Below are 114,570 nucleotides of genomic sequence, written 5' to 3' on the forward strand. Positions count from 1 at the left end.
TTGCCGGTTTTCCGGTCATCGACTCCCACCCGCCGAATCCGCTAGGATTGCGACTCACCCTGTTTCCAGGGCAACCCCTCTAACTTACTCCAACATCCGGTCGATGTCCAAATTATGCAGACGCGCCCGATTTGCCAGATTTTCAGAGGGGGTCGCAGGACCATTGCCCTGCTTGAAGAACTCTAGCAGCCGCCTAGGGCCACCATGACCAACTTCCTGGTAACAACTAGGTCTTCCCTGAGACTTCAGCTCTCAAACCCGAGAACCCGGAGTCAAGAGACTCCGGGTTCTCGGCTCATCCCGACTTCCTGACCTGCGTCGTTCTCCCCCAACCGCCGGCTGGGGACTCCCGGGTCAGGACTCTCCCGCTGCTCTCGAGCTCAGACCGTCAGCCCGTCGGCAACGTCGCCAGCTGAGCGAGCAGTCGCGCGATGTCCTGGTCGGCCTGCGCCGCACGGGACCGCACCTTGGCCACCACATCGTCCGGTGCCTTGGCCATGAACTGCTCATTGCCGAGCTTCGCCGCGACCTGGGCCGCCTCCTTACGCGCCACCGCGAGATCCTTCTCCAGACGCTTACGCTCGGCGGCCACATCGATCGTCCCCGCCGTGTCGATCTCCACGACAATCCCGCTCACATCGAGACGGGCGGTCGCGGCGAACGACTCGGACGGCTGGTCGAGCCGGAGCAACGACCGGATCGCCCCTTCATGAGAGGCCAGATCCGTACCGGCGAGTGAGAGCCGCGCGGCGACCCGCTGCCCTGGCTTGAGGCCCTGATCGGAACGGAATCTGCGCACCTCGGTGATCAGTCCCTGCACCGCGATGACCTCCTCCTCCGCCGAGGGATCACGCAACGACTCCTGGACCGTCGGCCATGGCGCGACCACGATCGACTCGTGCCCGGTGACCGCTCGCCACAGTTCTTCGGTGACGAACGGAACCAGCGGGTGGAGCAGACGGAGCAGCGAGTCGAAGACATGCCCCAGCACGAGCCGGGTGTGCTCCTGCCCGGAGGCGATCTGGATCTTGGCGAGTTCCACGTACCAGTCGCAGACCTCGTCCCACGCGAAGTGGTAGAGCAGATCGGAGATCTTGGCGAACTCGAAGTCCTCGAACGCGGCGTCCACCGACGCGACGACCTCCTGGAGTCTGGACAGGATCCACCTGTCGGCGGCGGTCAACTCCTCGACCGGAAGCTCACCCGTCACTGCACCGTTCATCAGCGCGAAACGAGTGGCGTTCCAGATCTTGTTACAGAAGTTACGCGACCCTCCTGCCCATTCCTCGCTGATCGCCACGTCGGAGCCAGGGTTGGCCCCACGTAGCAGCGTGAAACGGGTGGCGTCGGCGCCGAAGCGCTCGATCCAGTCGAGCGGGTCGACGACGTTGCCGAACGACTTCGACATCTTCTTGCCGTACTGGTCCCGGACCATGCCGTGCAGAGCCACGGTCTGGAACGGCGGCTCGCCGTCCATCGCGTAGATGCCGAACATCATCATCCGGGCGACCCAGAAGAACAGGATGTCGTAGCCGGTCACCAGGACGGAGGTCGGGTAGAACTTCGCCAGTTCGGGCGTCCTGTCCGGCCAGCCGAGAGTGGAGAACGGCCACAACCCGGAGGAGAACCAGGTGTCGAGGACATCGGGGTCCTGGACGTAGCCATCGGGCGCCTGCTCGTCGGGGCCGACGCAGAGAACTTCACCGCCGGGGCCATACCAGACCGGGATACGGTGCCCCCACCACAGCTGCCGGGAGATGCACCAGTCGTGCATGTCGTCGACCCAGTCGAAGTAGCGCTTGGCCAGCTCCGGTGGATGGATCTTCGTCCGGCCGTCACGGACCGCGTCGCCCGCCGCCTTCGCCAGGGGTGAGACGTTGACGAACCACTGGAGTGAGAGCCGTGGCTCGACCACGGTCTTGCAGCGCGAGCAGTGCCCGACGGAGTGGAGGTAGGGGCGCTTCTCCGCCACGATCCGGCCCTCGGCGCGTAGCGCGGCCACCACCGCGGGCCTGGCCTCGAAGCGGTCGAGCCCCTGGAACGGGCCGTGGGCCGTGACCACGCCGCGCTCGTCCATGATTGTCAGGGACGGCAGCGAGTGGCGTCGTCCGATCTCGAAGTCGTTCGGGTCGTGCGCCGGAGTGACCTTGACCGCCCCGGTGCCGAAGGCCGGGTCGACGTGCTCGTCGGCGACGATCGGGATGAGGCGCCCGGTGAGCGGTAGCTCCACCTCCCTTCCGATCAGGTGCGCGTAGCGCTCGTCGGAGGGGTGCACGGCCACGGCGGTGTCACCGAGCATCGTCTCGGCCCGAGTCGTGGCGACCACGATGGAGTCGTCACCGTCGCCGTAGCGGATCGAGACGAGCTCGCCCTCGTCCTCGCTGTGTTCGACCTCGATGTCCGAAAGCGCGGTCAGGCAGCGTGGACACCAGTTGATGATGCGCTCGGCGCGGTAGATGAGCCCGTCGTCGAAGAGCCTCTTGAAGATCGTCTGAACGGCACGGGACAGTCCGGGGTCCATGGTGAAGCGCTCACGTGACCAGTCGACGCCATCACCGAGCTTCTTCATCTGGCCGAGGATCCGGCCGCCGGACTCCTCCTTCCACTGCCAGACCCGCTCGACGAACGCCTCGCGGCCGAGGTCGTGCCGGGACAGGCCCTCCTTGGCCAGCTCACGTTCGACGACGTTCTGGGTGGCGATGCCGGCGTGGTCCATGCCTGGCAGCCAGAGTGTCTGCTGGCCGCGCATGCGAGCGCGCCTGGTCAGCGCATCCTGGATCGAGTGGTCGAGTGCGTGGCCGATGTGCAGGACACCGGTCACGTTCGGCGGAGGCAGGACGATGCTGTAAGGCTCGCGCTCGCCGCTCGGATCAGCGGTGAAGTATCCCTCCGATACCCAGCGCTCGTAGCTCCGGGTCTCCACGTCGGCAGGTGTGTACTGGGTGGGCAGCTCTGGCGTCGTCACGATGTCCAAGTCTAGGGATGTCCGCGCACTCGATGTTCCCCAGCCGAAGAGTTGCGACATGTTCCCCCACCTCGCGAGCTCCGACATGCCGTCGACTCCGCGGACCGGCTGCTGAAATCGTCCGGTGAATGCGCCGCCACCGGCCGACCCGGCGGAAACCAGCGGAAACAGCTGACGCCCCCGCAGGGTCTCCCTGCGGGGGCGTCAGCTGTGAAAACCGGTTTGTCCTGGCTGGATCACGCGGACTTCTCGCGCGGCGGCCGCTGCTGCTTGTTGAGCTGGTCACGCGGCACGAGCGTGGGGTTGACGTGTTCGAGAACCGACTCGCGGGTGATGACGACGCGCGCCACGTCCTGCCGCGACGGCACCTCGTACATCACCGAGAGGAGAACCTCCTCCAGGATCGCTCGCAGGCCACGGGCACCGGTGCCGCGCAGGATCGCCTGATCCGCGATCGCCTCAAGCGCGTCGTCTGTGAACTCGAGTTCGACATTGTCGAGCTCGAACAGGCGCCGGTACTGCTTGACCAAGGCGTTGCGCGGCTCGGTGAGGATCTGAATGAGCGCCTCGCGGTCAAGGTTGTGAACGCTCGTGATGACCGGAAGCCGGCCGACGAACTCGGGGATCATGCCGAACTTCAGCAGGTCCTCGGGCATGACGTCCCCGAAGATGTCGGAGCTGTCGATGTCTTCCTTGGAACGGATGATGGCGTTGAAACCGATGCCCTTGCGGCCGATCCGGGACTCGATGATCTTTTCGAGGCCGGCGAAGGCCCCACCACAGATGAACAGCACGTTGGTGGTGTCGATCTGGATGAACTCCTGGTGCGGGTGCTTACGGCCGCCCTGCGGCGGCACACTCGCGGTCGTGCCCTCCAGGATCTTCAGCAGGGCCTGCTGCACGCCCTCACCGGAGACGTCCCTGGTGATCGACGGGTTCTCGCTCTTACGAGCGATCTTGTCGACCTCGTCGATGTAGATGATGCCGGTCTCGGCCTTCTTGACGTCGTAGTCAGCGGCCTGGATCAGCTTGAGCAGTATGTTCTCGACGTCCTCGCCCACGTAGCCCGCCTCTGTCAGGGCTGTGGCGTCGGCGATGGCGAACGGAACGTTCAGCATCTTCGCCAACGTCTGGGCGAGCAGTGTCTTACCGGAACCGGTCGGGCCCAGGAGCAGGATGTTGGACTTGGCCAGTTCTATGCCGTCGTCACGCCCGCGCTCGCCGGACTGCACCCGCTTGTAGTGGTTGTAGACCGCTACGGAGAGAGCCTTCTTCGCCTGGTCCTGACCGATGACGTAGGCGTCGAGGAATTCGTAGATCTCCCTCGGCTTGGGAAGGCTGTCCCACTTGAGCTCAGAGGACTCGCTGAGCTCCTCCTCGATGATCTCGTTACAGAGGTCAATGCACTCATCGCAGATGTATACGCCGGGTCCGGCGATGAGCTTCTTGACTTGCTTCTGGCTCTTTCCACAGAAAGAGCACTTCAGCAGGTCTCCCCCGTCGCCGATGCGTGCCACCCCAGATACTCCTTTGCGTGGGACCGCCCTGGCTGCCGCGGTCCGTTTCTTCCGACCGGCCCGATACCCGATCGAAAAGTCATCCCGCTTAGGTTTCGACGTTACCGTCTTCTGAGCCCTCAGTGAGCCCCCTAGCGGCGAGTCGCACCGGAACCTGCCCGATTCGGCACGGTTCCGGTGCGATATGCCTCGTTAGGAGGCTACGGCCTTCGCAAGCTTCTTGCGGGACGGGATGATGTCGTCGATCAGCCCGTACTCCTTGGCCTCCACGGCATCAAGGATCTTGTCCCGCTCGATGTCCTTGCGGACCGCCTCCGGTGCCCTGCCCGAGTGCTGAGCGATGATGCTCTCCATCTGCGCGCGCATCCTGAGGATCTCACGCGCCTGGATCTCGATGTCGCTTCCCTGGCCGCCCCCCTCGGTGGAGGGCTGGTGGATCAGCATGCGGGCGTTCGGCAAGGCGAAACGCTTGCCGGGCGTGCCGCCGGCCAGCAGGACCGCCGCCGCCGAGGCCGCCTGGCCCAGACAGACCGTCTGGATCTCCGGCCGGACGAACTGCATCGTGTCGTAGATCGCCGTCATGGCGGTGAAGGAACCGCCCGGCGAGTTGATGTAGATGCTGATGTCACGGTCGGGGTCGAGCGACTCCAGGGTCAGCAACTGCGCCATGACGTCATTGGCCGACGCGTCGTCCACCTGCACGCCGAGGAAGATGATGCGGTCCTCGAAGAGCTTGGCGTACGGATTCATCTCCCGCACGCCGTAGGACGTGCGCTCACTGAAGGACGGAAGAACGTAACGGCCGTTGATGTCTCCCGGCCGGATCAACTCACTCACCTTGTGCCCCTTCAGGAGACGGCGCCCGTGGAGGGCACCTGTCGAGCGCTGCGCACGACCTGGTCGATGAAGCCGTAGTCCTTGGCCTCCTCGGCCGTGAACCAGCGGTCACGGTCGGAATCGGCCTCGATCTGCTCCAGATTCTGACCGGTGTGGAACGCGATGCGCTCGGCGAGGGTCTTCTTGACATATAGCATCTGCTCAGCCTGGATGGCGATGTCGGCTGCGGTGCCGCCGATGCCACCGGACGGCTGGTGCATCATGATGCGGGCGTGCGGCAGGGCGTAACGCTTGCCCCGTTCGCCGGCGCAGAGCAGGAACTGGCCCATGGAAGCGGCCAGACCCATCGCGACCGTGCACACATTGTTAGGCACGTATTCCATCATGTCGTAAATCGCCATCCCAGCGGTCACGGAACCGCCTGGCGAGTTGATGTAGAGCCAGATGTCGCGCTCTGAGTCGTCCGCGGCGAGCAGCAGCAGCTCGGCGCAGATTCGGTTGGCGATCTCGTCGTTGACCTGGGTGCCCAGCACGATGATGCGCTCACGCAGCAGCCGCTGGTAGAGCTGGTCTTCGAGCCTGAACGAGCCATTCGGCTGGCTCATCGACTCGGGCCCGGAGCCGGTCGGCTGGTAGAAGGTCGGCGGGCTGGTCACAGCGTCACCTTCCGATGCGTCGTAATCGATTGGCTTTGCTTGTGACCTTAACGCGCGTGGCCTACCGGACATGCCCCCTCAACGCGCTGTTCGCTGACGGCGCATGCTGCCCGCCGCCTCCCCACCGCGCCTGGAACCTCCCGCCGCACGCCTCGGTAAAGGCTCGGAAACCGGAGCCCGTACGGCGTGTCGGAGCTCCCGGGATACCTGTGCGGACGCCGGAAGCGGACCGCGGCGGAACGCTGAAAAGACTTCCGGGAGAAAGAAGGGGGTCGCGACTCTCAGCGGGCCCAGGAGCCCGCGAGCTCCCTGGAGGGCAGGGAGACCGGAGGAATCCAGGAGAGGCGTCAGGGCGGCACTCCGCGGCGCTCTCACCCCCACATCGTCCTCGGCTCGGCCAGGGCCCTCGGCCGGGCGAGCGGCAGAACGCGGACGCCCCCGTCACGCTGAGCGTGACGGGGGCGTCCAGGGTGCTCTGTGGCACCCCTCGCTTCGGCCTGGGACTACTTCGCTGCGTCAGCCTCGGGGGCCTCCGGGGCCTCGGAAGCCTCGGTGGCCTCCTCGGTCTCGTCGGACTCCGCACCGTTGATCTCGGTGTAGATGGCCTTGAGGTCGACCTCGTTGCCCGCCTCGTCGGTCACCTTCGCGGCATCGCCGATGACACTCTTGGCCTTGTCACGGACGATCTCGACCATGGCCAGTGTGAGCTGGTCGTTGTCGGCCAGGTGCTGGGCCAGCGTGTTGGGCGCGACGTTCATCTGCATGGCGCGGCGCACCACGAAGTTGGTCAGCTCCTGCTCGCTGACACCGAGCTCCTCGCTCTTGACGATCTTGTCGAGGACAAAGCCCGTCTTGAGTGCCTTGGCGGCGCTCTCGTCGAACTCGGCGAGGCGCTCCTCCTCGGTGGTCTGGTAGAGGCGGAAGAACGCCTCCTTGCTCAGGCCACTCTCGGCGATCTGGTGCTCAAGGTTGTGCTTGCGGTTGTCGACCTCGACCTTGAGCGCGCTCTCCGGCAGCGGAATGTCGATCTTGCCGAGCAGCGCGTCGAGCGCGTTCTCACGGGCCTGGACGACCTGGTCGATCAGCTTGTTGCGGCGGGCCTGCTCGCTGATGCTCGCCTTGAGCTCGTCAAGGGTGTCGAACTCGCTGGCGAGCTGGGCGAACTCGTCGTCAAGCTCGGGGAGGACCTTCTCCTTGACGCTCTTGACGGTGATGGTGACCACGGCCTCCTCGCCGGCGTTCTCGCCGCCGACCAGGTTCGTGGTGAACTCCTTGGTCTCACCGGCGGACAGGCCGACCAGGGCGTCGTCCAGGCCTTGCAGCACCGAACCGGCACCGACCTCGTAGGAGACGTCGTTGGCCTGCTGCTCCTCGATGTTGACACCGTCGATCGAGGCGGCCAGGTCCATGACGACGAAGTCGCCGACGGCGGCGGCGCGCTCGACGCCGGTCAGCGTGGCGAAACGCTGGCGCAGACCGTCCAGCTGGGTGTCGATGTCGGAGTCGGAGACCTCGGAGACCGGAACGGTCACCTCGATGCCCTGGTAGTCGGGGACGTCGAACTCGGGGCGGATGTCCACCTCGGCGGTGAACTCGACCTGCTGACCGTCCTCGATCTTGGTGACCTCGATCTCCGGCTGGCTGACCGGGAAGATCTCACTCTCGTCGACGGCCTGGCCGTACAGCTTGGGCACCGCGTCATTGAGGGTCTCCTCCAGCACCACCGCGCGGCCGAAGCGCTGCTCGATGATGCGGGCCGGAACCTTGCCGGGGCGGAACCCGGGGACGCGCACCTGCTGCGCGACCTTCTTGTACGCCGCCTGCAGGCTCTCGCCGAGCTCCTCGAACGGCACCTCGACGGTAAGCCTTACCCGGGTCGGGCTGAGCTCCTCCACAGCGGTCTTCACGGGGTCGTCTCCTTGATCAAACTTCGAGTGATCGCGGGCGCGCCAAGTCGTAGCGGCTATCGCGGCAAGCTCTCGCGCCGCGCCCACATGAGTGGCACCTGGCACAGCCAACGAGACGTGCGAGATTAGGGCACGCTCCACTGCGGCGGGTGTTCAGCGCCGCAGGCCAGTCTAGAGCAGAGCGACACCATGGAGCGACCAATGGCCGCTCAGTCCTCTTTGATGATCCGCCGCAGGATGTCGTTCGTCTCACCGGGGGTGGTGCTGACCGCGCACAGCCGCTCCATGACCTCGCTGTAGCGGTCGACGTCCTCGCGCTTGTCCAGGTAGAGGGCGCTGGCCAGTTGCTCGACGTAGACCACGTCCGGGAGCTCGCTGTCGTTGAAGCGGAGCACACTGAAGGCACCGCCCTCCGCGCTGTGGCCACCGAAGCTGAAGGGCATCACCTGGATTGTGATGTTCGGCTGCCGCATGAGGTCGAGCAGGTGCTCCAGCTGTGCCCGCATGACATCCGCACCACCGATCGGACGTCGCAGCGCGGCCTCGTCGATGACGGCCCAGAAGAACGGGCCGTCGGGCCGCCTGAGCACCTGCTGGCGCTCCATCCGCAGGTCGACCCGGCGGGTGATCTCGTCGGGCGCTATGCCGGCGCTCCCCGCGGTGATGACCGCCCTGGCGTACTCCTTCGTCTGCAGCAGGCCCGGCACGAACTGCACCTCATACGTACGGATCCGGGAGGCTGCCTCCTCCAGACCGACGTACGTCTGAAACCAGGAGGGCAGCAGGTCGTTGAACCGGTGCCACCAGCCGGGTTCGTTGGCTCTGAGCAACAGATCCATGATCGCCGACCGGGCGCGGTCGTCCTCCACCCCGTAGAAGGTGAGCAGATCCGCCACGTCGCGCTCTCTCAGACCAACCCGGCCGAGCTCCATCCTACTGATCTTGGATTCGGATCCGCGGATCAGATGGCCTGCCTCCTCTCGCGAGAGCCCCTTGGCCTCGCGTAGACGACGCAGTTGGGAGCCTAAGAGGATACGCAGAGCTGTGGGACCTGATCCCGGTTGAACCTGCGCCACTTCGCCTCCCTCTCTACTTGGGCCAGCGCACACAGTGTCACTACTTCCGGCCGCTATGACAAGGTCTCAAGTCACTGCCCAATTCGCCAAGTCGCCGACCCGACCGTCCATGCTGCTGCACATTGCAACTGCACGTGCATTTGGGTCTTGCAGCAGACGTTCCGGTGACCCATGATGGCTTAGTGCATATTGGGCTTATGGTGCACAAGCTCTGAAAACTCTCACGTGGTACGGAGACTCACGATGACAGCGGGAGGTACCGGCAGGATGGTGGAGGAGCCAAAATCGGCTGCCGACTACCTGCAGGCGACCCGCGAGGTGAGCTTTGACGAGCTGCTCGAGGCCAACCAATCCGACGCCACCGCGTGCCCTCTGCCCAGTCAGGCCGACTCGGTGAAGACCGCCCGGGACGTGACGCGCTCGACGCTCCGCGATTGGGGACTGGCGGAGCTCAGCGATGACGCAGCGCTAGTGGTTTCGGAACTCGTCACCAACGCGGTCCGTTACGCGCTGTGTCCGCCCGGCCAGCCGGGGATCACCCCGATCACGCTCGTCCTGCTGCGCCTCTCGCCCCACGTGCTCCTGGCTGTGATGGACCCCAGCAACGAGGTTCCGACCCCCAAGGAGCCGGACTTCATCTCGGAGAACGGCCGGGGCCTCTACATCGTGGAGACCTACAGCCAGGGCTGGGGCTGGGACTACCTCAACTGCGGCGGCAAGGCCGTCTGGGCCCTCTTCAGCGCCCACCGCTGACGTTCAGCGCGCTCCCGCGCCGCGAGGCGACCTTCCAGACATCGCATCCATGCGCCCTGCCTGTCTCGCGTGGCCGAGAATTCGCACCCCGTACAACGAGAAACCGGGCATCGGTGGGAACCGATGCCCGGCATGCGTCGGGGTGACAGGATTTGAACCTGCGGCCCCCTGCTCCCAAAGCAGGTGCGCTACCAAACTGCGCCACACCCCGGTAGGTCGAGTACGCGCACGCTCCGGAACTCCGGTACGCTTACGCCCTGACGAACGGATGAAGTCTAGACCAGACTGAAGCCGCTTCGCGCGGACGTAGCTCAATGGTAGAGCCCCAGTCTTCCAAACTGGCTACGCGGGTTCGATTCCCGTCGTCCGCTCAGAATAGCGTAGGGCCAGCTCAGACCCCTTGTGGGCGAGCTGGCCCTACTGCTTTCCGGGAACTTTCTCCCGCTTTCAGAGTCGTTATATGAATGATGGTTTCTCCGCGTGGCGGGTGTGTTCAGGGGCGGATTCTCGCGCCGGAGACCGATCGGGCCGTCGCGGCCTCGGTGGCGGCGGGTGTCACGAGGAACCGGGACGTCGCGCGCTAGCTGAACTACGGTGGGTGATGAGAGCGGCACTGAGTGGATCCGACACGTGGAGGCACCCGATGACCGAAGCCACCCGAATCCTGCTCGACGAGTCCCGTATCCCCCACAACTGGTACAACATCGTGGCCGACCTCCCGGTCCCGCCACCACCGATCCTGCATCCGGCCACCTCGCGGCCCGTCGATCCGGACGATCTCATGCCGCTGTTCCCGGTGGAGCTGATCGACCAGGAGGCGAGCGCCGAACGGTTCGTCCCGATCCCGGCGAGCGTCCGCGACGTCTACCGACTCTGGCGGCCCACCCCACTGATCCGGGCCCGCAGGCTCGAACGTGCCCTCGGCACCCCCGCGAGGATCTACTACAAGTACGAGGGCGGCTCACCCGCCGGCTCGCACAAGCCGAACACCGCCGTCCCACAGGCCTACTACAACGCGCGCCAGGGGGTTGGGAAACTGGTCACGGAGACCGGGGCGGGCCAGTGGGGCTCGGCACTGGCGTTCGCCTGCGCGCAGTACGGCCTGGAGTGCGAGGTGTGGATGGTCCGCGTCTCATACGACGGGAAACCCGGCCGCAGGAGCCTGATGCGGGCCTACGGCGCGACCGTGCACCCGAGCCCGTCCCCGCTGACCGCGTACGGCGCCGAGGCGCTGGCCCACGACCCCGACTCACCGGGCAGCCTCGGCATCGCGATCAGCGAGGCCGTCGAGGCCGCGAGGGCCGAGCCGGGCACCCGGTACGCGCTGGGCAGCCTGCTGAACCATGTGCTGCTGCACCAGACGGTGATCGGCGAGGAGGCGATCGAGCAGATGGCCGCGTTCGGCGAGGCACCTGACATGATCGTGGGGTGCACCGGAGGCGGTTCCAACTTCGCCGGGCTGGCCTTCCCGTTCCTGCGGGAGAAGCTGGCCGGGCGGATGGCCCCGGTGATCCGGGCGGTCGAGCCTGCGGCCTGCCCGTCTCTCACCAAGGGCGTCTACGCCTACGACTTCGGCGACGCCGCGGGGCTGACCCCGCTGCTGAAGATGCACACCCTGGGCCACGGCTTCGTCCCCGATCCCATCCACGCGGGCGGGCTGCGCTACCACGGCATGTCCCCGCTGCTGTCGCACCTGTACGAGCTGGGAATGTTCGAGGCGGTGGCCATGGACCAGAACGACTGCTTCGAGGCAGGGGTGCGCTTCGCCAGGGCCGAGGGGGTCGTCCCCGCTCCCGAGGCGGCCCACGCGCTGGCCGAGGTCGTCGCCGAGGCACTGCGGTGCAGGGAGACGGGCGAGGAGAAGGTGCTGCTGACCGCGGTGTGCGGGCACGGGCACTTCGACCTGGACGGCTACGACCGCTACCTGTCGGGGCGGCTTGAGGATCTCTCGCTGCCGCAGGACCGGATCGACACGGCCCTGGCCGGACTGCCCTCCCTCTGACCCGGTGCGCACCGGGAACTCAGGGAGTTCCCGGTGCGGCCTAGTGTGGCCACTTCGTCGGCTAAGCACCCCTAAGTCCTAGTCCATGTGGAAATATCTACGAATCTCTGTTAAACACAGGGTTCGCATATAGATCATTCTTTACAATCCTCCATACCAGCAGTCAGAGTGCCCTGGAGGGAACGTGTCGGAGTTCGACGGCGTCATCGTGGGCGGGGGCCACAACGGCCTCACGTGTGCCGCCTATCTCGCGAAAGCGGGACTGTCGGTCGCGGTCGTCGAGCGCAACGACGTCGTCGGTGGTGGTTGCAGCACCCAGGAGCTCACCCTTCCGGGGTTCCGGCACAACACTCACAGCAGCTACCACTTCCTGGAGGAGGGCCCGGTCCCCGCCGACCTGGAACTCCAGCGGTACGGCCTGAGCTACGTCTATCCCGAGACCCAGCACGCCACGGTCTTCCGGGACGGCCGGGCGATCACCGTCTACACCGACCCCAAACGCACCGCCGACTCCTTCGCCCGATTCTCCAAGGCCGACGCCGAGCGCTGGCTGGAGCTGTACGAGCGCTACGCCGAGACGGCCAGGGACCTGATGAACGGGTTCCTGTACTCCAGCCCGTTACCGCCCCCCGTGCTCGCCGAGCGGCTCAAAGGCGACCTGGGCCGCGACCTGATGAGCTACATGCCGCTCTCGCTGTACGAGGCCGTCGACAGGAACTTCGAGAGCGATCAGGTCAGAGTCCTGTTCAAGTCCTTCCTGCACGCCATCTCCATCGAGGACGTACCGGGCACCGGCGGATTCTTCCCCCGGCTGCTGTCGCGCATCGCCCGGCTCGGTGTGCCCGTGGGCGGTGCGGGAAACGTCGCGAGCGCGCTGCGCGCGGTCATCGAGGAGCACGGCGGCACCGTGGTGACCGGCGCCCATGTCGAGCGGATCCTCGTCGGTGACGGGCGGGCCACCGGGGTGGAGCTGGCAGGCGGCGACGTTCTCACCGCCCGTCGGTTCGTGGCCAGCGCGGTGGACGCCCCGCAGACCGTTCGGCTGGCGGGTCCGGAGAACTTCGGCCCGGAGATCGCGGCCAAGGTCGAGGACTACCGGTGGGCCGGACACAGCCTCGTCACCCTCCACCTGGCGCTCGACGAGGCGCCGCGCTACCGGGCCGCCGAGTTCGAGCCCGACGTGGACCGGGCCTTCCTCGTCGTCCTCGGCGCCGACGACAGCGAGCAACTCGGCCGCACCTTCGACCAGATCCATCGGGGACAGCTGCCCGACCGGCTGGCCGGTAACGGCGCGTGCCCCTCGCTGTTCGACTCCTCGTACGCGCCGGAGGGTAAACACGTGGCCTTCTGGTGGCCATGGGCCCCGTACGACCTCGATGGCGACGCGGCGAACTGGGACCGCCGGCGCGAGGAGGTCGGTGAGCGGCTGCTCGCCGAATGGGCCGAGTACGCCCCCAACCTCGCGGGAGGCGCCGTCCTCGGCAGGCGGGTCTTCTCACCGCTCGACATCGAGCGGCACTGCGTCAACATGGTGCGCGGCAGCCACCATGTGGGGGCCTACGAGCCGTCCCAGCTGGGCGGAAACCGGCCGGTCCCGGAGATGGGCCGGTACCGCACCCCCGTCGACGGCCTCTACCTCTGTGGGGCCAGCAGCCACCCCGGCGGCTCGGTCTCCGCGGCCCCCGGATACAACGGCGCCAACGCCATCGCAGAAGATCTCGAACTGGCAACCTGGTGGACGCCGGTTCCCGCACCCCGGTGGAGCGAGTGAAGTCCCGTTTCGTCACCAAAGACCCAGCGACGCCAGGGTTCAGGATGGGCAGTCCCGCATCCATGCACGAGCAGCTGTCCCTGCTCAACGCGGCCAGCAAACGCATCGGCAGCACACTGGACATGTTCGAGACCGGCAGGGAACTCATGGACGTCGCCGTACCGCGCTTCGCGGACGCGGCCGGCATCCTGGTACAGGACCGGTTGGTGACCGAAGGGGAGTTCCCCCAGCAGACCACCGACGGCTCGGCGCTGGTACGGCGGATCGCGGTCGGTGTGGCCGATCCCGCCCCCGGCGTGTACGCCACCGCGTTCCCCGTGGACGAGGTGGCCGTCTACGAGTCGTGGACCCCCTATGCCCGGTGCATGGCCACCGGCAACCCGATCCTCTACCCCCGCCTGGGGCGCCGGACCGCCGAGGAGATCGGGCGGTTCTGGAAGCGTGACTCGGTGTCGAAGGTGCTGGAGGACAGCTCGTTCCTGGTGGTGCCGCTGAAGGCGCGCGGCCGGGTCCTCGGCTTCGTCATCTTCACCCGCCGTCCCACCAGCCAGCCCTTCGACGAGCAGGACGTCAACCTGGCCGAGGAACTGGCGGCCAGGACCGGGGTGTGCCTCGACAACTCCAGGCTCTACAACCGTGAGCGCCGTACCGCGCTGACCCTGCAGAGCAGCCTGCTGCCCGTCGACCTCTCCCAGCCGCTGGGCCTGACGGTCGCCTACCGCTACCTGCCCGCCAGCGATCTGGTCGGGGTGGGCGGCGACTGGTACGACGTGATCCCGCTGCCCGGCTGCCGGGTCGCCCTCGTCGTCGGCGACGTGATGGGGCACGGCATCAGAGCCGCCGCCACCATGGGCCAGCTCCGCACGGCCGCCCGTACGCTGGCCAGCCTGGACCTGAGCCCGGCCGACGTGCTGTTCCGGCTCAACCTGATGAGCCAGGACCTGGACGCCAGCCAGATCGCCACGTGCGTGTACGCCACCTACGATCCGGTCACGCGGCGGTGCGCGATAGCCTGCGCGGGCCATGTTCCGCCGATTCTGGTGCGACCGGGCGGCGAGACCGAGCTGCTGGAGCTGCCGCCGGGACTGCCCCTGGGCATCGGCAACGAACCCGCCGAGATGCGGGAGTTCACGCTCCCCGACGGCAGCGTGCTCGCCTTCTACACCGACGGCCTGGTGGAGAGCCGCGACCGGGACATCGAGGAGGGCATCAGCGCGCTGCGCGGCCTGCTCTCCGGCCAGGACCAGGACCTGGAGGAGGTCTGCGACCTCACGATCGGCGCCCAGCGGCCGGGGCACGAGCGCGACGACATCGCCCTGCTGCTGGCCAGGGTGTCCGAGCTGACGGAGAAGGAGTTCGTCGAGACGTCGCTACCCGCCGACCGCCGATCCGCCGCACAGGCCCGCCGCTTCGTCCGGGCCACGCTTGGAGGCTGGGGACTCGACTCCCTGTGCGACAACACCGAGCTGATGGTCAGCGAACTGGTCGCCAACGCGGTCGAACACGGCCAGGGTGAGGTCGAGCTACGCCTGCTGCGCGGGCCCACGCTGGTCTGCGAGGTATCCGACAGCTCCGCGTCCGAGCCGGTGATGCGGGAGGCGTCCACCACCAGCGACACCGGCCGCGGCCTGCACCTCATCAACTGGCTCGCCCACCGCTGGGGCTCCCGCCTCACCCCGAAGGGCAAGATCGTCTGGATCGAGCAGCGGCTGCGCTGACGCCCTCTCCGCCCTGCCGCGGGTGCGGCTTCGGGTGGGCCGCCGCTTCGCCGCACAGGGCCGGGATCACTCCCGGCCCCGTGCGCGCCCCACGGCCGTTCGGTCAGGCCGGTTGGTGTGCGGCTCAGCGAACCTCGTAGATCGCGGTGGTACCGCTACCTCGTTGCCCACCACCAGGAGGGTGAAGGTCGTGGTGCGCGTAGGAGAGATCCGCACGCCATACCGTGACTCTTCCCTGACGCCGAGATGACCGGGAGATGAAGCCGTCCGGGCGGATGCGCTGCCGGATGTGCCGGTCATGTCCATTGACGCGATGACTACTGGCGGGCCAGGGGTTACGGTCAAGATGAGGGCCGGGAGAGAACCCGGGAGGGCATCGGGAGGGCATGATGACCATCGACGTACCCGAGGCTTACCGTCGCGCGCTGGACGACTTCGGCGCTCTCGTCCACCGGATCGGCCTCGACCAGTGGGAGAATCCGACACCGTGCGTCGACTGGGACGTGCGCTCCCTCGTCAACCACGTGGTCGGCGAGAACCTGTGGGCTCCCGAGTTGCTGGCCGGACGGACCCACGCGGAGATCGGCGACGCCTTCGAGGGCGACCTGCTCGGCGACGACCCCATCAAGGCGTTCGACACCTCGGCCGTGCCCGCCGTCCAGGCGGCGATCGACCATCGGGTCCTCGACCGCGTCGTCCACCTGCCCTTCGGCGACGTACCCGGCCGGGAGTACATCACCGAACTGTTCGCCGACGCCCTCATCCACACCTGGGACCTGGCCCGCGCCATCGGCGCCGACGAGCGGCTCGACCCGGAGTTGGTCGCGGCCTGCGCCACCTGGTTCACCGACGCGGGCTTCGGCTACCGGCAGGCCGCGGCCGTCGGGGAGAACCAGGCCGGAGAACACCGGAAGGTGCCCTCCGACACCGACGCGCAGACCCGGCTGCTGGCCTCCTGGGGCCGCCGCGCGTGACCGCCCGTCCCCGTCCGCCCCTCTGTGTACCCAGCCCCTGTGGTCGGTACAGCTAGCGAGCGGTCGGCCGCTTGCCGTGGTTGGCCTTGTGCTTCTTACGGGCCTTGCCCTTACGTGATCTCCTGGCCATGCCGACCACCCCTTCCCTCCAGGTCCCGCGAGTGCCGGCATCCGTGATTCCGGACCCGCAGGGGACTCGATGTCACCGGTTCAGACCTTCACGTTCCTCCTGCGACGCTCGGCGCACAAGGCCCGAACCGCGATCCGCCCCGCTCCGGTGGGTACGTTGCCCCAACCTTGACGATCAGCGCCTCCCACGGGTGCGTCCGCCCCGATTCTGAGGATCTTCCCTAGGCTCGCCTCATGCGCGAGAAGCTGATGGCCCGCTGGCGGTCCCTGGCCGGTCCCGAGGCCGAACCCCTGGGCCGTGAACTGATCATCCGGTACGACGAGCCGCACCGCAGGTATCACACCGTCACCCACCTGGAGGCCGTGCTCGCCCACATCGACATCCTGGCCTCTCATGCCGAGCACCCGGACCTGGTACGGCTGGCGGCCTGGTTCCACGACGCCGTCTACGACCCGCGGCGCGGCGACAACGAGGAGCGTAGCGCCATCCTGGCCGAGCGCACGCTGCCGGCGACGGGGCTCTCCCCCGAGGCGGTGTCCACGGTCACCCGGCTGGTCAGGTTGACCGTCACACACGCCCCCGCACCGGGCGACGCGGACGGGGCCGTGCTGTCCGACGCGGACCTGGCGATCCTGGGCGCGGCGCCGGAGGTCTACGCCGCCTACGCGGCCGCCGTACGCGAGGAGTACGCCTTCGTGCCCGACGACGCTTTCAGGTCCGGCAGGGCCGCGGTGCTGCGCTCGCTGCTCGACCTTCCAGCGATCTTCCACATCGTCGATCTGGAGGAGGCGGCGCGGACGAACATCATGGCGGAGCTTGAGCGGTTGTGAGCAGATGGCCACCACAATTCACCAGTATTTCCCGATACTCGCCGTGGTATTTTGGTGGAATCTGGTGAATTAAGGGGAGTGAGTCAATGCTCGCCCAGCAGCGACAGCAGGCGATCCTGGAGAGGGTGCGGAGCAGGGGCGGGGTCAGGGTCGCCGATCTCGTCCGGGAGCTCGGCGTGTCCGACATGACGATCCGGCGCGATCTTGAGGTGCTCTCCGAGCGCGGGCTGGTGGAGAAGGTCCACGGTGGCGCCACCGCCGCCGGGTCCGGCTCGACCGAGGAACCGGGCTTCGCCGCCAAGTCCGCGCGCCAGCAGGCGGAGAAGGAGACGATCGCCCGGCAGGCCGCCCGGCTCGTCCGGCCCGCCACCGCCATCGCACTCTCCGCGGGAACCACGACCTGGACGCTCGCCCACCACGTGACCGACGTACCCGAGCTGACCGTGATCACCAACTCGATCCGGATCGCCGACGTCTTCCATCGCTCGCCCAGGGCCGACCGCACGGTCGTGCTCACCGGCGGGGTCCGCACCCCCTCCGACGCACTGGTCGGCCCGGTCGCGGTCACGGCGATCCGGGGGCTCCACGTCGACACCCTCTTCCTCGGCGTGCACGGGATGAGCGCCCGAGCCGGGTTCACCACACCCAATCTGCTGGAGGCCGAGACCAACCGCGAACTGGTCGCCTCCGCGCGCCGTCTGGTGGTGCTCGCCGACCATACCAAGTGGGGCACGGTCGGCATCAGCACGATCGCCGAGCTGGCCCAGGCCCACATCGTGGTCACCGACTCCGGCCTGACCGAGGAGGCCCGCGAGGAACTCGCCGCCTCGGTGGGAGAGCTGATCATCACAGAACCACAGCGGGAGAGCGAGAGCGTCGGCCGATGAAGCGTACGATCACCCACCTGGCCGACGGCCGGGAGCTGTTCTACTTCGACCGCTGCGACGACGCCGACCGCGGAGCGGTCGACAGACGCGACCTGCCGCCGCGCCCCACCGCCTCCGAGTTGCGTTACGACCCGCTGACCGAGGAGTGGATCGCGGTGGCCGGACACCGCCAGGGCCGCACCTTCCTGCCCCCGGCCAGCGAGTGCCCGCTCTGCCCTTCCACCTCCGGCAACCTCACCGAGATCCCCTCCGCCGCCTACGAGGTGGCGGTCTTCGAGAACAGGTTCCCTTCGTTCTCCACCCATCTGGGTGACTACCAGCAGGTCGGCGGGTTGAGTGAGGTTCGCCCCGGGATCGGTCGCTGTGAGGTGGTCTGCTTCACCGCCGAGCACGACTCCTCATTCGCGATGCTCCCCCCCGAGCAGGTGGAGCTGGTCATGGATGCCTGGATCGACCGTACGGCGGAGCTGTCGGCGATGCCGGGCGTGGAGCAGGTGTTCTGTTTCGAGAACCGGGGAGCCGAGATCGGCATCACCCTGGCCCACCCGCACGGCCAGATCTACGCGTACCCCTACGTGACCCCGCGCACCAGGCTGACCCTCGGGGCGGCCGGGCGCCACCGGGAGCGGACCGGCGGCAACCTGTTCGCCGACGTGCTCGCCGCGGAGCGGGAGGCCGGGATCCGGGTGGTGGCCTCGAACGAGCACTGGACGGCGTTCGTCCCGGCCGCGGCGCGCTGGCCGGTGGAGGTCCACCTCTACCCCCACCGTCAGGTCCCCGACCTGGTCGGGCTGGAGCCCGCGGAACGCGCGGCGTTCGGGCCGCTCTACACCGACGTGCTCCGCCGCCTCGACGGACTGTTCGGCGTACCGATGCCCTACATCGCGGCCTGGCACCAGGCGCCGGTCAACACCGGTCGCGACCTGTCGTACGCGCACATGGAACTGTTCAGCATCCGCCGCACACCGAACAAGCTGAAGTATCTCGCCGGCTCCGAGTCGGCCATGGGCGCCTTCGTGAACGACGTACTGCCCGAGGAGGCAGCACACCTTCTGCGCTCTGTTGTCACGAACTGATCACCAATCGGTCTCGTCTTGAAGTCGCGTGACCCTGTGTTTACCACTACTATCCTTCCCACATCGGCTGCAACAGCCGATATGCCTAATCCCAGGCGCATCGCCCGGGAGCCGGGGAACCACCGCACCTGGGGTGAAACCACTTCGGTGGAAGGGCGTTCTCCAGCCCGAACCCGTCAGCTAACCCGGTAGGCGGAAGGAGAGGAGAGTTCGTGGCGGCCCCGTCCCCCACGTTCCGTCGGCATGCGGCTCTGGTCCTCTGCCTGAGCCTGATCGCCGCGTTCACCCTCGGTGCCCCCACCGCGGGAAGCGCGGAGCCCAAGCCGACCGAGGCCAAGCTCCGCGCCGAGCTGGCCAAGCTCAACAAGAAGGTGGACGGGCTGATCGAGGCCTACGCGGCCAAGCGCGAGTCCTTCAAGAAGGCGCAGAAGGCCGAGACCGTCGCCAAGCAGAACCTGGCCAGGGCCTCCGACCTCTACGCCAAGGCGAAAAAACAGGTCGACTCCATAGTCCAGCTCCGCTACCAGAGCAGCACCGGAGGGCTGCCCGCGCTGCTGTTCGCCGACGACCTGGGTGGAGCAGCGGTGATGGAGCAGCTCACCGCCCAGCAGAGCGCACACCTGCAGGGCTTCTCCGAGAGCTTCGAACGCAGGAAGAGGGCGACCGAGACGGCCGCCAGGCTCACCGACGAGATCGGTGAGGAGGCCAAGGAGATGCAGACCCAGCGTGACGAGGTCGAAGACCTGATCAAGGACATCAAGAACAGGCTCGACCGGCTCGCCCCCGTCGGCTCCGGGCGCCGCTCCGACGGCAGCTGGGCCCCGCAACTCCCCGCCGGCGCCGACAACATCACCGACCGGACTCGGATCATGCGTGAGGCCGTCAAAAGGCGCTTCGATCTCCCGTACGCCGTCGGTTGCTACCGGTCCGCGAACGACGGCGGCGAGCACCCCCTCGGCCGTGCCTGCGACTTCATGATGAGCACCGGCGGCACGATGCCCTCGGCCGCCAACATCGCGCTCGGCGACGAGATCGCCGCCTGGGCCATCAAGAACAAGTCCAAGCTCGGGGTGAAGTACGTGATCTGGCGCCAGCGCATCAACCACGGCTCCGGCTGGAGAACCATGTCCAACCGCGGCGGCATCACCGCCAACCACTATGACCACCCGCACATCTCGATGTACTAGAGGGGATGCATGTCCACGAGCTGAGATGATGTTCGTGTCAGCAGGCCGCCGGTTCAGGAAGGCTTGACCGCCGCTGGGGCCGGCGAGCTTCGTGATCATTGCGGCGACGGGTTGACGAGCCTGCCCTCGTAGGCGGCGATGACGAGCTGGGCCCGGTCGCGGGCGTGCAGTTTGGCCAGGAGTCGGCCGATGTGGGTCTTGACCGTGCCGACGGTGAGGTGCAGGTGCTCGGCGATCTCGGAGTTGGACATTCCCTTGCCGATGAGGGTGAGCACCTCGCGCTCGCGCTGGGTGATGTCGTCGAGGCCCCGCGCGGCCGGGGCGGGGTGGGGGCGTCGCAGGAATTCGGCGATGAGCCGGCGGGTGACGGTGGGCGCCAGCAGTGCTTCGCCGGCGGCGACGACCCGGATGGCGGCCAGCAACTCGGTCGCCGTGGCGTGCTTGACGAGGAAGCCGCTGGCGCCGGCCCGTAGCGACGCGTAGACGTATTCGTCCTGATCGAACGTGGTGAGGATCAGGACGCGGATGCCGGCGCCGGCCGGGTCGGCGCAGATACGTCTGGTCGCCTCGATGCCGTCCATGTCCGGCATCTGCACGTCCATGAGGACGACGTCCGGTCGCTGCCGGCGGGCCAGGAGTACGGCTTCGGCGCCGGTGCCCGCCTCGCCCACGGTGGCCAGCCCCGGTGTGGTGTCGATGAGGACTTTGAGGCTGTCGCGTAACAGGACCTGGTCCTCGGCGAGCAGGACCCGGATGGGCGGGGGCGGATCGTGCGGGGCGGCCTCGATGATCATGTCATGGTGCCGTTCGGATCGTAGGGCAGCCGAGCCGACACGCGAAAGCCCCCTTCGGGCCGGGATCCCGCGCTGAACGTGCCTCCGTACATCTTGGCCCGTTCGCGCATGCCGATGAGGCCGTGTCCGCCGTGGCCCGGTCGCGGCGGCCGGCCATGTCGGGAACCGTCGTCGACGACCTCGATCACGACCTCCCGTCCGTCGACGTCCACGGTGACAGCGCAGCGGGTGGGCCCCGCGTGGGTGATGACGTTGGTCAGGGCCTGTTGCACGATCCGGTACACCGACACCGCGACCGCGGGAGGTAGCGCGGCCTCTTCGCGGACGGTCAGGTCGACCTCGACTCCGGCCGAGCGGGCGTGGGCGGCCAGCTCGGGCAGGTCCGCCATGCCTGGAACGGGCAGACGGGCCTGCTGGGGATCGCCGTCGGACCGCAGCAGGTCGAGTACTCGATGGATCTCGGTGAGCGTGCTTCGGCTGGTCTCCTCGATGACGGCCAGCGCGGCGCGTACCTCCTGCGGGCGCGCGTCGGCGACATGGTTGGCCACGGTGGCCTTGACGGCGATCAGGCTCATGCTGTGGCCGATCACGTCATGCAGTTCCCGGGCGATGCGCCTGCGCTCGTCGGCCACCGCGGCCTCGGCGAGGTGACGAACGAGACGAGCGGTCGTGTCCCGTTTCCAACGGACGACCGCCCCGACGGCCCATCCGGCGGTCAGGAGGACACAGATCATCCCGATCTCCACCGGCCAGTACGGCGGCAGCTCGCTGCGCCAGGCCGAGGGTGCGAGGCCGGGGAACACCCGCGCGTAGAAGATCAGGATCGCGGTCACCGCGGCGGACAGACAGGCCGCCAAGCCCGCCACCGACCAGGCGACCGAGGTGGTGGTGGCCACCAGGTACAGCACCAGCACGGTCGGCACGAACGACACCCAGATCGCACCCGCCGCGACGGCACCGGCCACCGTCGCCAGCACGCCCGCGGCGCACGCCAGAGCGAGCATGGCCCGAGGCCGGCGCCGCCGGACGGCGACCGGAAAGCTCACGACCCCCGCCACCGGCCAGGCCGACCAGGCGGGCCACCACGACGACGGCCCCGGCGGATCGACGATGGCGTATCCGACGGCCAGCGCCACGACGACCGCCGTCGCCGCGTCGGCGACGCCCCTGCCACCGAGCCGCCGAGCCCACTCCATGACGAGAAGTTATCGCCTCACCAGATCACCCGGCATCCGCCCACGGTCGGACACCCGCATCCGCCCGAGGTCATACCACCGGCTCGTGCGTGCCGCGCCAAGATGCGACCCGAGCCAGACGCGCCCCCACCGCACCGCCCATCACCATGCTGATGCACGCCGACACCGACAAGAGGGACAGGAACCCATGAACGTTGAGCTTCGCCGGCGAATCACCCGATGGCGACAGGCCGGCGCGGACCGGCGTGCCACCAACGCCACGGCCAACCTGGGCCGGCAACCCCCGTTTCCCGGACGATGGGTGAGCGCCATCGCGCTGATCGGCGGCCCCGCCCTGCTCATGGCCGGGATTCTCCTACGCTCCCGGTTCCACTACTTCTTCCCTGATCAACTCGCCGCCTACGCCCGGCACCCCGCCCTCATCACCGCCGCCTACGCCTGCTTCGCCTGCGGGACCATCCTGCTGTGGCCGGCGGTCATGACGCTGGCGCAGCGGATCGCCGCCACCAGCCCGCTGTGGGGACTGTGGGGCGGCTGCCTGGTGATCGTCGGCCTGTTCACCCGAACCTTCCAGTTCGGCACCGATCACCTGGCCTTTCACCTGACCGACACCCTTGGCCCGCAATCAATGATCGACGGTATCGCCGCCTACTACGCAGCATGGCAGGATACGCACTGGCATCCGTTCAAGACACTGTCCGGAGCAGCCTTCTTCGGCTGGGTCGTACTGGCCGTCGGCGCCTACCGCTCCGGCGCCCTGGGGCCGGGCCGCTCGATCGCGCTCGGCCTGATGTCGGCCCTCGCGCTCGGGACACTCAAAGGCACCCAGATCCCGCAGTCCATCATCGCCGCAGGCGGGCTTTGCGCCGCGTTCGTCCCCCTGGGCATCTCCCTGCTGCGCAGCGGCCCCCTGCCGAGCAAACGCGCCGTGCTCTGGCTCGTCGTCCTCATCGGATGGCTCGCCTTCGGCGCGGCCTTCGGCGCCACTCTGGCACCGTTCACGCGGGGCTGAGGACGGCCCGGAACTCACAACCTCCGCACGGCCGTGTCGGCGAGACGGGCAGCGCCACCTCCGATGGGCGGCCGTTAGCGGGTCAGTCGTGGCCGGGGGCGGTGGAACCGCGCACCACCAGTTCGGTGGCGAGTTCGACGTGGTGGGAGTCGACTCGTTCGCCTGCCGCCAGGCGCAGGGCCGTGCGTACGGCGACGCCGCCCATCTCTCTCAGCGGCTGGCGTACGGTGGTCAGCGGGGGCGAGGCCATGCAGGCGACCTGGGTGTCGTCGAAGCCGACGATGCTGAGGTCCTCGGGCACGCGCACCCCTCGCGCCCTGGCCGCCTCCAGCACGCCGAGCGCGATGTCGTCGCAGCCGGCGAAGATGGCCGTGGGGACCTCAGGCAGGTCCAACAGGGCCGCACCGCCCGTCACACCCTCCCGGTAGTGGAAGCGCCCCGCCCGTACGTAACCCGGGGGAACCGAGGCGCCCGCGGCCTCCATCGCGGCGCGATAGCCGTGTAGCCGGGCCTGGTTGCAGGCGGCGGTGACCGGGCCGCCGAGGTAGGCGATGCGCCGATGTCCGAGCGTGAGCAGGTGCTGCGTGGCGGCCACGCCCCCGGCGAAGTTCGTCGAGCCGACGCTGGTGACCCCCCTGGTCTGCGGCAGGTTCAGCGGGTCGATCACGACCAGTGGCAACCGCACGCGGGACAGGGCGGCGAGCTGCCCGGCGGTCAACTCGCTGGTGATGGCGATCAGGGCCCGCCGACCGGCCGTGACCAGGCCGCGCGCCCAGGCTCCGGCGCGGTCGGCGTTCGTCCGGATGCTCACCACGATCGCCGCGTCGACCTCGGCCCCAGCCTGCACGGCGCCCTGGACGATCTCGGTCGAGTACGCGTTGAGGTCGGCGTCCAGCTCCACTTCGATCGTGTCCAGCACGGCCGCGTCGCCCCGGCGGCGCTGCGGCGGCGCGACGTAGTGGTGCTGCTCCAGCAACGACTCCACGCGGGAGCGGGTCACCGGGGAGACGTCGCCTCGGCCGTTGAGCACCTTCGACACGGTCGCGACCGACACGCCCGCCGAGGCCGCGACCGTGGCCAGCGTGGCCCGTCTAGGACTGGCCGGCATCTGTTCCTCCCTGCTGTGTGGCGGAAGAGCCCGGTGCCGGTTCCACATCCACGCGGGTGACCAGCCGGCGGCCTGGGCCGACGTGACGCAGCGGGCCGGTCAATCGTATGTGGCCCCGGCAGGGCAGGTGGGACGCCGACGTGCCCACGAGCACCTCAAGGTCCCCCGGTTCGACGACGCGCCGCAGGTCGCGCCCGGTGAACGCGGTCCGGTCGGCGGGTACGGTGAAGGTCGCCAGGGCGCTCGCGCCGGGCTCCAGCCGGACCCGGGCGAACCCGGTGAGCTGCCGCACCGGCCGGGTGACCTGGGCGACCACATCGTACAGGAAGAGCTGGACGACCTCCTCCCCCGTCCGGCCCCCGGTGTTGCGCACCCGCACCGACACGGTGAACTCGCCGTCGGTGGGCACCTCGGCGTCACTGATCCTCAAGGAGTCGATCTCGAAGCTGGTGTACGAGGCGCCGTACCCGAACGGGAACAGCGGGGTCGGGTCGAGATTGCTGATGCCGTGGCTGTTGGAGCCCAGCGGCGGCTGCAGGTAGGTGCCCGGCTGCCCGCCCGGGCCGCGTGGGATCTGCACCGGCAGCTTTCCACTGGGCTGCACCCTGCCGGACAGGACCCCGGCGATGGCCACCCCGCCCTCCTCGCCGGGCATGAACGCCTGGACGAGCGCGGCGGCCGTCCCGGACACACCGCCCAGCGCGTATGGGCGGCCCGAGACGACGACCACCACGACCGGCGTGCCGGTGCCGGCCAACTCGGCCAGCAGGTCCTCCTGCACTCCGGGCAGCCGCAGGTCTTCGGCGTCGCAGCCTTCGCCCGACGTACCCAGCCCGAACATCCCCGCCAGGTCACCGACGACGGCCACGCACACGTCGGACTCACGGGCCGCCTGGAGGGCGGCGGCGAAGCCGGAGCGGTCGTCGCCCCGCACGTCGCAGCCTGGCCGGTGGATCAGCTCGGCATCGGGCAGCTCGGCCCGCAGCGCGTCGAGCAGGCTGGGCGCGGCCACACCGAGCCCGAGCCCCGGATGGCGGGGCAGCACGTGGTTGGGGAAGGCGTAGCAGCCCATGAACGTGTGCGGGTCATCGGCGCAGGGGCCGACCACGGCCACCCGGCGCGGCTCCGGGCGCCCCTCGCCGAGCAGCGGCAGTGCGGTGCCCGCGTCGAGCAGCACGATCGACCGCTCGGCCAGTTCCCGGGCCAGTTCCCGGTTGGCCGGCGAGTCCAGGTCCACGGTCCGTGCCCCGGCCACCGACTTCTCCGGCGTCCAGTCCGGGTCCAGCAGTCCGAGCTGCACCTTCTGCGTGAGCAGGCGCCGGGCGGCCCGGTCGACCAGGGACTCCGGCAGCTCGCCCCGCCGCACCCGCCCGGTGAGGTGCTGGCCGAAGCCGAGCGTGTTGGGCAGCTCGACGTCGATGCCCGCGGTCAGCGCCTGCACCCCGGCCTCGTCGGCGTCCGCGGCGACCTGGTGCATCGTCGCGAGGAACGGGATCGCCCAGTAGTCCGACACCACCGTCCCGGTGAACCCCCACTCGTCGCGCAGCAGGTCGGTCAGCAGCCACGAGTCGGCCGCGGCGGGAACGCCGTCCACGTCGGAGTACGAGTTCATGACCGAACGCGCGCCGCCCTCGACGATGGCGGTCTCGAACGTCGGCAGGATCATGTCCATCAGCTCGCGCCGGCCCATCGGCACCGGGCCGTGGTTGCGGGCCGCCCGGGAGGCGGAGTAGCCGGCGAAGTGCTTGAGCGTGGCGATGATCCCGGCGCTCTGGAGGCCGCGCACGTAGGCCGCGCCGAGCGTCGCGACGAGGTACGGGTCTTCGCCCATGGTCTCCTCGACCCGGCCCCAGCGGTAGTCGCGCACCACGTCCAGCACCGGCGACAGGCCCTGGTGGACGCCCACGGCGCGCATGTCCCGTCCGATGGCGGCGGCCATCCGCTCCACCAGGTCCGGGTCGAACGTCGCACCCCAGGCGATGGCCGCCGGGTAGACGGTCGCGCCGTAGGTGGTGAAACCGGTCAGGCACTCCTCGTGGACCAGCGCCGGGATGCCGAACCGGGAGTGCTTCACCACCTCCGACTGCAGCCGTACCACCTCCGCGGCGCCCTCCGCAGCGGTCACCGGAACACTGCCGAACACCCGCGTCAGGTGACCGAGCCCGTGGCGGATCGCCTCCTCGAAGGGCACCCTCCCCGAGGCCGCGAAGACGTCCTGCATCGGAGCCACGTTCGCCGGGCCTTCGGCCTCCTCCTCGGGCTCCCCGCCCTGGTCGGCCTGCATGTCGTTGCCGAGCCATCGGCTGCCGAGCTGGCCGACCTTCTCCTCCAGAGTCATCTCCTCAAGGAGGGCGTCGACCCGGTCGGCCACCGGGAGTGCCGGGTCCTGCCATGGACGGAGGATCCGGCCCGCCGCGGAGGCCCCATCTAGCGCCGTCATCTGCTCTCTCCTCAAGGAAAACTCATCCGCACAATTTTCCGAAACTTTTCGGGGTGTTGCGGTAGCCCTGTTCGAATCCTGGCGCATATGAGATGACCAGGAAAAGCCCCAGATGAGAGTACCTTACATACCTAATATACGAAGCTCATACCGATATGAGGCCACCTCTTGACAGGTAGGTAGCGGAAATCTAAATTTGCGTGCCACGCGGCCTGTTTCGGAAATGTTTCGACATGCTGGGCTCAAGAAGGGCGGATGCCTGGCAGCGGAGGTGCTGATCCACGACCGACCACCGCCACTGATGTTTCACATGGAGCCGCGCCCAGCTCGGCATTCGACATACGGAGATCAGCGTGGAGCCAACGACACCATCTCGCCGCACCTTCCTCACCCTCTCCATGGGCATTCCCCTGGGAGCCGCGCTGGCGGCCTGCGGCACTTCCGGCCCCACCCCGGCGGGCGGAGGCGGAGCCGGCGGAGGCGGCGGGAACAAGGCCACCTACTGGTACTTGGCGGTCCAGCCGCAGGAGGGCGTGCGCACCCGGGCCGTGGAGCGGTTCAACAAGGCCAACCCCAACGGGCAGATCACCGGGACGATCCTCCAGAACGACGCGTACAAGACGAAGATCAAGACGGCGATCGGGGCGGGCCAGGCCCCCACCATCATCTGGGGCTGGGGCGGCGGGACCCTGCGCACGTACGTGCAGGCCGGCCAGGTGGAGGACCTCACCTCGTGGTTCGCCCAGAACGCCGCCGTGAAGGACCGGCTGTTCCCCTCCTCCTTCGGGGCGGCCACGATCGACGGCAAGATCTACGCGATGCCGTGCGAGACCATGCAGCCCATCGTCCTGTACTACAACAAGAAAATCTTCGACCAGGTCGGCGTGCGGCCACCGGAGTCGTGGGGCGACATCATGGCCCTGGTCCCCAAGTTCAACGCCGCCGGCATCGCCCCGTTCTCCCTCGGCGGCCAGTCCCGCTGGACGAACATGATGTGGCTGGAGTTCCTCTTCGACCGCATCGGCGGCCCCGAGGTGTTCCAGGCCGTGTTCGACGGCAAGAAGGACGCCTGGTCCCACCCCGCCGCCCTCGACGCCCTGACCAAGCTGCAGGACCTCGTCAAGGCGGACGGGTTCATCAAGGGCTTCTCCTCGATCACCGCCGACTCCAACGCCGACCAGGCCCTGCTGTACACCGGCAAGGCCGCGATGATGCTGCACGGCGGCTGGACGTACGGCAGCATGTCGACCGACGGCGGTGACTTCGTCTCCGGCGGCCACCTCGGCTACATGAACTTCCCGCCGGTCGAGGGCGGCAAGGGCGACCCCAGCAACACCGTCGGCAACCCGGGCCAGTACCTGTCGATCTCGTCCAACGCGACCGCCGAGCAGAAGGAGATCGCCAAGAGGTTCTTCGCCACCGGCGTGCTCAGTGACGAGGAGGTCAAGGAGTGGGCCGGCAACGGCGCGGTGCCGATCGTCAACGGTGCCGACAGCGCGTTCGCCTCCGCCAAGGACGCGGACTTCCTGAAGTTCGTCTACGGCATCGCCAGCAACGCCAAGTCGTTCGCCCAGTCCTGGGACCAGGCGCTCAGCCCCACCGCGGCCGAGGTGCTGCTGGACAACATCGCCAAGCTGTTCCAGCTGTCGATCACGCCGCAGCAGTTCGTGTCCAACATGAACGCGGTCATCGGCAGTTGAGCGCGTTCGCCACCCCCGCTCGGAGGGGGACGCCGCCGGCCGCCACGCGAGAGGCCCGGGGCGGCGTCCTCCCCTGGCTGGCCGTGCCGGCTCTGGCGATATTCGTCGCCTTCGGGGTGATTCCACTGGTCGGGGTGCTGTTCCTCAGCTTCACGTCCTGGGACGGACTCGGCGACATCCAGATGTCCGGGCTCACCAGCTGGTGGGCCGTGCTCGGCGATCCCGGCCTCCTGCACGCACTGTGGGTGACGTTGCTGGTGATGGCCGCCTCCTGGGCGGTCCAGACGCCGATCAGCATCCTGATCGGGGTGTTCCTGGCCGGGCACCAGCGCTATCGCGCGCTGCTGGCCGTGCTGTACTTCATCCCGCTGCTGCTCAGCTCGGCCGCCGTCGCCATCGCCTACAAGGCGCTGCTCGATCCGAACTTCGGGCTCGGTGCCGGGCTGCACATCGGGCTGCTCACCCAGGACTGGCTCGGCGAGCCCTTCCTCGCCTTCAGCGTCGTGATCTTCGTGGTGTCGTGGCAGTTCATCCCCTTCCACTCGCTGATCTACCAGGGCGGCGTACGGCAGATCCCGCGCTCCATGTACGAGGCCGCCGAACTGGACGGTGCGGGCCGTGTCCGCAAGTTCTTCAGCATCACGCTGCCGCAGCTCAAGTACACGATCATCACGTCCTCCACTCTCATGGTCGTCGGGTCCCTGACCTTCTTCGACCTGATCTTCGTACTGACCGCGGGCGGTCCCGGCGACGCCACCCGGGTGCTCGCCCTGGACATGTACAAGCGCGGGTTCCAGGCCAACCTCATGGGACCGGCCAGCGCCATCGCCGTCATCCTCGTCCTGGTGGGCCTCGCCCTGGCGTTGCTCCTGCGCCGGCTCGGCGGCGGCGACGCAGGAGCCAGCCAGATGGAAGGGGCCTGACCATGGGCTTGACCCACCCGACGGGGCTCAAGCGGACCTCGGCGGCCGCAACGGAACCGCGCCGGCGCCGACCGCGTCCAGGCGGCGAACGCCCCAACTGGCTGGGCGGGGTCGCGGGCTGGCTGTGGCTGGCTATCGTGATCGTGCCGATCTACTGGATCCTCATCACCAGTTTCAAGGCACAGAGCACCTACTACGCCACCAACCCGCTGGCGCCGCCTACCGAGCCGACCCTCGGCAACTACCAGATGGTCATCGAGTCCGATTTCCCGCTGTACTTCGTCAACAGCCTCATCGTGACCGTCGGCGCGGTCGTCCCGGCGGTCACGGTCGCGTTCATGGCGGCGTACGCGATCGTCCGGGGCGGCGCTCACCGCTTCCTGCGCGGGGTGAACTCGCTCTTTCTCATGGGGCTGGCCATCCCGCTACAGGCGACCATCATCCCGATCTACCTGATCATCATCCGGCTGCGCCTCTACGACTCGCTGGCGGCGCTGATCCTCCCGTCCATCGCCTTCGCGATCCCGCTGTCGGTGCTGGTCCTGGCCAACTTCATCCGTGACGTGCCCAAAGAGCTGTTCGAGTCGATGCGGCTGGACGGCGCGGGCGAGATGAGGACGCTCTGGCGCCTGGCCTTACCGCTCACCCTGCCTGCCGTGGTGACGGTGACGATCTACAACGCACTGACGATCTGGAACGGATTCCTGCTGCCGCTGATCCTCACCCAGAGCCCCGACAAACGCACGCTGCCGCTCGCGCTGTGGACCTTCCAGGGACAGTACAGCGTGAACGTGCCCGCCGTACTCGCCTCCGTCGTGCTGACCACACTCCCTCTCCTGATCCTGTACGTGGTCGGCCGCCGTCAGCTGCTCAGCGGCCTGACGGCCGGTTTCAGCAAGTGACGGATCAGGAATCGGATCACCGCCTGGCGTTGAAGATGATCTCCACCCGCCGGTTCTTCGCCTGGTTCTCCGGCACCGGCCGTCCCTGGACGGCATTGGGCACTTTGGGCTGTCTCTCGCCGAAGCCCGCGGCCTGGAAGGTCACCTGTGACAACTGCCGCGCGAGGACCTGCCGCACGGCCTGCGCCCGCCGCAGGGACAGCGCGTCGTTGTAGGCCTCGGTTCCCTGGTCGTCGGTGTGCCCCTCGATCCTGACCGTCCCGCCCGCGGAGTCGGCCTGGATCCGCTCGGCGACCTGCCGCAGCCGCTGTCGCGCCCGCGGCGTCAGCACGGCTCTGTCAAGTGCGAACAACACGTCGCTGGTGAGCGTCACGGTGACCTGATCGCCCTGCTTGGACTCGCTCTCGGCGCCGTCCAGCGATTCCACTTCGGCGATGACGTCCTCGACTGGGGCGAGAACGTCCTCCACCCCGGCCGCGGTGTCCTCCGGATCGGCCCACGCGGCCGCGGCCGGGCCCGTCACCAGGGTGAGTGCGAGCGCGAGGACCGCGAGACGCTCAGGAGATCGGGACATCGGTGAAAACGCCCAGTACCTTGAGGTCCACATTGATCTTCGTGACGTCCGGCGGCGGGGCGGCGAACGTGGCGTGCAGCGGCAGCACCTCGCCCGGCTCGGTGAACACGTCGTAGTCGGAGCACAGACACTTGGCCTTGGGGTACTTGCCCGTGCGCGCGACGGTGTACCGCTTGCCGTTGACCGGGTCGACCAGGCTGATCCCCGCCACGGTCAGACCGAGGCCGTCGGGGGTGTCCCCCATGTCGCTGCTCATCTGCCAGCGCTCCTCGCCCTTGTTGGTGACCGTCCAGGTCAGCGTGGAGAGCCGGCCCTGCCGCTTGAGGCCGGTGATCTGCACGGTCAGGTCGGCGCCACCGGCCTTGACCTCCCTGCCGGCGATCACCTCGCCCTGCTCGGCGGGCGCGACCTTCTGCTCGGCGGCCCCAGCGGCTTCGGAAGGCTCGGCGGACCCGGCGGTCCCGGCGGACCCGACAGGCCCGGTGGAGCCGGTGACCTGCTTCTCCTCGCCGCCACCGCCGCCCTGCTGCCCGGGCAGCATCCCGCAACCGGCCAGCACGATCGCCAGCACGGGCGCGGCCACCGCCGGCGTGATTCCTCTTCTCAACGCGTTCCACCTCTAGCCGTCATGGATCGAATCGAACCCGACCTTAGGCGGGCCACCTTCAGAATCCGCATAGTGCGCTAAAGGCGCAGGCCGCGGCGGCGCCGTACCTCGCTGGCGAGTTCTTCTGCCCCGGCGAGGCCATGCCGATCGCCGAGAACGTCAAACTCTCCCATAGAGCTTGTTATCGCACCAACCGCACCATCTATCTCATCAAGGTCTAAAAGGGCTGCGGCCAGGGTCAGCAGCGCCTGCGCGGCACCCCTGCGGTCCGCGTGCTCGCGGAACGTACCGAGCGCCTCCTCCGCGGCCCCGCGGGCGACGTCGGGCCGGCCCTCCGCCATGGCCACCCTGGCCAGGACCACCAGCCCCGCGGCCTCGGGCAGCCGATCACCCAGCCGCCTGAGCAGACCGAGACCGCGTTCGGCCCGCTCACGTGCCTCGGCAGGGCGCCGCTGGTCCAGCAGGAGCCCGGCGAGGTCGAGCGAGACGGCCGCCTCGCCGCGTGGGTCACCCAGCTCGCGATAGGCAGCGAGACTCCTGACGAGCAGGTCCTCCGCACACCGCAACCCGCCGAGGGCGCGCAACGCGTCGGCCCTGCCGCGCTGGTCACCCGCGGCCGAGAACGCGGTCAGGCAGGCCACAAAACACGCCTCCGCCTCCTGCCCCCGCCCCCTGGCAAGGTGGACCAGCCCGAGCCGGTGCCGGGTACGGGCCACCTCTCCCGCCTCTGTCAGCGGAAGCGCCCGCTGAAGGGCCTCCGCCGCCGCCACCAGGTGGCCCCGCACCCGGTGCAGGTCTGCCATGGATCGCAACAGCAGCGCCTCGCCGTGGCGGTGGCCCATCCGCCTCGCGGCCCGCAGGCCGATCTCCGCGGCCGTGCGCCAGTCCTCGTGGTGCGCGCCGAGCTCGAAGAAGGGTGTCAGGTAGAAGGCCAGCCGCCAGGCCGCCTCGTCCAGGCCGGCCCGCTGGAAGTCGGCGACCATCGCGACCAGGAACCCCCGCTCGGCGGCCAGCCAGCGGGCCGACTCCCGAAACTGCGTGGTCGCAAGGGCCATGACCTGCTCCGCCGTATGGACCAGGGTCTGGCCCGAGCCCGGCTCCGCGGGCAGGAGCAGTGCCCTGGCCCGCCGGGTGCGGTCAAGGATCTCCCGCCCGGCCACGGCGAGGACCTGCCCGGGGGCGCCTTCCTCCCGGTCCAGGCGCTCGGCGGCATAAAGCCTGGTCAGCTCGTGCCAGCCGTACCTCTCCTGGCCGGTCGCGTCGAGCCCGCGCGCCTGCAGCAGGCCCGCCTCGGCCAGTGCCTCCAGCAGCCGGTCGGCGGGCGCGCCGAGGACCGCGGCGGCCGCCCACGGGGCGAAGTCGGGCGCGGACAGCGCACCGAGGCGGCGCAGCAGCAGGCGTTCCCGATCCGAGAGCGCGTGGTAGCCGAGCGCCAGGCTGCTCCGTACGGCCAGATCGCCCGCGCTGAGCTCGTCGAGGCGGCCGCGCTCGTCCTCAAGTCGTCCCGCCAGGTGCTTCAGCGTCCAGTCCGGCCGCCGCGCCAGCCTGGACCCGGCGATCCTGAGCGCCAGCGGCAGCCCGCCGCACAGCACCGCGATCCGCGCCGCCGCCTGCGGCTCGGCCCGCACGCGCTGCTCACCCACCACCCTGGCCAGCATCGCCACCGACTCACCGGGATCGAACACGTCAAGCTCGCAGGCACGCGCCGCCTCCAGGCCGAGCAGCGGCGAGCGGCTGGTCACCAGCGTCAGGCAGCCGGGCCCGGTGGGCAGCAGCGGGCGCACCTGCGCCTCGTCGACCGCATCGTCCAGCACCACCAGCAGCCGCCGCCCGCTCACCATGCTGCGGTAGAGCCGGGCCCGCTCGGCCGGCTCGGTGGGCACGGCCCCCTGCGGGCAGCCGAGCGAGCGCAGCAGGTCCTCCAGCACCGCGCCCGGCGTCCTGGCCCCGAGCGAGGCGTAAAGCCGCCCGTCGGGGAAATCGAGCGCGGCGGCCGCGTGGATCGCCATCGCGGACTTGCCCGCTCCCGCCGGGCCGTGCAGCACCAGGTGGACGGGCGTGCTACCGGCCGTGGGCACCGCCCCGCGAATCCAGTCCAGCACGCGCTCCCGCCCGGTGAAATCGACGACGTCCGGCGGCATCTCGTTCGGCACGGCTCTCGGAGACGCGTCCTTGGCCAGTACCCGCTCGTGCGCCTGCCGCAGCTCGGCACCGGGTTCCAGGCCGAGCTCGTCGATCAGCAGCCGCCGCGCCTCCTGGTAGACGCCCAGCGCCTCCGGCCTGCGTCCTGCCTGGTTGAGCGCCAGCATGAGCTGTCCCCACGCCCGCTCCCGCAGCGGGTACCCGGCCACGAGCGCGCGCAGCTCCCCGGTCAGCTCCGCACCGCGGCCGAGCGCCAGGTCCAGCTCGACGCGCTCTTCGAGCGCGGTGAGCCGCAACTCCTCCAGCGGTACGGCATAGGCCCGCCGCAACGGCCCCGAGTCGATGCCGGCCAGCGCGGGTCCCCGCCAGAGCGCCAGGGCGGCACGCAACTCGTCGGCCGCCTCGGCGGTCCTGCCCGCGTCCCTGGCCCGCCTGCCGGCGCTCACCAGGCGCTCGAACCTGTGCGCGTCCACCTGGTCGGGGTCGACGTCGAGGAGGTAGCCTCCGGGCACGGTCCGGATCCCGTCCACCACCTTGCGCAGCGCGCTCACATACACCCGCAGCACCGGCTCGGCCGACGCGGGCGGCTCCTCGCCCCACACCTCGGCGATCAACCGGTCGACGGTCAGCACCCCTCCTCGCCGCAGCAGCAGCGCGGCCAGCAGCGCGCGGTGCTTGGCGGGGCCGGGCGTGAGATCGCGTTCGCCGTCAAGGACCCGCAACGGTCCCAGCACGCCGAACCGCATCGCTCAGCCCTTCGCCGGGCGAAGCTCGAACGAGCGGAACCTGACCTGGACGGGCTCGGCCGTGTCCGGCGCCGCGTAGACGCCGGTGTCTCCCGGGCCATAGGTGCCCCGCGTGTCGGCTGCCTCGCTCACCAGTTCGTCGTTGAGCCACATGCTCAGGGCGACCCGGTCCCCCCGCTGCTCGCACTGGGCGACGATCCGGTTGTCGGCTGCCTTTTTCACCCGTACGGGCCCGTGCAGGACCATGCTCTGCCCGCCGTGCCGTTTGGTGATCGAGGCGCTGCCCGAACCGGTGACCGCGAAGTCGTAGCGGTCACCGGTACTCGCGTCGCCGCGGCACCAGACGCCGAACTCCCCCGAGCCCCGCTCCAGCCGGACCCGGGAGCTGACCACGATGCCCTCGGCGGGCTCGCCGGAGAAGGGCGCCGACTTCCACAGCCGCCAGCCGGGGTTCGCGGTCAGCAGGTAGGACTCGCCGTCCTGCTCGGCCCTGCCGCCGTCGGACAAGCCGACGGCCCAGGATTCGGCGAAGTCCGCGTGGTAGGGCAGCGCCGGTGTGCCAAGACCGGCGTAGGCGGTCCATCCGCCTGCCGCGAGCGCCACCAGCGCGGCGGCGCCCGCGATCCACGGCCACCGCCGCGTGCCCCTTCCGGGCCGTGTCTCTGCTGCGACCGGTCTCTCGGGTGCGCCCGGCGCGCCGGTGACGCCCCAGGTACTCTCGACCACCTGGCTTGCCGTCGCCGGGGTCGGCCGGCCGCCGATCAGCTCGCCCAGCAACTGCTGGGCGCTCGGCCGCCGCGCGGGATCCCTGGCCATGGCCCGCTCGACGACGGCGCGCATGCGTTCGTCGAGGCCGTCGAGATTCGGCCCCTCGTTGAGGATCCGGTAGAGCACCTCCGGCGGCGGACCGCCACCGAACGGCAACCGTCCCGTACCGGCGAACGCGATCATCCCGCCCCACGCGTAGACGTCGATCGCGGGCATCAGCGGCTCACCGCGTACCTGCTCGGGAGCCATGAAAGCGGGCGTACCCATGACCGTCTGGCTGGTCAGGCTCTGGTGGTCGACGAGCTGGGCGATACCGAAGTCGATCACGCGCGGGCCGAGCGGCGACAGCAGCACGTTCGACGGCTTGAGGTCGCGATGGATCACCCCCGCCCCGTGGATGGCGTGCAGCGCCGTGGCGATCCCGACCGCGAGCGCCTCCAGGTTGGCGCCGGTCAGCGGCCCCTGCTCGCGTACGGCCTGCGCCAGATCGGGTCCCCTCACGTACTCCGTGACGAGATAGGCGGCACCTTCCTCGATCCCGGCGTCGAGCACGGGAGCGGTGCAGAACCTGGCCACACTGCGCGCCGCCGTGACCTCGCGCTCGAAGCGCCGCCGAAAGGCCGGGTCGCCGGCCAGCTCCGGGTGGATCACCTTCACCGCGGCCAGGCCACCGGCCGGGGTGGTGGCGAGATGCACCACACCCATACCGCCCCGGCCCAGCTCACGCCTGAGCTCGTATCCCCCGATCGCCTTCACCGGAGTCACCTTACGATCAAACGATTACATCCGGGACAAGCCCTCCCCCTCGTCACGACTCATCACCGGCACCTCCGCGGCCCCGGCGCGCCCGCCGGGCTGCGAAAGCATGACAACGGCCACCGGCGGCGAAAGGATTGGGCACCATGACCGACGCACGCATTGACGTCCCCTTCATCGCCGACGAGAACACCATGCTGCACTCCTGGCTGGACTGGCACCGGGAGACCCTGGCCGTGAAATGCGCCGGGCTGTCGGACGCGCAGCTTCGCCTGCGCTCCGCCGAGCCGTCCACACTCTCGCTGCTGGGTCTGGTCCGCCACATGACCGAGGTCGAGCGCAGCTGGTTCCGCAACGTCCTCAATGGTGAGGACGTCGGCCCGTTCTACTATTCCGACGACGATCCCGACGGCGATTTCGACGCCCTGGAGACGACCACGGCGGAGCAGGCCTTCGCCCGCTGGCGGGAGGAGATCGCCCACTCTCGCGAGGTGTCCGCCGGGCTCCCCATCGACACCGTGGGCAAGGAGCAACGTCACGGCCATGACGTATCACTGCGCTGGATCCTCGTCCACATGATCGAGGAGTACGCCCGGCACAACGGCCACGCCGACATCGTCCGCGAGCGGATCGACGGGGTCGCCGGGGAGTAGGCAGGGCCCGCTGGAGACCAGGCGGGCCGACGGCTCAGCTGGGGGCGGGGGTCTCCGCCAGCGTCTCGGTGATCAGCCGGTCGAGGTTGGCCGGGCTCGCCGGACGGGCGATGGCGGCATCGGCGAACCGGGCCAGGAGCCGGGCGAAGACCTCGCGGTCCTGCTCGTCCCAGTCGGCCATCAGGCCGTCCAGGTAGGTGCGCCGGTGGCGGACCACCACCTCCAGCACGCGACGGCCCAGCTCGCTCAGCACGAGCCTGGCCCGCCGGGCGTCCACGGCCGATTCCTCGCGCTCCACGAGCCCCGCGCCGATCGCGTCGTTGACCAGCCTGCTGGCGGTGGAGGGATCGACGTCCAACTGCTCGGCCACGGCGCCCACGGTCACCTCGGGCACGTCCAGGCTCAGCTTGTGCACGGCGTGCACGACCATGACGTTCGACATGTGCACCGGCCGCTGCGGCTCTTCGGCCCTGCGCGCTCGCAGTGGCCTCGACCAGATCCGGCGTAGCCGGAACAGGGCCACATCGATCATCGCTCCGGGCGTCCCCTCGTTCACGGCGCCACCCTAACGCCTGCGGGGGGCCGCCAGAAGACGATCAGCCGGCCAGACGGACCGGGTTGACAAGATCGGCGTACATCAGCAGGCCCGCCATGATGACCATCAGGAAGGCGATCGCGTACGTGAGCGGAAGCGCCTTGGCGATGTCGACGTGGCCGGGGGCGGGACGGCGGGCGACGCGCGCGAAACCGCGCTTGAGGCCCTCCCAGAGGCCACCGGCGATGTGGCCGCCGTCCAGCGGGAGCAGCGGGATCAGGTTGAACAGGCCGATCGCCAGGTTGAAGCCCGCCAGCAGGTTGATGAAGACGACGATCTTGTTCTCCAGCGGGATCGCGGAGGCGGCGATCTCACCGCCGATGCGGCTGACGCCGATGACGCCGATCGGGCCGTTCTTGTCACGCTCGTCACCGGAGAAGGCGGCGTTCCAGACGCCCACCATCTTCTCGGGGAACCTGAGCAGCGCGGAGGCGGTGGCCGAGGTGAGGTCCCACATGTGCTCGGTCACGGCGCCGAAGCCCTGCTGCTCTATGGCGATCTTCGGACTGACCCCGAGGTATCCGACACCCTTTTCGATCTTGCCGGGCTCGTCGAGCGACTCGCGGTCCTGGGCGATGAGGGTGGCGTTGACGGTCAGCTCCTGCCCCCCGCGCCTGATACCGATCGCGATCGGCCCCGCGCCGTGGTCGCGGATGGCCCGCGTCGCGGCGTCCCAGCTCGCGGCGGGCCTGCCCGCCACGGCCACGATGACGTCCCCCGGCCTCAGCCCCGCCACGCTGGCCGGGCTGGGCTTGTCGGCCGCGGTGCACTCCTGGTTCTTGGTGTAGTCGGCCGCGGTCTTCACGCACTGCGGGATCGAGGCGATCTCGGTCTTCTGCACGGGGATGCCGAACCCCATGAGCACGACGCCGAACAGGATGAACGCCAGCACGAAGTTCATCGCCGGACCGCCGGACATGATGATGACCTTCTGCCACCAGGGCTTGCGGTAGAACACCCGGTTCTCGTCGCCCGGCTGCACGTCCTCCAGGGCCACGTCACGCGCGTTCTCGATCAGGCCCTGCCACGGCCCGGTGGAGACCGAGCGCACCTTGCCCGGGGCGTCGGTGGGCCGGGGCGGCAGCATGCCGATCATCCGGATGTAGCCGCCGAGCGGGAGCCACTTGATCCCGTACTCGGTTTCGCCCTTGCGGCGCGACCACATCGTCGGGCCGAAACCGACCATGTACTGGGTGACCTTGACGCCGAACAGCTTGGCCGGCACCAGGTGGCCGATCTCGTGCAGCCCGATCGACACCATCAGTCCCACGAGGAACACAACGACTCCGACCACGGAGAGCCAGCTCACAGGTTCATACTCCCATCGCGGTTTCACCGACAATGCCCCATAAGAGATTAGCCGAAGTATCCGGCCCTCATGGCCCCGTTCCTCGTCGACTCATCTGCTGGCACTTTGCCGATCGGCCACATTTTGTTGACATTCAGCGATCATACGATCACTCTTTGATGAGGGCGAGGGTGAGAGATCGGAGCGTTTTGATCGGAATTTTGGTTGCCGAACACCTACCCCTGATACGGCGCGGGCTGGTGGCGTCACTGGACGGCGAGAGCGACATGCGGGTGGTGGCCGACGTGGCCGACGGCGAGGACGTCGTGCCCGCCGTTCTACGGCACGCGCCCGAGACCGCGGTCATCGACCTCGACCTGCCGGGGGCCGACGGTTTCACCACCGCCCTCCGGCTGCACGAGGAGGCTCCCCGCTGCAGTGTCCTGCTGCTCTCCCGTGCCCCGAACCCGGGCCAGGTCCGCCGTGCCTTCGCCGTCCACGCGCTCGGTTTCATGAGCCTGGAGGTCGACCCCGGGCAACTGGCCGACGGCGTCCGCCAGGTCGCGGCCGGCCGCCGCGCGATCGACTCCGAACTCGCGGTGGCGGCCCTGAGGTCGGCGGACAACCCCCTGACCCGCCGGGAGCTCGACGTGCTCCGGCTGGTCGCGCGGGGAGCCAGGTCCGGCGAGATCGCCGACCAGCTGTTCCTCTCCGTGGGAACGGTCCGCAACCATCTGTCACGGATCATGTGCAAGACCCAGGCCCGCAACCGTCTCGACGCCGTGCGTATCGCCGACGACTCCGGGTGGCTCTGACGCCTTCACGCCTCAGGGGCGCCAGATGAGAATGAGGGCGCAGTCGTCGTTGTGTCCCGCCGACATGGAGGCGACCAGGTTGCGGGCACCGTCACGGAACCCGGAGGGCACCAGGCGCTCGGCCTCTCCCAGCAGGCGGTCGAGGCCCGCGTCGATGTCGCGCCCCGGCTGCTCGATCAGGCCGTCGGTGTAGAGCATGAGCGCGTCGCCCTTGCGGAGCATCCCCTGGTCCGCCTCGCAGTGCAGGTCGGGCACGACGCCGAGGACGACGCCCTTGGCCGTGGAGACCCGCCACGTTCCCGCGCCCGATTCGTACTTGACCACTGGCGGGTGGCCGGCCGAGGTGATCACGTACTCGCCCGTCACGAGGTTGAGCCGTAGGTGGACCGCGGTGACGAAACCCTCGGCCTCACGCTGGCGGTGCAGGTAGGTGTTGCAGGCGGGCAGGAAGTCGTCGACCGAGCCGAGCAGCCCCCCGAAGGTGCCCGACAGCAGCAGTGCCCGGGTGCCCGCGTCGACGCCCTTGCCGGACACGTCGACCAGAGCGAGCTCCATCGTGTCGCCCTCGCGGATGGAGACCAGGAAGTCACCGCCGAAGGAGGATCCTCCGGCCTGCTTGAGCACCACCTTGGAGCCCCACTCCTTGGGCAGCGGGGGCAGGTCGCTCTGGCTCCTGAGACGGTCGCGCAGCTCCAGCAGCATCGCGTCGCCGCGCAGGCCCTGCACGCCGAGCTTGCCCCGGGTACGGGCCATCAGCGCGGCCAGCACGGCGGTGAAACCGAAGGTGACCAGCAGGCCGGGGCCGATGTAGTCCACCCCGCGCACCGCGGCCACGTAGATCAGCGAGGCCATGACCGCGCACAGCAGCTTGACGAGGCTGTTCAGCCGGAGCTGAAGCCCGGCCACCAGGGTGATCGGGATCATGAGCGCCGGGGAGAACCACTCCATGGAGACCCTCGCGGCCAGCACGCCGATCAACAGGGTCAGCAGGATCAGCGTGATGAGCAGGTTCCGGTCGCGCGCCAGAGGGCCCCGGCGCAGCAGACGCACGATGGGGACGAGAAGCGGGATGCGGACCAGGAACGCGCGGAGCGCCGGGGGAAGCAGCGGCACCGGACGGGAACTCATGATGCGCCTGACTGTATCTGGCTATCCCCCATTTGGGCAGCCGACTTGACCAATGCCTTGATCACTAAGCGTGGATATTAGCTGGCCAGAACTGTTTGTCCCATCTACCGTGTGAAAAATGACTCTTAGCCTGCGTCCGATCACCGAAGCCGAGTGGTCGGGTTGGACGACCGTCGCCGAGGAGGCGTTCGGTGCTTCCATCCCCCCGCACCGGGTGGAGCTGTACAGGGGTGTCACCGAGTTCGACCGCTCGCTCGGCGTGTTCGACGGCGATCTGCTCGTGGGCACCACGGCGGTGTGCAGTTTCACCATGACCGTGCCCGGCGGCCCGATCCCGGTCGGCGGCATCACCGCGGTCGGTGTACTGCCCTCGCATCGCCGCCGGGGAGTTCTCTCCTCGCTGATGACCCGCCAGCTGTCCGATCTGCACGAGCGGGGTGAGGCGGTCGCCGCGCTCTACGCCTCCGAGGCCGCGATCTACGGACGTTACGGCTACGGCAGGGCCGCGGACAGCCTGGTCTTCCGGATCCCCACGGCGAAGGCGGCCTTCACCCGGCACGCCCCCCTCGATCCTGGCCTGCGGTTGCGCATCGTCAGGCCCGCGGAGGCCAGGACCGTCTTCGAGAAGGTCTACGAGTCGGCGCTCGACGAGCGTCCGGGACTGTACGCCCGCACGCCCGCGCGCTGGGACTCGGCGCTGAGCGATCACGAGGCCGACCAGGGCGACGCCGGACCGCTGCGCGCCGTGGTCGTCGAGGACGATCACGGCGTACGGGGCTACGCGCTCTTCAGGATCAGGCCGAACTGGACCGAGGACGACGTCTTCGACGGTGAGCTGCGGCTCAAGGAGCTGTTCGGTCTCGATCCCGCCGCCTACGCGCTGCTCTGGCGGCACCTGCTGGACCGCGACCTGGTCTCGCACGTCACCGCCAGGAACCGTCCCTCGGACGACCCGCTGATCCATCTGCTGGCCGAACCCCGCATGCTCCACGCGCGCTGGCTGGACGAGCTGTGGATCCGCGTCGTGGACGTCGAGCGGGCCCTTCCGGCCCGCCGCTACTCCGCGCCCGTGGACGTGGTGATCGACGTCGAGGACGACGTCTGCCCATGGAACGCGCGCCGCTGGCGGCTGACCGCCGACACCTCCGCCGCCCGCTGCGTCCCCTGCGACGATCCGGCCGACCTGGCACTGCCGGTCTCCGTGCTGGGCGCGGCCTACCTGGGCGGGCGTCCGCTGGCGGCCCTGCTGGCGGCGGGGGTGGTACGCGAGTCGCGCGCGGGGGCCCTGCGGGAGCTGTCCACCGCGATGTCGTGGGATCCCGCCCCCTGGGGCGGGATGATCTTCTGACCGGGACCATAACCCGCCCGGCCTGATCAGGCCGGGCGGGTTATGGTTGCGGCATGGCACTGCAGAGCTTGCAGATCAACGCGATCACCGCGATGCGGGCGCGAGACGTCTCGCGCCCGACACAGGAGCAGCAGGAGAGCGCGGATCGCCGCCCGCTGCGCGACGAGACGCCCCGCAAGGAGCCCACCCGCGGGCGGTGAGGACTACGGCAGCGGCGGGAGCTGACCGATGGTCTCGTACGAGGTGAGCTGCGCGATCCGGCGGTTGTGGCGCTCGGCCCCGGAGTACGAGGTGTTGAGGAAGACCTCGACGAACCGGGTCGCATCCTCCTCCGGGTGCATCCGCGCGCCGATGCTGACGACGTTGGCGTTGTTGTGCTCGCGGGCGAGCCTGGCGGTCTCCTCGCTCCAGGCCAGCGCGGCACGGATGCCGCGCACCTTGTTGGCCGCGATCTGCTCGCCGTTGCCCGAACCGCCGATGACGACGCCCAGGCTGCCCGGGTCATCCACGACGCCCTGGGCCGCGCGCAGCACGAACGGCGGGTAGTCGTCCTCCGCGTCGTAGACGAAGGGACCGCAGTCCACGACATCGTGGCCGTGCTCCTTCAGCCAGGAGACGATGTGGTTTTTGAACTGATAGCCGGCATGGTCGGCACCGATGTAGACGCGCACCCACCCAGTTTCGCAGGTGTACGCGGGCGGCTTCACCCGGCCCCGGCTAGAGTAATAGTCCCTATACTCACCTAACCCTTACAAGAGAGAACTCCACATGCGTGACATCCGAGTGGTCGGTGACCCCGTACTGCGCACGCCCGCCGAGCCGATCACCGAGTTCGACCGTGACCTGCGGCGCATGATCGACGAGATGTTCGACGTGATGTACGCCGCGCAGGGCGTCGGTCTGGCGGGCCCGCAGATCGGCGTGTCGAAAAGGATCTTCGTCTACGACTGCAGCAACCGCAAGGGGCACGTGATCAACCCTGAGCTGACCGTGGACGACGACTCCGAGGTCCTCGACGAGGAGGGCTGCCTGTCCGTTCCCAGCCGCGAGACCGGCACCCCGCTCTACGCCAGAACGCCCCGGGCCGCCGGCGTGACGGTAAGCGGCCTGGACCGGCTGGGGCGGCCGATCCGGCTCAGGGCCCGCGGCCTGCTGGCACGCTGCTTCCAGCACGAGACCGACCACCTCGACGGCATGCTCTACGTGGACCGGCTGGCCAAGGACGCCGCCAGGAGGGTCCTGCTCCAGGCGCCCTGATCCGGCGGGACCGGCCGGGCGCGGACAACCGCGCCCGGCGCCCTCAGAGCTGGATCGCCTTGATCTCCAGGTACTCCTCAAGGCCGAACTCGCCCAGCTCGCGGCCAAGGCCCGACTGCTTGTAGCCGCCGAAGGGGGCTCGCGGATTGAACTGACCGCCGTTGATCGCCACCTGGCCGGTGCGCAGCCGTCGTGCGACCTCGACCGCCCGCTGCTCGCCCCCCGCCCACACCGCGCCTGCCAGGCCGTACGGGGTGCCGTTGGCGATGGCGACGGCCTCGTCCTCACCCCGGGTGTAGGGGATGATCGCGAGGACCGGGCCGAAGATCTCCTCCTGCTCGATCACCATCCCCGGCTCCACCCCGGCGAACACCGTGGGCTCCACGTAGAAACCGCGCTCCAACGGCCGGTCGGTGCCTCCGGTGACCAGCCTGGCGCCCTCCTCCTGGCCTCGGTTGATGTAGCGGATCACCCGGTCACGCTGGGCCGCCGACACGAGCGGGCCGAGCCAGGTCGCCTCGTCGAAGGGATCGCCGACCGTGTACTTCCGGGCGGCGTCGACGACGAGACGGACCACTTCGTCGTACTGGTCCCGGTGGACGATCATGCGGGTCCAGGCGGAGCAGGTCTGGCCGGAGTTGAGGAAGGCGTTGGCCACCGTCGCCTTGGCCGCCGCTGGAAGATCCGCGTCCGGCAGGACCAGGCTGGCGGACTTGCCACCGAGCTCCAGGGCCACCCGCTTGACCGTCTCGGCCGCGAGCGAGGCGACCCGGCGCCCGGCCCCGGTGGAACCGGTGAACGACACCATGTCCACCTCCGGGTGGGTGACCAGGGCCTCGCCCACCACCGGGCCGTAACCGCTGAGCATGTTGAAGACCCCGGCGGGCAACCCGACCTCGTCGAAGATCCCGGCGAGCGCGAAGGCCGCCAGCGGAGCCACCTCGCTGGGCTTCAGCACGACGGTGCAGCCCGCGGCGAGCGCGGCGCCCACCTTGCAGACGACCTGGTGGAGGGGGTAGTTCCAGGGGGTGATGGCGGCGACCACCCCGACCGGCTCCCTGAAGACGCGGGAGTTGCCGACCCGCCCGCCCTCGAAGTCGTAGGTCTCGGCCAGCTGGGCGTAGGAGGCCAGCACCCCGGCCGGCATCAGCGTCTGCACCCTCATCGCCACGCCGTACGGCGCGCCCATGTCCGTGGCGATGATCCTGGCCATCTGGTCGGAGCGTTCTCGGATCAGCCCGGCGGCGGCGGCGAGGATCCGGCCTCGCTCGGCGGGAGCCGTCGCCGACCAGGAGGGGAAGGCCTCGCGGGCGGCGGCCACGGCGACCTCGACGTCGGCGGGCGTCCCGGCGGGCACCCTGTCGATCAGCTCCTCGGTCGCCGGGTTGATCACGTCGATGCTCTCGCCCGACGTGGAGGGCTGCCAGGCTCCGTTCAGATAAAGGTGACGCATGCCCCTCATCTTCGCGCGCGCGCCCTTGTTTCGCGAGGGCCCGGCGATCACGCAGAGATCATCGTTGTACGGGGGCACAGTCGCGGTTCCGCGCCCGGCCTTCCCCACCCGCCCGGTCATGAGCGGCGGGCCGGGGGGAAAGGACCGGACGGCGGATCAGTCGAAGATCGGACGCCGGTCCCTGGAGCGCTTGAGCTCGAAGAAGCCGTCGGTGGCCGCGACCAGCCGTACCCCGTCCCAGAGCTTGCCCGCGTCCTCGCCCTTGGGCGCGGGCGAGATGACCGGGCCGAAGAAGGCGACACCCTCAACCGAGATCACCGGGGTGCCGACCTCCTGGCCGACCCGATCGATGCCGTCGTTGTGCGAGGCGCGGAGTGCCTCGTCGAACTCCGTCGAGTCCATCGCGTCGGCGAACGCGCGGTCGAGCCCGGCGGCCTCCAGCGCCTCCTCGACGGTCTCACGGAGCGTGTCGAGCTCCTTGACCCTGCCCTGGTTGTGAAAGCGGGTGCCAAGCTCGGTGTAGAGACGGCCCACCGTCTCGGAGTCGTACTTCTCCTGCACGGCGGTGACCACTCGGACCGGGCCGATGGCCTTGGCGATCATCTCGCGGTAGCTGTCGGGGATCTCCTTGTCCTCGTTCAGCACGTTGAGGCTCATGATGTGCCAGCGCGGCTCGATCAGCCGCACCTTCTCCACTTCCAGCAGCCAGCGAGAGGTCATCCACGCGAACGGGCAGAAGGGGTCGAACCAGAGGTCAACGGGGGTTCGCTCAGTCATCTTCTCGGCTTCCTGGTCGTAAGACTTCGTCGACAGCGACAACCCGGACGGCCGAGTTCCCTATTCCATGGGTGGATTAATACCTTTAGATGTGACTTTATTCTCAAATTTAATGATCAGCTCGTAGGTTGTGCCAACGCCGCGCGTCGCGGTCTTACGTGGCAGGATTCAGTCACCCCCTAGCAACGGAGCGGGGGAAGTTGTTAAGAGGGAGCGGTAGTGGCAGGCAATCTGACCCGTGATGAGGCGCGCGAGCGCGCACGGCTGCTCAGTGTGCAGTCCTATGCGGTGGAGCTCGACCTGACCGAGGGTGAGGAGCGCTTCGAGAGCGTCACCACGGTCCGCTTCACCAGCACCCGTCCGGGTGCCGAGACATTCGTCGACCTGGCCGGCGCGAAGGTGCGCAAGGCGGTCCTGAACGGCGTCGAGTTGGACGTGAGCGGCTATGACCTGGAGACCGGGCGGCTGCCGCTGCCGGGTCTGGCCGGGACCAACGAGCTGCGCGTGGACGCCGACTGTTCCTACACCCGCACCGGCGAGGGCCTGCACCGCTTCGTCGACCCGGTCGACAAGAGCGTCTATCTGTACAGCCAGTTCGAGACGGCCGACGCGCACCGGATGTACGCGTGCTTCGACCAGCCCGACCTGAAGGCCACCTTCGAGCTGACCGTGCTCGCGCCGTCCCACTGGGAGATCATCTCCAACGCGGCGCCCGACTCGGCCGAGGACCTGGTGGAGCACCATGGCAGGCACGGCGCGCTCCAGGCGGCCAAGCGCTGGCACTTCCCGCCCACCCCGGTGATGTCGACCTACATCACCGCGCTGTGCGCCGGGCCCTACCACAAGGTGACCTCCGAGCACGACGGCATCCCGCTGGGCCTGTACTGCCGGGCCTCGCTCGCCGAGCACCTCGATGCGGAGAACCTCTTCGAGGTGACCAGGCAGGGCTTCGACTTCTTCCACGAGATCTTCGGCATCCGCTACCCGTTCGGGAAGTACGACCAGCTCTTCGTCCCCGAGTTCAACGCCGGGGCGATGGAGAACGCGGGCTGCGTGACCTTCCTGGAGGACTACGTCTTCCGTTCGCGCGTCACCGACGCGATGATCGAGCGCCGCGCCGAGACGATCCTGCACGAGATGGCGCACATGTGGTTCGGTGACCTGGTCACCATGCGCTGGTGGGACGACCTGTGGCTGAACGAGTCGTTCGCCACCTACGCCTCGGTGCTCTGCCAGGCCGAGGCCACCCGCTGGGGCCAGGGCGCCTGGACCACCTTCGCCAACGTCGAGAAGTCCTGGGCCTACCGCCAGGACCAGCTGCCCTCGACCCACCCGATCGCCGCCGACATCGTCGACATGCACGCGGTCGAGGTCAACTTCGACGGGATCACGTACGCCAAGGGCGCCTCGGTCCTCAAGCAGCTCGTCGCCTACGTGGGGCTGGACAACTTCCTGGCCGGGGTACGCGACTACTTCCGCGAGCACGCCTGGGGCAACACCACGCTCGCGGACCTGCTCGGCGCGCTGGAGCGCACCTCGGGACGCGACCTGTCCTCCTGGTCGAAGGAGTGGCTGGAGACCTCCTGGGTCAACACGCTGCGCCCGTCGTTCACCACCGACCCCGAGGGCCGGTTCATCGAGTTCGACGTGCTCCAGGAGGCCCCCGCCGACTACCCGACGCTGCGCTCGCACCGCGTGGCCATCGGCCTGTACTCCCTGCGGGACGACAGGCTGGTCCGGGTGCGGCGGGTCGAGCTGGACGTGGTCGGCGCGCGCACCGCGGTGGCCGAACTGGTCGGCGAGGTACAGCCGGACCTGATTCTGATCAACGACGACGACCTGACCTACGCCAAGGTCAGGCTCGACGAGCGGTCGCTGCGGACCGTGGTGAACGGCGGCATCGGCAAGTTCACCGAGTCCCTGCCCCGTGCACTGTGCTGGTCGGCCGCCTGGGACATGACCCGGGACGCTGAGATGTCCGCCCGCGACTACCTCGACCTGGCCGTCTCCGGGATCAAGTCGATCACCGACATCACGGTCGCCCAGACCGTGCTCCGCCAGACCCGCATGGCCCTCCAGCAGTACGCGGACCCCGCCTGGCGCGCCCAGGGCATGGCCCGGCTGGCCTCCGCGCTGCGTGACCTGGTCACCGGTGCCGCGCCCGGCTCCGACTACCAGCTCGCCTATCTGAACGCGCTGGCGGCCACCGCCACCTCGACCGAGGACCTGGGGTTCCTGAAGGGGCTGCTGGACGGTGAGACCGTGCTCGACGGCCTCACCGTGGACACCGACCTGCGCTGGACGCTGACCAGCGCCCTGGTCTCCGGCGGCCTGCTCGGTGAGGAGGACATCGCTCAGGAACTGCTGCGCGACGCCACCGCGACGGGCGAGCGTTCCGCCGCGCTCTCCCGTGCCTCGATCCCGACGGACCAGGGCAAGGCGAACGCCTGGGCCGCGATCATCGAGGGCAAGCTGAGCGGCGCGCTTCTCCGTTCGACGATCCTCGGCTTCATGGACGCGCACCACCCGGAGCTGCTGGAGCCGTACGCGGCGAAGTACTTCGAGGAGATCGGCAGGATCTGGAAGTCCTGGACCTCCGACAGCGCTCAGAACTTCGCCAACGGCTGCTACCCGGCTCTGGTCATCTCCCCCGAGACGGTCGCCAAGACCCAGGACTTCATCTCGGCCAACCAGCCGCCGCACGCCCTGCGACGCCTGCTGCTCGAGGGCGCCGACAGTATCGGCCGCGCCCTGCGCGCCCAGGCCAAGGACGCCTCCACGGGCTGACCTCGCCGCGGAGACCGAACGGACACCCCTCGCCAGGACGGGCGAGGGGTGTCCGTTCGGCGCGTCGTCACCGGCCGCTGAGGCCAAGCGGCCCTGAGCACCTCGGGATGAACACTGGTAGAGATAGGTGTCAACCGCAAGAAACCCCCACGTCCGGCTCCGCCCGGTCACCGAGATCTCGCCGGGGGGTGAAGACCCCGGAAAGCGAAGTCAAGAGAGGGCAACCCCGTGGAATCGGCACGTGATCTGCTCATCTCCCTGGCCAGGAGGTACGCCTTTGGTGATGTCGGAGCCCTCGCCTCCGGTGTCGTGGAGAAAGCAGGCGACATCGAGGCCGCGTGCGAGTTCGGCCAGCGACTGCTCTCGCTCGACGCGGAGGACTTCGCCGCCGAGGCGCGGGCCGTACCGAGTGACCTGCGGCGGCGGGCTCGGGCCTGCACGATGCCGCAGACACCCCGCGAGCAGCCACGCGGCGCGTTGGAGTCGCTGCGGCCCGCGTACGGGCTGCTGCTGGAGGTCATCGCGGTCAGGTGGCACCGTCGCGAACTGAGCCCCATGGTCGCCGCCATCCACATCGCCAGCGAGTATCTCCCACTGCTCGCATTCGAGCCGGTACTCGGCAACGCCGGTGATCCCGCGCGCTGGCCGGAGGGCCTGACCGCGCCGGACAGCAGGTTCGGGGTGATCGGCGACCGCGAGTGCGATCACACGAAGGCCGAGCAGTCGGCGGTCAACCGGACACTGCGTGTGGCGGGAGAGCCCGCCGAGGGATGGCGTGCCTACTTCGACCGCCAGCACAGCCAGGTCGCCGGGGCGCTGGCCACCTGCGTGGCCGACTGCCGCAGCCCCTGCACCGCGATGGACTGGGTACGGGCGGACCGCCGCGACGACCTCGCCCTGCGTGCCGGTGTGGCGCTGGCCTTCGCCGAGACCCCACTGGTGCGGCTGCGGCACGCCGCTCCGGTGGGCCACGGGTTCGGCGTGCCCTCTCCCGAGGAGGTCATCGAGGCCTGGGAGCGCAGCCGGACCATCCTGGCCAAGAACGAGGTAGGCGCCGAGGCGTCCGGTGACGACGGCTTCCCCCTGCCGGGGCTGCCGGCCCTGTTCTCCGCCGTCGCGGGCGCCCCGGTGACGCCCTCGACGCTGCTGACGGACATCAGCAGCCATCTGGTGCGGCTTCTCCAGTCCTGAACCGGCCCCGAACCGGCCCCGAACCGGCGCTGCCGGTGGGGCGGATCAGAGCAACCGGCTGACGAACGCCGACAGCGCGCAGCAGGTGATGGAGAGCAGCATCAGCCAGACGCCCCGGCGGATGTAGCGCTGCTTGGCGTCTCCGACGGCACCGAGCCTTCTGATCTCCAGAACGAGCAGGTCGACCCTGTCGCCGGGCCTCGCTCCAGGCCGTGCCTCGCCGCCGAACCCTCCGGGATAGAACCGGCGTCTCTCCAGCGTCCTGCCCGCCAGCCCCGCGGTACGGCGGTAGAGGGCTCCGGCGAGCATGAGGATCCCCATCAGCCAGAAGAACATGCCGGCCCACCAGAGCCATTCGATCTTGCTGGACAGCTCGCCGGGCCTCCAGTACCCGTTCAGCAGCCCGACGACGACGGCACCGGCTGCCGCGCCCGTCGCGACCAGCAGGATGACCGCCGTCTCATCCTCCCTGCGGACCCTCGCCCGGGCGTCGGCGAATGCCTCCTGCACGTAGCCGATGATCATGTCGGGCTCCCGCGCCGCCGTGGACCCCCTGGAGCGACCCAGCAGCGCGTCCCACCTGATCCTCAGCACAAGCCGATTATCCGGGAAAATCATCTTCGCTCAGCGCGAACGGATCATCCGCGCCGCGACGCCCGGTCCGCCAGCAGCAGGACTCCGGTGACCACCCCGCCCACCAGGTCGCCCAGGCCAAGGATCGCGGCCATCGACATCGCGGCCGCGCGGCATTCGGCGTCGGGCAGCCACACCCTGGCCCGCGGACCCGTGACGATCTCCAGTGCCCTCCCGCGATGGTCCACGAAGACGAGCACCGCCCTGTCGGCCTCCTCCCCCAGCGCGGCGTGCAGCCGCTCCGAGAAGTGACGGCGCGGGCCGATCGCCGGCCCGAGGTAGGCGGCGAAGCGCAGCCCGGTGAGCCGCTCCGCGGTGCGCAGGGCCCCGCGGACGTCGTCCCCCTCTGTCGAGGTCAGGGTCAGCATCTCCGTACCTCGCCTTCGTCGGCCCTCGCCGGGCCTCACCAGGCCGCCGACGCCCCACCGGTGTGCCGGCCCGGCTCGGCGGTCTCCGCGAGCGAGACCCAGTCTGCCTCAGGCGCCGGAGGCGGGCTCGGACGCCGCTCCGTCAGCACCAGAACGGCATCGCTGACCCCGCGCTCGCTGCCGAACGGTCCCCCCAGCCAGACCGCACCCGCCGAGGTGCCCCTCGCGGCCCTGTCGCGCATCCTGCCGGGCATCGTCACGAGCAGGACGATGAGCAGGAACAGGCCACCGGAGACCCCGATGAGAAAGCCCAGGACCTCGATCGCGCTGTCCATGTCTCAAAAGTAACTCCAGGTCGGCGGCCCGTCGAGGACTACCAGGTGGTTGGCCTGCGCTCACCCCAGAAACCCCCGCGAGCGGCCTCGATCTGCGACGACACGGAGATCAGGGTGCCCTCGTCGCCGAACCTGCCGGCCAGCATCACGCCGATCGGGAGGCCGTCCGCGCTCCAGTGCAGCGGCAGGTTGACCGCGGGCTGGCCGCTGACGTTGTAGATGGCGGGGAAGGCGGCGAACCGCTTCATCCGCTCGAAGGTCTCCTCGGGGCCCTCGACGTCCTCGAACCAGCCCACGGGCCTGGGCGGTTGCGTCACGGTCGGGGTGAGCACCGCGTCGTAGGGGTCGGTCGCCAGCAGGCCGAACCGGGTGGCGAGCTGCAGCGCCGACTGGGCCTGCAGGAAGTCGGGGGCCGGGGTGGCGAAGCCGCGCTCGCGCAGCCAGGCGGTCAGCGGCCGGAGCCTGTCCTGCTTGGTCAGATCGACCGGGTGCATGCACGAGAACGCGTACCAGAGCGTCACGAACTGCGGCACCATGTCCGGCCCGAACGGCGGGGCGATGTCGACCACCTCGTGTCCGAGCGCCGTCAGCTCCGCCGAGGCGTGCTCGTAGGCGGCGAGCACCTCGGGGTCCACGACGACGCCGGGGACCAGCGGCTCGGCGTAGCGGGCGATCCGCAGGCGACCGGGGTCGCGACCCACGTACGCCTGGAAGGAGCCGAGTTCCGGCGGTGGCGCGTGATAGAGATCGCCGGGGTTGTGGTGGGCCATCACGTCGAGCAGCGCGGCGGCGTCGGCGACGGTTCTGGTGATCGGGCCGTTGGTCGACAGGCCGGCCAGGTCGGGAACTATCGGTGCGAAGCTGATCCTGCCCCGGGAGGGCTTGATACCGAACAGCCCGCAGACCGAGGCGGGGATGCGGATCGACCCGGCGCCGTCGCTGCCCTGCGCGGCGGGAGCCAGGCCCGCGGCGACCGCCGCCGCCGCACCTCCGCTGGACCCGCCGGCCGACCGGGAGAGGTCCCACGGGGTGCGGCTGGGCGCCGAGAGGGAGGTCTCGGTGTAGCAGGGCAGCCCGAACTCGGGCGTCGCGGTCTTGCCGAGCATGATCGTCCCAGCATTCCTGAGCCGCTCGACCACGCTGTCGTCCACCGGCGCGACGAAGTCCTCGTAGGTGGCCGAGCCGAAGTGGATCGGCACGCCCTTGACGAGGTTGAGGTCCTTGATCGGGATCGGCACCCCGGCCAGGGGCGAGGGGTCGTCTCCGGCGAGCACCCTCGCCTCGACCTTGTGCGCCTGTTCCAGGGCGAGTTCGGGGGTCACGGTTACGTACGCGCCGATCTGGGGGTCCAGGCGGGCGATCCGGTCGAGGTAGTGCTCGGTGATCTCGACGGGCGAGACCTCCCTGCGCCGCACGGCTGCCGCCTGCTCCAGAGCGTTAAGATCGTGAATGTGAGCCACGCCCCGCACAGTAGGCGCAGAGCGCGCGGTTATCCAGAGTGGAAGCCCGTAGATACCCGGTTCATAGCAGCGCCAAGCGGGTGACGTCGGTCACAAAAGTATGAGATACGCAATACTAGGCACCCCCCGAGGATGTCAGCTACCGTGAGTTACGTGGATTCCGGTCAGGTACCAGAAGACGGTAACACTACGTCACCGATTTGGGTCAGTGACCGACAGGCCGAGGACCGGCCGACGTCTCGACCCGCCGCACCAGCGTCTACGTACGCACCCGTCGAGCGCGCCGCGCTGCGCAGCCTGCTCGATCACCCCAAGTACCGCCACCTGCGCCGACGCGTTCTCGTCGCGGTCGGCGTGGGCGTGCTCGCAGCCGTCCTGCTGGCCAGCTGGCAGCTGGGCTTCACCGCCGCCGTGGTGGCCGCGATCGTCGACACGGTGCTTCACGCCCGTTCCAACTCGTCGGTGCCCGCCTGGCGGCGCTCCTCTGTCGCGGAACGACGGACGGAGATGCAGTTGAAACGGCTGGAGCGCGGGGGCTACCGCACCCTGCACGCCCGCGCGATCCCCGGCAGCGAGGCCCAGATCGACCACCTGGTCGTGGGTCCCACCGGTGTCTACGCGGTCGACTCCGAGAAGTGGGACAAGCGCCTGCCCGTCCGCGTCCAGTCGCACCGCAAGCTGTTCCACGGCCCGTTCAACCAGAAGCCCCGTCTTGACGAGGCGCGCTGGGAGGCGTCCCAGGCCGCCGAGCTGATCGGTGCGGAGCTCGGTCGTGAGGTCGCGATCGTGCCGTCCCTGGCGATCTACGGCCCGGCCATCCCCTGGAAGGTCCTCAACGTCCGCGAGGTCGACGTATTCGACGGCAGTCGTGTCCGTAAATGGATCACCAAGCGGGAACGCTCACTCACCGACACCGAGATCGACAGGATCTACGAGGTCGCCGAGCAGGTCCTGCCCGCGCGCTACCCGGAGAACTGACCTCGGTCGTCCTCGCCGGCTCTCCCACACGGGGTTCGCGAAGCGACGATTTTCGCGGAACCTGTGGTCACGAACCCGATGTCTCATGGCATGGGCAGTCGTCTCACTCGCTGAGCGATGGCCGTACCATTCATAGACCACGGTTTCGATGATGGGAGAAGCCTCATGCCCGCCCTCAGGTCTCGTACGGTCACTCACGGCAGGAACATGGCCGGGGCCCGGGCCCTCCTCCGGGCGACGGGCGTAGCCGGCGAGGACTTCGGGAAACCGATCATCGCCGTGGCCAACAGCTTCACCCAGTTCGTCCCCGGGCACGTCCACCTGCGCGAGGTCGGCGACGTGGTGGCCGGTGCGATCCGCGAGGCCGGGGCGATCCCGCGCGAGTTCAACACGATCGCGGTCGACGACGGCATCGCGATGGGTCACGGCGGCATGCTGTACTCGCTGCCCAGCCGCGAACTGATCGCGGACGCGGTCGAGTACATGGTCAACGCGCACTGTGCCGACGCGCTGATCTGCATCTCCAACTGCGACAAGATCACTCCGGGCATGCTGCTCGCCGCCTTCCGGCTGAACATCCCCACGGTCTTCGTCTCCGGCGGTCCGATGGAGGCCGGCAAGACCCCCAACGGGAAGCTCGACCTGATCGACCCGATGATCGCCGCGGCCGACGACTCCGTCTCCGACGCCGAGTTGCTGGAGATGGAGGAGAACGCCTGCCCGACCTGCGGCTCGTGCAGCGGCATGTTCACCGCCAACTCGATGAACTGCCTCGCCGAGGCCATCGGCCTCGCGCTCCCTGGCAACGGCACGATCCTGGCCACGCACAAGGCGCGCAGGAAGCTGTTCGAGGACGCCGGACGCCAGCTCGTGGAGATCACCCGCCGCTACTACGAGCAGGACGACGAGACGGTCCTGCCGCGCGCCATCGCGACCAAGGACGCGTTCGAGAACGCCATGACACTGGACGTGGCGATGGGCGGGTCGACCAACACGATCCTGCACATCCTCGCCGCGGCCCGCGAGGCCCAGGTCGACTTCGGGCTGAAGGAGATCAACGAGATCTCGCTGCGGGTGCCCTGCCTGTGCAAGGTCGCCCCCGCCACCGCGAAGTACCACGTCGAGGACGTCCACCGCGCCGGCGGCATCCCGGCGATCCTGGGCGAGCTCGACCGGGGCGGTCTGCTCCACCGCGACGCCTACACGGTCAACGGCGGCACTCTGGGCGACTACCTCGACGCCTGGGACCCGCAGTCGCCGCGCGCGCTGCCCGAGGCCCTTGAACTGTGGCACGCGGGCCCCGGCAACGTCCGCACCGTGAAGCCCTTCTCCCAGGGCGCCCGCTGGGAGGAACTGGACCTCGACCGGTCCGAGGGCTGCGTGCGCGACATCGAGCACGCCTACACCCGCGACGGCGGCCTGGCCGTCCTCTACGGCAACATCGCCACCGAGGGCTGCATCGTCAAGACCGCCGGGGTCGACGAGTCGATCTGGAGGTTCGAGGGCCCCGCGGTGGTCTTCGAGTCGCAGGACGACGCGGTCGAGGGCATCCTCAACAACAAGGTCAAGGCCGGCGACGTCGTGGTGATCCGCTACGAGGGGCCGAAGGGCGGGCCCGGCATGCAGGAGATGCTGTACCCCACCTCGTTCCTCAAGGGCAAGGGGCTGGGCAAGGACTGCGCGCTGATCACCGACGGCCGCTTCTCCGGCGGCACGAGCGGGCTGTCCATCGGTCACGCCTCCCCCGAGGCGGCCGAGGGCGGCACCATCGCGCTCGTCGAGGACGGCGACCTCGTCACGATCGACATCCCCGGCCGCTCGATCGAGCTGAAGGTCTCCGAGGAGGAACTGGCCGCCCGCCGGGAGAAGCTCCTGACCGACCTGGGCGGCTACCGGCCGCGGATGCGCCAGCGCACGGTGAGCGCCGCGCTGCAGGCGTACGCCGCGCTTACCACCTCCGCCTCCACCGGCGCCTCGCGCGACCTGTCACAGCTGTCACGCTGACCTGGGCTTCCTATCGGACAGAGATGCCTTACCCGATAGGAAGTTCGAAAAAATGTCAGTGCTCGGAAGTATTATTTGGGTATGACCAGCGTCATGAAGCTCACCACCCCGCTGACGGCCGCCGAGATCGCCGCCCTCGCCCTGTCGATGGCGCATCTGGGGTCGGGCCCGCAGGCCAACGCCGCCCGCAGCGGCCTGCGTCATGCGTTCGAGCAGATGGAGATCGACGACGACGTCGTCGCCACCACCCTGACGACCCTCACCGAGCCGATGCCCGCCCCGATCGCCGACCGTGCCCGGACGATCGCCAACGCCATCACCTCAGGCCTCGTCATCCGCCTCCACTACCGTGACGTCTCCGGGCGGATCACAGTCCGTGACGTCGACCCGGTGACGTGCATGGTCCACCGCGAATACTGGTATCTCGTCGGCATGTGCCGCATGCGCCACGGGATCCGGGCGTTCCGGTTCGACCGGATCGTCGCCACCGAACCCACCTTCATGCCGGCCCGCCCGCACCGCGCCGAGGGATTCCTGCCCTTCCAGGGCAAGCGCGCCGCATAGCCGGTCGCGGTCAGGTCATCGCGAGTTCGCCATCCCGGGCCGGTCCGGGCCGGGATGGCGGACTCCCGATCTGGTCAGCCGCAGCAGCCACCGCCGCAACACCCGCCACCGCCGCCGGAGGGCTGGGGCGCGGCCGGAGAACTCGCGGAGCCGCCGGTCACCGCGACGGTGGACAGCAGTTTGACCGTGTCGTCGTGGCCGTCGGGGCAGAGCGCCGGCTCACCGGAGCGTGCCATCGGACGGGAGATCTCAAAGGTGGACCCGCAGGCGCGGCAGCGAAAGTCGTATCGGGGCATGACCCCAAGGTTACCCGGCTCGCTCGCCGAACACCCGTGCCGCCGACGTCCTGTCTCCTCGCGCGAGGCCTCCCCGGGCAGGCGGGAAACGCACACCGAGAAAAGTCAGGCGAAGGTGATGGAGGCGTAGTCGGCCACCGGCCGGTAGCCGATCGCCCGGTAGATCGAGTTGGACGTGGGATTGGACAGGTCCGTGAAGAGCAGCACCTCCTCGGCGCCCTCGGTGAGCACCTTGGCGCTCACGGCGTGCGAGAGCGCGGTGCCGTAGCCCTTGCGGCGAAACTCCGCGGGCGTGTAGACGGGTCCGATCCGAGACATTCCGCCGATGGGCGAGGAGGCCCCGGCGAACGCGACGGGCCGCCCGCCCGCCTCCCACACGACCAGTTCCCGCCTGGCGATCCGGCTGGCCACCAGCGGGGTCAGGTCGACGGGGCCGACGGCCTCGGCCTCGGCCTGGAACTCCTCGCCCCACCGGACCAGGAGGTCGAGGTCGTCGGCGGCGGCCACCCGCGAGGCCCCTTGCGGAGCGGGGGCCGGGCCGACCAGCGCGTCAAGCCGGTAGAGACGTTCCGCGCGACGCCTGGCCTCGGGCCGCCACCAGGAGGCGGCGAACGCCTCGGCCAGCGGGAGCGGCCCGGCCACGCCGGGGATCGCCCTCTCCTTCTCGATCAGGTCGGTGGCGAGGTCGAGCACGGTGTCGGCGGGGATGTCGGGGAGTAGAAGGGCGTGCGGAGGCGTCTGGATCGCGGTCGCCACGATCCGGCCGTCGCGCTCCAGGCTACCCAGCAGCACGTCATCGCCCCACAGACCGCTCCGTACGGCGCGCAGGACCGTGAGCGGGACGGTGTTGCGGACCGGATCCCGCAGCAGCCACGGCTCCGCCATCTCCGCGTACACCTCGATGTCAGAGGTGAAGGTCCATGTCATGACCATGATTGTGCCTATCGGGGGTCACCGGCGCCAACGGGCATGCCGCCATGATCGCGCCGTGCGGCGCGATCATGGCGGCGCCGTTCTCAGGCCGCGCTCTCCGCGAGGTAGGGCGCCCACTGGGGGTCGCCGACGATGTGCGCGCCGATCAACCGCCAGTGGACGCCGCGTGGCACCACCGGGGCGACGCTGAGCGTCCACCCCAGTTCCTCCAGCATGCGATCGGCCTTGCGGTGGTTGCACGTCGTGCACGACGCGACGCAGTTCTCCCAGGTGTGGGGGCCGCCTCGCGAGCGCGGGATGACATGGTCGATGGTCTCGGCCCGCTGGCCGCAGTAGGCGCATCGGTAGTCGTCCCGGCGCATCAACGCGGTTCGGGTCAGCGGAATCCGCGACCGGTAGGGAATCCGGACATATCTTCGAAGCCTGATCACCGAAGGAACGTCGAGCGTGCGACTCGCCGAGCGGAACACGGCGCCCCGCCCGTCGCGGTGCACGACGTCCGCCTTCTCCCTGAGCACGAGCACAACGGCCCGGTGCAGGGACAGGGTGGTCAGGGGTTCGTAGGTGGCGTTCAAGAGCAGGACCTGGCGCATCAGCGGGCCTCTCCCGCCGCAGGACGTGTCAGTTGAGGGGGCACGCCACCGCGTGCCCCGGCTGGCGGCCCCTCCTGGGGCCCGGGTGCTTCCGTCACGAGGACCTCCGCCGGACGGCCCAGCGGATGCTCACCACGGCACCGTCCTTCACCAAGTTTGGCTTCTGCGTCATGGTTCCCGCCACCCATAAATGACTGGAGAGAAACCTGATACGTTTTATGCCCGCATTACCAGTTCTTAACTCCTCCTGCCGCAGATCAGATACGCTCGTCGCGCAATGCCCGCGTTCTGCCCTGCCTAGGTCGTAGGGTTCCTGCCATGACGCGACAGCCATATCCTCCAGCCAGCCGTGTTGAGCTCGTCGAGGAGCTCCACGGGGTGCCTGTTTCCGACCCCTACCGCTGGCTGGAGGATTCGGATGATCCGGCGACGAAGGACTGGCTGGTGGGGCAGGAGAGGCTGCTGGAGACCGAGCTGGACATCCTTCCCGGACGCGAGGGTTTCAAGGCGCGGATCACGGAGTTGCTCAGGTCCGGTTCGGTCAGCGCGCCGACGTGGCGCGGGGAGCGGCAGTTCTTCATGAGGCGCACCCCGGGGCAGGAGCACGCCGTGCTCTACACCGTCGATCCCGGCGGCACCGAGCGGGCACTGCTCGACCCGATGGCGCTCGACCCGACCGGGCTGACCACCCTCGACTCCTGGCAGCCCGACAAGGAGGGCCGCCTGCTCGCCTACCAGGTCTCGGTGGGCGGCGACGAGGAGTCGAGCCTCTACCTGATGGACGTCGCGTTCGGCGACCGCATCGAGGGACCGATCGACCGCTGCCGCTACTCCCCCGTGGCGTGGCTGCCCGGCGGCGAGGCTTTCTACTACGTGCGCAGACTGCCCGCCACCGAGGTGCCCGAGGGGGAGGAGCAGTACCACCGCCGGGTCTACCTGCACAGGGTCGGCACCTCCACCGAGGAGGATGTCCTGATCTTCGGTGAGGGCCTGGAGAAGACCAACTACTACGGCGTGGCGGTCTCCCGCGACGGCCGCTGGCTGCAGATCTCCGCCTCCCGCGGCACCGCGCCGCGCAACGACCTGTGGGTGGCCGACCTGGAGGCCTCCTCTCCCTCCTCCCCGGACCTGGTCGTCGTCCAGCAGGACGTCGACGCCCAGACGGCCCTGCACTTCGGCCGCGACGGCCGCCTGTACGTCTTCACGGACCGCGACGCCCCGCGCGCCCGTGTCTGCGTGACCGACCCGTCCGACCCTCGGTTCGAGAGCTGGCGTGACCTCATCCCGCAGGACCCCGAGGCCGTGCTGACGGACTTCGCGATCCTCGACGACCTCGACCGGCCGGTCATGCTCGCCGGCTGGACCCGTCACGCGATCAGCGAGATCTCGGTACACGACCTGGCCACCGGCGAGCGCGTCGGAGATGTGCCGACGCCGGGCCTGGGCACCATCGGCGGCATCAGCGAGCGCCCGGAGGGCGGCCACGAGGCGTGGTTCGGCTACACCGACAACACCACTCCGCCGAGCATCCAGCGCTACGACGCCCGCACCGGCGAGACGACGCTCTGGGCCGCCTCCCCCGGCGCCGTCGAGGTGCCCGCCGTCGACACCGAGCAGGTGACCTACCGCTCCGCCGACGGCAGCGAGGTCCACATGCTGGTGATCTCCCGCCCCGGCGCCGAGGGCCCGCGCCCCACGGTCCTGTACGGCTACGGCGGTTTCGGGCTCTCGATGACCCCCGGCTACTCGGCGTCCATCCTGAGCTGGGTCGAGGCGGGCGGCACGTACGCCATCGCCCAGCTGCGCGGCGGCGGCGAGCAGGGCGAGGAGTGGCACCGGGCCGGGATGCTCTCCCACAAGCAGAACGTCTTCGACGACCTGCACGCGGCGGCCGAGTACCTGATCGCCACCGGCGTGACCACGTCCTCGCAACTGGCCATCTCCGGCGGCTCGAACGGCGGCCTCCTGGTCGGTGCGGCCCTGACCCAGCGCCCGGAGCTGTACGCCGCGGTGGTCTGCTCGGCGCCGCTGCTCGACATGATCCGCTACGAGCTGTTCGGCCTGGGCGCGACCTGGAACGTCGAGTACGGCTCTGCCGAGAAGCCCGACGAGTTCGCCTGGCTGCACTCCTACTCTCCCTACCATCACGTGCGCGAGGGGGAGTGCTACCCGGCGACGTTGTTCACGGTCTTCCAGTCCGACACCCGGGTCCATCCGCTGCACGCCTGGAAGATGTGCGCGGCCCTGCAGCACGCCCAGGCCTGTGACCGGCCGATCCTGCTCCGCAACGAGATCGAGGCCGGCCACGGGGCCCGTTCGGTGAGCAAGACCATCGAGCTCGCCGCCGACCAGCTGACCTTCCTCGCCTACCACACCGGACTGACCTCCTGAGAAGCGGAGAGGGCACCTCCTGGGGAGCCCTCTCCCAGCACGGCCGCGACGCCGGACTGTCGTGGGCGGCGGTTATGGTCGGGGAGTGGACGACGCAGCGGTGACCGAGGGCCTGACCTTCGTCGCGGGCGAGCCCGGTGCCTTCCTTCGGCCGTACGTCACGCACCTGTCGGCCTACACCGAGCGTCACGCCGAGCCCGTGCCCCGGCGGCAGCCGCCGTTCGCCGGCATCGTGATGATCTTCGGTTTCGGCGCGCCGCTCGCGCTGAGCGGGCCGCGGGGAGACCGGCGGCTGGCGTCGTTCGCGGGCGGCCTGCACGACACCTACGTCGACACCACCACGGCCGGAACCGCCGAGGGGGTGCAGGTCAACCTCACACCGCTCGGGGCCAGGCGGCTGCTCGGGGTGCCCATGCGGGAGCTGACCAACCGGGTGGTGTCGCTGGAGGAGGTGCTCGGACCGTGGGCCACGACCACGGTCGAGCGGTTGGCACAGGCTTCCGGACGGGCCGCCCGGCTCGCGCTGCTGGACGAGACGCTCAGCGAGCGGATCGACGAGGCGCCGGTCGCCGACCGCCGCGTCGGCTGGGCGTGGAGCCGCCTGGTCGCCGCCCGTGGCGCGGTGTCCGTGGCCTCGATAGCCGCCGAGCTGGGATGGAGCCACCGGCATCTGGTCTCCCGCTTCCACGACCAGGTCGGGCTGGCGCCGAAGGCCGCGGCCAGGGTGCTGCGCTTCGAGCACGCCACCGACCGGCTGAGATCCGGCATGTCCTTGGCCGACACCGCGGCCGTCTGCGGCTACTACGACCAGTCCCATATGAACCGCGACTTCAGGGCCATGGTCGGAGTCACCCCCCGCGAGCTGGCGGCGCCGCCGCGCGCCTCCGGGTGAGCAGGTCAGATTTTTCCAAGCCCCGCCCCTCCTGCCGGTGACATCGTGGTGATCACCGAACAGGAGGAGGAAGCATGCGAACCGTGTATCCGCTGGTCCGTTACCATGACCCCGCCAAGGCCGTCGACTGGCTGGTCCAGGCATTCGGATTCGAGATCCATGAGCTCACCACGGCAGCCGACGGGGGCGTCGGCCATGGTGAACTGATCGTCGGCACCGGGATGGTCATGACCGGTAGGGGCGAGCCCGGCGGCCCGGGGATCTACATCGCCGTGGACGACCCCGACGCCCACCACGACAGGGCCGTCGCGGCCGGAGCCGAGGTCACCAGCGAGCTGACCGACCAGGACTACGGCTCGCGCGACTACGCCTGCAAGGACCCGGAGGGCAACCTCTGGTACTTCGGGACATACCGGCCCTGACCTCCGCGACGCCCCTGGTCAGGACCCGGGGCAGGGGTGGCCGAGGACGTCGCGCGCCGCCGCCACGGCGGCCTGGCCGAAGCTGATGCCGCCGTCGTTGGGGGGTACGGCACGGTGGGTCAGGACCCGGAAGCCGCCGAGCCCGAGGGCGCCCGCGAGGCCGTCGAGCAACAGGCGGTTCTGGAAGACCCCGCCGGACAGGGCGACCGTGCCGATCCCGGTGCTCTCGCGGATCCTGGCGCACGCCGCGGCGGTGACGGCGGCGAGCCCGTTGTGGAAGCGGGTGGAGACGAGCGCCGGGACCACCCCCGCGCGGGTCTCCTCGGCGACCGCACGGACGAGGTCCGCCACCTGGATCGTCACGAGCGACCCCTCGTCGAGGATCCGCGCCGGGTAGGCGCCGCCCTCGGCGGGGTCGGCCCGCTGCTCCAGGGCGATCGCGGCCTGTCCCTCGTATCCGGCGGTGTCGCGGAGCCCGAGGATCGCCGCCACGGCGTCGAACAGGCGGCCCGCACTGGAGGTGAGCGGGGAGTTCGTCCCCGCTCTGGCCACGGCGAGCACCTCGTCCCAGCGTGTGCCGTGGCGGGCCCTGACCCGCAGGTCCTCGGGGAGCGCGGCACCGTACGCCGCGTTCAGGTGGGCGGCCGCCATCCGCCAGGGCTGCCTGATGGCCGCGGTACCGCCGGGCATCGGCACCGGCGCCAGGCGGCCGGCACGGGTGAAGCCGACAAGGTCGGCCACCAGGAGCTCGCCACCCCAGATCGTGCCGTCGGTGCCGTATCCGAGACCGTCGAAGGCCACCCCGATGACCGGGCCGCTCTCGGCGTTGTCGGCCAGGCAGGAGGCGATGTGCGCGTGGTGGTGCTGCACCCCGGTCAGGTCCACCGACTCCAGATCGAGGGCGTACTTGGTGGACAGGTACTCGGGGTGGAGGTCGTGCGCGACGAGGCCGGGGGTGATGCCGAGCAGGCGCCCGAGGTGTTCGATCCCCTCGGTGAAGGAGCGCAGCGTCTCGTAGTTCTCCAGGTCTCCTATGTGCTGGGAGACGAAGGCGTACCCGCGCCTCGCGAGACAGAACGTGCTCTTCAGCTCGGCGCCGCAGGCGAGCACGGGCCGCCGGGCGGGCGGTGAGAGCCGCAGTGGCTCCGGGGCGTATCCCCGGGACCTGCGCAGCGGTAGCGCCCGCCCTCGCGCGACGAGGACCACGGAGTCGTCGGCGCGGATGTGAATCGGCCGGTCGTGGGTCAGGAAGGCGTCCGCGATCCCGGCGAGCCTGACGAGCGCGTCGTCGTCGCGGTGGGCGATGGGCTCATCGGAGAGGTTCCCGCTGGTGAGCACGTACGGCCGGGTGAACTCGGCGGCGAGCAGGTGGTGGACCGGCGTGTACGGCAGCATGAGGCCGAGGGTGCGGTCGCCCGGTGCCACGGCTCTGGCCGGCGCGGCACCGGAGCGGCGGGGCAGCAGCACGATCGGGCGTCGCGGGCCGATGAGCAGTCGCTCGCTCTCCTCGTCCAGTTCGCAGAGCGCGTGGGCGGCGCGCAGGTCGGGAACCATGATCGCGAACGGTCTGTCCTCGCGGCGCTTGCGAGCACGGAGGGTCCTGGCGGCCTTCTCGTTGGCCGCGTCGACCGCCAGGTGGTACCCGCCGAGCCCCTTGACCGCCAGCACGCCGCCCGCCCGCAGCACCTCCGCCGCCGCCACGATCGGGTCGTCACCGCCGCCGTGCGGAGCGCCGCCGTCCAGCAGGCGCAGCACCGGGCCGCAGGCCGGGCAGCAGATCGGCTGGGCATGGAACCTGCGGTCCGACGGGTCGAGGTACTCCCCCTCGCACTCCCCGCACATGGCGAATCCGGCCATTGTGGTGGCGGGCCGGTCGTAGGGGAGGTCCCGGATGATGGTGAATCTCGGCCCGCAGTTGGTGCAGTTGACGAAGGGGTGACGGTATCGCCGGTCGGCGGGGTCGAACAGCTCGCCCAGGCAGTCATCACATGTCGCGACATCAGGTGAGATAAGAGTGACCCGCTGGTCTTCGTCCCGGCTGGCCGCGATGCGGAATCCGCGCTCTCCGCGCACCGGTATCGCGGTGGCCGTCATGCGGTGGATCACCGCCAGCGGCGGGGCCTGACCTCGCAGGTCCTCCTGGAAGCGCGCGACGTCGCCGGGCACCCCCTCGGCCTCGATGAAAACACCGTGGCTGTCGTTGCCCACCCATCCCGACAGCTCCAGCCGCCGGGCCAGGGAGTGGACATGGGGACGGAAGCCCACCCCCTGCACGATCCCCTCGACCCTGATCCTGACGCGGACCCGCGCCCGCCCCGTGCCCATCCCGCCATCCTTCCCGCGCCCGGCGGGAAGACCTCGGGGCTCGCATGATCTGGACGGGAAGGTTACGTCGATGATCAGAGCTTTGCCGTTGGTTGTCGAGCCAAGGGTGTCGGCCCTGAAACGGCCAATCGTAACGTAGCGACTACCGTGAAAAATACGGAGCGTTGACATGCCTGTCACACCGAGTACCCAAGCATCGCCCGCCGTCACCCCGGTCACGGAGGCGGAGGTCATCGCGGCCTTCGCACGACGGGAGCACGCCGGGCGCGCCCTGGCGGGAGACGTGGAGCGCATCGCGCGTGCCGCCCAGGCCATGGCCGCCAGGTTCCATCTCGGCGGCAAGCTGATCGTTTTCGGCGACGGCGGCGCGGGCTCGGACGCGGCACACGTCGCGGTCGAGTTCATGCACCCGGTCATCATCGGCAAGAGGGCGCTCGCGGCGGTGGCACTGAGCAACGACGCGATGACCGGCCGGAACGGTGCGAACGGCGGGGACGCCGCCGAGGTCTTCGCCCACCAGGTGCGCCACTGGGCGGACGCCTCCGACATGGCCCTGGGAATCTCCCGTGACGACCGGTGCGTGAGCGTCCCGCGAGGCCTGCGGGCCGCTGGGGAACTGGGCCTGCTGACCATCGCCCTGACCTGCGGCGAAGCCCGTGGGGACGGGCACGGAGGCGAGGTGGCCGACCATGTCCTGGTCGCCGCGACCGACGACCCCGCCGTGGTCAAGGAGGTCCACGTCACCGCTTACCACCTGCTGTGGGAGCTGGTCCATGTGTTCTTCGACCGGCTCGGCCCACCCGGGCGACGGGCGTCCCGGTGAACGGGCCCGAGGACTGTACCGCCGGTGTCTGCATCACCTGCTCCGACCAGGCACTGCCGGTGAGGGTGGTCAGGCTGCTGGAGGGGGAGCTGGCGATCGTCGACGCCGGCGGGGTCCTCGAAGAGGTGAGCGTGGCCCTGATCGACCCGGTGGTGGGCGACACCGTCCTCGTACACGCCAGGGAGGCCATCGCCGTGATCGCGCACGGGAACGAAGGACGGGGAGACGACGATGAGCACGCTTGACGAAACGCCCGCGGAGGGCACCCGAGGGCTGTACCCCTTCCTCGACGAGTACGAGCCCCCGGACCGGACCCCGGACACGGCGGAGACCGAGGCCAGGCGGTCGGCGGTGGAGAAGACCGGCGAGATCGTGCGGCTGCGCCGGTGGGTGGGTGAGGAGTCGGCGGCGGAGCTGGCCGCGTGCGCCGGGCAGATGGCGGCGAGGTTCGCCTCCGGCGGCCGGCTGTTCAGCTTCGGCAACGGCGGGAGCAGCACCGACGCCCAGGAGGTCGCCGACGCCTTCCTGCACCCCCACCGCGGCCCGGCCCTGCCCGCGCTCTCCCTGACCGGTGACGTCGCCGTGGTCACCGCGCTCTCCAACGACGTCGGGTTCGAGGTGGTCTTCTCCAGGCAGCTCGCGGCGCTCGGCCGGCCGGGGGACATCGCCGTCGGCCTGTCCACGAGTGGCGGCTCCGCCAACGTCGTCCGGGCGTTCGAGGAGGCGGCCCGCCGGGACATGCTCACCGTCGGGCTGGCCGGCGGAGGGGGCGGCAGGCTGACCGAACTGTCCGAGCTGGGCGTTCTGGCCCACCTGTTCGTCGTCCCCTCCTCCTCGGTGCACCGGATCCAGGAGGCCCAGACCACCCTCTACCACGTCCTGTGGGAGCTCACCCGGCACGCGCTCGGACCGGCGCCGATCCCGCGAGCGCACGACCCCGGCTGAGAGCCGGCGTTCCCCCCTTTCCCTTCACGATCCACGAAGACATCCACCAGGAGTGGGGAGACGTCATGGCAGCGCCGACAGACGCGGCAGGCAGCAGCTCTCCGGAGCAGCAGGAACCGACCGTCCACATACTGTGGATCAACGCCGGGCTGAGCTGCGACGGCGACTCCGTCGCGCTCACCGCGGCGACGCAGCCGAGCATCGAGGAGATCGTGCTCGGCGCGCTTCCCGGGCTTCCCAAGGTCGCCGTGCACTGGCCTCTGATCGACTTCGAGTCCGGGCCGATGCAGGGCGCGGACGTCTTCATCGAGTGGTTCTTCAAGGCCGATCGCGGCGAGCTGGATCCGTTCGTGCTGGTCGTCGAGGGCTCGATCCCGAACGAGTCGATCAAGCAGGAGGGGTACTGGTGCGGTTTCGGCAACAACCCCGACACCGGCCAGCCCATGACGACCAGCGAGTGGCTGGACCGGCTCGCGCCCAAGGCGACCGCGATCGTGTGCGCGGGCACCTGCTCGGCGTACGGCGGCATCCACGCGATGGCCGGGAATCCGACCGGGGCCATGGGCGTCGCCGACTACCTGGGCTGGGACTGGAGGTCCAAGGCGGGCCTGCCGATCGTCAACGTGCCCGGCTGCCCGATCCAGCCGGACAACCTCTCCGAGACGCTCCTCTACCTGCTCTACCAGGTCGCCGGACAGGCACCGATGATCCCGCTGGACGAGGCGCTGCGGCCGACGTGGCTGTTCGGCCAGACCGTCCACGAGGGCTGTGACCGCGGCGGCTACTACGAGCAGGGCCAGTTCGCCACCGAGTACGGCTCGCCGAAGTGCCTGGTGAAGATCGGCTGCTGGGGGCCGGTCGTCCGGTGCAACGTCCCCAAGCGCGGCTGGATGAACGGGATCGGCGGCTGCCCGAACGTGGGAGGCATCTGCATCGCCTGCACGATGCCGGGCTTCCCCGACAAGTTCATGCCGTTCATGGACGAGCCGCCCGGCGCCCTCATCTCCTCGACGGTGAGCGGCGCGTACGGGACGGTCATCCGGACGCTGCGCGGCATCACCTCCAGAACCGTCGAGAAGGAACCGAAATGGCGCCACAAGGGGCGCGAGCTGCTGACCGGCTACAAGGCGCCCTGGAGCTGACATGACGACATCGGAGCAGAACCCGGAACTCGTGGAGATGGCCTGGGACCCCATCACCAGGATCGTCGGGAGCCTCGGCATCTACTGCAAGATCGATTTCAAGAACCGGCAGGTCGCCGAGTGCTACAGCACCTCGTCGATCTTCCGCGGCTACAGCATCTTCATGAAGGGCAAGGACCCGCGCGACGCCCACTTCATCACCAGCCGCATCTGCGGGATCTGCGGTGACAACCACGCGACCTGCTCGGTCTACGCGCAGAACATGGCCTACGGGGTGCGGCCCCCGGCCCTGGGCGAGTGGATCGTCAACCTCGGCGAGGCCGCCGAGTACATGTTCGACCACAACATCTACCAGGAGAACCTGGTGGGGGTCGACTACTGCGAGAAGATGGTCCGCGAGACCAACCCCGGCGTGCTGGCGATGGCCGAACGCACCGAGGCGCCGCACGCGGGCGACCACGGCTACCGGACCATCGCCGACATCATGCGCTCGCTGAACCCGCTGGAAGGCGAGTTCTACCGCGAGGCGCTGGCGGTGAGCCGCACCACCCGGGAGATGTTCTGCCTCATGGAGGGCAGGCACGTGCACCCCTCCACGCTCTATCCCGGCGGGGTCGGCACGGTCGCGACGGTGCAGTTGTTCACCGACTACCTGACCCGGCTGATGCGCTACGTGGAGTTCATGAAGCGGGTCGTGCCCATGCACGACGACCTGTTCGACTTCTTCTACCAGGCGCTGCCCGGCTACGAGGAGGTCGGCCGCAGGCGCGTGCTGCTGGGGTGCTGGGGAAGCTTCCAGAACCCCGAGCACTGCGACTTCACCTACCGCAACATGAGCGACTGGGGCCGCGAGATGTTCGTCACGCCGGGGGTGATCGTCGACGGCAGGCTGGTCACCAACGACCTGGTCGACATCAACCTCGGCATCCGGATCCTGCTGGGCAGCTCCTACTACGACGACTGGCAGGGACAGCAGCCGTTCGTCACCCACGACCCGCTGGGCAACCCGGTCGACATCCGGCACCCGTGGAACCAGCACACCATTCCACACCCGCAGAAACGCGACTTCAGCGACAGGTACAGCTGGGTCATGTCGCCCCGCTGGTTCGACGGGGACAACACGCTCGCGCTCGACACCGGCGGCGGGCCCATCGCCAGGCTCTGGTCGACGGCGCTGTCCGGCAAGGTCGACATCGGCTACGTCAGGTCCACCGGTCACAGCGTGGAGATCAACCTGCCACGGACCGCGCTGAAGCCGGAGAAGACGTTCGAGTGGAAGATTCCCGAGTACAAGGGGCAGCCGCTGTCCAACGCCCTGGAGCGCAACCGGGCCCGCACCTACTTCCAGGCCTACGCGGCGGCGTGCGCGCTGTACTTCGTCGAGCAGGGCCTGGCCGAGGTGCGCGCGGGCCACACCCAGACCTGGGCGCCGTTCACGGTTCCCGACGAGACGATCAGCTGCGGCTTCACCGAGGCCGTGCGGGGCGTGCTCTCCCACCACATGGTGATCAGGGACGGGAAGATCGCCAACTACCATCCGTATCCGCCGACCCCCTGGAACGCCAGCGTCCGCGACGTGCACGGCACGCCGGGACCCTACGAGGACGCGGTGCAGAACACACCGATCTTCGAGGAGAACCCGCCCGCGGACTTCAAGGGCATCGACATCATGCGCACCGTGCGGAGCTTCGACCCGTGCCTGCCGTGCGGGGTGCACATGTACCTCGGCGGCGGCGAGGAGCTTCGCAGGCTGCACACCCCGCACGCCTTCGACACCACCTGATCCAGCGGCCGCCGGGGGGCCGACCGCTCCCCGGCACCGGGAAGGGGGCCTGGGCAGATGCCGCAAGCCCATGACATCCGGGTGACCGGCGATCGCGTCGAGGCGCTGATCGCCGACCTCGGCACGCTGAGCGACGCCGTGACCCGCGCCAAGGCCGAGGACCTGGTACGGGCCCTCGTCGAACTGTACGGTGCCGGTCTGGAGCGCGTCGTCGAGATCGTCACCGAGACCGAGGCGGCCGAGGTGCTGCGCCGCCTGGTCGGCGACCCGCTCGTGTCCGGCCTGCTGGTGCTGCACGACCTGCACCCGCTGAGCACGGTCGAGCGCGTTCGCGAGGCGCTGGACGGCGTACGGCCCTATCTGGGGTCGCACGAGGGCGGCGTGGAGCTGCTCGGCGTGGGCGAGGACGGGATCGTACGGCTCCGCCTGGAGGGCACCTGCCATGGCTGCCCCTCCTCGCGGCTCACCGTGACCGACGCCATCGAGCGGGCCATCGGCCAGGCCGCTCCCGAGGTGTCCGGGGTGGAGGTCGAGGGGGTGACCGACGACCGCTCGGAGCTGTTGCAGATCCAGCGCCGAGCGCCCGGCCCGTGCCCGGTGCCGGAGCGGACGCCCGCGCCGGAACCGGCCTCGGGGCCGGTGTCGTGACGGCCACCGGGCTGCGCAGGTTCCGCGAGCCGCCCAGCAGGGGCGGTCCGCCGGTGACGCTCTGCGAGCTGTGCGCGGAGCCCACCGGCGAGGACCACGGCCACGTCGTGAACGTCGAGACCCGGGGACTGCTGTGCGCCTGCCGGGCCTGCCACCTGCTGTTCACCCGCGGCACGGGGGGCCGGGCACGCTACCGGGCCGTCCCCCGACGCTACCTTCACGACCCGCGGTTCCCGCTGAGCTCGGCCGACTGGGACGAGATGCAGATCCCGGTCCGTACGGCGTTCTTCTTCCACAACTCCGTACTGGGCAGGACGGTCGCGTTCTACCCGAGCCCTGCGGGCGCCACCGAGTCGCTGCTGCCGCTGGAGACGTGGAAGCGCGTCCTGGTGGCCAACCCGGCGATGGCCGACGTCCAGCCCGATGTGGAGGCGCTCCTGGTGGACCACCGCCCCGACGGCGGCTTCGCCTGCCACCTGGTGCCGATCGACACCTGCTACGAGCTGGTCGGCCTGGTGCGGCTGCACTGGAAGGGCTTCGACGGCGGCCAGGAGGTGCGGGAGGCCATGGAGGGCTTCTTCGCCGACCTGCGCGGCCGCGGTCCCGAGGTGTCCGCCGCCTCTCGGGTAAGGGGTTGTGACGGCCGTGGCTGAGCTCGCGTTCGACTGCGTGGGCGTCCGGGCGGAGGCGTACGCCGCCTTCCCAACGCTCGTCTTCCGGCTGCGCGTCACCGACCCCTCCCCCGGCGGGGTGCACACCATCGCGCTCCGCTGCCAGATCCGGGTGGAACCGCGGCTGAGGCGCTACGGCGACACCGAGGCGGAGCTGCTCGGCGACCTGTTCGGTGACCCGTCCCGGTGGGGCGACACGCTGAAGCCCCTGCAGTTCGCCAACGTCTCGGTCATGGTCCCGGCGTTCACCGGAAGTACCGAGGTCGACCTGCCGGTGCCCTGCGGCTACGACCTGGATGTGGCCGCGGGCAGGTACTTCGCCGCGCTGGACGAGGGCGAGATCCCGATGCTCATGCTCTTCAGCGGGACGGTGTTCGCCAGGGCGCCGGGCGGCTTCTCGGTGAGCCAGGTGCCCTGGCACCACGAGGCCCGCTGCCGGCTGCCGGTGGCGGTGTGGCGGGAGCTCATGGACCGCTACTTCCCGGATTCCGGGTGGCTGCGGCTGCGGCGCGACACGCTTCGGGAACTCAGCCGCTTCAAGTCCGCCCGTGCCCTGACCACCTGGGACGAGACCCTGGAACTACTGCTCAAGGAGGCGCGGCGATGAGTGTGCCGATGGACATCGCCCGGCGGGTGGCGGACGCGGTGCTGTACGAGGGCTACCTGCTCTATCCCTACCGCGCCTCGGCGGCCAAGAACCAGGTGCGCTGGCAGTTCGGGGTGCTCGTCCCGCCGGGGTTCACCTCGACCGCCGAGCACCCGGCCAGCGTGACCGAATGCCTCCTGGAGGGGGCCACGTACGCCGTGGCGCACCTGAGCCTGCGCTTCCTCCACCTCAGAACGCGCGGCGTCGAGCGCGCCGAGGACGACGGCTACTGGCCGGTCCAGCAGCTACGGAACGGTCAGCGGACCTACCTCAGCTTCGACGAGGCGACCGAGCGGGAGGTGGAGACGGTGCTCCCCGTCGCCGGCCTGCTCGACGCCCCCGAGCGGGTGATCGAGGTAGGGATTCCCGGGGACCGCGTGATCGAGCCGATCGTGGCGTCGTCCGGAGAGGTCGTGGGACGCGTCGTCTCCGAACACCTGCCGCTCCACGCCGAGCTCAGGGTCTCCGCCGAACTGGTGCCCGGCCCCTACGACCTGGTCAAGCTGCGCGCCCGGGTGGCGAACACCGACGACTGGAAACCGCTGGGCGCACCGCGCGAGCAGGCGCTGCGGCATTCGCTGATCTCGGCGCACCTGCTCATCGCGGTGACCGCCGGGGCCTTCGTCTCCCTGCTCGACCCGCCGGAATGGGCGCGGCCGGCCGTGGAGACCTGCCGCAACGAGCACACCTGGCCCGTACTCGTGGGCGAGCCCGGCCACCGGGACGTGATGCTCTCCTCGCCGATCATCCTCTACGACCACCCGGACATCGCTCCGGAGAGCCCTGGCACCCTGTTCGACTCCACCGAGATCGACGAGATGCTCCACCTCCGCACGCTCACCCTCACCGACGAGGAGACGCGGGAGGCTCGGGCGACCGATCCCCGGGTGGCCGAGCTCATCGACATGGTCACCGGCATGCCGCCCGAGCTGGTGGAGCGGCTGCACGGCGCGATCCGCTCGGTGGACGCGACCACGGACCCGCGAGGTGAGCCTCCGTGGCAGGAGGGGGACCTCCAGAACCGGCCGGAGGTTCTCACCCCCTGGTGGGACCCCGCGGGCGATGCCACGGTCTCGCCGGAGACCGACAGCGTGACGGTCTGCGGGGTGGCCGTCTCCAGGGGCAGCAGGGTCCGGCTGGTTCCCGGCAGGCGGCGCGCCGACGCCCACGACATGTTCCTGGCCGGCAGGACCGCACACGTCGAGGCGGTGCTCCTCGATCTCGACGGCGCCCACCACCTGGCCGTCACCCTCGACGAGGACCCGGGCGCCGACCTGCACCGATCGCACGGCCGATTCCTCTACTTCGCCCCCGACGAGATCGAGCCACTCCCGGACGACGCACCCACCGGCGGCCCGGCCTCGGGCGGGCCGGCCTCGGAGGGATCGCTCGACGGGGAGGCCGGCGCATGAGGATCCTGGTGGCCGGTGTGGGGAACGTCTTCCTCGGCGACGACGGCTTCGGGGTCGCGGTGGCCAGGCGCCTGGCGGACACCGACCTGCCGGCCGAGGTCGAACTGCGGGATTTCGGCATCCGGGGAATCCACCTGGCCTACGAGCTGACCGGTGGCGGGTACGACAGCACGATCCTCATCGACGCGGTATCCCGCGACGGCCCGCCCGGCACCCTGTACGTCCTCGAACCGACGGCGGGCGAGACGCCGGGCTCCTTCGCCGACGCGCACTCGATGACACCCGAGACCGTGCTGTCGCTGGTGGACACGCTCGGTGGCGGGGCAGGCCGCGTCCTGCTCGTCGGCTGCCAGCCCGCCGACACCTCACCGGGCATGGAGCTCAGCGCGCCGGTCGCGGACGCCGTCGGCAGAGCGGCGGACCTGGTCGTCGAGCTGGCCGGGCAACAGATCGCGATGGCACTCGCCACCGCGGGGCACGAGGAGGAACGAACATGCTGAAACGCCTTCTGGCCGGGTCGGTGCTGGCGGGAGCGGCCGTGCTGCTCTACCTGGCACTTCCCGATATCAAGCGCTATCTGAGGATGCGCAGCATGTGACACATCCAGCCACCGGGACATCGAGCTCGAACGAGAGGGAACAGCCGTGCACGAATTCGGAATCGCCGAGGCGATCCTCACCGCTGTGGAGAAACGGGCGGCCGGCAGGAGGGTGCGGCGGGCGCGAGTGCACGCGGGTGCCCTGCTCCGCGTCACCGAACCGGTGATCAACCAGGCGTTCTCCGCGATCGCCGACGGGTCCGTGGCCGAGGGCGCCCAGGTGGACCTGGTCATCGTCCCGGTGCGGATGACCTGCCGCTCCTGCGGGAGCACATCCACCTCCGTCGACCCCTTCACCGTCTGCGCGGGGTGCGGCGGCACCGATATCGACACCGAGGGCGGCGACGACCTCGTCCTCGAATCCATCCAGATGGCGGAGGCCGCTCATGTGCCTGGGAATTCCCGGGGAGATCGTGGAGATCCTGTCCGACCGTCCTGACCTGGCCATGGTCGACGTCAGTGGCGTCAAGCGCGCCATCAACATCGGCCTGCTGGAGGGCGAGTCCGTGGTACCCGGCGACTGGATCCTCATCCACGTCGGGTTCGCGCTGTCGAAGATCGACGAGGTGGAGGCCAGGGCCGCGCTCGACTTCCTGGAGAGCATCGGCCAGGCGTACGAGGACGAGATCGCGGCCCTCCGAGAATCCATGATCGAAGAGGGGTGAGGGTCGATGCGTTTCGTCGACGAGTACCGCGACGCGGAGAAGGCCCGGATGCTCGCCGCGCGGATCGCCGCACTCTGCGAGCCGGGCCGCGACTACAAGTTCATGGAGGTGTGCGGCGGGCACACCCACACGATCTACAAGCACGGTCTGGAGGACTACCTGCCCGAGGCCGTCACGCTGGTGCACGGCCCCGGCTGCCCGGTCTGCGTCATCCCGATGGGACGGATGGACGACGCCATCCACATCGCCGAGCAGCCAGATGTGATCATGACGTCGTTCGGCGACATGATGCGGGTACCCGGCGGGAACGGCTCCTTCCTCGACGCCAAGGCGCGGGGCGCCGACATCCGGCTGGTCTACTCCCCGCTGGACGCGCTGAAGATCGCCCGGCAGAACCCCGGCAGGCGGGTGGTCTTCATGGCCATCGGGTTCGAGACCACGGCGCCCTCGACGGCGATGACCGTCCTGCGTGCCGAGGCCGAGGGGATCGAGAACTTCTCGATCTTCTGCAACCACGTGACGATCATCCCCGCGATCAAGGCGATCCTGGACTCCCCCGACCTGCGGCTGGACGGGTTCATCGGCCCCGGCCACGTCTCCACCGTGATCGGCTGCCGGCCGTACGAGTTCATCTCGCGTGGCTACGGCAAGCCCCTGGTCGTGGCCGGTTTCGAGCCGCTGGACCTGTTGCACACGGTCTACCGCCTCCTCGCGCAACTGGCCGAGGGACGCTCGGAGGTGGAGAACCAGTACTCCCGGGTGGTCCCGTGGGACGGTAACCCCAAGGCGCTGCGCGTCATCAACCAGGTGATGGAACTGCGACCGTACTTTGAGTGGCGCGGGCTGGGGTTCATCTCCCAGTCGGCCCTCAGGGTCACCGAACGGTACGCCGCCTTCGACGCCGAGCGGATCTTCCAGATCCCCGGCGGGCGGGTGGCCGACCCGAAGGCGTGCCAGTGCGGCGAGGTGCTCAAGGGAGTACTCAAGCCCTGGGAGTGCAAGGTGTTCGGCACCGCGTGCACCCCGGAGACACCGATCGGCACCTGCATGGTCTCCTCCGAGGGCGCCTGCGCGGCGTACTACAACTTCGGCCGGTTCTCACGCGAGCGCGTCAGGGAGGCGACCCGGAGGTGAACGACGGAGAGGGGTACCCCGGGGAGCAGCGGGTGCTGGAACGGGCCGGAGCGGCGGGCGGCCCGGACGCATCCGACCGGGAGCAACAGGTCCTGGACCGGATCGAGCGGGTGCGGCGCCGCAGGGCGCGCGTCCGGGAGGAGCGCATCACCCTGGCGCACGGCGCGGGCGGCAGGGCCACACACACCTTGATCGAGGCGGTGTTCCTGGAGTCGTTCCGCAATCCGATGCTGGAGCCCCTGGAGGACGGCGCGGTCGCCGACGGGCTCGCCTTCACCACCGACTCGTTCGTGGTGACGCCGCTGTTCTTCCCCGGGGGCGACATCGGCGACCTCGCGGTGAACGGCACGGTCAACGACCTGGCCATGTGCGGGGCCCGCCCCCGCTACCTGTCGGCCGGATTCATCCTGGAAGAGGGCTTCCCCGTCGCCGACCTGCGGCGCATCACCGCCTCGATGGCCCAGGCGGCGCGGGCGGCGGGCGTGTGGATCGTCACCGGCGACACCAAGGTCGTGCAGCGGGGCAAGGCCGACGGCTGCTACGTGACCACCTCCGGCATCGGGACGCTGGAGCGGCCCGTGCGGCTGAGCGCCGCCGCCGCGCGGCCGGGTGACGCGGTCATCGTGTCCGGGCCGATCGGCGAGCACGGGATCACCGTCATGCTGGCCCGGGGAGAGCTCGACATCGAAGCCGACCTGCGCTCCGACACCGCCCCGCTCAACGCCCTCACCGATCTGCTGCTGGACGCCTGCGAGGACGGCGCGGTGCGCTGCCTGCGCGACGCGACCCGCGGCGGGGTGGCGACGATCGTCAACGAGATAGCCGGTGCCTCACAGGTCGCCGTCGTGCTCGACGAGGACGCCGTGCCGGTCCGCCCGGCGGTGCGGGGGGCGTGCGAGTTGCTGGGGATCGACCCGCTCTACGTCGCCTGCGAGGGCCGGATGGTCGCGGTGGTGGCCGGGGAGTTCGCCGACGCGGCACTGGCCGCCCTCCGCTCCCACCCGCTCGGCTCCGAGGCGGCGATCATCGGACGGATCAACGACGACCCGCCGGGGCTGGTCCTGCTGAAGACCTCCTTCGGAGGCACCCGCATCGTCGACCTGCTGGTCGGCGACCCACTACCGAGAATCTGCTGAGAACAAGCGAATCCATGAGGTTTCACGACATGAGTAAGAAACACAAAGCCGAACACCCGGGCGGGCACGGCAAGGACACCCCGAGCGAGCGGGGTCGCTCCTCCGGCGTGAGCCACGCGAGCGAGGAGGTGGTGCGATCCGGCAACCTGGCCTTCGGACACCCGCCGGGCGGCAAGGGCCCCGAGCGCGTGATCTCCGACGCGGAACGCAAGGGCGTCCCCGCCACCGACACCGAGGCCCGATCCGCCCACGGGGTCGGCACCAGTGAGCACCGCGGCGCCGAGAAGATCGCTCGCAAAGGCGAGAAGGGCCGCAAGAAGGTCGGCACCGACGAGAAGGGACGCCCCTACGGTGTCTCCCGTCCTGAGGACATCACCGGGGTCAATCCCCAGAAAACCATAACCAGGGACGATCCCTGAGCCGTGGCTCCTCCGCTCCCGGGGGAGCGGCTTCTCGCCTCCCTGGACCGAGGTGACCGTTTCACACACGGAACCACCTGCCAGGCAGGCCCCGGTCCCCTCGCCCGGGTGAGTGACGCGCGTGCTCTGGCCGGGTCGGCCGTTCCGGCCCCGGCCAGGGCTCGCGGTCATCGCGCCAGTGGTGCCTCGTCAGGTTGATCTGATCTTGGGTGTTAGGTTCGGCACGCTGTCGTGGACTTGGGGGAGACTGAGCGGCACCAGGACGAGCCGGCCGCGTTCGTGGCCGAGGTGTTCGCGAATGTGACGATCGCACCTGCCGCTTCCAGCCGAGCGGGATCGAGGGCACCGACTTCGCTTCGAGGCCCCTGTCACACCACCGGTCCAGGCCGCGATCCGTGAGACCGCGCGAGCCATCCCCGAGCGGCTGTACGTCGGAATCACCGGTTGAATCGGTGGTCGCGGTTCAGCCGGTCCGGGAGCCGGGGTTCGGAGCCGATGACGCGACGCGCGCGGTCGGCATCGGCTCGTTCCGTCTCGTCCAGCGACAGTTCGACAGCGGCCAGCGCCTCCTCCAGCAAGGGGAGGAGGCGATCTTTGAGGGCGCGGATCCTGCGGTTTGTCGAGGCTGTCTCGGCCGCCATGATCCGTACGGCCTCCGCGGCGATCGCGTGTTCCAGCCCGGCGCGCAAGGCGGTGTGGTAAGCGTGCCTGGCGGGAACGAGAGCCGTGGTGATCGGGAGGGGAGCCGCGGCGTCGAATCCGGGGATCGTGCAGAAGACCCGGGCCGGATAACTCGTCCCCATGGCGTCGGCCCAGTGAACGTGCACGTCGGTGAGGCGGTCGTCGGCCGCCAGGCGCACGGCCCGTTGGCCACCGAGCCGGGTCACGCGGAGGAGCCATTCGTCGGCGGCCCGGCAGGCGGCGTACCACTCAGCCTGGGTCCGTGCCGCATTCCGGGAGAGCCGGTCCTGTTCCCGGCGCAGTATCCGCAGTTTCCTGTCGAGTACGTCGAGTCCATGCCGGACCGCGGTCAGGCGGCGGCGGAGCCACATCCGCCCCGCACGGCCAGGTGGGATCCGTAGCCTCATGACTCTCCCCGGTATCCGGCTTCCAGTGCTTCCTCGCCGAGCATCGACAGTTCGCTTCGCGGCAGCGTGGAGACCACGTCCCAGGCCCGGTCGAAGGTCTCCTCCAGAGTGCGGGCCTCGTCGGGTCTCTGGACCAGCAGGCGTGTTCGGAAGGCCTCCGCCATGGCCAGATAGCGGCGGTCGATCGGGCTCAGCGCGCTCTCCCCCACCAGGTCGGCGAGTTCACCGGCCTGACGGGCGCGGGACAGTCCTGCCTGGATCTGCGCGGCCAGGTCCAGGTGCTCGGGCCTGGTCCGCCCCGTGCCGACTCCCGCGCGCATCATGCGGGAGAGGGACGACAGCGGGTCGATGTGCGGGTACGAGGTGACCTCGCGGGCCAGCAGGATCTGGCCTTCGGTGATGTATCCGGTGAGGTCGGGCACGGGATGGGTGATGTCCCCGGCGGGCATGCTCAGCACGGGCAGCACGGTGATGGAGCCGGCTCGCCCCCGGATGCGGCCGCATCGTTCGTAGATGGAGGCCAGGTCACTGTAGAGGTAACCGGGGTAGGCCCGGCGGGCCGGAATCTCGCCACGGGCCGCGGAGACCTCGCGCAGCGCCTCGCAGTAGCTCGTCATGTCGGCCAGCACGACGAGAACGTGACGCCGCAGGACGAACGCCAGATGCTCGGCGACGGTCAGCGCTATTCGCGGTGTGAGCAGCCGTTCGATCACGGGGTCGTCGGCGAGGTTGAGCAGCAGCGTCAGTTCCGCGGCCGACGAACGTCTCTCCAGGATGTCGCGCACAGTCGCCGCGTCGCTGTGGGTCAGTCCCATGGCTGCGAAGACGACGTTGAACGGCGCGCCACCGGTGTGGGCCTGGGCGGCCACCTGAGCGGCGAGTTCCAGGTAGGGCAGGCCACCTTCGGCGAAGATGGCGATCTTCTGGCCGCGGACCAGGGTGGTCAGTGCGTCAATGACGGAGACTCCGGTGATCACAGGTTCGGCGGGAGGTTCTCGCACGGTGGGATTCATCGGGAAGCCGGCCACCGGGACGCTGTCGTCGCCGAAGATCGGAGGACCGCCGTCCAGCGGACGGCCGCGCCCGTTGCAGACGCGTCCCAGCCATCCGGTCCCCGCCGAGATGTGCAGCGGGCTTCCGGTGAAGGTGACCCGTGTCGCCTCGATCCTGAGTCCTCCGGTGCCCTCCAGGATCTGGACGACGGCGATGTCCCGATCGACGTCCAGGACGAGGCCGTGCCTGCGCTCGCCGGACTCCAGCACGATCGTGGCGTACTCGTCCCAGCCGACGTTCCGGGTGCCCTGGACGACGATGAGCGGTCCGCGCAGCTCTGCCACACCGGTGTATTCGACGGGAGCCCAGACCTTCACCTCAGCGTCTCCAAGTCGTCCAGCACGGTGTCGCGCCGTGCCAGGATTTCTTCCTGCGGTGACTCCTTCGCCCGCAGGATGGGAGAGAAATCGCGATCCTCGACCGAGGCGACGGGCACTCCGTGCTCGATCAGGTCCTGGCAGCGCGCCAGGATCGTCAGGAGCGCGTCGGCGATGAGAGCGGTCCGTTCGGGCGGGCAGTACGCGTCCAGCGTGCTCAGCGAACTCTGCCGCAGGAAGCCCTCCCGCAGCAGGCGCCCGGCCAGCAGGCCAATACGCTCGCGGGCGGGCAGAGCACCTGCCCCGACCAACTCGGCCAGCGCGGTCAATCGGTCGGCCTCGGCCAGCAGGCCGCCCACGCGCGCGCGGCGGGCCGCGTTCTCGGGAGCGCCATGGGTCAGGGCATCGGCGTCGCGAGAGAAGGAATCGCGCCAGGAGATCGCCGGGTAGTGCCGCGCGTAGGCGAGGTCGCGGTCCAGGGCCCACAACGTTCGCACGAACCGCTCCGTCTGTGCTGTGACGGGTTCGGTCAGATCTCCGCCCGGGGGCGAGACGGCTCCGACGATCGTCACCGATCCTGTGGCACCGCCCAGCGTGATGACCCGTCCGGCTCGCTCGTAGAACGCGGCGAGGGCGGAGGCGAGATCCGCCGGATACCCCTCCTCAGCCGGAAGGATTCCGCTACGGGAGGCGAATTCCCGGCGTGCCTCGGCCCAGCGCGAGGTCGAGTCGGCGATGACCACCGCCGCGTAACCCATGTCGCGGAAATGCTCGGCGACCGTGACTCCCGTGTAGATGCTGGCCTCGCGCGCCATCATCGGCATGTTGGAGGTGTTGGCGATCACGACGGTCCTGTCGGAGAGCCGCCCGCCGGTACGTGGGTCCGACAGCTCGGCCAGCTCGGCGACGACATCCGCCATCTCGTTGCCGCGCTCCCCGCAGCCGATGTAGATCACCACGTCGGCGTCACACCACTTGGCGATCTGCTGAAGGAGCACGGTCTTGCCCGTGCCGAACCCGCCGGGCACGGCCGCGGTGCCCCCGAGGCACACGGGCAGGAGCAGGTCGATGACCCGCTGCCCCGTAGTGAGCGGCACCGTCCCCTCCAGCCGCGACAGGTACGGCAGGGCGAGGCGCACCGGCTGGCGGCGGGTCAGGCGGACCTCGGTTCCGCCGACGACCGCGATCACGGCGTCGTGCGGATAGTGGCCTGCCTGCCGGATGGCGGAGACCTCGCCTCCTGGCGACAGGACCAGATAGGCCGGCGAGCTCGCGTCTTCGACGCGCCCGATGGCCGTCCCCGGCGCCGCTGTTCGCCCCTGCTCGACCAGCGGCGTGAACCGCCATGGGCGGGCGGCGGACGCGGGCGTGGGCGCAGCCGGGTTCAGCCAGGGGCCCGCGTCTGTGAGAGGCCGGAGCAGCCCGTCGTACACCCCACCCAGCAGGTGAGGCCCCAGCAGAGCCGAGACGGGAGATCCGCCGCGGTCGGCGGGATCGCCTGGGGCCAGCCCACCGGTGTACTCGTACGCCTGTACTGTGGCGTGGCCGTCCCTCAGCGTGACGATCTCGCCCGGCAGCCTGTGAGGTCCGAGCAGGACCAGCTCGAACATGGCCGCGCCGATGAGGTCCTCGACTTCGACCAAGGGGCCGTTGACCCGGCTCACGGTGCCCACAGCCGCTCCACCTCCGCTCCGAGTGCGTCAACGGCTCGTGCGGCCAGCGCGCTGAGCGTGCAGTCGACGCGTCGCCCGTGTCCCTCTGCCAGCACTCCGCCGTCAGGCTGCTCTTTCACCACCATGTCCGTCCCCCCGGCGTTGCGGGCCAGAGCGCTCAGCCGGTCGAGCAGCCTGGGGTAACAGGGGTCGGCGCGCAGTGCCCTGACCACGGTGGCCGACTGTGCGTACAGTTCGTCCAGGGCCTCCCGTCGAGCGGCGAGTTCCGTGTGGCGGACTCGGCGCTCGGCGTGGACCCGCTCGGCGACCGCGTCCGCCCTGGCCTGGGCGGCCCCGTCGGCGCGGGCGTCGGCGAGGACGTTCCGGGCCTCCCGGCGGGCGGCTGCGACCAGTTCGGCGGCCTCTTTCTCAGCCTCAGCCGTGATCTCCGTGGTGTCGACCTCGACCTGCCTGGACAAGGCTTCGGCCAGCGGCGCCAGAGCGTCCCGCATGGTCGTCACGGCGGCATCACCACCGTCAACCTCTCTGTGGCCTGCTCGCCGACTGCCTCGGCCGCCTCCGGGGTGAGGATCACCACGGCGACGTCGTCGCCGAGACGGTTCCACGCCGCACGGGCGGCATCGGTTGTGTCGGCCGGAAGAACGACCACTCCGGCAAGCCGGAAGCCCGTCACGCGGACGGTCTCGCCGATGACGACGACGGTCGCCATGGCCGGTCAAGCCCGTCCGATGAGGATGATGCCGATGACGAGCCCGTAGATGGCGATCCCCTCGGCCAGCCCGACGATGACGATTGCACGCCCGAACAGTTCGGGCCGCTCGCTCATCGCGGCGAGCGCCGCGGCTCCGGTGTAGGCGACGGCGATGCCCGCACCGATCGCCGAACCGGCGACCGCGATGGCCGCGCCGAGCAGGGCCGCCCAGTTGCCGCCGACAGCGGCGTTGACCGTCGCCGTCCCTTGAGCGGAGCCGGCGGTCACCGCGCAGACAAGCAGAATGACCGAGGCGAGTGCGATGGCCACGTTGAACGTGTGCAGCCCTCGCCTCAGCCAGACGGACATGGCGCGACCTCCTTGGACGTCGGCGGCAGGTGCCAGGGGCGGAAGGGCCGTCCCTCGGTTTGGAAGACCTTGGAGAACAGTTCGTAGTATTCGAGCCGCAGCGCCTGGACTCCGGCCACGAGCCCTTCGATCGTCAGCGCCAGCGCGTTGCCCAGCAGGAAAAGCGCCGCCGCGGCGGCGGGGGCGGCGGCCCACAGACCGGCGGTGGCGCCCCAGACGATCGATCCGATGGCGGTGTGGGTAATGCCGAAGGCGGCGAGCCGGGCGAAGGAGGCGACATTTGCGCACAACCGGACGACCGCGTCGAAGAGCTGGATCGCCGCCTGGGCGGTTCCGCTCGCACCGCCTCCCGCCTCGGCGTAGAACCCGGTGAAAGCCAGGATCAGTCCCACTGCGGCGACCACGCCACCGGTGACGGTCAGCCAGCCGAGCTTCGCGTACCACCCGAGCAAGGCGAGCCCCAGTCCGAAGAACAGCGCCGAGCCTGCGACCCCCGCCGGGGAGTACAGGGTGGCCGGCCAGCCGCCCTCCCGCCACCGGTTCACGACGCCCAGCAGGTAGGCGGCCGCGAGCAGCAGCGCGCCGCCGCCGAGAGCCGCAGCGAGGAGGGTGAGCGGGTCGGCCAGCGGCCGCACCCAGAGCACGGGGACGACGCCCGTGGGGCCGAAGAACTCGCCGTAGAGCAGGCCGAAGAGCATGCTCGCCAGCCCGGCGCCGACGAAGAACGGCCACACCCGATGAAAACGGGACAGCCATCGCGGACGCTTGCGATACAGCCCGATCGCCGCGACGAGCAGCAACAGCCCATGCCCGACATCGCCGAACATCATGCCGAACATCAGTACGTACGCGCCGACGGCCAGGGGCGTCGGGTCGACGTCAGCGTACGGCGCCGTCCCGTAGGTGGTGACGAGCGGGGCCAGGTTGCCGCGCAGCCCCTCAGAGCGCAGCAGGGACGGGGCCTCCTTGCCCCGGGGGCGGGCGAGCGGCACCACGGCCCCGCCCTCGGGCGCCACCCGGCCCGACAGCTCGGAGACGACTTTGGCGGGCGCCCAGCCCACGAGCGCCGCCACCTCACCGCTGACGACAGCGGTCTTCGAGACTTCCCGCAGCGGCGCGTCAGGCGGCGTGGACAGCTCCACGACCCCTGCTTGCCCCACGATCCTCAGCACGTCGTCCAGCGAACGGGCGGGGGCGACGATCGCCACCCGCTCCATCCGGACAGGCCGCAGCGCCTCTCGCCAGTTCATGGTCCCGGTTCCTTGCAGGTCCGGTCGCGTGCGCGCATCGCCGTCATGACCGCGCGGCCAGTTCCAGGGCGGCGCGCACCCGCCGGGCGTCCGCCGCCAGGACGGCGACCGAGCCGAGGACCGGGCTCGCTGTGAAGCCCGCCCCGGTCAGGAGATCACGTCCTTCGTCTTCCACGCGCTGCCACCAGCACTCCTCGCCCCGCGACAGCTCACGCGGATCCTCGATCTCCTGCAGCACCCAGCGCGCCGCCCTGGGCAGACGCTCTGCCATCTCGCGTATCGAGGGCGCATCCAGCGCGCCGTCCCCGACGAGTACGCGGCAGCGTCCCCTCGCTCGTCCGGCCAGCCTGGCGCCTTCTGCCAGGTGCGTACGGGCGAGCAGCAGGGCCGTCGCCCCCAAAGCCCACGGCCTGGCCCGCGGAACGGTCTCGACCACCCCTTCGGCCCAGGCCAGGCGCATGCCCAGTTGGATCTCGCGGGGGCTGGCACCACCCGGATCTCCCCACGGGGAGGTGGCCAGCGCCGCCCGTACCTCGGCAGGGGATCCGCACAGCCGCAGCCTCTGCCACTCGGTGCCCAGCGAGCCCAGGACGAACTCGGGTTCTGCCTCACCTCCCGTGAACCGGCAGATCAGCTCGTCCACGTTGGCGAGCTCGAACCAGCGGGCCAGCACGCGGATCATCTGCCCTCCCTCCCGAGGCAGCCAGCCGGCCAGCACACGTAGATGCCACAGCAAGGTGGCCAGGACCGCCCACTGGGCCTCCGCCAGAGTTTGCCCACGCCGCACGTCATGCCCATACGGCGTGTCACCCAGCAGAGCCACCGCCTCGCGTACGGATCCGCATGTCGCGATGCGCCGCGCACACGCGCTTCCCACCCTCCGCCGGACGAGAGCTCTGGCGCGTGTCGCCCCAGCGGCCCACGAAGCGGTCATGACCGCTCATCGGCCAAGGACCTGACCATGTCGGCCACCCGGGCCACCATCTCCGGCATCCGAGCGGCCGAGCGCCTGCGGACCCCCTCAGCGGCGGCCGCGGCCTCACGCAGGAGCTCCGCGGCCGCCTGATCGCGGTCCTGACGGGCAAGAGCCGACAGCCGTGCACGCTCCGCATCCGCCTCCGCGTGGGCCGAGGCGACGATGGCCGCCGCCTGATCGTGGGCGTGCGCCCGCATGTGGTCGGCACGGCGTTGGGCGTGTTCTCGCTCGTTCGCGCACGCGGCCTGGATGTCGGCGAGTGCCGAAAAGATCGGCGCCAGCTCGTCGGCCTGGTCGGCCACGTGGTCGGCAGGGATGCCTGCGGGGGCCGCTGCCCCGGGCACGCCGGAGGGGCGGAATCGTACCAGAAAATCGCCCAGCCGGACCATCGCTCACCTCCCCGTGTCCCATCACCTTGGGTAATGCCCGCGACAGAACCAAAAGTCGGGCAATAGGCGGCCAAATGTCGGCCAGGCTGTGGAGTCGGCGGAGGGCCCCCATCGGAGCCCGAACCGGTGGTTCAGCGCCGCGGCGGCTCGCTGATCCTCATTCTGCTGTGCTGGCCGGCTGGTCGACATGGCCCAGCGGATGGCCTGGCCACCGGTCAGCTGGTCAGCGCAGCCGTCGCAGTAGCGGCGAGGGCGGCTTCTCGCAGGGCGCCAACCGGATTCGGGCGTCCACTGTGGCTGTGCCTCCTGCTGTGACGACGACCGGATTGAGGTCCAGTTCGGCCACCTGCGGCAGATCCTCGAGCAGCCTGCCGATCCGTACGACCTGATCGGCCAGGGCGGGGACATCGACAGGTGGCGAACCCCGGTAGCCGTACAGCACCGGAGCGCAGCGCAGCTCGTTGATCATGTCGATGGCATCGATGACGGGCGGTACCCGGAAGACGCGGTCGGCCAGCAGATCGGCCATCACCCCGCCCATGCCGACCATGACCAGCGGCCCGAACACCGAGTAGTTCACGCCGCCCACAATGATCTCCACGCCTCCGGACAGCATTCGCTGGACGATCGCACCGGTCATCTCCGCGCCTATCCGCGTCGACATGTCGTGATATGCCCGCCGTACCTCGTCTGGGGTCTGGAGATTGAGCCGGACTCCACCGACCTCGCTCTTGTGCACGGGACCTGTGGCCTTGAGCACGACGGGCAGCCCGATGCGGGAGGCCGCCGCGACGGCAGTCTCAGGGCCGTCCACGTCAATGGACTTCACCGGCGTCGCGCCATAGCAGCCGAGCAGCCGGGCGGCATCGGCAGGTGCCAGCCAGCCACCGTCCGGGCGCGCCTCCAACTCCGCGTGAACGATCTCCCGGGCGGTCTTCTCGTCAGCCGGAGGAGGTACTGGAACAAGTTCGACGGGGCGGCTGCGCCATTCGGCGTAACGCACCACGTAGGCCAGAGCCTGGATGGCCTGCTCGGGGAAGGCGTAGCTGGGCACGTGGCCGTCGATCAGGTCGTCGTGGCCGATGACGCAGGCCAGCATGGTCTTGGCCGCTGTCTTGGCCGCGTCGGCGATGGCCTGGCAGGTCGCGTCCAGGCCATCACCGAATGGCGGGGTATAGACAACGAGGACCACGTCGATGTCGGGTGAGGCGGCCAGGGCCTCGATGGCGGCGCCGATCTCGGCGGCTGTGGCATCGGCGGTCAGGTCGACCGGGTTGCCCAGCGCAGCGGCGGCACGGGCATCCAGCAGTCCGGACGGCAGTTCGGGAACGACGAGGCCGTGCACTTCGCAGGCGTCGGCGGCCATCGCCTGCGGCCCGCCCGAGTTGCCCACGATGGCTACCCGGCGACCGCACGGCAGCGGCTGAGCGGCCAGCAGCTTGGCGGTGTCGATAAGCTCAGGAACGCTGTCGAGCCGGATCACACCGGCGGCCCGAGTGAGCGCGTCCACCGCCACGTCCGGGGTGGCCGCGGCGGCGGTGTGCGAGCGCACCGCCCGGCCTCCGGCCTTGCCGCGGCCGCTCTTGACCAGCAGCACCGGCTTGCGCTTACCGACCCGGCGGGTGATGCGCGCGAACCTGCGCGGGTTGCCGAACGACTCCAGATACAGCGCGATCACACCGGTGTCGTCGTCGTCCTCCCAATACTCCAGCAGGTCGTTGCCGCTGACGTCGGCCTTGTTACCGACCGACACGAACGACGACACGTCCAGCCGATCCAGCAACGCCGCGCCCACGGCGCCGGACTGCGACATCAACGCCACACGGCCTCGGACGGGCCGGTGCGGCAGGAAGCTGGCGTTCAGCCGGGCTCTGGTGTTCACCACACCCAGGCAGTTCGGACCGATGAGCCGCATCCCAGCCATACGGCACACCCGCAGTAGTTCCGACTCTGCCGCCCGTTGTCCGGCCTCGGCGAACCCCGATGTCAGCACCACCAGCCCGGCTACCCCCGCCGCCGCGCAGTCGCGCGCCACTTGGAGCACATATCGGGCAGGCACCGCCACCACCGCCAGGTCCACGCCGCCGGGCACCTTGGGGTGGCAGGTCAGCCCGGCGATCTCGCTCACGTTGGGGTTGACGGGATAGATCGGCCCGCAGAAACCGCCGTCGATGAGGTTGCGCAGCACCTTGTGCCCAACAGCGTGTTCGTCGCGGCTGGCGCCGACCACCGCCACCGCGCGGGGCGCCAGCACGCGTGCGAGGGACGCCCGCTCCGCCTCGTGGTCACGAACCTCGATGGCCGCCATCAGCCTGGGAGTGGACTCGGCGGCGATGCTGACGTGCACCGTGTCGCCATCAAAGCACTGCTCCACCCTCAGGCCCAGGTCACGCAACACCCGGATCATCGGCCGATTCTCGGCCAGCACGTCGGCCACCAGTTCGCGTACGCCATGCTCGGCGGCGTCCACGGCGATGTGCTCCAGCAGCAGCGTGCCCAAGCCATGCCCGTGTACGGCGTCGTCCAGAAGGATGCCCAGGTCGGCGCGACCGTCCTCGATGGGGATGTACTCGGCTACTGCGACCAATCGGCCGTGCAGGCCTGCCACCAGCGCGCGTCCGTCGTACCTGTCACCGGTGATGCGATCGATGTAGGTGTGTGCGGTGTTGCGGCCGCTGGTGAAGAAACGCAGGTATGCCGAGCGCTCCGAGGAGCGGTCCACCAGCTCGTGCAGCTCCTCGCGATCGGCGGAACGGAGCGGGCGCACGTGGGCGATACCGCCGTCGCGCAACAGCACGTCGTATCCGTCAGGCATGTCGGGTCTTCCGCTCAGATGCAGGGCGGCCGCGTGGACCGAGTGCAGTCCTCTGGACCCGACGTTTCCGCACTGCCGGGCGCGTCCGGCAGTGCCGGACGGCCCTTTGGCCAAGGCCGAAGGTCCCTGACGCCGCGTGCTTCGGAGGGTCATCGTGAACGAGCCGGAGATCAAGGCCCCGATGGGCTCCCCGTCCTGTTCTTCGGCGGCCGATTCCTCGGCAAGATCTTCAGCGGGTGTCCCGCGCCGGCAGTTCGTCAGTGCGACCTTAGCCGGTCTCCGGCTCGAAACAGCTGGTCGAAGGCACTACGAACCACACCAGATGTACGGGCGGACTCCCGGCTCAGGACACTAGCGGGGGAAGACGATCGTCTTGTGGCCGTCGAGCAGGACGCGCTGCTCGGTGTGCCAGCGGACGGCGCGGGCCAGGACCTGGCACTCGACGTCACGGCCGATGGCGGCGAGGTCGTCCGCGGAGTGGGTGTGGTTGACCCGGGCGACCTCCTGCTCGATGATCGGCCCCTCGTCGAGGTCGGCGGTCACGTAGTGCGCGGTCGCGCCGATCAGCTTCACGCCGCGGGAGTGCGCCTGGTGGTAGGGCTTGGCACCCTTGAACGACGGCAGGAACGAATGGTGGATATTGATCACGTTGCCCGCGAGCTTGACGCAGAGGTCCTCGGAGAGCACCTGCATGTAGCGGGCGAGCACCACCAGGTCGGCCCGGTAGTGATCGACGAGGGTCAGCACCTCCGCCTCCTGCCTGGCCTTGGTCTCAGGAGTGACCGGCAGGTGGTGGTAGTCGATGCCGTACGACTGGGTCAGCGGCCGCAGGTCCGGATGGTTGGAGACGACCGCGACGATCTCGATGTCGAGCAGACCCGAACGCGTCCGGTAGAGCAGGTCGTTCAGGCAGTGGCCGAACTTGCTGACCATCACCAGCACGCGCGGCTTGACGGATGCCTCCCGCAGCTTGAAATCCATGCCGAACTCGGGGGCGAGCGCCGCGAAGGCCTCGCGCAGCTCCCCGTCGGGCAGCGGAGAGGCGAACTGCACCCGCATGAAGAACCGCTCGGTCACGGCATCACCGAACTGCTGGCTCTCGATGATGTTGCAGCCCCGTCCGGCCAGAAGACCGGAGACCGCCGCCACCACGCCAGGACGGTCCGGGCAGGACAGCGTCAACACAAACTCGGCCCTGGAACTCATGCCTTCACCCTTGAGCTGGAGAGGTCGGATCGTAAGGTACTTCCACCTGACCTGGGCAGACTACAGCGAATCCCGACGCCACACCCAGCCGGTCGGTACCCGGCGAGCCAGCAGGTACGCAGAGCCGCCCGGACCCGGATCCGGCGGTGATAGCGTCCCTGAGCTATGAACGCCCCTCAGCCGAACGACCGGCCCGCCGCCCGGGTGGTCTGTGTGGACTCCTTTGGCCGGGTGCTTCTCATGCACTGGCGTGACACCGTCAGCGGCCAGAGCCTGTGGGAGCCACCGGGCGGCGGCATAGACCCGGGCGAGACCCCTCTTGACGCGGCACGGCGGGAGCTGACGGAGGAGACGGGCCTGCCCGGCGAGGCGGTCATGGACCGCTGGGTGCCGGTACGCCGTGACTTCCACTGGCTCGGCGTCCACTACGTCAAGACCGAACGGTTCTACCTGGCCAGGTTCGAGGGCACTCCCAAGGTGGGCCCGGGATCGTTCAGCGCCGAGGAGAACACCACCTACCTGGGCTTCGGCTGGGTCTCAGCGGAGGAGATGGCCGACCTCCCCGACCGCCTGGAGCCTCCGGACCTGCAACAGGTCGTCTCCCGCGTCACCCGGCTGGGGTGAGCCGGTCATCGAGCACACCCGGGAATCCCGTTGCGGCACGGCCCTCGATCTCGAAGATCGAGGGCCGCGGTCGTCAGGGAACGATTCTTCCGGCCGGGGAGGATCTCAGCCCTTGTGGATGGCGCCGGCAATGCCACCGAGCCTGGACACGCCAAATTTGTGAACAATGATCTTTTTCATCGCACTCACCCGAGGACGGCGATAGCCACGAAAGACAAGTATTCGGATATTTTCGAAATTGGCAATGCCAAATAGCAAAGTGGTCTAAATTCGAGTCACTACATTAAGGTAGACATAGCGACCATTAGCTCTTTTTCTCCATAAACCACCACAGATCCCCCTCGCTCTTCTCTGCGGATCTCGCGCCACCCGAACTTGCGATAGAGCTCCATCGCCGCGGGCTGGCTCAGGGTGGTATCTCCGCGGAGCCTCACGTAGCCGAGTTCAATCGCCCGCGCCTCCAGCGCGACGACCATCTGGGCACCGAACCCGCGACGCTGGAACTCCGGATGAACCCGCATCCGGCACATCTCGGCGGTCTGATCGTCAACGCGACGGAGCCCGCCCATCGTGACAATACGTCCGCCAGGCGTCTCACCCACGAGGAACTCTCCCCGGTCGGCGAGATAGATCTCGTGGATCCTGGGGAAGTCGTCCTCGTAGTAGACGCCGTCTCCCGGCGCGAGACCGACCTGGGCGAGGCATATCTGGTGGAGCGCCCAGACGGATTCGATGTCGGACCAGCGATAACGCCGAAGCCTCGGCCTCAACTGCCACCCCCGTCGGCCGCCGCGTCATCCGACCACGCGCCGCGGCCGCGCAGCGATTCCAGATAGACCTTGAGCTTGGGATGCCCCGGAGCCTTCAGCTCGGCCTGCCTGCCCACCTCGTGGGCACGCTGCATGAGGATGTCGGGCCTGCACGCCTCGTCGAGACCCGAGATCGTACTCTGGGCGATCTCCAGCGCCTCGTCCACATCGCCCTCAAGGATCTTGCACTGGGCGCGGTCGAACTTGATGAAGGTCGGGTCGAGCCAGTCGGTCGGGCCGTACTTGGTGAGCGCCTGTTCCAGGATGAGGTCGGCCTCCATCGCCTGCCCGAGCTTGACCAGCGCGTCTCCCTGGTGAAAGTAGAGCTGGCGCTCGGTGTAACCGAAGGTCGCGTCATCCTGGTCCGCGGCGGTCATCTGGGAGAAGGCCGCCCTGGCCCGGGACAGCGCCCGCTTCGCCTGGTCGACCACGTCCTTCTTGCCCGCGCCCGACATCATCGCCAGCGCCCGGGCCTCGACCACCGGGGCCATGGCCTGGGCCGCGCAGGGCGTCTGCCCGGCCAGGTCCCGGCTCTTCTTCGCGAGGTTGAGCGCCTCACGCGGGTCACCGTAGTAGAGCGGAACCAGAGCCTCCCTGGCCGTGACCCACGCCCGCAACGCGCGGTCGCCGGTCTCGTCCGCGGCGGTCCGGCCGGTCCTGAAGAAGGATCGGGCGAGCCTGTGGTCGCCGAGATTGACCATGATCATGCCGCTCAGGCCCGCCAGCTGGGCCGCCATGCGGCACAACCGTTCCTGCAGGTCGACCGGCTGGCGCCGTTCCATGGCCTTGCGTACCGCGCTGAACTCCAGCATCACGTCGCACAGCAGCCTGAGCGGGGGGGTGTTCATGTACTGGCGGCCGAAGCCGATGGTGGATTCCTCCCACTGGTCGAGCATCGCGGGCGAGACGGTGGCCGAAACCAGCGTGTCGTCCATCCTCCTGCGGATGCTCTCCACCGATCCAAGCACCTGTCCGTCCAGCACGATGCCACTGCCTGCCAGGAGCTGTAAGAGTGTCCTCCGTAACACGTTCTCGTCCTCCTCGCCCCCGTCCGCGGAAAGGTCCAAGCCGATCGGCTGGATCAGCAGCTCGCGCGGATCAGGGGATGTGTCGGGTCTTCCGTCCTGGAGATCGCCTCGGACGACACCGGGCATCCGGTGGCCGTGGCCGCAGATGCACGGGCCGTCGTACCCGAGGGAGGCCGGCTCGACTCGGTAGGCGGAGCACAGGTAGTGCAGGTACTCGGGACCGGGACGCTTCAGCCCGCTCTCGTACGCGGACAGCAACGTCTCACCGATGCCGGGAGCCGACTTGCCGTCGCGTTCGAACAGCGCCCGTATCTGTTCGATCACGTCCGCGAGGGCGACACCGTGCGCCAGGCGGTGACCTTTAACCCGTGTAGTCCCGAATTGCGAATTGCATTTCTCGTAGATTTCCTCGGCTATCTGCGCCGAGGACTTACCGGCGGCCAGGCCACGGGCCCGGACCTGCCGTGCTAGTTCTGTCTCCCTGTGCTGCCTGCCGGACATACCGGCCCCTCTCTCGTGGCCAGCTGGGCTGGCTGGCACACTTAGTCCCGACCGGTCCTCTCTCCCTTGACACACTGTGATCTTTTCGTCGCACTGTGCCTACCGAGAATGATGGACCACGTTTGACTCATCCGGAACGCGCCAATAAAGCCATCGGCTAAGAATCGTCCTCCAGCGGACTGTTTCTTTCAACCTACTTGGCACAACGCCCACCCTGAACTGGGTTTTCCCTGAATTGACCCACGGGGCCGCCGTGAGTCATCTTTGGCGGGCAGCACCGAAGGCGTGATCGAGCGAACACGATTCGGTGCCGGCAAACCGAAACCACGAGGAGGGGCGAGGTGGGTGAAGACGATTTCCGACACCTGGAACGACTGGTGACGGAGCTTGACTGCCGCGGGCTGCACGCCCGTGTGGTGCGGACCCACTCGGGCCGTGCGTTCGTGCGAGTGATCAACCCGAAGGCCACCAGCCTCGCGGAGAACGTCACCTGCCGGGCACAGGCCACCCCCAGCCACCGGGATTGGTACTACTGGTGGTCCTGGGGTGAACGGATGCACACGGTGGAAGACCCAGCCGGTGCCGCGACCAAGGTCGCACGCGTACTCGCCGCGGTAGGGGAATGAGGTGAGCGGTGCGAAGGGCTTCACCTGCCCGACGCGCCGTACCTACCACGGCCCGGCGGAGCCGACGGGATGACCGGTGCGGAGCGTCCTCGGACGCTGGTCACCCCGTCGGCTCCGAATCGTCGGACCGCCCGGCCGCGCCGCCTTCCATGAGGGAGTGCCGGCCGGACACGCGCGGACTCCCGGTGGTGAAACCGCGGAGGCTCTCGCGAGCCGAAACCCACGAACTGCCGTAAGGCAAAGGCTGCCGCCTGGTCTCTCGTCCGGGCGGTGAAGTAGGAGGGATCCCCCTCGGGAACGGCACGGGACACGCTTCCGGGTGCGTGTCCCGTCCGGGCCGCCCGTCACCGGGGCATCCGGGTCCGCCTCCGCGGCCCCAGATCCGGATGTCCCCGTCTTCCCCGGCGTGATGTGACGGAGGCCGGTTCGATCGGCAATATGGGTAGGTCGCATGACTCGCCCATCTGACGCGTCGATCCGATCCGAGAGGGATCCACTCCGTGTTCCTGCTTTCCCCCACGCCCGTCCCCAGTCCCACCCCTAGCCTGACTCCCAGCGTGACCCCAACCGTCACCTCGACCCCCGACCCTGGAGTCGTGGTCGAGGAGCTTCTCGACATGAGCGCGGGTCTGACAAAGGGCTGCGGGGACGGCGGAGGGATGATCTGCGACTTCGTGCAGATGATCGTCCCCGTGAGCTGGGCGGCTCCTGCGATCGCAGGCGTGATCGCCATCGCGCTGGTCGTGGTCATCGCGCTGGTTCTGCGCAACGTGGCGCACCGGCTGATCAGCCGGGTGGTGCGGAAGGCCTCCTCCGGGCGCACGTCCCTGGCGGGGCGGCTACGCGGCAGGGAGGCGGTGACCCCGGAGGGCCTCGACGCGATCGTGGCCGAGCGGCGCAGACAGCGGGCTGAGACCATCGGTTCCGTGCTCAAGCCGGTCGCCTCGATCATCATCCTGGGCACCGCCGCGCTGACCGTCCTGGAGCGGCTCTCCGTCCCCATCGCCCCCCTGCTGACCAGCGTGGGCATTCTGGGTGTGGCGGTCGGCTTCGGTGCCCAGGAACTCGTCAAGGACTTCATCGCGGGCATGTTCATGCTCCTGGAGGACCAGTACGGCGTGGGCGACGTGATCGACACGGGCACCGCGATCGGCACCGTGGAGGCCGTCACCCTGCGCATCACCCGCCTGCGCGACAGCGACGGCCGGGTCTGGTACATCCGTAACGGCACCATCACCCGCGTCGGCAACGAGTCCCAGGGATGGTCTCGCGCCACCGTCGACGTGCCCGTGGCCTACGCCTCCGACATCCCCGCGGTCCGCGACCTGCTCAAGCAGGTCGCGGACGAGATATGGAACGACCTCGCCTTCCGCGACTCCATCATCGTCGAGGAGCCGCAGGTCTGGGGCATCGAGCAGATCTCCGACACCGCCGTCATCTTCAGGATCAGCGTCAAGACCATCCCCTCCCGGCAGGCGGAGGTCGCCCGCGAGCTCCGCGTCCGGGTCAAGTCCGCCCTCGACCGAGCCGAAATCCCGATCGCCGGCTGACGTCAATTAGGCTGGAGGCGTGTCCGTTACCCCCGGGGAATCCCAGTCCTTCTACGACGCCGTCGGCGGCGAAGAGACCTTCAGGCGTCTGGTGCATCACTTCTACCAAGGAGTCGCGGCCGATCCGGTGCTACGGCCGCTTTATCCCGAAGATGATCTAGACGGGGCCGAAGAGCGGCTGCGCCTGTTCCTCATCCAGTACTGGGGCGGCCCCAGCACCTACAGCGCGCAGCGGGGCCACCCGCGCCTGCGGATGCGGCACAACCCGTTCGTCATCCGCTCGGTCGAGCACGACGCCTGGCTCAGGCACATGCATGACGCGGTGCTCTCCCTGAAGCTCCCCGAGGACCTGGAGAAACGTCTCTGGGACTATCTCGTGTACGCGGCGAGCAGCATGATCAACGCCCCTGACGCATAAACATCGTCAAGCGGGGGCAGTCCAAAGCACATGGAATCCCCCTGGTGGCGTGATGCCGTCGTCTACGAGATCTACGTTCGCAGCTTCGCCGACGCCTCCGGAGACGGCGTCGGCGATCTGCCCGGCATCCGGCAGCGCCTGCCGTACCTCGCGGAACTCGGTGTGGACGCGATCTGGCTGACCCCCTTCTACCGCTCCCCCATGGCCGACGGCGGCTACGACGTTGCCGACTATCGCGACGTCGACCCCCTTTTCGGCACGCTCGCCGACTTCGACGAGCTCGTCGCCGAGGCGCATCGGCTCGGTCTCCGGGTGATCGTGGACATCGTCCCGAACCACAGCTCCTCGGCTCACGAGTGGTTCCAGGCCGCGCTGCGCGGTGAGGGACGCGATCGCTACATCTTCCGTGACGGCGGTGACCTGCCTCCCAACAACTGGCAGTCGACCTTCAGCGGCCCGGCCTGGACCAGGACCCCCGACGGACAGTGGTATTTGCACCTTTTCGCTGCGGAACAACCTGACTTCAACTGGCGCAACCCCGAGGTGCACGCCGAGTTCCTCGACGTACTGCGGTTCTGGCTCGACCGAGGGGTGGACGGGTTCAGGATCGACGTGGCGATGGGCCTGTACAAGGCCGAGGATATGCCGGACACCCCGCCGCAGGACCAGGCGTTCAAGGCCGAGTCGCCGATCTGGGGACGGCCCGAGGTGCACGAGGTCTACCGTGCCTGGCGCAAGGTGCTCGACTCCTACGACGGTGAGCGGGTGGCGGTCGGCGAGGTCTGGACCGACTCCGTCGAGGATCTCGCGCTCTACCTCCGTCCTGACGAGCTCCACCAGAGCTTCAACTTCGCCTGGCTGGAGGCCCCCTGGTCCGGACCCGCGTTCAAAAAGATCATCGATGACACGCTGGCCACGGTGACCGCTCCCACCTGGGTGCTCTCCAACCACGACGTGGTCCGCCATGTGACCCGGTACGGCGACGGCCTGACCAACTCCACCATGGGCCTGGCCCGCGCCCGCGCGGCGCTGCTCGCCATGCTCGCCCTACCGGGCTCCGCATATCTCTACCAGGGGGAGGAACTGGGCCTCCCCGAGGTGAAGAATCTTCCCCCGGAGACCCGTCAGGACCCCATCTTCGCCCGTTCCAAGGGAGAGCTGCCCGGCCGTGACGGCTGCCGGGTCCCCATCCCCTGGTCCGGCATGGCCGAACCGTACGGCTTCTCGCCCGATGGAGCGCGGCCCTGGCTGCCCCAGCCCGTGGAGTGGGCCGTGCTCTCCGCCGAGCGCCAGTCGAGTGATCCCGGCTCGACGCTGAGCTTCTACCAGGAGGTCCTGCGGGTCCGCCGCGGCCTCCGCGGCACGTTGCCCGAAGAGATCACCTGGCAGGAGAGCCCCGAGGAGGCCCTCATCTTCAACCGGGGTTCCCTGATCTGCGTCGTCAACTGCGGTTCCCAGCCGGTGCAACTGCCGCCGCACGACCGCGTCCTGATCGGCAGCGCCCCGGTGGAGGGCCACCTGCTCCTGCCGGACAGCGCGGTCTGGCTGTACGCCCCCGAGGTCTGACGGCTTTCGGCAGGCGGTGGACGGCGTCCGCCGCCTGCCGATCCGTGTACGGGTTGTCGAAACTCGGGAAAGGCCTCAGACCGCCGCGAACCTACGCAGGTAGGCGATCTCATCCTGGCTCAGCCGCCGCGGGGAGGCACTCCCCACGTCGTAGGCCACGATCACCGAGCGGGCCTCAACGAAGATCTCATCAGCGTCGCGGATCTCGTACGCGAGGGTGAACCGTACCGGACGGATCTCCGTCACCCACGACTCCACCCGGACCGGGTCGGGTCTGAAGGTGAGGGGACGCCGGTAGTCGATCTCATGCCGGGCGATCACCAGTCCGGCGAATGGGGCGTTTCCCTCGCGCTGGGGGTCGATGTGGAACATCCCCAACCGCGCGTCCTCCAGATAGTCAAGGAACCGCACGTTGTTGACGTGACCCAGCGAGTCGATGTCGGCGAACCTGACAGCCCTGGGGAACACATGTCGGTGGCCATGGCCGACCTCGTCCGCGACGCTCTGTCCAAACACACCCAGAACCGTAGCGAGCCCCCGCTGCCCGCCGTACGGCGGGGCACCGGAGGCTCGTTCGGTCGTGACCGGGAGAACACCCGACACGGCCCGTGCCAGGTTCCCGCCCGTCCCGGAAACCGAGGTCAGTCGCGGGTGAGCTTGCGATAGGTGACGCGGTGCGGCCGGGCCGCGTCGGCCCCCAGACGCTCGATCTTGTTCTTCTCGTAGTCGGCGTAGTTGCCCTCGAACCAGAACCAGTTCGAACCCTCTTCCCAGGCCAGGATGTGGGTCGCGACGCGGTCCAGGAACCACCGGTCGTGCGAGGTGATGACCGCGCAGCCGGGGAACTCCAGCAGCGCGTTCTCCAGGCTGGAGAGCGTCTCGGTGTCGAGGTCGTTGGTGGGCTCGTCAAGCAGGAGCACGTTGCCGCCCTGCTTGAGGGTGAGCGCCAGGTTGAGCCGGTTGCGCTCGCCGCCGGACAGGATGCCCGCCTTCTTCTGCTGGTCCGGACCCTTGAAGCCGAACGCGGCGATGTAGGCACGCGACGGCATCTCGACCTGGCCGACCTTGATGTAGTCGAGCCCGTCGGAGACGACCTCCCAGACGTTCTTCGTCGGGTCGATCCCGCCCCGGCTCTGGTCGGCGTAGGAGATCTTGACGGTGTCACCGACGACGATCTCGCCACTGTCCGGTGTCTCGCTGCCGGTGATCATCCGGAACAGGGTGGTCTTGCCGACGCCGTTCGGACCGATGATGCCGACCAGGCCGTTGCGCGGCAGGTCGAAGGAGAGGCTCTCCATCAGGACGCGCTCCTCGAAGCCCTTGGTGAGCTTCTCGGCCCGGATGACCGTGGTGCCCAGACGCGGGCCCGGCGGGATCTGGATCTCCTCGAAGTCGAGCTTGCGGTACTTGTCGGCCTCGGTGGCCATCTCCTCATAGCGCTGCAGACGCGCCCGGCTCTTGGTCTGACGAGCCCTGGCGTTGGAGCGGACCCACTCCAGCTCCTCCTCCAAGCGCTTCTTGCGCTTGGCGTCCTTCTGACCTTCGAGCTTGAGCCGAGCGGCCTTGGCCTCCAGGTAGGTGGAGTAGTTGCCCTCGTAGGCGTGGCAACGGCCGCGGTCGAGCTCCAGGATCCAGTTGGCCACGTTGTCCAGGAAGTAGCGGTCGTGGGTGACGGCCAGGACAGTGCCCGGGTACTTCTCCAGGTGGGACTCGAGCCACTGGACACTCTCGGCGTCGAGATGGTTGGTGGGCTCGTCGAGCAGGAGCAGGTCGGGCTGCTCCAGGAGCAGCTTGCAGAGGGCGACCCGGCGGCGCTCTCCACCGGAGAGCTGGGTCACCTCGGCGTCCGGCGGGGGGCAGCGGAGGGCGTCCATCGCCTGCTCCAGCTGACTGTCGAGATCCCAGCCGTTGCGGTGGTCGAGGGCGTCCTGGAGCTTGCCCATCTCGTTGAGCAGCTCGTCGCTGTAGTCGGTGGCCATCAGCTCGGCGATCTCGTTGAAGCGGTCGAGCATCGCCTTGGTCTCGGCGACGCCCTCTTCGACGTTGCCGAGGACGGTCTTGGATTCGTTGAGGGGGGGCTCCTGCTGGAGCATGCCAACGGTGAAGCCGGGCATGAGCCGGGCGTCGCCGTTGGACGGCTGCTCCAGGCCCGCCATCATCTTCAGCAGCGTCGACTTTCCGGTGCCGTTGGGACCCAGGACACCGATCTTGGCGCCCGGCAGGAACGACAGCGTCACGTCGTCGAGGACGACTTTGTCACCGTGCGCCTTGCGCACGCGCTGCAGTGTGTAGATGTACTCCGGCATGCCTTTAGTTTAGGGCCTGGAAAGTTCAGCTAGGGGCGGCCTCGGATCCTGGCCTGCGGGCCGGAGGCACGATGGTGGCCGACAGGCAGATCTGGTCGCGGCCGAGTTCCTTGGCACGGTAGAGGGCGAGGTCGGCCGCGGCGAGCAGTTCGATCAGGTCGTCCCCGTGCACGCTCATGATCGCGACACCGACCGAGATGGTCACGGTGATCATGTTGTCGTCGGCCGGGAGCGCCATCCGTCCCACCCGGGAGCGCAGCCGCTCGGCGACCCTGCGGGCCTCTGTCACGTCGGCCCTGGGCAGCAGGACGACGAACTCCTCACCGCCGAACCGGCCCACCACGTCATAGTCGCGCAGCTGGCTGCGGATGGTGTCGGCCACCCCGACGAGGACCTGGTCGCCGATCAGGTGACCATAGGTGTCGTTGACCCTCTTGAAGTGGTCGATGTCGACGATCAGCAGCGCGAGCGTCTCCCCCGTGCGACGCGCTCTGACGATCTCGGTGTCGGCCTCCCGCTGCCAGGCCGCGGCGTTCAGCAGGCCGGTCTTGAGGTCGGTGCGGGCCGCGGCCTGAAGCTGGGCGTGCAGCAGGCTGCGCTGGAGCAGCACCACCGGGGGCAGCGCCAGGACCAGCAGAGCCGGATTGAGCCCGCAGGTGATGGAGATGATGACGCCGAGGCAGAGCTCGACGACGTCGAGGAGCAGGTTCTCCCGATTCCACAGGACCTCCCGCCAGCGACTGTCGGGGTCGGCGGTGTGCGCCGCGATGGCGATCAGCGCGGTGTTGATCACCGTGAACAGGACCGCGCAGCCGACGGCCACCAGGATCGGCCCTCCGTCGCCCCTGGTCAGCGCGTTCAGGTCACCGACCGCGGCGTGGAAGAGCAGGGAGGCCGCACATCCGGCCAGGCCGATCGCCGCCGAGCTGAAGACCCGCCGGTAGACGACCGTCGCGCGCACCCGCCTCTGCAGCAGGAACTGGAGCGGGATGGGCGCCAGAAGCGCGTAGAGCGGCGGGAGCAGCAGCGCGGCGGGCAGCCACCAGGCGGAGAGCAGGTCCCGGTGCACGCCGGCCGGCATGCCCAGCCTCCGGGTCGCCTCGATGCACACGGCTCCACACGCCATCAGCGCGGTGAAGGTCAGCGCATCGGACCAGCGGAAGACCCCGGATGCCAGGAAGAACACGATCGCGGCGAGATCCAGCGCTACTATCCCGCAGAGGTAGCCGACCAGCGGGCGACGCTGTCCAAGCAGGGGCCAGCGATCGGCCAAGGGTGTCATGCCGTCGCGCGGTTTGACCGAGGTGTGGCTAGGAGCCGCCATGTCGTCCCCCTCTCCGACTAACGATGTGTAACACAATAGTTGCGGAGTGTGCGACGCGCGATGGGAACCGCTACCTTTGACGGAGTGGGCCAGCCCACCGGTTGACCTACGTTTTGGAAACCGCTCCTTCGCGAGCGGGCCGTGTGGGAAAGGAGCAAGCCATGCTGCGGGGCGTGACCTGGACCTAAACAGGTGTCCTGGGCATCTGACACGGGCAAGATCATCGGCTGGTCATCTCGGCGTCCCCGCGCTTCCGTGGTGAGACACCGACCGCGTCCGGCCGGTGCCCCCTCACTCCGCCCAGACCAGGCCCTCTTACCGTGCGGGGCCTTGCACTTCCGTCAGACATCCTGCCCCTGCGAAGTCCGTACTTCTCTGGACGCCTGCCCGCCCTCATCTCTCGTCCGAAATCTTCTCTGCTGATCTTCTGTTCCAAGTCTTCTGTTCGAATCCACCCCATCTCGCTGTCCGCGTTCTTCCCCTGCGCGGACCCGCGCCCATCCCCCTGCCCACCTCACCCACCTCGAACGATTCCTCCGCCTCTCCGGTTCCGGCCGGCTGATCGGGTTGGGAGGCCCGCGGCCTGGGCCTCCCAACGGGAGGCGACTCAGGCCGCCACACGCTCCCGTGTCGGCCAGGGTGCCTCGTCGCTCACATCTGGGTGGATCTTCACCGTGCCCGGCACGGCCTCGGCCGTTTCCTCCCCGGTGACTCCCGCGGCCGGGTCGTCGGCCCCCACCGCCTCCACCCGCCTCGTCGTGCCCCTCGCCGCCTTCCTTCTCCTGGTCACGACCTCTCCCGCCGTCGGCTCCTCCCCATCCGAGGCGGCCTCTGCGGCCTCTCCGTGGATCGCACCCCCCTCGGCCGGCCCACCACCCGGCGCGGCCCGCTCGTCGTCGAGCCCGGCCTGCAGCGGGGGCAGGGCGCCGGGTGCCCCCGCCTCGACGGGGGCACCGCCGCTCATGGCCCAGTCGGACGTCTCGCGATCGAGCTCGATCCGCTCCGCGCTGCCCAGGGCCGCGACCGGGCCGCCACGCTGCGGCTTGCTGAAGCTACCGAGCCCCCAGCGCAGGTCGTGTCCGAGTGAGTTGGCCTCCACCTCGGGCATGAATCGGCGCTCACCCTCGTGGGTGAACTCACGGATCCGCAACCGTCCCTGAACGACGACGGGCTGGCCCAGCTGCACCGACTGGGCGACATTGTCGGCGAGCCCACGGAAGCAGCGGACGCCGAAGTAGGTCGTCTCACCGTTGCGCCACTGCTGGTTCTCCCGATCGAAGTAACGACTGGTCGAGGCGATCTTGAGCGAGGTGACCCGGGAGCCGTCGGGGAAAGTGTGCTGGCGTGGCGTGGCCGCGACGTTACCGGTCAGCGTGACATAGATGTCGTTCATCGTGCCTCCCATGAGAGCCGGCTGAGTGCCGGCGGCGTGAAAGACACGATGGCCCGAGCCGTACCTCTCGCGAGTTGCCGAATCACGTTCTGGGGACAACCGCCGGACACTCGATCAGGCTGTGGACGACCCCGGGAATCAGCCTCGCAGGCTCCGCATGGCCGAGTTGAACTCGTTGTAGCGGGTCAGCTCGCGCTCCACCGGCTCGATCACCATGCTCTCCGCGAGCCCGGCGACCCTGCGGCGCATCTCGCGCTCCAGCGCGTCACGCTCGTTGCCCGAGCCGAGCACGATGAAGTTACGGCTGGCCATCGCGGTGAGCAACCCAAGCCCGAGTACCGAGAGCATCATCAGTCCCACCCATGGCAGTGAGGCGGCGTCGCCGAACACCTCCAGCCCCGCCGGCGGCTTCCCCGTGCCGAACACGCCGTAGACCAGAGCCGTACCGACCCAGGCGAGGCCCCCGACGAAGAGCAGGACCAGCAGGTACTGCCAGACGAGGAGCAGCCGCCACCAGCCGGGGACCCTGTCCAGGCGCGGTGCGACCTCTGAGAGCTCCTCCGACAGCACCTGGGGCAGCTGCGCCGAGCGTGAGCGCGCGGCATCCCTGATCCCACTCTGCCACGCCTCGTGCATGCCGGAGGTCAGACCGTCGGCCAGGGCGTGGACGGCGGTGTCCACCTCGGCCGGCTGCGCGCTGACCGAGCCACCGGTCAGGCTGCGGATCTCGTCTCGCAGATCGCCCAGGCGCAGGCTGTTCAGCGGATCAGGGCGGAGCTTGGCCGCCCAGCGGGTGTAGGGCCAACCGACCCACTCACCGGACCTCGCCGCGTAGACGTTCTCCATCGCCTCGCCGACGGCGGGGACTCCGGCCGCGTCGCATAGGGCGTCGGTGAGACCGATCCGGCGGGCGTCGTCAATGGAGGAGGGCGGCGCCGAGGTGCCGTCGGCGGGCATGACCTTCGCCAGGCGGAGCGTCAGCCGGTCGAGGTCGGCCTCCAGGCGCTGGGTGGCGGCCCTGCGCCTGGACACGGTCTCGGCGAGGACCTCCTTGAGGTCGTCCACGCCCGCCCCCGTGATCGCCGAGGTGGTGACGACCACGGGGTGCTCGACCCCCTCGCGGTGGAGAAGGTCCTCCAGGTCCGCGACGCACTCGGCCAGTTCCTCCTCGTCGAGCCGGTCGGACTGGTTGAGCACGAAGACCGTCACCGCCTCGTGCCCGGCCAGGTCGGTCACGTAACGCCGGTGCGTGGAGGCGTCGGCGTATTTCTGCGGGTCGAGCACCCAGACGACGAGGTCCGCGACCTGGATCAGCCGGTCGGCCTCGCTGTCGGTCAGCGCCCGGATGGAGTCGTGGTCGGGCAGATCGAGCAGGATCAGCCCGTGCAGCCGGCTCTCCCCGCGGTCCAGGGCGCTGGCCCGCGCGAAGCGGTGGCGCCACTGGATCTGCAGCCAGTCGAGCAGCGGGCCCGCGCCGTCCAAGCCCCAGACACAGGCGTGGGTACGGGCGGTGGTCGGGCGGCGCACTCCCGTCGGCGACAGCTCCAGGCCGGAGATCGAGTTGAACAGCGTCGACTTTCCGCTGCCCGTACCCCCCGCGAGCGCGACCACGGTGTGGTCGGAGGAGAGCTTGAGCCTGTCACCGGCACGCAGCAGCAACTGCCCCGACTCGGTGAGGAGCTTGGGGTCGACCTTGCCCGGCCCCAGTTCCACGATCCGGGCCAGCGCGGCGAGCCGGCTGCCGAGACCTTGGCGTGACTGGGTGGTGCCAACACTCATCGGGCGACCTCAAGGTTGTACGTTGCCTGGTAAAGGCGGGTGGCGGCGGATTCATCCGGTATGCCGGCGCCATCGAGAGCCTGGATGTAACGCGCCGTCTCGTCGTCGAAGAGCATGCCGATCCGGGCGCGGAGATCGCTCCGGGCCTTTACCCCGATGTTGCGCAGCGACTCCGCGCCGAGCAGCGCGTGTACCAGTCGTTGCGGCAGCGCACCGGTGCCGTTCCGCGCCTCCGAGGCGCCGTAACCGAGCAGCCCGATGGTCAGGATCAGCGACAGGGACTCGACGTCGAACGAGATCACCCTGGCCACCGATCGCTTGGTCACCCCCTCGGTGCGGATCAGCTCGGTGATGTGCTCCTGCCAGGCCGCGATGGTACGGCCGGCCCTGCGTGGGAGATCGTCGGACGCCTGGCCGAGCTCGGCCGCCGCCGCCAGGACCTCCTGCGCGCCCGGACGGTTCGACCAGCGCGAGGCGGCCTCCTCCGCGGCCCGTTGCGCCGCCGAGACGACCACCGACTCCAACCCCGTCCGCAGTGCGGATCTCAGCGCGCTGAGCCGCTCGGGTGCCTGATGGCTCGCCTTGCCCGCGAGACGACCGGGCTTGCGCAGCTGAAGGGTACGCATGAGATCACCGGAACCGGCGAAGTCCTGCCAGCGGGCGAGGACCTCACCCCGGAGCAGCGAACCGTCGCCGGTACTCTTGTCGACCTCGACCAGCGCCTGGGCATAGGCGCTCTCCACGTCGGCGCGGAGGTCTCTGCGGAAGGCGACCTGGATCTCCAGTTGCTTGGCCAGGGCGGGCACCCGGGTGCGGAAGCTGTTCAGCACCCCGTCCAGGGTGGCCCGCACGGCCTGCTCGCGACGCCGCTCGTCGACCGACAGCTCGGTCAGCCAGAGGCGCAGCTCGCTCACCTCGTGGTCGGGGAGCATGCCGTCGGTGACCTTGCCCTCGTTGATGACGAACCGGTCGACCTCGCCGAGACCGTACTCGGTGAGCATCCTGACGAAGTGCTTGGTGATCACTTCTCTGGACTTGGCCGGCACCCTGGAGAGCACGATGGCCAGCTTGGCTCCGCGCTCCTTGGCCAGGCGGAGCAGCCGCCAGGCCGGGGCGTCGGCGTAGCGGGCGGCGGTGGTGACGAAGATCCACAGATCGGCCGCGTCGAGCATGCGGTGCGCGATCTCGTGGTGCTCCTCGACCACCGAGTCGATGTCGGGGGTGTCGAGCAGTGCCACACCGGGAGGTAGGCGCTCGGTGGAGACGAGCACGAGGCCGTCGGAGGCCGCCTCGGGGTCGGGCTCGCTGAGCCGCCGGAGGCTACCGAGCAGGTCGCCCTCGGCGAACCACTCGTGATCGTCGGGGTGACAGGCCAGGACAGGCGTTCCGGTCGTCGGACGGCGCACACCGGTCGCGCTGACCTTGGCGTTGGCCAGCGTGTTGAGGAGCGTGGACTTGCCCGCGCCGGTGGAGCCCGCGACCACGACGAGGGCGGGCGCGGTGCTCGTGTGGACGCGGGGGATCACGTAGTCGTCGAGCTGGGCCAGGATCTCACTCCGGACCCGCCTGGCCTCCTCGGCCCCGGGGATGTCCAGGCCGAAACCAAGGTCGGTGACACCGGCGCGTACGGCGGTGAGCGCGCTGCTCAGGGCCTCGGAGACGGCGTCGGGAAGCGGCGTCTCCCGCATCCGGTCACCTGGCGACCCCGCGTCCTCCTCGCCTCCGGCCTTCTCGTTCCCGTCGTTCTCGTCGACGTCGCCGGCTCCGTCCAGGACCTCGGCACCGGCCTCGCCGTCGCCCTGGGCCTCTTCGCCGGTCTCACCCTCCTGCGGAGCCTGCTCATCGATCTCGGCGGGCCCGGCGTCGCGCTGGACCCCGTCGCCGGGCAGGGCCCGCTCTCCAGCCTCGCCGCCGTCCTCGGCTCCGCCGGTGTCAGGCGTCCCGGCGTCGCTCTCCGCTTCGTCTTCCGGCTCCTCGCGGTGCCGCTCCCGGGACGCGTCCCCGATCTCACCGTCATCTGCGAGGAGGACGACGACCTCGTCGCGCTCCTCCTGCTTTTCCTGAGATCTGTTCACCCGAAGGGGCGGAGCGGTGGCCTCGGCCCGGGGGGAAGAGCCGTCATCCACCGTACGGGAGGAGACCGCGGCCCCTTCCCCGGGACCACCGGCGCGGGGAGCACTCGGGGGAACGGGGGCACCAGGGCGGAAGAGCGCACCGGGGCCGGCCTGGGGAGCAGACGCGCCGGGAGAAGGTGTGACGGGACCACCACCGGCACGGGGAGCGCTCGGGAAAGCGGGCCCCGGACGGAAGGCCGCACCGCGAGAAGCTCCCGCGACTTCACCCTGGGAGGCGGGAGCACCCGGTCTCTGAGGGACGGCGGGAGGAGCGGCGGCAGGACCACCACCGCGCGAAGCACCGGGGGAAGGAGGGGCACCCTGTCCCGCCCCCGGTGGGGCGGGAGCGCCTCCGCGGGGGGCACCCGGCGAGGCGGGAGAACCACTACGGGGGGCCTTCTGAAGGGCGGGAGCACCACCGCGGGCGGCGGCCGGGGAGGCGCCCTGACCGGAGGCCGCACCGGGCGAGGCCGTGGCGGGACCGCCGCGGGAGGCACCCGGGGGGCGGCTGCCCGGGGCGCCGGCGGAGGCGGGCCTGGCCACCTCCCGGGACGTGGTGATGGCGGCGATCGTGGCCTGGGCGGCGGCCGCGGCGGCGTGGAAGGCCGCCATCGCCTCCTCCGAAGCGGGCGGTGCCGCTGGACCGGCTCTCCTGCCCGGAGGCGCGGCGGGACCGGCCGCACCGGCGGTGGGCTGGCTGCGGGCGCGGATGGAGGCGGCGTCATCGTCTGGACGGATGGCGCCGAAGGTCACCGTCTGCTCGCCGGGGGATTCCTGGTCATCCGACGGGGTGACGTCGGGTGGCGCCTGGGGGATGCCGGCGAGGCGAGGGTCACGGCCACCACCCGATTGGGGAGGCCTGTTGGAAGCCGATTTCACGGTACTCGCTCCGCTCGAACCATCTCGACCTCCTGGCCGACCTTCACGACATCACCGACGATCACGATCGCGGGGGGCCGAATCTCAGCCGCGCTTACGCGCTCCGCCACCGTGGAGAGCGTGGCGTAAAGAGCGCGCTGGGTCGGAAGGGTACCGTCCTGTACCACCATTACGGGAGTTTCCGGCGAACGTCCGTTATGAAGCAACGTTTCGGCGATCATCCCGATCCGTTCGACCGCCATCATAAGCACCAGCGTGCCGCCGGATCTGGCCAGATTGGGCCAGTCGACCGTGGATCTCTCGTCGCCCGGCGGGACGTGTACGGAGACCACATGGAATTCCTGGCTGACGCCGCGATGCGTCACGGGCACGTTGGCGGCGGCCGGCGCCGCGACCGGGCTGGTGATGCCGGGGACCACGACCACCGGGATGCCCTCGCGGGCGCAGGCGAGCAACTCCTCGCCGCCGCGGCCGAAGACGAACGGGTCGCCTCCCTTGAGCCGCACCACGAACTTGCCCTGTCTGGCGTGCTCGATCAGCAGCTCGTTGATCCTCTCCTGGGCCATGTAGCGGCCGTAGGGGATCTTCGCGGCGTCGATCAGCTCGACGTCCGGGGAGAGCTCGTCGAGCAGGGCCTGTGGGGCGAGCCGGTCGGCGACGACCACGTCGGCCTGGGCCAGCAACTGCCGTCCACGGACTGTGATCAGGCCGGGGTCGCCGGGGCCGCCGCCGACCAGGGCGACGCCCACGGGCTTGGCGCGGCTGCGCCGGGCGTCGACCGTACCGTCCCTGAGGGCTCCCACGACGGCGTCCCTGATCCCGGCGGCGCGCCGGGGATCGCCTCCGGCGATGATCGCCACACTGATCTCGTCCACCTTGCCGCTGGCGGGCGTCCAGGCCGCCGAGGCGTCCTTGTCGTCGGCGCGCACGCACCAGATCCGCTTCGCCTCGGCCTCCTCGGCCACGGCGGCGTTCACCTCGGGGTTGTCCGTGCAGGCCTGCACCAGCCAGGCCCCGTCGACGTCGCCGGCCTGGTAGCGCCTGGCCTCCCAGATCACCCGACCTGTCGCGATGAGATCGTCGAGGGCGTGCGTGACGCTCGTCGAGACGACGGTGACCAGTGCGCCCGCGTCGAGCAGCGCCGGCACACGCCGCTGGGCGACGCGCCCGCCGCCCACGACGAGTACCCGCCGCCCGGAGAGGCGCAAGCCGAGCAGGTAGGGCGACATGGCGACGATCTCCCGTTCGCGAGGAATTGTGAATCATGACGTGCTTAGGAGGTAAACCTACCGGCTAACGACGCTCTCTTTGCTGCACCTGTGTTAACAGGTGTCAAGAAAGAGCTGACTGTTGTCAACCGGTCGGCTTAAGACTTCCGCAGGTCAGGCTTCCTTGTCTGTCACACCGGCGGAATCGAAGGTCGCGACTTCGTGCATCACCCTGGCCGCGGCGCAGACGAGCGGGTGGGCGAGCAGGCCGCCGGTGCCCTCGCCGAGCCGGAGTTCCAGCTCCACCAGGGGGCGCAGGCCCAGGTGATCCAGGGCGGCGGCGTGACCGGGTTCGGCCGAGCGGTGCCCGGCCACGCAGTGGTCGACGACGTCGGGCGCCATCGCCGCCGCCGCCAGTGCCGCCGCCCCCGCGATGACACCGTCCAGGATGACCGGCACCCGCAGAGCGGCCCCGGCGAGGACGAATCCGGCGATCGCCGCGTGTTCCAGGCCGCCGACCGCGGCCAGCGTCTCCAGGGCGGACATCGAGGAGGCGGCGCCCGGCTCGCGTTCCAGGCCGTTCACCCGGAGAGCCTCGCGGACCACCTCGACCTTGCGTTCCAGGGTCTCGCTGTCGATGCCGGTGCCCCGGCCGGTCACGGCCGCCGCTTCGTGCCCGGTGAACGCGCAGATCAACGCGGCCGAGGCGGTGGTGTTGGCGATGCCCATGTCTCCGGTGATCAGGCAGCGGGCGCCTCCGGCGACGAGATCGCGGGCATGGGCGATCCCGGCCTCCAGGGCCGCGACCGCCTGCTCGGGGGTCATCGCCGGCCCGCGGGACAGATCGGCCGTGCCGTACGCGATCTTACTGATCGTCAGTCCCGGCGCGGGGTCGAGGTCGGCGGCCACACCGACGTCGACGACCGTCACCGAGGCGCCCACCTGGGCGGCGAAGGCGTTGGCCACGGCGCCGCCCGCGAGGAAGTTGCCGACCATCTGCAGGGTGACCTCCTGCGGCCACGGGGTCACGCCCCTGGCGTGGACACCGTGGTCGGCGGCGAAGATCGCTAGAGCCGCCGGAACCGGGAGTGGCGGCGGGCTGACCGCCGCGGCCCCGGCCAGCCGTATCGCCACGTCCTCCAACGTGCCCAGCGCACCCCTGGGCTTGGTCAGGCGATCCTGGTGGGCTCGGGCCGCGGCGACGGCCGCCGGGTCGGCGGGACGGATCGCCGCGATGGTCTCCTCAAGGATGGTCATGCGCTTCAGTCTCCTCTAGAAACCGGCGATCGAAAAAACACCAAAAACCACGCGCGATCACCAGGCGATGCCGCTGAGCGCCTCCTCGTAGCGCTCGATGACCACGTCGGCCAGCCCCTCGCAGTCGCCGATGACGTCGGCGCAGCGGACGTCCAGGTTCGAGTGGCCGGCGGCGTAGGCCATGGCCTGAGCCCAGACGCGGTCGAGCAGGCCGCCGGCGAAGAGCAGGTAGGGCACGACGATCACGCGTTTGGCGCCGAGGCGGCGGCAGCGCTCGATGCCGCCGGGGACGCCGGGCGGGGTGAGAGAGACGAACGCCGTCTCAACGGTCATGTACTCGTGGGCGTGGGTCTCCCAGAAGAGCCGGGAGACCCGGTGCACGTCGGCGTTGGCCTCGGGGCTGGTGGAGCCGTCACCGACCAGGACGACGGCGGTCTCGCCGATCTCGATGCGCTCGGGTTCCTCGTCGAGCGGCCCGGCGGCGGCGGGGACCAGCCGGAGGCTGGCGACCTCGGCGGCGGCGTCGGCCAGACGCTCGGCGAGCAGCGCGAGGATGCGGGGATCGGAGCCCAGGGGACGGCCGTAGTCGCAGGTGAGCATGGGATGTCTCTCCCGCTCGCGGGCTATCGCGGAGGGGATGTCCGTGCCGAGCCACGTACCGCCGGTGAGGCTCATGGGCTGGGCCACCATCCGGTGGTGCCCGCGCGCGACCAGCGACGCGACGGAGTCGCTGAGGCGCGGCCTGGCCTTGGCGATGTAGCCGCCGGAGACGTCGGCCGCCGTCTGGTCCAGACGACAGCGGAGCCGGTGGATGAACCTACCGAATTCAACGGATCCGTTGTCGTCGTGCGAGCCCTGCCCGATGAGCAGCAGCGGCGGTTTCATGGAAACAGGACTCCAATGACCTTGACCTGGGGTTACGCGGTAACGACTCGCGACAATATCCGATAATGACACCACGCGGACAGGTAACGGATCGGTAAATTCCGCCTTTTCTCCTGCGGACGTGATGAACGACGGAGATCAGATCGATCCCGGTGGGCGGCAGCCGTCCGCCGGCCGGGCCCTGTGGATCACACGCCATGGCACGCTAGCCGGGCATGCCGGAGAGGTCCAGCACGGCCGCGTCCGTGTTTCGCTCCCTCTGCCGGGGTCAGCGGATGACGACGACCTCCAGCGCGCGCGGGCCGTGCACGCCCTCCACCCGGTTCAGCTCGATGTCGCTGGTCGCGGAGGGACCGCTGATCCAGGTCAGCGGCCTGGACGGGTCGAGCCTGCCGACGGCCTCGGGAACACCGGCCACGATCTGCCCGGCACGCACGACGCACAGGTGGTAGTCCGGTACCAGGGTCAGCGCCCGGCGCCCCTGCCCGGGGCCGGCGTCCAGCACGATCGTGCCGGTCTCCGCGATCGCCACGGCGCACCCGGTGACGACACCGTCCACCCCGTCCAGCTCGGCCGCGCTCAGCGGCGGATCGTCGGTGACCGGTTCTCCGGGGACCCACTCGGGTGGCAGCCCTTCGGGGACGACCAGCCGGGTGGCGCCCCGGCGGGCCAGTGCCGCCGCGATCGTCGCGACCGCCTCCCCCTCGTCCACCACGTGCACGACGGCCCGGTAGTCGGCCACCCGCTCGGCGAGCAGTTCCACCAGGCCCGTCGCGCGGACCGGGTCCGGTGAGGTTCGGTAGGCACGGGTGATCTCGACCTCGCCGGCTCCGGCCACCGCGGAGCGGATCCGCGACAGGATCAGCTCCCTGCTGCCCGCAGCGGTCATTGGACGCCTCCGTCTGTACGGTCCCACCAGTCACGGAATGACTCGGGAGGAATATCGGGAATGTCACGCGTGTCGGTCCAGGCCGACAGCGGGCCCGGCAGGCGTCCGGGGACGAACCTGCGCAGGCGGCCGCCGAGCCGCTGGGCGCGGGCCAGCCGCGCGGGGCGGTTGAACACCCACCCGGCGGCACGCATGCCCAGGCGCTCGACGCGCGCGTGGCGGACCTTGCCACGCAGATGGACCAGGACCTCGGGAATGTCGATCGCGACCGGGCAGGCGTCGAAGCAGGCGCCGCAGAGGGTCGAGGCGTACGGCAGCGACGCGTCCAGCTTCGAGGCGGTGCCGCGCAGCTGCGGGGTGAGGATCGCACCGATCGGTCCCGGATAGACCGAGCCGTACGCGTGGCCTCCGGCCCGCTCGTAGACCGGGCAGACGTTCAGGCAGGCCGAGCAGCGGATGCAGCGCAGTGCCTGACGGCCGATCTCGTCCGCCAGCACGTTCGTCCGGCCGTTGTCGAGCAGTACCAGGTGGAACTCCTGCCCCTCGACCGCGCCGGTCCAGGTGGAGGTGTAGGGGTTCATCCGCTCGCCGGTGGAGCTCCTGGGCAGCAACTGGAGGAAGACCTCCAGGTCCTGCCAGCTGGGCAGCAGCTTCTCGATACCGACCACGCTGATCAGCGTCTCGGGCAGGGTGAGGCACATCCGCCCGTTGCCCTCGGACTCCAGCACCACCAGCGTGCCGGTATCGGCGATCATGAAGTTGGCACCGGAGATCGCGACCCTGGTGGAGAGGAAGCGCTCGCGCAGGTGGAGCCGGGCGGCCTCGGCGAGGGCCCGGGGGTCGTCCGTCAGGTCCTCCGGCGCGGCACGCCCCCAGTCGGCCATCCTCTCCCGGAAGATCTCGCGGATCTCCGCGCGGTTGCGGTGGATCGCCGGGACCAGGATGTGCGAGGGCCGGTCGTCGCCGAGCTGGACGATCAGCTCGGCGAGGTCGGTCTCGTACGCGGTGATGCCCTCCAGTTCGAGTGCCTCGTTGAGGCCGATCTCCTGGGTCGCCATCGACTTGACCTTGACCACGCTGGTCTCGCCGGTGGCCTTGACCAGGTCGGCGACGATCCGGTTGGCCTCCGCGGCATCGGCCGCCCAGTGAACGTGGCCGCCCGCAGCGGTGACCGCCTCCTCCATGCGCACCAGGTAGCGCTCCAGGTTGCGCAGGGTGTGGTCCTTGATCTCCTTGCCCGCCCGGCGGAGCTCGGCCCAGTCGGGCAGCTCGCCGACCGCCGCGGCCCGCTTGCCGCGGATCGTGTGGGTGGCCTTGCGCAGGTTGTACCTGAGCTGCGAGTCCCGCACGGCGACCGCGGCGTTCGCGGGGAAGGCCGGCATGCCGAGGAACGTGGCGTCCCCGTTCATCCGCGCACCGTCCTGTCGTCGCCGCTCTCCGTGGCGGCGAGGATCTCGGCGAGGTGCATGATCCGTACACCGGCGCGCTGGCGTACGAGGGTGCCGCCGATGTGCATCAGGCAGGAGTTGTCGGCGGCGCACAGCACCTCGGCACCGGTGGTCGTGACGTTGTGCACCTTGTCCGCGCACATGGCGGCGGAGATCGCCGGGTTCTTCAGCGCGAAGGTGCCGCCGAAGCCGCAGCACTCGTCCGCTCCGGGGAGCGGGACCAACTCCAGGCCCCTGACCTGCTCAAGCAGGCGGGTGGGCCGGTCTTCCAAGTGGAGGCCGCGCAGCGAGTGGCAGGTCGGGTGGTAGGTCACCCGGTGCGGGAAGTAGGCGCCGACATCGGTGACGCCGAGGACGTCGACGAGGAACTCCGAGAGTTCGTAGACCTTCGGCACCGTCTCGGCCACCTCCGCAGCGAACGAGCCGGGCGGAGGCCCCTCCCCCGCGGGAGCCCCGGCGGCGGCCGGGGTGCGGGCGAGACGCGGGTACTGCTCGCGGACCATCGCGGCGCACGACCCGGACGGCGCGACGACCGCGTCGTACTCGGCGAAGACGTCCACGAAGTGCCGCGCGAGCCGCCTGCCCTCCTCGGGGTACCCCGTGTTGACGTGCATCTGGCCACAGCAGGTCTGCGCCCGCGGGAACTCGACGTCACACCCGAGGCGGCGCAGCAGCGTGACGACCGCCCGCCCGGTGCCGGGAAAGAGCGTGTCGTTCACGCAGGTGATGAACAGGGCGACGCGCACGGCACTCCTTTACGCTATATGGTCAGACCATAGTATGGTCTGACCATATTCCCTCACAAGGAGGCCCCCCTTGAGCGGTTGGCAGCCGGTCCGGCGCACCCGGGCGTTCGAGGACGTGATCGCCCAGATCGAGCGGCGCATCGCGGACGACGGGCTCACGGTCGGCGACCGCCTGCCCGGCGAGCGGCAACTCGCCGAGCAACTGCGGGTGAGCCGGTCGTCCGTACGCGAGGCGATGCGGGTTCTGGAGACGCTGGGCGTGGTGTCGTCGCAGGTCGGGCGGGGGGCGGATGCGGGGGCCTGCCTCATCTCCAGGCCCGCGGACGCCCTGAGCGACCTGCTCAGACTCCACCTCGGGCTGTCGAACCTGTCGCTGGCGGAGGTCGTCGACGCCCGGCTGATGATCGAACAGTGGTCCGCCGCGCACGCCGCCGCACAGCGGGCGGACCTGTCGGCCCTGACCGCCGCGCTGGAGAGGATGGACGCCTCGACGAGCGCGGAGGAGTTCGTCGAGCACGACACGGCCTTCCACGTGGCCATCGCCGAGGCGTCGGGCAACAGGCTGACCACCGCCATGATGCTCTCGCTGCGTGACTCGCTCCGCCGCTACGCGGTCGGCGCGGTCGAGCGCCTCGGCGACACGGCAGGGCTGATGGCCGATCATCATCGGATCCACCGGGCCATCGTCGCCGGCGACGCGGCGGGGGCCGCCGCCGCCGTCGAGGCCCACCTGCTGAGGGCCTACCCCGGCATCTCACGGCCCCCACGGACCGAGGAAGAGGGGCCGGACGGGCAGCACGGGCGGCTTGACCGAGTCGGCTGACCTGCAGGTGGCGCCCGAGCAGGAGACCAGTGCGTCGAGCTGCTGGTTGAACTGGGCGATCACGGAGAGCGGGGTCTCGGCGGCGATGTTGCGGAGCTGGTAGGGATCCGCGGCGAGGTCGTAGAGCTGGTACTCGCCGGTTGAGTAGCGGACGAAGGTGTGCCAGGCGGTCCGCATGCCCTGGTAGGCCGGGACCGGAGTCTGGCGGGCCGAGCCCGGGTCCGTCGGGCGGTTAAACTCCAGCAGCACGTTCTGGCGCCACGAGGGCGGCGTGCTGCCGCGCAGGAGCGGCAGCAGGGAGCGGCCCTCGACGAAGTCGGGGAGCGTGACACCGGCCAGCTGGGCGAACGTCGGGGCCAGGTCCACCGTGGAGGCCATGTCGCCGACGACGTGGCCCGCCGGCACACCGGGGCCGCGGACCAGGAGCGGCACCTTGATCGACTCGTCGAAGGGGGTGGTCTTGCCCTGGGCGAGCCGGTGCTGGCCCTGGTGGAACCCGTTATCGGAGGCGAAAAAGATATACGTTTCATCCAGCTTGCCGGAGACCCTGAGGGACTCGACCAGGGCACCCACCATGTCGTCCACGCCGAGCATCGCCCGGAGCCGGTCGCGGTAGTGCCGGTCGATCTTCTGGACCTTCCTGACGTCGAACTGCGGGAGCGACCTGAGCCAGAGTGGCTCGGCACTGACGTCCGGCTGGTTGAAGGACGGGGTGCGCGGGGCCACCGCTCCGGCGAAGGCGGCCTCGTGCCGGGGGGCGTAGTTGGCCGGGTTGTGCGGGGCGATCGGGGCGAGGTAGAGGAAGAACGGGTCGTCGTCCGGCTGGGAGACGAACGCCCCCGCCTTCGCACTGAGCACGTCGGCCAGGTAGTCCTCCGGCGCGAAGCCGTAGGGCCGCAGCGCGCCGTTCTCGTTGAGCGTGTAGCCGTACTCCTCGTAGAGCCTGCGCACCGGCACGTCCCACTCGTCCCAGCCAGGTGGCACGTAGGTGGCGGCGGTGGCGCCACCGGGGTAGTGGTTGAGGTACTTGCCCATCAGGCCGGTGCGGTATCCGGCCGACTTCATCCAGGTCCCGAGGGTGGAACGTTCCAGACCGGTTGTGTAGTACTTGGTGAAGCCGCCCTCCGGGGCGGTGTTGGTCAGCACTCCGTGGCTGTGCACGTACTGGGAGCGCATGATCGACGCGCGTGACGGGCAGCACCAGGAGTTCGGCACGAAGAACCTGTCAAAGCTGGTGCCGCTCCTGGCAAGGAGGTTTGAGATGTTGGGAAATTTCTGGAGATCCCCCGCATCCAGGTCGTCAACGAGGACCAGCACGATGTTGGGCCGCCCCGCCGCGTGCGCCACGGCCGGGATCGCTCCCGTGACGGCGATGGCAAGGAGAAAGATCAGGGAGAGGAGCTTGCGAGCTGCATAGAGCACAGATGGACGCTTCCCGGGAGACCGAATTTCGACACCTCACACTCGACCGACCAATGTAGAACGTGTTCTAATTGCGGAGCGTGTCCGGCCTTACGTCGCGAGGAGACTCGGTGAGTACCGACCTGAAACTCGGCCTGAACCTCGGCTACTGGCAACGCGACGCCGACGACGCCACCGAACTCGTCCAGACCGCGGAACGGCTGGGGTACGAGTCCGTTTGGACCGCGGAAGCCTACGGTAGCGACGCCTTCACCCCGCTGGCCTGGTACGGCGCGCGGACGTCCCGCATCAAACTGGGCACATCGGTGGTGCAGATCTCCGCCAGGACTCCGGCCGCGACCGCGATGACCGCGATGACCCTCGATCACCTCACCGGCGGGCGGCTGCTGCTCGGCATCGGCGCGTCCGGCCCCCAGGTGGTCGAGGGCTGGTACGGCCGGCCGTTCCCCAAGCCGCTGGCCCGCACCCGCGAGTACGTCGAGATCATGCGCAAGGTCTGGCGCCGCGAGGAGCCGGTGACCAGTGACGGCGAGCACTACCCCCTGCCCTACCCGGGCGGCGCGAACCTCGGCAAGCCGCTGAAGCTGATCACCCACCCGCTCCGCGGCGAGATCCCCCTCTATCTCGGCGCGGAGGGCCCGAAGAACGTCGCGCTCGCCGCCGAGATCGCCGACGGCTGGCTGCCGCTCTTCGTGTTCCCCGAGAAGATCGAGCGGATGTACGGCCCCTCGCTCGCCGGTGCCGGGCCTGACTTCGACATCGCCGCCATGGTCATGACACTGATCACCGACGACGTCCAAGCGGCGCTGGACGGGGTGAAGATGATGCTGACCCTCTACATCGGCGGCATGGGCGCCAAGAGCCGCAACTTCCACGCCGACATCATCGGCAGGATGGGCTACGCCGAGGCCGCCGAGGAGATCCAGGCGCTCTACCTGGCCGGGCGCAGGGGCGAGGCGTTCAACGCGATCCCCGACGAGCTGGCCGACGGTATCTCCCTGGTCGGCCCGGTGGGCCGCATCCGCGAACGCCTGGAGCTGTGGCGCAAGAGCCCGGTGAGCAACCTCCTGGTGATGGGCCCCCGCGACGAGGCCTCCCTGCGGACGATCAGAGACCTGGTCCTGGGCTGACATCTTGGGCCGGCCCACCCCGCCCTCGCAGGAGTGGCCCGGATCCGGCGGGTGCCCCGCCCCCCTCCTGGACGGCGGGGCGAAAGATCACTTCCTGGCGCCGAGCTCCCCGACCCAGCCGGAGCCCTCGTAGGCGACCTTGAAGCCCTTGCGGATGGGGACGAACACGGAGTTGGCGGTGCCCGCCTGGGGCTTCTCGTCCGGGCCGTCGTAGCGGAAGGCCAGCAGGCGCGCCCCCGACTCGTCGATGACCAGGGTGTGGTGGCCGTTGGCGGTGGTGACCGCGGTGCCCTTGCGGCCGAGCGGGTCAAGGACGTCCCGCTTCAGCACGAGTCCCGGCTGGTCGGCCAGGATGCGCAGCATCGAGGCACGGGTGGCCGCGCTCGTCGGCATGGACAGCAGGTGACGCGCGCCCTCGAAGACGAAGTCCGCGAACGCTCCCTCGCGGTGCGCCGAGCGGAGCCAGCGCTCAAGTCCCTCGACGTCGCCGGGCAGCTTCTGCTCCTCCCCCACGGTCAGTGTCTTGGCACCGAGCCTTATTTGCAGGATCATGGCG

At 69.5% G+C, this 114,570-nt stretch carries 105 protein-coding genes, 2 tRNA genes and 1 riboswitch (1 of these 108 only partly in view); of the genes, 50 read left to right on the top strand and 57 right to left on the bottom strand.

All coding sequences use genetic code 11. The features are described from left to right. Positions 1-388 precede the first annotated feature (388 nt). From IG98_RS0126610 to IG98_RS0126635, 6 genes are all read right to left on the bottom strand, one after another. A complete protein-coding gene (locus IG98_RS0126610) occupies positions 389-3,025 on the bottom strand; it encodes a valine--tRNA ligase (protein WP_425428095.1) in 2,637 nt (878 codons plus the stop codon). Between the two features lie 176 nt (positions 3,026-3,201). After that, entirely contained in the window at positions 3,202-4,482 is a 1,281-nt protein-coding gene (gene clpX / locus IG98_RS0126615; RefSeq protein ID WP_030917736.1) for an ATP-dependent Clp protease ATP-binding subunit ClpX, read from the bottom strand. A 192-nt stretch (positions 4,483-4,674) separates the two neighbouring features. Continuing rightward, a complete protein-coding gene (locus IG98_RS0126620; RefSeq protein WP_030917740.1) occupies positions 4,675-5,319 on the bottom strand; it encodes an ATP-dependent Clp protease proteolytic subunit in 645 nt (214 codons plus the stop codon). 11 nt (positions 5,320-5,330) lie between these two features. Further along, a complete protein-coding gene (locus tag IG98_RS0126625) occupies positions 5,331-5,975 on the bottom strand; it encodes a ClpP family protease (RefSeq protein WP_030917742.1) in 645 nt (214 codons plus the stop codon). A 503-nt stretch (positions 5,976-6,478) separates the two neighbouring features. Continuing rightward, on the bottom strand, positions 6,479-7,882 hold the full coding sequence (tig, locus tag IG98_RS0126630; protein WP_030917744.1) for a trigger factor: 1,404 nt from the start codon (positions 7,880-7,882) through the stop codon (positions 6,479-6,481). Between the two features lie 209 nt (positions 7,883-8,091). Further along, positions 8,092-8,958, bottom strand: a complete 867-nt coding sequence (locus IG98_RS0126635; protein ID WP_030917746.1) for a helix-turn-helix domain-containing protein — start codon at positions 8,956-8,958, stop codon at positions 8,092-8,094. 243 nt (positions 8,959-9,201) lie between these two features. On the opposite strand from IG98_RS0126635, the gene IG98_RS0126640 reads away from it, so the two are divergent. After that, positions 9,202-9,711, top strand: coding sequence for an ATP-binding protein (locus tag IG98_RS0126640; protein ID WP_245651726.1), 510 nt, complete (start codon positions 9,202-9,204; stop codon positions 9,709-9,711). Between the two features lie 137 nt (positions 9,712-9,848). Here the strand turns inward: IG98_RS0126640 and IG98_RS0126645 are convergent. Next, positions 9,849-9,922: transfer RNA gene (locus IG98_RS0126645), tRNA-Pro, on the bottom strand. Positions 9,923-10,011: 89 nt separating this feature from the next. On the opposite strand from IG98_RS0126645, the gene IG98_RS0126650 reads away from it, so the two are divergent. From IG98_RS0126650 to IG98_RS0126670, 5 genes are all read left to right on the top strand, one after another. Beyond that, positions 10,012-10,082: transfer RNA gene (locus IG98_RS0126650), tRNA-Gly, on the top strand. 272 nt (positions 10,083-10,354) lie between these two features. Beyond that, entirely contained in the window at positions 10,355-11,713 is a 1,359-nt protein-coding gene (locus tag IG98_RS0126655) for a TrpB-like pyridoxal phosphate-dependent enzyme (protein ID WP_030917750.1), read from the top strand. Positions 11,714-11,897: 184 nt separating this feature from the next. Next, a complete protein-coding gene (locus IG98_RS0126660; protein ID WP_030917754.1) occupies positions 11,898-13,484 on the top strand; it encodes a phytoene desaturase family protein in 1,587 nt (528 codons plus the stop codon). Positions 13,485-13,546: 62 nt separating this feature from the next. After that, positions 13,547-15,202, top strand: coding sequence for an ATP-binding SpoIIE family protein phosphatase (locus tag IG98_RS0126665; protein ID WP_245651727.1), 1,656 nt, complete (start codon positions 13,547-13,549; stop codon positions 15,200-15,202). A 386-nt stretch (positions 15,203-15,588) separates the two neighbouring features. Continuing rightward, positions 15,589-16,176 (top strand): TIGR03086 family metal-binding protein, encoded by a 588-nt coding sequence (locus IG98_RS0126670; RefSeq protein ID WP_245651728.1) that lies wholly within the window; start codon positions 15,589-15,591, stop codon positions 16,174-16,176. A 52-nt stretch (positions 16,177-16,228) separates the two neighbouring features. On the opposite strand, the gene IG98_RS54900 is transcribed toward IG98_RS0126670, so the two are convergent. After that, the gene (locus IG98_RS54900) at positions 16,229-16,306 is read right to left on the bottom strand and encodes a 50S ribosomal protein bL37 (RefSeq protein ID WP_386323758.1); all 78 of its coding nucleotides are present in this window, start codon (positions 16,304-16,306) and stop codon (positions 16,229-16,231) included. Positions 16,307-16,539: 233 nt separating this feature from the next. On the opposite strand from IG98_RS54900, the gene IG98_RS0126675 reads away from it, so the two are divergent. The 4 genes from IG98_RS0126675 (at position 16,540) to IG98_RS0126690 (ending at position 20,286) form a co-directional block, all read left to right on the top strand. Next, the gene (locus tag IG98_RS0126675) at positions 16,540-17,136 is read left to right on the top strand and encodes an HD domain-containing protein (protein WP_030917764.1); all 597 of its coding nucleotides are present in this window, start codon (positions 16,540-16,542) and stop codon (positions 17,134-17,136) included. An 86-nt stretch (positions 17,137-17,222) separates the two neighbouring features. Then, positions 17,223-18,023 carry a DeoR/GlpR family DNA-binding transcription regulator gene (locus IG98_RS0126680; protein WP_030917767.1) on the top strand — a complete coding sequence of 267 codons (801 nt, stop codon included), beginning with the start codon at positions 17,223-17,225 and terminating at the stop codon, positions 18,021-18,023. Continuing rightward, positions 18,020-19,099, top strand: coding sequence for a galactose-1-phosphate uridylyltransferase (gene galT / locus IG98_RS0126685; RefSeq protein ID WP_030917770.1), 1,080 nt, complete (start codon positions 18,020-18,022; stop codon positions 19,097-19,099). The genes IG98_RS0126680 and galT overlap by 4 nt, the downstream gene beginning before the upstream one ends. A gap of 72 nt (positions 19,100-19,171) precedes the next feature. After that, positions 19,172-19,308, top strand: a riboswitch (cyclic di-AMP (ydaO/yuaA leader). Positions 19,309-19,311: 3 nt separating this feature from the next. Continuing rightward, positions 19,312-20,286 carry a coiled-coil domain-containing protein gene (locus tag IG98_RS0126690; protein ID WP_030917771.1) on the top strand — a complete coding sequence of 325 codons (975 nt, stop codon included), beginning with the start codon at positions 19,312-19,314 and terminating at the stop codon, positions 20,284-20,286. 95 nt (positions 20,287-20,381) lie between these two features. On the opposite strand, the gene IG98_RS0126695 is transcribed toward IG98_RS0126690, so the two are convergent. Together IG98_RS0126695 and IG98_RS0126700 are read right to left on the bottom strand one after the other, a co-directional pair. After that, positions 20,382-21,080, bottom strand: coding sequence for a response regulator (locus IG98_RS0126695; protein ID WP_051752958.1), 699 nt, complete (start codon positions 21,078-21,080; stop codon positions 20,382-20,384). Continuing rightward, complete coding sequence (locus IG98_RS0126700; protein WP_037971367.1) at positions 21,077-22,276, bottom strand: sensor histidine kinase; 1,200 nt, start codon at positions 22,274-22,276, stop codon at positions 21,077-21,079. The genes IG98_RS0126695 and IG98_RS0126700 overlap by 4 nt, the downstream gene beginning before the upstream one ends. Positions 22,277-22,463: 187 nt before the next feature. Here IG98_RS0126700 and IG98_RS0126705 point away from each other — a divergent pair, with 187 nt between their 5' ends. Next, positions 22,464-23,288 carry a hypothetical protein gene (locus tag IG98_RS0126705; protein WP_051752960.1) on the top strand — a complete coding sequence of 275 codons (825 nt, stop codon included), beginning with the start codon at positions 22,464-22,466 and terminating at the stop codon, positions 23,286-23,288. An 82-nt stretch (positions 23,289-23,370) separates the two neighbouring features. Here the strand turns inward: IG98_RS0126705 and IG98_RS0126710 are convergent, their stop codons facing one another. Next, positions 23,371-24,396, bottom strand: a complete 1,026-nt coding sequence (locus tag IG98_RS0126710) for a LacI family DNA-binding transcriptional regulator (RefSeq protein ID WP_030917781.1) — start codon at positions 24,394-24,396, stop codon at positions 23,371-23,373. Then, the gene (locus tag IG98_RS0126715; protein WP_051752961.1) at positions 24,380-26,836 is read right to left on the bottom strand and encodes a glycoside hydrolase family 3 N-terminal domain-containing protein; all 2,457 of its coding nucleotides are present in this window, start codon (positions 26,834-26,836) and stop codon (positions 24,380-24,382) included. Before IG98_RS0126715 ends, IG98_RS0126710 begins: the two co-directional genes overlap by 17 nt. Before the next feature lie 353 nt (positions 26,837-27,189). On the opposite strand from IG98_RS0126715, the gene IG98_RS0126720 reads away from it, so the two are divergent. Genes IG98_RS0126720 through IG98_RS0126730 form a run of 3 tightly spaced genes read left to right on the top strand, consistent with a single transcriptional unit; the run spans position 27,190 to position 30,361 of the window. Beyond that, complete coding sequence (locus IG98_RS0126720) at positions 27,190-28,536, top strand: extracellular solute-binding protein (protein ID WP_030917786.1); 1,347 nt, start codon at positions 27,190-27,192, stop codon at positions 28,534-28,536. Then, positions 28,533-29,459, top strand: coding sequence for a carbohydrate ABC transporter permease (locus IG98_RS0126725; RefSeq protein WP_030917789.1), 927 nt, complete (start codon positions 28,533-28,535; stop codon positions 29,457-29,459). Before IG98_RS0126720 ends, IG98_RS0126725 begins: the two co-directional genes overlap by 4 nt. Before the next feature lie 2 nt (positions 29,460-29,461). Then, positions 29,462-30,361 carry a carbohydrate ABC transporter permease gene (locus IG98_RS0126730; protein ID WP_030917792.1) on the top strand — a complete coding sequence of 300 codons (900 nt, stop codon included), beginning with the start codon at positions 29,462-29,464 and terminating at the stop codon, positions 30,359-30,361. A gap of 16 nt (positions 30,362-30,377) precedes the next feature. Here IG98_RS0126730 and IG98_RS0126735 read toward each other — a convergent pair whose 3' ends face one another. The 4 genes from IG98_RS0126735 to IG98_RS47360 form a co-directional block, all read right to left on the bottom strand. Next, positions 30,378-30,935 (bottom strand): OmpA family protein, encoded by a 558-nt coding sequence (locus IG98_RS0126735; protein WP_030917797.1) that lies wholly within the window; start codon positions 30,933-30,935, stop codon positions 30,378-30,380. Beyond that, the gene (locus IG98_RS0126740; RefSeq protein ID WP_030917800.1) at positions 30,919-31,542 is read right to left on the bottom strand and encodes a hypothetical protein; all 624 of its coding nucleotides are present in this window, start codon (positions 31,540-31,542) and stop codon (positions 30,919-30,921) included. The genes IG98_RS0126735 and IG98_RS0126740 overlap by 17 nt, the downstream gene beginning before the upstream one ends. A 77-nt stretch (positions 31,543-31,619) precedes the next feature. After that, positions 31,620-34,430, bottom strand: a complete 2,811-nt coding sequence (locus tag IG98_RS0126745; protein WP_030917803.1) for an AfsR/SARP family transcriptional regulator — start codon at positions 34,428-34,430, stop codon at positions 31,620-31,622. Between the two features lie 3 nt (positions 34,431-34,433). Then, positions 34,434-35,954 (bottom strand): serine/threonine-protein kinase, encoded by a 1,521-nt coding sequence (locus tag IG98_RS47360; RefSeq protein ID WP_211264107.1) that lies wholly within the window; start codon positions 35,952-35,954, stop codon positions 34,434-34,436. 146 nt (positions 35,955-36,100) lie between these two features. Here IG98_RS47360 and IG98_RS0126755 point away from each other — a divergent pair, with 146 nt between their 5' ends. After that, complete coding sequence (locus IG98_RS0126755; RefSeq protein ID WP_030917810.1) at positions 36,101-36,607, top strand: DinB family protein; 507 nt, start codon at positions 36,101-36,103, stop codon at positions 36,605-36,607. Positions 36,608-36,641: 34 nt separating this feature from the next. Here the strand turns inward: IG98_RS0126755 and IG98_RS45340 are convergent, their stop codons facing one another. Next, on the bottom strand, positions 36,642-37,163 hold the full coding sequence (locus IG98_RS45340) for a MarR family winged helix-turn-helix transcriptional regulator (RefSeq protein WP_051752966.1): 522 nt from the start codon (positions 37,161-37,163) through the stop codon (positions 36,642-36,644). A 40-nt stretch (positions 37,164-37,203) separates the two neighbouring features. Next, positions 37,204-38,511, bottom strand: coding sequence for a M50 family metallopeptidase (locus tag IG98_RS0126765; RefSeq protein WP_030917815.1), 1,308 nt, complete (start codon positions 38,509-38,511; stop codon positions 37,204-37,206). Between the two features lie 158 nt (positions 38,512-38,669). Between IG98_RS0126765 and IG98_RS0126770 the strand changes: the two genes are divergently transcribed. Beyond that, positions 38,670-39,305, top strand: coding sequence for a response regulator transcription factor (locus tag IG98_RS0126770; RefSeq protein ID WP_051752968.1), 636 nt, complete (start codon positions 38,670-38,672; stop codon positions 39,303-39,305). A 12-nt stretch (positions 39,306-39,317) separates the two neighbouring features. Here IG98_RS0126770 and IG98_RS0126775 read toward each other — a convergent pair whose 3' ends face one another. Beyond that, the gene (locus IG98_RS0126775) at positions 39,318-40,433 is read right to left on the bottom strand and encodes a PP2C family protein-serine/threonine phosphatase (protein WP_030917822.1); all 1,116 of its coding nucleotides are present in this window, start codon (positions 40,431-40,433) and stop codon (positions 39,318-39,320) included. A gap of 118 nt (positions 40,434-40,551) precedes the next feature. Between IG98_RS0126775 and IG98_RS0126780 the strand changes: the two genes are divergently transcribed. Then, positions 40,552-41,781: a GNAT family N-acetyltransferase gene (locus IG98_RS0126780; RefSeq protein WP_030917824.1), complete on the top strand. Its 1,230-nt coding sequence runs from the start codon at positions 40,552-40,554 to the stop codon at positions 41,779-41,781. 53 nt (positions 41,782-41,834) lie between these two features. Further along, a complete protein-coding gene (locus tag IG98_RS50865) occupies positions 41,835-41,981 on the top strand; it encodes a hypothetical protein (protein ID WP_157594532.1) in 147 nt (48 codons plus the stop codon). 3 nt (positions 41,982-41,984) lie between these two features. On the opposite strand, the gene IG98_RS0126790 is transcribed toward IG98_RS50865, so the two are convergent. Beyond that, a complete protein-coding gene (locus IG98_RS0126790; RefSeq protein ID WP_030917827.1) occupies positions 41,985-42,452 on the bottom strand; it encodes a ribose-5-phosphate isomerase in 468 nt (155 codons plus the stop codon). A gap of 97 nt (positions 42,453-42,549) precedes the next feature. On the opposite strand from IG98_RS0126790, the gene def reads away from it, so the two are divergent. Next, positions 42,550-43,038, top strand: a complete 489-nt coding sequence (gene def, locus IG98_RS0126795; protein WP_030917829.1) for a peptide deformylase — start codon at positions 42,550-42,552, stop codon at positions 43,036-43,038. 43 nt (positions 43,039-43,081) lie between these two features. On the opposite strand, the gene IG98_RS0126800 is transcribed toward def, so the two are convergent. Both IG98_RS0126800 and IG98_RS0126805 read right to left on the bottom strand, forming a co-directional pair. Beyond that, entirely contained in the window at positions 43,082-44,491 is a 1,410-nt protein-coding gene (locus IG98_RS0126800) for an aldehyde dehydrogenase family protein (protein ID WP_030917831.1), read from the bottom strand. Positions 44,492-44,647: 156 nt separating this feature from the next. Further along, complete coding sequence (locus tag IG98_RS0126805; RefSeq protein WP_030917833.1) at positions 44,648-45,268, bottom strand: mycothiol-dependent nitroreductase Rv2466c family protein; 621 nt, start codon at positions 45,266-45,268, stop codon at positions 44,648-44,650. A 219-nt stretch (positions 45,269-45,487) separates the two neighbouring features. Between IG98_RS0126805 and pepN the strand changes: the two genes are divergently transcribed. Together pepN and IG98_RS0126815 are read left to right on the top strand one after the other, a co-directional pair. After that, on the top strand, positions 45,488-48,055 hold the full coding sequence (pepN, locus tag IG98_RS0126810) for an aminopeptidase N (RefSeq protein WP_030917834.1): 2,568 nt from the start codon (positions 45,488-45,490) through the stop codon (positions 48,053-48,055). Positions 48,056-48,283: 228 nt separating this feature from the next. Continuing rightward, positions 48,284-49,246 carry a hypothetical protein gene (locus IG98_RS0126815; protein WP_030917836.1) on the top strand — a complete coding sequence of 321 codons (963 nt, stop codon included), beginning with the start codon at positions 48,284-48,286 and terminating at the stop codon, positions 49,244-49,246. Between the two features lie 45 nt (positions 49,247-49,291). On the opposite strand, the gene IG98_RS0126820 is transcribed toward IG98_RS0126815, so the two are convergent. Genes IG98_RS0126820 through IG98_RS0126835 form a run of 4 tightly spaced genes read right to left on the bottom strand, consistent with a single transcriptional unit; the run spans position 49,292 to position 52,042 of the window. Continuing rightward, entirely contained in the window at positions 49,292-49,840 is a 549-nt protein-coding gene (locus IG98_RS0126820) for a Pycsar system effector family protein (RefSeq protein WP_030917838.1), read from the bottom strand. A gap of 44 nt (positions 49,841-49,884) precedes the next feature. Continuing rightward, entirely contained in the window at positions 49,885-50,247 is a 363-nt protein-coding gene (locus IG98_RS0126825; protein WP_030917840.1) for a TPM domain-containing protein, read from the bottom strand. 35 nt (positions 50,248-50,282) lie between these two features. After that, positions 50,283-50,582, bottom strand: coding sequence for a hypothetical protein (locus tag IG98_RS0126830; protein WP_030917841.1), 300 nt, complete (start codon positions 50,580-50,582; stop codon positions 50,283-50,285). Between the two features lie 38 nt (positions 50,583-50,620). After that, on the bottom strand, positions 50,621-52,042 hold the full coding sequence (locus IG98_RS0126835; protein WP_030917843.1) for an amidase: 1,422 nt from the start codon (positions 52,040-52,042) through the stop codon (positions 50,621-50,623). A 153-nt stretch (positions 52,043-52,195) separates the two neighbouring features. Between IG98_RS0126835 and IG98_RS0126840 the strand changes: the two genes are divergently transcribed. The 3 genes from IG98_RS0126840 to IG98_RS0126850 all read left to right on the top strand — a co-directional run bounded on the left by IG98_RS0126840 (position 52,196) and on the right by IG98_RS0126850 (position 55,588). Further along, the gene (locus IG98_RS0126840) at positions 52,196-53,020 is read left to right on the top strand and encodes a nuclease-related domain-containing protein (protein ID WP_245651730.1); all 825 of its coding nucleotides are present in this window, start codon (positions 52,196-52,198) and stop codon (positions 53,018-53,020) included. A 165-nt stretch (positions 53,021-53,185) separates the two neighbouring features. Further along, complete coding sequence (gene ilvD, locus IG98_RS0126845; RefSeq protein ID WP_030917846.1) at positions 53,186-55,024, top strand: dihydroxy-acid dehydratase; 1,839 nt, start codon at positions 53,186-53,188, stop codon at positions 55,022-55,024. Between the two features lie 81 nt (positions 55,025-55,105). Beyond that, positions 55,106-55,588: a helix-turn-helix transcriptional regulator gene (locus IG98_RS0126850; RefSeq protein WP_084195673.1), complete on the top strand. Its 483-nt coding sequence runs from the start codon at positions 55,106-55,108 to the stop codon at positions 55,586-55,588. 74 nt (positions 55,589-55,662) lie between these two features. Here the strand turns inward: IG98_RS0126850 and IG98_RS0126855 are convergent, their stop codons facing one another. The 3 genes from IG98_RS0126855 to IG98_RS0126865 all read right to left on the bottom strand — a co-directional run bounded on the left by IG98_RS0126855 (position 55,663) and on the right by IG98_RS0126865 (position 57,410). Continuing rightward, a complete protein-coding gene (locus IG98_RS0126855; protein WP_030917848.1) occupies positions 55,663-55,884 on the bottom strand; it encodes an FmdB family zinc ribbon protein in 222 nt (73 codons plus the stop codon). A 105-nt stretch (positions 55,885-55,989) separates the two neighbouring features. Further along, positions 55,990-56,811, bottom strand: a complete 822-nt coding sequence (locus IG98_RS0126860) for a GNAT family N-acetyltransferase (protein WP_030917849.1) — start codon at positions 56,809-56,811, stop codon at positions 55,990-55,992. Positions 56,812-56,900: 89 nt separating this feature from the next. Then, positions 56,901-57,410: an HNH endonuclease gene (locus IG98_RS0126865; protein ID WP_030917850.1), complete on the bottom strand. Its 510-nt coding sequence runs from the start codon at positions 57,408-57,410 to the stop codon at positions 56,901-56,903. A 318-nt stretch (positions 57,411-57,728) separates the two neighbouring features. On the opposite strand from IG98_RS0126865, the gene IG98_RS0126875 reads away from it, so the two are divergent. The 3 genes from IG98_RS0126875 to IG98_RS0126885 all read left to right on the top strand — a co-directional run bounded on the left by IG98_RS0126875 (position 57,729) and on the right by IG98_RS0126885 (position 61,115). After that, positions 57,729-59,801 carry a prolyl oligopeptidase family serine peptidase gene (locus IG98_RS0126875; protein ID WP_030917851.1) on the top strand — a complete coding sequence of 691 codons (2,073 nt, stop codon included), beginning with the start codon at positions 57,729-57,731 and terminating at the stop codon, positions 59,799-59,801. An 85-nt stretch (positions 59,802-59,886) separates the two neighbouring features. Next, on the top strand, positions 59,887-60,693 hold the full coding sequence (locus IG98_RS0126880) for a helix-turn-helix domain-containing protein (RefSeq protein ID WP_051752970.1): 807 nt from the start codon (positions 59,887-59,889) through the stop codon (positions 60,691-60,693). 74 nt (positions 60,694-60,767) lie between these two features. Continuing rightward, positions 60,768-61,115 carry a VOC family protein gene (locus IG98_RS0126885; RefSeq protein ID WP_030917853.1) on the top strand — a complete coding sequence of 116 codons (348 nt, stop codon included), beginning with the start codon at positions 60,768-60,770 and terminating at the stop codon, positions 61,113-61,115. An 18-nt stretch (positions 61,116-61,133) separates the two neighbouring features. Here IG98_RS0126885 and hypF read toward each other — a convergent pair whose 3' ends face one another. Continuing rightward, a complete protein-coding gene (gene hypF, locus IG98_RS0126890) occupies positions 61,134-63,440 on the bottom strand; it encodes a carbamoyltransferase HypF (RefSeq protein ID WP_030917856.1) in 2,307 nt (768 codons plus the stop codon). A 169-nt stretch (positions 63,441-63,609) separates the two neighbouring features. Here hypF and IG98_RS0126895 point away from each other — a divergent pair, with 169 nt between their 5' ends. From IG98_RS0126895 to IG98_RS0126970, 16 genes are all read left to right on the top strand, one after another. Continuing rightward, positions 63,610-64,263 carry a D-sedoheptulose-7-phosphate isomerase gene (locus IG98_RS0126895; RefSeq protein ID WP_030917859.1) on the top strand — a complete coding sequence of 218 codons (654 nt, stop codon included), beginning with the start codon at positions 63,610-63,612 and terminating at the stop codon, positions 64,261-64,263. Beyond that, entirely contained in the window at positions 64,260-64,508 is a 249-nt protein-coding gene (locus IG98_RS0126900) for a HypC/HybG/HupF family hydrogenase formation chaperone (protein ID WP_030917862.1), read from the top strand. The genes IG98_RS0126895 and IG98_RS0126900 overlap by 4 nt, the downstream gene beginning before the upstream one ends. Further along, a complete protein-coding gene (locus IG98_RS0126905; protein ID WP_030917870.1) occupies positions 64,495-65,208 on the top strand; it encodes a D-sedoheptulose-7-phosphate isomerase in 714 nt (237 codons plus the stop codon). Before IG98_RS0126900 ends, IG98_RS0126905 begins: the two co-directional genes overlap by 14 nt. A 65-nt stretch (positions 65,209-65,273) precedes the next feature. Continuing rightward, positions 65,274-66,350, top strand: coding sequence for an NADH-quinone oxidoreductase subunit B family protein (locus IG98_RS0126910; protein ID WP_030917871.1), 1,077 nt, complete (start codon positions 65,274-65,276; stop codon positions 66,348-66,350). A gap of 1 nt (position 66,351) precedes the next feature. Then, the gene (locus tag IG98_RS0126915; RefSeq protein ID WP_030917873.1) at positions 66,352-68,133 is read left to right on the top strand and encodes a nickel-dependent hydrogenase large subunit; all 1,782 of its coding nucleotides are present in this window, start codon (positions 66,352-66,354) and stop codon (positions 68,131-68,133) included. Positions 68,134-68,190: 57 nt separating this feature from the next. After that, positions 68,191-68,781, top strand: a complete 591-nt coding sequence (locus IG98_RS0126920) for a NifU family protein (RefSeq protein ID WP_084195674.1) — start codon at positions 68,191-68,193, stop codon at positions 68,779-68,781. Beyond that, positions 68,724-69,434: a DUF5947 family protein gene (locus tag IG98_RS0126925; protein ID WP_245651731.1), complete on the top strand. Its 711-nt coding sequence runs from the start codon at positions 68,724-68,726 to the stop codon at positions 69,432-69,434. Before IG98_RS0126920 ends, IG98_RS0126925 begins: the two co-directional genes overlap by 58 nt. Then, positions 69,427-70,059, top strand: a complete 633-nt coding sequence (locus IG98_RS0126930) for a DUF6084 family protein (RefSeq protein WP_030917880.1) — start codon at positions 69,427-69,429, stop codon at positions 70,057-70,059. Before IG98_RS0126925 ends, IG98_RS0126930 begins: the two co-directional genes overlap by 8 nt. Further along, positions 70,056-71,510: a hypothetical protein gene (locus IG98_RS0126935; RefSeq protein ID WP_211264108.1), complete on the top strand. Its 1,455-nt coding sequence runs from the start codon at positions 70,056-70,058 to the stop codon at positions 71,508-71,510. Before IG98_RS0126930 ends, IG98_RS0126935 begins: the two co-directional genes overlap by 4 nt. Further along, positions 71,507-72,010, top strand: coding sequence for a hydrogenase maturation protease (locus tag IG98_RS0126940; RefSeq protein WP_037971373.1), 504 nt, complete (start codon positions 71,507-71,509; stop codon positions 72,008-72,010). Before IG98_RS0126935 ends, IG98_RS0126940 begins: the two co-directional genes overlap by 4 nt. Beyond that, on the top strand, positions 72,004-72,108 hold the full coding sequence (locus IG98_RS54905; protein WP_425428098.1) for a DUF6893 family small protein: 105 nt from the start codon (positions 72,004-72,006) through the stop codon (positions 72,106-72,108). Before IG98_RS0126940 ends, IG98_RS54905 begins: the two co-directional genes overlap by 7 nt. Before the next feature lie 46 nt (positions 72,109-72,154). Beyond that, the gene (locus IG98_RS0126950) at positions 72,155-72,547 is read left to right on the top strand and encodes a hydrogenase maturation nickel metallochaperone HypA/HybF (protein ID WP_030917892.1); all 393 of its coding nucleotides are present in this window, start codon (positions 72,155-72,157) and stop codon (positions 72,545-72,547) included. Then, the gene (locus IG98_RS0126955; RefSeq protein WP_342666848.1) at positions 72,522-72,773 is read left to right on the top strand and encodes a HypC/HybG/HupF family hydrogenase formation chaperone; all 252 of its coding nucleotides are present in this window, start codon (positions 72,522-72,524) and stop codon (positions 72,771-72,773) included. Before IG98_RS0126950 ends, IG98_RS0126955 begins: the two co-directional genes overlap by 26 nt. A gap of 6 nt (positions 72,774-72,779) precedes the next feature. Continuing rightward, positions 72,780-73,907, top strand: a complete 1,128-nt coding sequence (gene hypD, locus IG98_RS0126960; RefSeq protein ID WP_030917900.1) for a hydrogenase formation protein HypD — start codon at positions 72,780-72,782, stop codon at positions 73,905-73,907. Continuing rightward, entirely contained in the window at positions 73,904-75,043 is a 1,140-nt protein-coding gene (gene hypE, locus IG98_RS0126965) for a hydrogenase expression/formation protein HypE (RefSeq protein WP_281178529.1), read from the top strand. The genes hypD and hypE overlap by 4 nt, the downstream gene beginning before the upstream one ends. Positions 75,044-75,072: 29 nt before the next feature. After that, complete coding sequence (locus tag IG98_RS0126970; protein WP_030917906.1) at positions 75,073-75,462, top strand: hypothetical protein; 390 nt, start codon at positions 75,073-75,075, stop codon at positions 75,460-75,462. 437 nt (positions 75,463-75,899) lie between these two features. Here IG98_RS0126970 and IG98_RS0126975 read toward each other — a convergent pair whose 3' ends face one another. The 11 genes from IG98_RS0126975 to purU form a co-directional block, all read right to left on the bottom strand. Beyond that, positions 75,900-76,550, bottom strand: coding sequence for a V-type ATP synthase subunit D (locus IG98_RS0126975; protein WP_084195675.1), 651 nt, complete (start codon positions 76,548-76,550; stop codon positions 75,900-75,902). Beyond that, positions 76,547-77,920 (bottom strand): V-type ATP synthase subunit B, encoded by a 1,374-nt coding sequence (locus IG98_RS0126980; RefSeq protein WP_030917914.1) that lies wholly within the window; start codon positions 77,918-77,920, stop codon positions 76,547-76,549. The genes IG98_RS0126975 and IG98_RS0126980 overlap by 4 nt, the downstream gene beginning before the upstream one ends. Beyond that, positions 77,917-79,593, bottom strand: coding sequence for a V-type ATP synthase subunit A (locus IG98_RS0126985; protein WP_030917917.1), 1,677 nt, complete (start codon positions 79,591-79,593; stop codon positions 77,917-77,919). The genes IG98_RS0126980 and IG98_RS0126985 overlap by 4 nt, the downstream gene beginning before the upstream one ends. Then, positions 79,581-80,084, bottom strand: a complete 504-nt coding sequence (locus IG98_RS0126990) for a V-type ATP synthase subunit E family protein (protein WP_157594539.1) — start codon at positions 80,082-80,084, stop codon at positions 79,581-79,583. Before IG98_RS0126990 ends, IG98_RS0126985 begins: the two co-directional genes overlap by 13 nt. 5 nt (positions 80,085-80,089) lie before the next feature. Next, entirely contained in the window at positions 80,090-80,302 is a 213-nt protein-coding gene (locus tag IG98_RS0126995; protein WP_030917923.1) for a V-type ATP synthase subunit F, read from the bottom strand. 6 nt (positions 80,303-80,308) lie between these two features. After that, positions 80,309-80,653, bottom strand: a complete 345-nt coding sequence (locus IG98_RS0127000) for an ATP synthase subunit C (RefSeq protein WP_051752974.1) — start codon at positions 80,651-80,653, stop codon at positions 80,309-80,311. Further along, the gene (locus tag IG98_RS0127005) at positions 80,638-81,903 is read right to left on the bottom strand and encodes a V-type ATPase 116kDa subunit family protein (protein WP_030917929.1); all 1,266 of its coding nucleotides are present in this window, start codon (positions 81,901-81,903) and stop codon (positions 80,638-80,640) included. Before IG98_RS0127005 ends, IG98_RS0127000 begins: the two co-directional genes overlap by 16 nt. 43 nt (positions 81,904-81,946) lie before the next feature. Beyond that, positions 81,947-82,690 carry a hypothetical protein gene (locus tag IG98_RS0127010; protein WP_157594533.1) on the bottom strand — a complete coding sequence of 248 codons (744 nt, stop codon included), beginning with the start codon at positions 82,688-82,690 and terminating at the stop codon, positions 81,947-81,949. 143 nt (positions 82,691-82,833) lie between these two features. Beyond that, the gene (locus tag IG98_RS50870; RefSeq protein ID WP_169750186.1) at positions 82,834-83,223 is read right to left on the bottom strand and encodes a hypothetical protein; all 390 of its coding nucleotides are present in this window, start codon (positions 83,221-83,223) and stop codon (positions 82,834-82,836) included. Between the two features lie 268 nt (positions 83,224-83,491). Continuing rightward, a complete protein-coding gene (locus tag IG98_RS0127020) occupies positions 83,492-86,083 on the bottom strand; it encodes a GNAT family N-acetyltransferase (RefSeq protein WP_030917941.1) in 2,592 nt (863 codons plus the stop codon). 351 nt (positions 86,084-86,434) lie between these two features. After that, positions 86,435-87,289, bottom strand: a complete 855-nt coding sequence (gene purU, locus IG98_RS0127025) for a formyltetrahydrofolate deformylase (protein ID WP_030917945.1) — start codon at positions 87,287-87,289, stop codon at positions 86,435-86,437. Positions 87,290-87,454: 165 nt separating this feature from the next. Between purU and IG98_RS0127030 the strand changes: the two genes are divergently transcribed. Then, a complete protein-coding gene (locus tag IG98_RS0127030; protein WP_030917947.1) occupies positions 87,455-87,913 on the top strand; it encodes an NUDIX hydrolase in 459 nt (152 codons plus the stop codon). A 278-nt stretch (positions 87,914-88,191) separates the two neighbouring features. On the opposite strand, the gene IG98_RS0127035 is transcribed toward IG98_RS0127030, so the two are convergent. Together IG98_RS0127035 and IG98_RS0127040 are read right to left on the bottom strand one after the other, a co-directional pair. Then, the gene (locus tag IG98_RS0127035) at positions 88,192-88,683 is read right to left on the bottom strand and encodes a GNAT family N-acetyltransferase (protein ID WP_030917950.1); all 492 of its coding nucleotides are present in this window, start codon (positions 88,681-88,683) and stop codon (positions 88,192-88,194) included. Next, a complete protein-coding gene (locus IG98_RS0127040) occupies positions 88,680-90,251 on the bottom strand; it encodes an NsdA family TPR-like regulatory protein (RefSeq protein ID WP_051752977.1) in 1,572 nt (523 codons plus the stop codon). The genes IG98_RS0127035 and IG98_RS0127040 overlap by 4 nt, the downstream gene beginning before the upstream one ends. A 341-nt stretch (positions 90,252-90,592) precedes the next feature. Between IG98_RS0127040 and IG98_RS0127045 the strand changes: the two genes are divergently transcribed. From IG98_RS0127045 to IG98_RS0127060, 4 genes are all read left to right on the top strand, one after another. Further along, positions 90,593-90,877, top strand: coding sequence for a hypothetical protein (locus IG98_RS0127045; protein WP_030917955.1), 285 nt, complete (start codon positions 90,593-90,595; stop codon positions 90,875-90,877). A 557-nt stretch (positions 90,878-91,434) separates the two neighbouring features. After that, a complete protein-coding gene (locus tag IG98_RS0127050; RefSeq protein ID WP_245651733.1) occupies positions 91,435-92,427 on the top strand; it encodes a mechanosensitive ion channel family protein in 993 nt (330 codons plus the stop codon). 19 nt (positions 92,428-92,446) lie between these two features. Next, positions 92,447-92,845 (top strand): globin, encoded by a 399-nt coding sequence (locus tag IG98_RS0127055; RefSeq protein ID WP_030917961.1) that lies wholly within the window; start codon positions 92,447-92,449, stop codon positions 92,843-92,845. Positions 92,846-92,875: 30 nt separating this feature from the next. Then, positions 92,876-94,411 (top strand): glycoside hydrolase family 13 protein, encoded by a 1,536-nt coding sequence (locus IG98_RS0127060; protein WP_030917963.1) that lies wholly within the window; start codon positions 92,876-92,878, stop codon positions 94,409-94,411. Positions 94,412-94,486: 75 nt separating this feature from the next. On the opposite strand, the gene IG98_RS0127065 is transcribed toward IG98_RS0127060, so the two are convergent. The 12 genes from IG98_RS0127065 to IG98_RS0127120 all read right to left on the bottom strand — a co-directional run bounded on the left by IG98_RS0127065 (position 94,487) and on the right by IG98_RS0127120 (position 110,639). Then, entirely contained in the window at positions 94,487-94,927 is a 441-nt protein-coding gene (locus IG98_RS0127065) for an acyl-CoA thioesterase (protein ID WP_084195681.1), read from the bottom strand. A gap of 125 nt (positions 94,928-95,052) precedes the next feature. Further along, a complete protein-coding gene (ettA, locus tag IG98_RS0127070; RefSeq protein ID WP_030917969.1) occupies positions 95,053-96,717 on the bottom strand; it encodes an energy-dependent translational throttle protein EttA in 1,665 nt (554 codons plus the stop codon). 25 nt (positions 96,718-96,742) lie between these two features. Continuing rightward, positions 96,743-98,041, bottom strand: a complete 1,299-nt coding sequence (locus tag IG98_RS0127075) for a GGDEF domain-containing protein (RefSeq protein WP_030917972.1) — start codon at positions 98,039-98,041, stop codon at positions 96,743-96,745. 607 nt (positions 98,042-98,648) lie between these two features. Continuing rightward, complete coding sequence (locus tag IG98_RS47365) at positions 98,649-99,434, bottom strand: single-stranded DNA-binding protein (RefSeq protein ID WP_051752979.1); 786 nt, start codon at positions 99,432-99,434, stop codon at positions 98,649-98,651. A 138-nt stretch (positions 99,435-99,572) separates the two neighbouring features. After that, complete coding sequence (locus tag IG98_RS0127085; RefSeq protein WP_030917978.1) at positions 99,573-101,213, bottom strand: GTP-binding protein; 1,641 nt, start codon at positions 101,211-101,213, stop codon at positions 99,573-99,575. Beyond that, complete coding sequence (locus IG98_RS0127090) at positions 101,210-103,288, bottom strand: GTPase (protein WP_245651734.1); 2,079 nt, start codon at positions 103,286-103,288, stop codon at positions 101,210-101,212. Before IG98_RS0127090 ends, IG98_RS0127085 begins: the two co-directional genes overlap by 4 nt. 914 nt (positions 103,289-104,202) lie before the next feature. Then, positions 104,203-105,435 (bottom strand): uroporphyrinogen-III C-methyltransferase, encoded by a 1,233-nt coding sequence (cobA, locus tag IG98_RS0127095; RefSeq protein ID WP_030917984.1) that lies wholly within the window; start codon positions 105,433-105,435, stop codon positions 104,203-104,205. 153 nt (positions 105,436-105,588) lie between these two features. Continuing rightward, on the bottom strand, positions 105,589-106,671 hold the full coding sequence (gene cobT, locus IG98_RS0127100) for a nicotinate-nucleotide--dimethylbenzimidazole phosphoribosyltransferase (protein ID WP_030917988.1): 1,083 nt from the start codon (positions 106,669-106,671) through the stop codon (positions 105,589-105,591). Between the two features lie 57 nt (positions 106,672-106,728). After that, positions 106,729-107,556: a sirohydrochlorin chelatase gene (locus tag IG98_RS0127105; RefSeq protein WP_030917990.1), complete on the bottom strand. Its 828-nt coding sequence runs from the start codon at positions 107,554-107,556 to the stop codon at positions 106,729-106,731. 268 nt (positions 107,557-107,824) lie between these two features. Next, the gene (locus tag IG98_RS0127110; protein ID WP_030917994.1) at positions 107,825-108,445 is read right to left on the bottom strand and encodes a LutC/YkgG family protein; all 621 of its coding nucleotides are present in this window, start codon (positions 108,443-108,445) and stop codon (positions 107,825-107,827) included. Then, positions 108,442-109,854, bottom strand: a complete 1,413-nt coding sequence (locus IG98_RS0127115; RefSeq protein WP_030917997.1) for a lactate utilization protein B — start codon at positions 109,852-109,854, stop codon at positions 108,442-108,444. The genes IG98_RS0127110 and IG98_RS0127115 overlap by 4 nt, the downstream gene beginning before the upstream one ends. Continuing rightward, positions 109,851-110,639, bottom strand: a complete 789-nt coding sequence (locus IG98_RS0127120; protein ID WP_030918000.1) for a (Fe-S)-binding protein — start codon at positions 110,637-110,639, stop codon at positions 109,851-109,853. The genes IG98_RS0127115 and IG98_RS0127120 overlap by 4 nt, the downstream gene beginning before the upstream one ends. Positions 110,640-110,709: 70 nt before the next feature. Between IG98_RS0127120 and IG98_RS0127125 the strand changes: the two genes are divergently transcribed. After that, positions 110,710-111,462: a FadR/GntR family transcriptional regulator gene (locus IG98_RS0127125; RefSeq protein ID WP_063766296.1), complete on the top strand. Its 753-nt coding sequence runs from the start codon at positions 110,710-110,712 to the stop codon at positions 111,460-111,462. Here IG98_RS0127125 and IG98_RS0127130 read toward each other — a convergent pair. After that, positions 111,394-112,884, bottom strand: a complete 1,491-nt coding sequence (locus IG98_RS0127130) for a sulfatase family protein (RefSeq protein ID WP_051752982.1) — start codon at positions 112,882-112,884, stop codon at positions 111,394-111,396. The genes IG98_RS0127125 and IG98_RS0127130 overlap by 69 nt on opposite strands. Before the next feature lie 110 nt (positions 112,885-112,994). Here IG98_RS0127130 and IG98_RS0127135 point away from each other — a divergent pair, with 110 nt between their 5' ends. After that, positions 112,995-114,014, top strand: a complete 1,020-nt coding sequence (locus tag IG98_RS0127135) for an LLM class F420-dependent oxidoreductase (protein WP_030918013.1) — start codon at positions 112,995-112,997, stop codon at positions 114,012-114,014. An 87-nt stretch (positions 114,015-114,101) separates the two neighbouring features. Here IG98_RS0127135 and IG98_RS0127140 read toward each other — a convergent pair whose 3' ends face one another. Continuing rightward, positions 114,102-114,570: the 3' end of a hypothetical protein gene (locus IG98_RS0127140; protein WP_030918018.1), read on the bottom strand. The gene runs 608 nt beyond the window's last position; the window shows 469 of its 1,077 coding nt (coding positions 609-1,077); its start codon lies off the right edge, out of view; it ends in the stop codon at positions 114,102-114,104.

The sequence above is a fragment of the Streptosporangium amethystogenes genome, from assembly GCF_000721075.1.
In the GTDB taxonomy this organism is placed as follows: Bacteria; Actinomycetota; Actinomycetes; order Streptosporangiales; family Streptosporangiaceae; genus Streptosporangium; species Streptosporangium amethystogenes.

What these genes read in the sequence shown, in the direction of transcription:
- IG98_RS0126610 (WP_425428095.1), bottom strand. Translation starts at nt 3,025, where the DNA reads ATGTCGCAACTCTTCGGCTGGGGAACATCGAGTGCGCGGACATCCCTA.
- IG98_RS0126640 (WP_245651726.1), top strand. Translation starts at nt 9,202, where the DNA reads ATGACAGCGGGAGGTACCGGCAGGATGGTGGAGGAGCCAAAATCGGCT.
- IG98_RS0126655 (WP_030917750.1), top strand. Translation starts at nt 10,355, where the DNA reads ATGACCGAAGCCACCCGAATCCTGCTCGACGAGTCCCGTATCCCCCAC.
- IG98_RS0126665 (WP_245651727.1), top strand. Translation starts at nt 13,547, where the DNA reads ATGCACGAGCAGCTGTCCCTGCTCAACGCGGCCAGCAAACGCATCGGC.
- IG98_RS0126670 (WP_245651728.1), top strand. Translation starts at nt 15,589, where the DNA reads ATGATGACCATCGACGTACCCGAGGCTTACCGTCGCGCGCTGGACGAC.
- IG98_RS54900 (WP_386323758.1), bottom strand. Translation starts at nt 16,306, where the DNA reads ATGGCCAGGAGATCACGTAAGGGCAAGGCCCGTAAGAAGCACAAGGCC.
- IG98_RS0126675 (WP_030917764.1), top strand. Translation starts at nt 16,540, where the DNA reads ATGCGCGAGAAGCTGATGGCCCGCTGGCGGTCCCTGGCCGGTCCCGAG.
- IG98_RS0126680 (WP_030917767.1), top strand. Translation starts at nt 17,223, where the DNA reads ATGCTCGCCCAGCAGCGACAGCAGGCGATCCTGGAGAGGGTGCGGAGC.
- galT (WP_030917770.1), top strand. Translation starts at nt 18,020, where the DNA reads ATGAAGCGTACGATCACCCACCTGGCCGACGGCCGGGAGCTGTTCTAC.
- IG98_RS0126695 (WP_051752958.1), bottom strand. Translation starts at nt 21,080, where the DNA reads ATGATCATCGAGGCCGCCCCGCACGATCCGCCCCCGCCCATCCGGGTC.
- IG98_RS0126700 (WP_037971367.1), bottom strand. Translation starts at nt 22,276, where the DNA reads ATGGAGTGGGCTCGGCGGCTCGGTGGCAGGGGCGTCGCCGACGCGGCG.
- IG98_RS0126705 (WP_051752960.1), top strand. Translation starts at nt 22,464, where the DNA reads ATGAACGTTGAGCTTCGCCGGCGAATCACCCGATGGCGACAGGCCGGC.
- IG98_RS0126710 (WP_030917781.1), bottom strand. Translation starts at nt 24,396, where the DNA reads ATGCCGGCCAGTCCTAGACGGGCCACGCTGGCCACGGTCGCGGCCTCG.
- IG98_RS0126715 (WP_051752961.1), bottom strand. Translation starts at nt 26,836, where the DNA reads ATGACGGCGCTAGATGGGGCCTCCGCGGCGGGCCGGATCCTCCGTCCA.
- IG98_RS0126730 (WP_030917792.1), top strand. Translation starts at nt 29,462, where the DNA reads ATGGGCTTGACCCACCCGACGGGGCTCAAGCGGACCTCGGCGGCCGCA.
- IG98_RS0126735 (WP_030917797.1), bottom strand. Translation starts at nt 30,935, where the DNA reads ATGTCCCGATCTCCTGAGCGTCTCGCGGTCCTCGCGCTCGCACTCACC.
- IG98_RS0126745 (WP_030917803.1), bottom strand. Translation starts at nt 34,430, where the DNA reads ATGCGGTTCGGCGTGCTGGGACCGTTGCGGGTCCTTGACGGCGAACGC.
- IG98_RS0126755 (WP_030917810.1), top strand. Translation starts at nt 36,101, where the DNA reads ATGACCGACGCACGCATTGACGTCCCCTTCATCGCCGACGAGAACACC.
- IG98_RS0126770 (WP_051752968.1), top strand. Translation starts at nt 38,670, where the DNA reads ATGAGGGCGAGGGTGAGAGATCGGAGCGTTTTGATCGGAATTTTGGTT.
- IG98_RS0126775 (WP_030917822.1), bottom strand. Translation starts at nt 40,433, where the DNA reads ATGAGTTCCCGTCCGGTGCCGCTGCTTCCCCCGGCGCTCCGCGCGTTC.
- IG98_RS0126780 (WP_030917824.1), top strand. Translation starts at nt 40,552, where the DNA reads ATGACTCTTAGCCTGCGTCCGATCACCGAAGCCGAGTGGTCGGGTTGG.
- IG98_RS50865 (WP_157594532.1), top strand. Translation starts at nt 41,835, where the DNA reads ATGGCACTGCAGAGCTTGCAGATCAACGCGATCACCGCGATGCGGGCG.
- def (WP_030917829.1), top strand. Translation starts at nt 42,550, where the DNA reads ATGCGTGACATCCGAGTGGTCGGTGACCCCGTACTGCGCACGCCCGCC.
- IG98_RS0126800 (WP_030917831.1), bottom strand. Translation starts at nt 44,491, where the DNA reads ATGCGTCACCTTTATCTGAACGGAGCCTGGCAGCCCTCCACGTCGGGC.
- IG98_RS0126805 (WP_030917833.1), bottom strand. Translation starts at nt 45,268, where the DNA reads ATGACTGAGCGAACCCCCGTTGACCTCTGGTTCGACCCCTTCTGCCCG.
- IG98_RS0126825 (WP_030917840.1), bottom strand. Translation starts at nt 50,247, where the DNA reads ATGCTGACCCTGACCTCGACAGAGGGGGACGACGTCCGCGGGGCCCTG.
- IG98_RS0126830 (WP_030917841.1), bottom strand. Translation starts at nt 50,582, where the DNA reads ATGGACAGCGCGATCGAGGTCCTGGGCTTTCTCATCGGGGTCTCCGGT.
- ilvD (WP_030917846.1), top strand. Translation starts at nt 53,186, where the DNA reads ATGCCCGCCCTCAGGTCTCGTACGGTCACTCACGGCAGGAACATGGCC.
- IG98_RS0126850 (WP_084195673.1), top strand. Translation starts at nt 55,106, where the DNA reads ATGACCAGCGTCATGAAGCTCACCACCCCGCTGACGGCCGCCGAGATC.
- IG98_RS0126855 (WP_030917848.1), bottom strand. Translation starts at nt 55,884, where the DNA reads ATGCCCCGATACGACTTTCGCTGCCGCGCCTGCGGGTCCACCTTTGAG.
- IG98_RS0126860 (WP_030917849.1), bottom strand. Translation starts at nt 56,811, where the DNA reads ATGACATGGACCTTCACCTCTGACATCGAGGTGTACGCGGAGATGGCG.
- IG98_RS0126865 (WP_030917850.1), bottom strand. Translation starts at nt 57,410, where the DNA reads ATGCGCCAGGTCCTGCTCTTGAACGCCACCTACGAACCCCTGACCACC.
- IG98_RS0126875 (WP_030917851.1), top strand. Translation starts at nt 57,729, where the DNA reads ATGACGCGACAGCCATATCCTCCAGCCAGCCGTGTTGAGCTCGTCGAG.
- IG98_RS0126885 (WP_030917853.1), top strand. Translation starts at nt 60,768, where the DNA reads ATGCGAACCGTGTATCCGCTGGTCCGTTACCATGACCCCGCCAAGGCC.
- hypF (WP_030917856.1), bottom strand. Translation starts at nt 63,440, where the DNA reads ATGGGCACGGGGCGGGCGCGGGTCCGCGTCAGGATCAGGGTCGAGGGG.
- IG98_RS0126895 (WP_030917859.1), top strand. Translation starts at nt 63,610, where the DNA reads ATGCCTGTCACACCGAGTACCCAAGCATCGCCCGCCGTCACCCCGGTC.
- IG98_RS0126905 (WP_030917870.1), top strand. Translation starts at nt 64,495, where the DNA reads ATGAGCACGCTTGACGAAACGCCCGCGGAGGGCACCCGAGGGCTGTAC.
- IG98_RS0126910 (WP_030917871.1), top strand. Translation starts at nt 65,274, where the DNA reads ATGGCAGCGCCGACAGACGCGGCAGGCAGCAGCTCTCCGGAGCAGCAG.
- IG98_RS0126915 (WP_030917873.1), top strand. Translation starts at nt 66,352, where the DNA reads ATGACGACATCGGAGCAGAACCCGGAACTCGTGGAGATGGCCTGGGAC.
- IG98_RS0126920 (WP_084195674.1), top strand. Translation starts at nt 68,191, where the DNA reads ATGCCGCAAGCCCATGACATCCGGGTGACCGGCGATCGCGTCGAGGCG.
- IG98_RS0126935 (WP_211264108.1), top strand. Translation starts at nt 70,056, where the DNA reads ATGAGTGTGCCGATGGACATCGCCCGGCGGGTGGCGGACGCGGTGCTG.
- IG98_RS0126940 (WP_037971373.1), top strand. Translation starts at nt 71,507, where the DNA reads ATGAGGATCCTGGTGGCCGGTGTGGGGAACGTCTTCCTCGGCGACGAC.
- IG98_RS54905 (WP_425428098.1), top strand. Translation starts at nt 72,004, where the DNA reads ATGCTGAAACGCCTTCTGGCCGGGTCGGTGCTGGCGGGAGCGGCCGTG.
- hypD (WP_030917900.1), top strand. Translation starts at nt 72,780, where the DNA reads ATGCGTTTCGTCGACGAGTACCGCGACGCGGAGAAGGCCCGGATGCTC.
- IG98_RS0126970 (WP_030917906.1), top strand. Translation starts at nt 75,073, where the DNA reads ATGAGTAAGAAACACAAAGCCGAACACCCGGGCGGGCACGGCAAGGAC.
- IG98_RS0126975 (WP_084195675.1), bottom strand. Translation starts at nt 76,550, where the DNA reads ATGAGGCTACGGATCCCACCTGGCCGTGCGGGGCGGATGTGGCTCCGC.
- IG98_RS0126990 (WP_157594539.1), bottom strand. Translation starts at nt 80,084, where the DNA reads ATGCGGGACGCTCTGGCGCCGCTGGCCGAAGCCTTGTCCAGGCAGGTC.
- IG98_RS0126995 (WP_030917923.1), bottom strand. Translation starts at nt 80,302, where the DNA reads ATGGCGACCGTCGTCGTCATCGGCGAGACCGTCCGCGTGACGGGCTTC.
- IG98_RS0127000 (WP_051752974.1), bottom strand. Translation starts at nt 80,653, where the DNA reads ATGTCCGTCTGGCTGAGGCGAGGGCTGCACACGTTCAACGTGGCCATC.
- IG98_RS0127005 (WP_030917929.1), bottom strand. Translation starts at nt 81,903, where the DNA reads ATGAACTGGCGAGAGGCGCTGCGGCCTGTCCGGATGGAGCGGGTGGCG.
- IG98_RS0127020 (WP_030917941.1), bottom strand. Translation starts at nt 86,083, where the DNA reads ATGCCTGACGGATACGACGTGCTGTTGCGCGACGGCGGTATCGCCCAC.
- purU (WP_030917945.1), bottom strand. Translation starts at nt 87,289, where the DNA reads ATGAGTTCCAGGGCCGAGTTTGTGTTGACGCTGTCCTGCCCGGACCGT.
- IG98_RS0127030 (WP_030917947.1), top strand. Translation starts at nt 87,455, where the DNA reads ATGAACGCCCCTCAGCCGAACGACCGGCCCGCCGCCCGGGTGGTCTGT.
- IG98_RS0127040 (WP_051752977.1), bottom strand. Translation starts at nt 90,251, where the DNA reads ATGTCCGGCAGGCAGCACAGGGAGACAGAACTAGCACGGCAGGTCCGG.
- IG98_RS0127060 (WP_030917963.1), top strand. Translation starts at nt 92,876, where the DNA reads ATGGAATCCCCCTGGTGGCGTGATGCCGTCGTCTACGAGATCTACGTT.
- ettA (WP_030917969.1), bottom strand. Translation starts at nt 96,717, where the DNA reads ATGCCGGAGTACATCTACACACTGCAGCGCGTGCGCAAGGCGCACGGT.
- IG98_RS0127075 (WP_030917972.1), bottom strand. Translation starts at nt 98,041, where the DNA reads ATGGCGGCTCCTAGCCACACCTCGGTCAAACCGCGCGACGGCATGACA.
- IG98_RS47365 (WP_051752979.1), bottom strand. Translation starts at nt 99,434, where the DNA reads ATGAACGACATCTATGTCACGCTGACCGGTAACGTCGCGGCCACGCCA.
- IG98_RS0127085 (WP_030917978.1), bottom strand. Translation starts at nt 101,213, where the DNA reads ATGAGTGTTGGCACCACCCAGTCACGCCAAGGTCTCGGCAGCCGGCTC.
- cobA (WP_030917984.1), bottom strand. Translation starts at nt 105,435, where the DNA reads ATGTCGCCCTACCTGCTCGGCTTGCGCCTCTCCGGGCGGCGGGTACTC.
- cobT (WP_030917988.1), bottom strand. Translation starts at nt 106,671, where the DNA reads ATGACCATCCTTGAGGAGACCATCGCGGCGATCCGTCCCGCCGACCCG.
- IG98_RS0127105 (WP_030917990.1), bottom strand. Translation starts at nt 107,556, where the DNA reads ATGAAACCGCCGCTGCTGCTCATCGGGCAGGGCTCGCACGACGACAAC.
- IG98_RS0127110 (WP_030917994.1), bottom strand. Translation starts at nt 108,445, where the DNA reads ATGACCGCTGCGGGCAGCAGGGAGCTGATCCTGTCGCGGATCCGCTCC.
- IG98_RS0127115 (WP_030917997.1), bottom strand. Translation starts at nt 109,854, where the DNA reads ATGAACGGGGACGCCACGTTCCTCGGCATGCCGGCCTTCCCCGCGAAC.